General features: G+C 59.9%; 90 protein-coding genes, 1 tRNA gene and 3 pseudogenes (1 of these 94 only partly in view). 41 read left to right on the forward strand and 53 right to left on the reverse strand.

Going from position 1 to position 89,174, the window contains the following annotated elements:
- A protein-coding gene (locus ACR0IM_RS13440) for a hypothetical protein (RefSeq protein WP_480592751.1) crosses the window boundary here: on the forward strand, nucleotides 1-511 show its 3' portion. Its footprint begins 482 nt before the window's first position; only the last 511 of its 993 coding nucleotides appear in the window; its start codon lies beyond the left edge, outside the window; the stop codon is at nucleotides 509-511.
- On the opposite strand, the gene ACR0IM_RS13445 is transcribed toward ACR0IM_RS13440, so the two are convergent.
- The 5 genes from ACR0IM_RS13445 to ACR0IM_RS13465 form a co-directional block, all read right to left on the reverse strand.
- The gene (locus tag ACR0IM_RS13445) at nucleotides 508-1,101 is read right to left on the reverse strand and encodes a GNAT family N-acetyltransferase (RefSeq protein WP_480682215.1); all 594 of its coding nucleotides are present in this window, start codon (nucleotides 1,099-1,101) and stop codon (nucleotides 508-510) included. The genes ACR0IM_RS13440 and ACR0IM_RS13445 overlap by 4 nt on opposite strands.
- The gene (locus ACR0IM_RS13450; RefSeq protein ID WP_480682216.1) at nucleotides 1,098-2,363 is read right to left on the reverse strand and encodes a molybdopterin-binding protein; all 1,266 of its coding nucleotides are present in this window, start codon (nucleotides 2,361-2,363) and stop codon (nucleotides 1,098-1,100) included. Before ACR0IM_RS13450 ends, ACR0IM_RS13445 begins: the two co-directional genes overlap by 4 nt.
- Nucleotides 2,360-2,851, reverse strand: a complete 492-nt coding sequence (gene mobB, locus ACR0IM_RS13455) for a molybdopterin-guanine dinucleotide biosynthesis protein B (RefSeq protein WP_480592744.1) — start codon at nucleotides 2,849-2,851, stop codon at nucleotides 2,360-2,362. Before mobB ends, ACR0IM_RS13450 begins: the two co-directional genes overlap by 4 nt.
- Complete coding sequence (mobA, locus tag ACR0IM_RS13460; RefSeq protein WP_480682217.1) at nucleotides 2,848-3,492, reverse strand: molybdenum cofactor guanylyltransferase MobA; 645 nt, start codon at nucleotides 3,490-3,492, stop codon at nucleotides 2,848-2,850. The genes mobB and mobA overlap by 4 nt, the downstream gene beginning before the upstream one ends.
- Before the next feature lie 550 nt (nucleotides 3,493-4,042).
- Nucleotides 4,043-4,981, reverse strand: a complete 939-nt coding sequence (locus ACR0IM_RS13465; protein ID WP_480592738.1) for a formate dehydrogenase accessory sulfurtransferase FdhD — start codon at nucleotides 4,979-4,981, stop codon at nucleotides 4,043-4,045.
- Between ACR0IM_RS13465 and ACR0IM_RS13470 the strand changes: the two genes are divergently transcribed.
- On the forward strand, nucleotides 4,980-5,696 hold the full coding sequence (locus ACR0IM_RS13470; protein ID WP_480592736.1) for an AzlC family ABC transporter permease: 717 nt from the start codon (nucleotides 4,980-4,982) through the stop codon (nucleotides 5,694-5,696). The genes ACR0IM_RS13465 and ACR0IM_RS13470 overlap by 2 nt on opposite strands.
- A complete protein-coding gene (locus ACR0IM_RS13475) occupies nucleotides 5,693-6,025 on the forward strand; it encodes an AzlD domain-containing protein (protein ID WP_480592734.1) in 333 nt (110 codons plus the stop codon). Before ACR0IM_RS13470 ends, ACR0IM_RS13475 begins: the two co-directional genes overlap by 4 nt.
- On the opposite strand, the gene ACR0IM_RS13480 is transcribed toward ACR0IM_RS13475, so the two are convergent.
- The 7 genes from ACR0IM_RS13480 to ACR0IM_RS13510 all read right to left on the reverse strand — a co-directional run bounded on the left by ACR0IM_RS13480 (nucleotide 6,014) and on the right by ACR0IM_RS13510 (nucleotide 12,524).
- On the reverse strand, nucleotides 6,014-6,646 hold the full coding sequence (locus ACR0IM_RS13480) for a hypothetical protein (RefSeq protein ID WP_480682218.1): 633 nt from the start codon (nucleotides 6,644-6,646) through the stop codon (nucleotides 6,014-6,016). The two genes, ACR0IM_RS13475 and ACR0IM_RS13480, sit on opposite strands and share 12 nt — an antisense overlap.
- 18 nt (nucleotides 6,647-6,664) lie before the next feature.
- Entirely contained in the window at nucleotides 6,665-6,799 is a 135-nt protein-coding gene (locus ACR0IM_RS13485) for an aa3-type cytochrome c oxidase subunit IV (protein WP_480592729.1), read from the reverse strand.
- Nucleotides 6,800-6,867: 68 nt separating this feature from the next.
- Nucleotides 6,868-7,428: a hypothetical protein gene (locus ACR0IM_RS13490; protein ID WP_480592727.1), complete on the reverse strand. Its 561-nt coding sequence runs from the start codon at nucleotides 7,426-7,428 to the stop codon at nucleotides 6,868-6,870.
- The gene (locus ACR0IM_RS13495) at nucleotides 7,415-9,253 is read right to left on the reverse strand and encodes a glycerophosphodiester phosphodiesterase family protein (RefSeq protein ID WP_480682219.1); all 1,839 of its coding nucleotides are present in this window, start codon (nucleotides 9,251-9,253) and stop codon (nucleotides 7,415-7,417) included. The genes ACR0IM_RS13490 and ACR0IM_RS13495 overlap by 14 nt, the downstream gene beginning before the upstream one ends.
- Before the next feature lie 64 nt (nucleotides 9,254-9,317).
- Nucleotides 9,318-9,770 (reverse strand): DUF6173 family protein, encoded by a 453-nt coding sequence (locus tag ACR0IM_RS13500; RefSeq protein ID WP_480592722.1) that lies wholly within the window; start codon nucleotides 9,768-9,770, stop codon nucleotides 9,318-9,320.
- 4 nt (nucleotides 9,771-9,774) lie between these two features.
- Entirely contained in the window at nucleotides 9,775-10,821 is a 1,047-nt protein-coding gene (locus tag ACR0IM_RS13505) for an MBL fold metallo-hydrolase (RefSeq protein ID WP_480682220.1), read from the reverse strand.
- Nucleotides 10,821-12,524: an acyl-CoA dehydrogenase family protein gene (locus ACR0IM_RS13510; protein ID WP_480641774.1), complete on the reverse strand. Its 1,704-nt coding sequence runs from the start codon at nucleotides 12,522-12,524 to the stop codon at nucleotides 10,821-10,823. Before ACR0IM_RS13510 ends, ACR0IM_RS13505 begins: the two co-directional genes overlap by 1 nt.
- A 138-nt stretch (nucleotides 12,525-12,662) precedes the next feature.
- Here ACR0IM_RS13510 and ACR0IM_RS13515 point away from each other — a divergent pair, with 138 nt between their 5' ends.
- Nucleotides 12,663-13,613, forward strand: coding sequence for an L-threonylcarbamoyladenylate synthase (locus ACR0IM_RS13515; protein ID WP_480592714.1), 951 nt, complete (start codon nucleotides 12,663-12,665; stop codon nucleotides 13,611-13,613).
- Here ACR0IM_RS13515 and ACR0IM_RS13520 read toward each other — a convergent pair whose 3' ends face one another.
- A complete protein-coding gene (locus ACR0IM_RS13520; RefSeq protein ID WP_480592711.1) occupies nucleotides 13,614-14,168 on the reverse strand; it encodes a YqgE/AlgH family protein in 555 nt (184 codons plus the stop codon). It lies immediately after the preceding gene.
- 146 nt (nucleotides 14,169-14,314) lie between these two features.
- Here ACR0IM_RS13520 and ACR0IM_RS13525 point away from each other — a divergent pair, with 146 nt between their 5' ends.
- Both ACR0IM_RS13525 and ACR0IM_RS13530 read left to right on the forward strand, forming a co-directional pair.
- Complete coding sequence (locus tag ACR0IM_RS13525; protein ID WP_480682222.1) at nucleotides 14,315-15,127, forward strand: protein-disulfide reductase DsbD domain-containing protein; 813 nt, start codon at nucleotides 14,315-14,317, stop codon at nucleotides 15,125-15,127.
- 3 nt (nucleotides 15,128-15,130) lie between these two features.
- Complete coding sequence (locus ACR0IM_RS13530) at nucleotides 15,131-15,550, forward strand: NUDIX hydrolase (RefSeq protein ID WP_480682223.1); 420 nt, start codon at nucleotides 15,131-15,133, stop codon at nucleotides 15,548-15,550.
- Here ACR0IM_RS13530 and ACR0IM_RS13535 read toward each other — a convergent pair.
- The 6 genes from ACR0IM_RS13535 to ACR0IM_RS13560 all read right to left on the reverse strand — a co-directional run bounded on the left by ACR0IM_RS13535 (nucleotide 15,547) and on the right by ACR0IM_RS13560 (nucleotide 23,044).
- Complete coding sequence (locus tag ACR0IM_RS13535) at nucleotides 15,547-18,948, reverse strand: efflux RND transporter permease subunit (RefSeq protein WP_480682224.1); 3,402 nt, start codon at nucleotides 18,946-18,948, stop codon at nucleotides 15,547-15,549. The genes ACR0IM_RS13530 and ACR0IM_RS13535 overlap by 4 nt on opposite strands.
- A gap of 5 nt (nucleotides 18,949-18,953) precedes the next feature.
- Complete coding sequence (locus ACR0IM_RS13540; RefSeq protein WP_480682225.1) at nucleotides 18,954-20,408, reverse strand: efflux RND transporter periplasmic adaptor subunit; 1,455 nt, start codon at nucleotides 20,406-20,408, stop codon at nucleotides 18,954-18,956.
- Between the two features lie 106 nt (nucleotides 20,409-20,514).
- Nucleotides 20,515-21,057, reverse strand: a complete 543-nt coding sequence (gene moaB / locus ACR0IM_RS13545) for a molybdenum cofactor biosynthesis protein B (protein ID WP_480592701.1) — start codon at nucleotides 21,055-21,057, stop codon at nucleotides 20,515-20,517.
- Between the two features lie 6 nt (nucleotides 21,058-21,063).
- Nucleotides 21,064-21,684 carry a LysE family translocator gene (locus ACR0IM_RS13550; RefSeq protein WP_480682226.1) on the reverse strand — a complete coding sequence of 207 codons (621 nt, stop codon included), beginning with the start codon at nucleotides 21,682-21,684 and terminating at the stop codon, nucleotides 21,064-21,066.
- Nucleotides 21,681-22,280: a metallophosphoesterase family protein gene (locus ACR0IM_RS13555; protein ID WP_480682227.1), complete on the reverse strand. Its 600-nt coding sequence runs from the start codon at nucleotides 22,278-22,280 to the stop codon at nucleotides 21,681-21,683. Before ACR0IM_RS13555 ends, ACR0IM_RS13550 begins: the two co-directional genes overlap by 4 nt.
- Nucleotides 22,280-23,044, reverse strand: coding sequence for a uracil-DNA glycosylase (locus tag ACR0IM_RS13560; RefSeq protein WP_480641876.1), 765 nt, complete (start codon nucleotides 23,042-23,044; stop codon nucleotides 22,280-22,282). The genes ACR0IM_RS13555 and ACR0IM_RS13560 overlap by 1 nt, the downstream gene beginning before the upstream one ends.
- Before the next feature lie 85 nt (nucleotides 23,045-23,129).
- On the opposite strand from ACR0IM_RS13560, the gene ACR0IM_RS13565 reads away from it, so the two are divergent.
- The 9 genes from ACR0IM_RS13565 to ACR0IM_RS13605 all read left to right on the forward strand — a co-directional run bounded on the left by ACR0IM_RS13565 (nucleotide 23,130) and on the right by ACR0IM_RS13605 (nucleotide 29,260).
- Complete coding sequence (locus ACR0IM_RS13565; RefSeq protein ID WP_480682228.1) at nucleotides 23,130-23,759, forward strand: scavenger receptor class F, member 2; 630 nt, start codon at nucleotides 23,130-23,132, stop codon at nucleotides 23,757-23,759.
- Nucleotides 23,760-23,818: 59 nt separating this feature from the next.
- Complete coding sequence (locus ACR0IM_RS13570) at nucleotides 23,819-24,754, forward strand: aspartate carbamoyltransferase catalytic subunit (RefSeq protein WP_480682230.1); 936 nt, start codon at nucleotides 23,819-23,821, stop codon at nucleotides 24,752-24,754.
- The gene (locus tag ACR0IM_RS13575) at nucleotides 24,751-25,269 is read left to right on the forward strand and encodes a hypothetical protein (RefSeq protein ID WP_480682231.1); all 519 of its coding nucleotides are present in this window, start codon (nucleotides 24,751-24,753) and stop codon (nucleotides 25,267-25,269) included. Before ACR0IM_RS13570 ends, ACR0IM_RS13575 begins: the two co-directional genes overlap by 4 nt.
- Nucleotides 25,254-25,640 (forward strand): hypothetical protein, encoded by a 387-nt coding sequence (locus ACR0IM_RS13580; RefSeq protein ID WP_480682233.1) that lies wholly within the window; start codon nucleotides 25,254-25,256, stop codon nucleotides 25,638-25,640. Before ACR0IM_RS13575 ends, ACR0IM_RS13580 begins: the two co-directional genes overlap by 16 nt.
- Complete coding sequence (pyrC, locus tag ACR0IM_RS13585) at nucleotides 25,637-26,917, forward strand: dihydroorotase (RefSeq protein ID WP_480682234.1); 1,281 nt, start codon at nucleotides 25,637-25,639, stop codon at nucleotides 26,915-26,917. The genes ACR0IM_RS13580 and pyrC overlap by 4 nt, the downstream gene beginning before the upstream one ends.
- Nucleotides 26,917-27,522 carry a glycerol-3-phosphate 1-O-acyltransferase PlsY gene (gene plsY, locus ACR0IM_RS13590; RefSeq protein ID WP_480592684.1) on the forward strand — a complete coding sequence of 202 codons (606 nt, stop codon included), beginning with the start codon at nucleotides 26,917-26,919 and terminating at the stop codon, nucleotides 27,520-27,522. Before pyrC ends, plsY begins: the two co-directional genes overlap by 1 nt.
- Nucleotides 27,519-27,788: a hypothetical protein gene (locus ACR0IM_RS13595; RefSeq protein ID WP_480682235.1), complete on the forward strand. Its 270-nt coding sequence runs from the start codon at nucleotides 27,519-27,521 to the stop codon at nucleotides 27,786-27,788. The genes plsY and ACR0IM_RS13595 overlap by 4 nt, the downstream gene beginning before the upstream one ends.
- Nucleotides 27,789-27,983: 195 nt before the next feature.
- The gene (locus ACR0IM_RS13600; protein ID WP_480641763.1) at nucleotides 27,984-28,457 is read left to right on the forward strand and encodes a YHS domain-containing (seleno)protein; all 474 of its coding nucleotides are present in this window, start codon (nucleotides 27,984-27,986) and stop codon (nucleotides 28,455-28,457) included.
- 269 nt (nucleotides 28,458-28,726) lie between these two features.
- Nucleotides 28,727-29,260: an outer membrane protein gene (locus ACR0IM_RS13605; protein ID WP_480682236.1), complete on the forward strand. Its 534-nt coding sequence runs from the start codon at nucleotides 28,727-28,729 to the stop codon at nucleotides 29,258-29,260.
- Nucleotides 29,261-29,313: 53 nt separating this feature from the next.
- On the opposite strand, the gene ACR0IM_RS13610 is transcribed toward ACR0IM_RS13605, so the two are convergent.
- Nucleotides 29,314-30,297 (reverse strand): quinone oxidoreductase family protein, encoded by a 984-nt coding sequence (locus tag ACR0IM_RS13610; RefSeq protein WP_480592677.1) that lies wholly within the window; start codon nucleotides 30,295-30,297, stop codon nucleotides 29,314-29,316.
- A 193-nt stretch (nucleotides 30,298-30,490) separates the two neighbouring features.
- Here ACR0IM_RS13610 and ACR0IM_RS13615 point away from each other — a divergent pair, with 193 nt between their 5' ends.
- Entirely contained in the window at nucleotides 30,491-31,348 is an 858-nt protein-coding gene (locus tag ACR0IM_RS13615; protein WP_480592675.1) for a DUF2189 domain-containing protein, read from the forward strand.
- Nucleotides 31,349-31,382: 34 nt separating this feature from the next.
- Here the strand turns inward: ACR0IM_RS13615 and ACR0IM_RS13620 are convergent, their stop codons facing one another.
- Nucleotides 31,383-32,369: an NAD(P)H-quinone oxidoreductase gene (locus ACR0IM_RS13620; RefSeq protein WP_480682238.1), complete on the reverse strand. Its 987-nt coding sequence runs from the start codon at nucleotides 32,367-32,369 to the stop codon at nucleotides 31,383-31,385.
- A gap of 56 nt (nucleotides 32,370-32,425) precedes the next feature.
- Complete coding sequence (locus ACR0IM_RS13625) at nucleotides 32,426-33,118, reverse strand: COQ9 family protein (protein WP_480682240.1); 693 nt, start codon at nucleotides 33,116-33,118, stop codon at nucleotides 32,426-32,428.
- A 111-nt stretch (nucleotides 33,119-33,229) separates the two neighbouring features.
- Here ACR0IM_RS13625 and rpsU point away from each other — a divergent pair, with 111 nt between their 5' ends.
- From rpsU to ACR0IM_RS13650, 5 genes are all read left to right on the forward strand, one after another.
- Entirely contained in the window at nucleotides 33,230-33,436 is a 207-nt protein-coding gene (rpsU, locus tag ACR0IM_RS13630) for a 30S ribosomal protein S21 (protein ID WP_005614280.1), read from the forward strand.
- Between the two features lie 228 nt (nucleotides 33,437-33,664).
- Nucleotides 33,665-34,270 (forward strand): hypothetical protein, encoded by a 606-nt coding sequence (locus tag ACR0IM_RS13635; RefSeq protein WP_480682241.1) that lies wholly within the window; start codon nucleotides 33,665-33,667, stop codon nucleotides 34,268-34,270.
- Nucleotides 34,188-35,009, forward strand: a complete 822-nt coding sequence (locus ACR0IM_RS13640; protein WP_480682278.1) for a tetratricopeptide repeat protein — start codon at nucleotides 34,188-34,190, stop codon at nucleotides 35,007-35,009. The genes ACR0IM_RS13635 and ACR0IM_RS13640 overlap by 83 nt, the downstream gene beginning before the upstream one ends.
- A 303-nt stretch (nucleotides 35,010-35,312) precedes the next feature.
- Complete coding sequence (locus ACR0IM_RS13645; RefSeq protein ID WP_480682242.1) at nucleotides 35,313-36,395, forward strand: CAP domain-containing protein; 1,083 nt, start codon at nucleotides 35,313-35,315, stop codon at nucleotides 36,393-36,395.
- A gap of 203 nt (nucleotides 36,396-36,598) precedes the next feature.
- Complete coding sequence (locus ACR0IM_RS13650; RefSeq protein ID WP_480592665.1) at nucleotides 36,599-37,795, forward strand: CAP domain-containing protein; 1,197 nt, start codon at nucleotides 36,599-36,601, stop codon at nucleotides 37,793-37,795.
- Nucleotides 37,796-37,851: 56 nt separating this feature from the next.
- Here the strand turns inward: ACR0IM_RS13650 and ppk2 are convergent, their stop codons facing one another.
- A complete protein-coding gene (gene ppk2, locus ACR0IM_RS13655) occupies nucleotides 37,852-38,769 on the reverse strand; it encodes a polyphosphate kinase 2 (protein WP_480592663.1) in 918 nt (305 codons plus the stop codon).
- Nucleotides 38,770-39,052: 283 nt separating this feature from the next.
- Here ppk2 and ACR0IM_RS13660 point away from each other — a divergent pair, with 283 nt between their 5' ends.
- Nucleotides 39,053-39,892: a CPBP family intramembrane glutamic endopeptidase gene (locus ACR0IM_RS13660; protein WP_480641756.1), complete on the forward strand. Its 840-nt coding sequence runs from the start codon at nucleotides 39,053-39,055 to the stop codon at nucleotides 39,890-39,892.
- Between the two features lie 3 nt (nucleotides 39,893-39,895).
- Here ACR0IM_RS13660 and ACR0IM_RS13665 read toward each other — a convergent pair whose 3' ends face one another.
- A complete protein-coding gene (locus ACR0IM_RS13665) occupies nucleotides 39,896-40,354 on the reverse strand; it encodes an Lrp/AsnC family transcriptional regulator (protein ID WP_480429839.1) in 459 nt (152 codons plus the stop codon).
- Nucleotides 40,355-40,492: 138 nt separating this feature from the next.
- Between ACR0IM_RS13665 and ald the strand changes: the two genes are divergently transcribed.
- Complete coding sequence (gene ald, locus ACR0IM_RS13670; protein WP_480641755.1) at nucleotides 40,493-41,608, forward strand: alanine dehydrogenase; 1,116 nt, start codon at nucleotides 40,493-40,495, stop codon at nucleotides 41,606-41,608.
- A 133-nt stretch (nucleotides 41,609-41,741) separates the two neighbouring features.
- Here ald and ACR0IM_RS13675 read toward each other — a convergent pair whose 3' ends face one another.
- Complete coding sequence (locus ACR0IM_RS13675) at nucleotides 41,742-42,548, reverse strand: mechanosensitive ion channel family protein (protein WP_480641754.1); 807 nt, start codon at nucleotides 42,546-42,548, stop codon at nucleotides 41,742-41,744.
- 198 nt (nucleotides 42,549-42,746) lie between these two features.
- A complete protein-coding gene (locus ACR0IM_RS13680; protein ID WP_480682243.1) occupies nucleotides 42,747-43,196 on the reverse strand; it encodes a YtoQ family protein in 450 nt (149 codons plus the stop codon).
- A gap of 227 nt (nucleotides 43,197-43,423) precedes the next feature.
- On the opposite strand from ACR0IM_RS13680, the gene ACR0IM_RS13685 reads away from it, so the two are divergent.
- Both ACR0IM_RS13685 and ACR0IM_RS13690 read left to right on the forward strand, forming a co-directional pair.
- Nucleotides 43,424-43,624 carry a hypothetical protein gene (locus tag ACR0IM_RS13685; RefSeq protein ID WP_480682245.1) on the forward strand — a complete coding sequence of 67 codons (201 nt, stop codon included), beginning with the start codon at nucleotides 43,424-43,426 and terminating at the stop codon, nucleotides 43,622-43,624.
- 48 nt (nucleotides 43,625-43,672) lie between these two features.
- Nucleotides 43,673-43,942, forward strand: a complete 270-nt coding sequence (locus tag ACR0IM_RS13690) for a hypothetical protein (RefSeq protein ID WP_480682246.1) — start codon at nucleotides 43,673-43,675, stop codon at nucleotides 43,940-43,942.
- A gap of 77 nt (nucleotides 43,943-44,019) precedes the next feature.
- On the opposite strand, the gene pheT is transcribed toward ACR0IM_RS13690, so the two are convergent.
- The 8 genes from pheT to ACR0IM_RS13730 all read right to left on the reverse strand — a co-directional run bounded on the left by pheT (nucleotide 44,020) and on the right by ACR0IM_RS13730 (nucleotide 52,539).
- Nucleotides 44,020-46,416 carry a phenylalanine--tRNA ligase subunit beta gene (gene pheT / locus ACR0IM_RS13695; protein ID WP_480682247.1) on the reverse strand — a complete coding sequence of 799 codons (2,397 nt, stop codon included), beginning with the start codon at nucleotides 46,414-46,416 and terminating at the stop codon, nucleotides 44,020-44,022.
- Between the two features lie 78 nt (nucleotides 46,417-46,494).
- Nucleotides 46,495-47,289 (reverse strand): CE1 family esterase, encoded by a 795-nt coding sequence (locus tag ACR0IM_RS13700; RefSeq protein ID WP_480682249.1) that lies wholly within the window; start codon nucleotides 47,287-47,289, stop codon nucleotides 46,495-46,497.
- A 269-nt stretch (nucleotides 47,290-47,558) separates the two neighbouring features.
- The gene (locus tag ACR0IM_RS13705) at nucleotides 47,559-47,864 is read right to left on the reverse strand and encodes a hypothetical protein (RefSeq protein WP_480682250.1); all 306 of its coding nucleotides are present in this window, start codon (nucleotides 47,862-47,864) and stop codon (nucleotides 47,559-47,561) included.
- Nucleotides 47,865-48,938, reverse strand: coding sequence for a phenylalanine--tRNA ligase subunit alpha (gene pheS, locus ACR0IM_RS13710; RefSeq protein ID WP_480682252.1), 1,074 nt, complete (start codon nucleotides 48,936-48,938; stop codon nucleotides 47,865-47,867).
- 70 nt (nucleotides 48,939-49,008) lie between these two features.
- Complete coding sequence (locus ACR0IM_RS13715) at nucleotides 49,009-50,379, reverse strand: glutamate--cysteine ligase (protein ID WP_480682253.1); 1,371 nt, start codon at nucleotides 50,377-50,379, stop codon at nucleotides 49,009-49,011.
- Between the two features lie 65 nt (nucleotides 50,380-50,444).
- Complete coding sequence (locus tag ACR0IM_RS13720; RefSeq protein WP_480592636.1) at nucleotides 50,445-50,972, reverse strand: hypothetical protein; 528 nt, start codon at nucleotides 50,970-50,972, stop codon at nucleotides 50,445-50,447.
- Nucleotides 50,969-51,817 (reverse strand): GNAT family N-acetyltransferase, encoded by an 849-nt coding sequence (locus ACR0IM_RS13725; protein WP_480682254.1) that lies wholly within the window; start codon nucleotides 51,815-51,817, stop codon nucleotides 50,969-50,971. Before ACR0IM_RS13725 ends, ACR0IM_RS13720 begins: the two co-directional genes overlap by 4 nt.
- Complete coding sequence (locus ACR0IM_RS13730; protein ID WP_480682256.1) at nucleotides 51,814-52,539, reverse strand: 16S rRNA (uracil(1498)-N(3))-methyltransferase; 726 nt, start codon at nucleotides 52,537-52,539, stop codon at nucleotides 51,814-51,816. The genes ACR0IM_RS13725 and ACR0IM_RS13730 overlap by 4 nt, the downstream gene beginning before the upstream one ends.
- 12 nt (nucleotides 52,540-52,551) lie before the next feature.
- On the opposite strand from ACR0IM_RS13730, the gene ubiA reads away from it, so the two are divergent.
- From ubiA to ACR0IM_RS13745, 3 genes are all read left to right on the forward strand, one after another.
- Entirely contained in the window at nucleotides 52,552-53,514 is a 963-nt protein-coding gene (gene ubiA / locus ACR0IM_RS13735) for a 4-hydroxybenzoate octaprenyltransferase (RefSeq protein ID WP_480592630.1), read from the forward strand.
- Between the two features lie 64 nt (nucleotides 53,515-53,578).
- Nucleotides 53,579-55,495: an OmpA family protein gene (locus ACR0IM_RS13740; RefSeq protein WP_480682257.1), complete on the forward strand. Its 1,917-nt coding sequence runs from the start codon at nucleotides 53,579-53,581 to the stop codon at nucleotides 55,493-55,495.
- 1 nt (nucleotide 55,496) lies between these two features.
- The gene (locus ACR0IM_RS13745) at nucleotides 55,497-55,817 is read left to right on the forward strand and encodes a hypothetical protein (RefSeq protein ID WP_480592626.1); all 321 of its coding nucleotides are present in this window, start codon (nucleotides 55,497-55,499) and stop codon (nucleotides 55,815-55,817) included.
- Nucleotides 55,818-55,820: 3 nt separating this feature from the next.
- On the opposite strand, the gene ACR0IM_RS13750 is transcribed toward ACR0IM_RS13745, so the two are convergent.
- The 3 genes from ACR0IM_RS13750 to pgsA are packed head-to-tail and all read right to left on the reverse strand — an operon-like array spanning nucleotide 55,821 to nucleotide 57,183.
- Nucleotides 55,821-56,264, reverse strand: coding sequence for a molybdenum cofactor biosynthesis protein MoaE (locus tag ACR0IM_RS13750; protein WP_480592624.1), 444 nt, complete (start codon nucleotides 56,262-56,264; stop codon nucleotides 55,821-55,823).
- A 1-nt stretch (nucleotide 56,265) separates the two neighbouring features.
- A complete protein-coding gene (gene moaD, locus ACR0IM_RS13755; protein ID WP_421597323.1) occupies nucleotides 56,266-56,511 on the reverse strand; it encodes a molybdopterin converting factor subunit 1 in 246 nt (81 codons plus the stop codon).
- A 3-nt stretch (nucleotides 56,512-56,514) separates the two neighbouring features.
- Entirely contained in the window at nucleotides 56,515-57,183 is a 669-nt protein-coding gene (pgsA, locus tag ACR0IM_RS13760; protein WP_480592621.1) for a CDP-diacylglycerol--glycerol-3-phosphate 3-phosphatidyltransferase, read from the reverse strand.
- A gap of 183 nt (nucleotides 57,184-57,366) precedes the next feature.
- Here pgsA and ACR0IM_RS13765 point away from each other — a divergent pair, with 183 nt between their 5' ends.
- Nucleotides 57,367-58,251, forward strand: a complete 885-nt coding sequence (locus ACR0IM_RS13765) for a DMT family transporter (protein ID WP_480682258.1) — start codon at nucleotides 57,367-57,369, stop codon at nucleotides 58,249-58,251.
- On the opposite strand, the gene uvrC is transcribed toward ACR0IM_RS13765, so the two are convergent.
- From uvrC to ACR0IM_RS13795, 6 genes and pseudogenes are all read right to left on the reverse strand, one after another.
- Nucleotides 58,248-60,122, reverse strand: a complete 1,875-nt coding sequence (gene uvrC / locus ACR0IM_RS13770) for an excinuclease ABC subunit UvrC (protein WP_480592617.1) — start codon at nucleotides 60,120-60,122, stop codon at nucleotides 58,248-58,250. The two genes, ACR0IM_RS13765 and uvrC, sit on opposite strands and share 4 nt — an antisense overlap.
- Before the next feature lie 290 nt (nucleotides 60,123-60,412).
- A pseudogene (locus ACR0IM_RS13775) lies at nucleotides 60,413-61,198 on the reverse strand (SDR family oxidoreductase); the annotation flags it as partial.
- A gap of 15 nt (nucleotides 61,199-61,213) precedes the next feature.
- Entirely contained in the window at nucleotides 61,214-62,176 is a 963-nt protein-coding gene (locus ACR0IM_RS13780) for a calcium/sodium antiporter (protein WP_480592612.1), read from the reverse strand.
- Between the two features lie 168 nt (nucleotides 62,177-62,344).
- Nucleotides 62,345-63,142, reverse strand: a complete 798-nt coding sequence (locus ACR0IM_RS13785) for a S49 family peptidase (protein ID WP_480641874.1) — start codon at nucleotides 63,140-63,142, stop codon at nucleotides 62,345-62,347.
- Nucleotides 63,143-63,255: 113 nt separating this feature from the next.
- Nucleotides 63,256-64,017: an ABC transporter permease gene (locus ACR0IM_RS13790; protein WP_475207878.1), complete on the reverse strand. Its 762-nt coding sequence runs from the start codon at nucleotides 64,015-64,017 to the stop codon at nucleotides 63,256-63,258.
- On the reverse strand, nucleotides 64,014-64,943 hold the full coding sequence (locus ACR0IM_RS13795; protein WP_480592608.1) for an ABC transporter ATP-binding protein: 930 nt from the start codon (nucleotides 64,941-64,943) through the stop codon (nucleotides 64,014-64,016). Before ACR0IM_RS13795 ends, ACR0IM_RS13790 begins: the two co-directional genes overlap by 4 nt.
- Before the next feature lie 170 nt (nucleotides 64,944-65,113).
- On the opposite strand from ACR0IM_RS13795, the gene ACR0IM_RS13800 reads away from it, so the two are divergent.
- Nucleotides 65,114-66,223, forward strand: coding sequence for a CaiB/BaiF CoA transferase family protein (locus tag ACR0IM_RS13800; protein ID WP_480682260.1), 1,110 nt, complete (start codon nucleotides 65,114-65,116; stop codon nucleotides 66,221-66,223).
- A gap of 58 nt (nucleotides 66,224-66,281) precedes the next feature.
- Here ACR0IM_RS13800 and hemE read toward each other — a convergent pair whose 3' ends face one another.
- Nucleotides 66,282-67,316 carry a uroporphyrinogen decarboxylase gene (hemE, locus tag ACR0IM_RS13805; protein ID WP_480682262.1) on the reverse strand — a complete coding sequence of 345 codons (1,035 nt, stop codon included), beginning with the start codon at nucleotides 67,314-67,316 and terminating at the stop codon, nucleotides 66,282-66,284.
- A gap of 107 nt (nucleotides 67,317-67,423) precedes the next feature.
- Here hemE and hemC point away from each other — a divergent pair, with 107 nt between their 5' ends.
- Nucleotides 67,424-68,383: a hydroxymethylbilane synthase gene (gene hemC / locus ACR0IM_RS13810; RefSeq protein WP_480682264.1), complete on the forward strand. Its 960-nt coding sequence runs from the start codon at nucleotides 67,424-67,426 to the stop codon at nucleotides 68,381-68,383.
- 222 nt (nucleotides 68,384-68,605) lie between these two features.
- On the opposite strand, the gene ACR0IM_RS13815 is transcribed toward hemC, so the two are convergent.
- From ACR0IM_RS13815 to ACR0IM_RS13845, 7 genes are read right to left on the reverse strand one after another with little or no spacing between them, the layout of a single operon-like run.
- Entirely contained in the window at nucleotides 68,606-69,883 is a 1,278-nt protein-coding gene (locus ACR0IM_RS13815; protein WP_480682265.1) for an aspartate aminotransferase family protein, read from the reverse strand.
- Between the two features lies 1 nt (nucleotide 69,884).
- Nucleotides 69,885-70,988 (reverse strand): mandelate racemase/muconate lactonizing enzyme family protein, encoded by a 1,104-nt coding sequence (locus ACR0IM_RS13820; RefSeq protein WP_480641737.1) that lies wholly within the window; start codon nucleotides 70,986-70,988, stop codon nucleotides 69,885-69,887.
- Complete coding sequence (locus ACR0IM_RS13825) at nucleotides 70,985-72,091, reverse strand: mandelate racemase/muconate lactonizing enzyme family protein (protein WP_480641736.1); 1,107 nt, start codon at nucleotides 72,089-72,091, stop codon at nucleotides 70,985-70,987. Before ACR0IM_RS13825 ends, ACR0IM_RS13820 begins: the two co-directional genes overlap by 4 nt.
- Nucleotides 72,088-73,194, reverse strand: a complete 1,107-nt coding sequence (locus tag ACR0IM_RS13830) for a mandelate racemase/muconate lactonizing enzyme family protein (RefSeq protein WP_480682267.1) — start codon at nucleotides 73,192-73,194, stop codon at nucleotides 72,088-72,090. The genes ACR0IM_RS13825 and ACR0IM_RS13830 overlap by 4 nt, the downstream gene beginning before the upstream one ends.
- Nucleotides 73,191-73,769, reverse strand: a complete 579-nt coding sequence (locus ACR0IM_RS13835) for a dimethylsulfonioproprionate lyase family protein (RefSeq protein WP_480641734.1) — start codon at nucleotides 73,767-73,769, stop codon at nucleotides 73,191-73,193. The genes ACR0IM_RS13830 and ACR0IM_RS13835 overlap by 4 nt, the downstream gene beginning before the upstream one ends.
- On the reverse strand, nucleotides 73,766-74,848 hold the full coding sequence (locus ACR0IM_RS13840) for an alcohol dehydrogenase family protein (RefSeq protein WP_480682269.1): 1,083 nt from the start codon (nucleotides 74,846-74,848) through the stop codon (nucleotides 73,766-73,768). The genes ACR0IM_RS13835 and ACR0IM_RS13840 overlap by 4 nt, the downstream gene beginning before the upstream one ends.
- The gene (locus tag ACR0IM_RS13845) at nucleotides 74,848-77,301 is read right to left on the reverse strand and encodes an FAD-dependent oxidoreductase (protein WP_480682270.1); all 2,454 of its coding nucleotides are present in this window, start codon (nucleotides 77,299-77,301) and stop codon (nucleotides 74,848-74,850) included. The genes ACR0IM_RS13840 and ACR0IM_RS13845 overlap by 1 nt, the downstream gene beginning before the upstream one ends.
- A gap of 68 nt (nucleotides 77,302-77,369) precedes the next feature.
- On the opposite strand from ACR0IM_RS13845, the gene ACR0IM_RS13850 reads away from it, so the two are divergent.
- Genes ACR0IM_RS13850 through ACR0IM_RS13870 form a run of 5 tightly spaced genes read left to right on the forward strand, consistent with a single transcriptional unit; the run spans nucleotide 77,370 to nucleotide 81,340 of the window.
- Nucleotides 77,370-78,257: a MurR/RpiR family transcriptional regulator gene (locus ACR0IM_RS13850; RefSeq protein WP_480592586.1), complete on the forward strand. Its 888-nt coding sequence runs from the start codon at nucleotides 77,370-77,372 to the stop codon at nucleotides 78,255-78,257.
- Nucleotides 78,254-79,342 carry an aromatic ring-hydroxylating oxygenase subunit alpha gene (locus ACR0IM_RS13855; protein ID WP_480682271.1) on the forward strand — a complete coding sequence of 363 codons (1,089 nt, stop codon included), beginning with the start codon at nucleotides 78,254-78,256 and terminating at the stop codon, nucleotides 79,340-79,342. The genes ACR0IM_RS13850 and ACR0IM_RS13855 overlap by 4 nt, the downstream gene beginning before the upstream one ends.
- A gap of 19 nt (nucleotides 79,343-79,361) precedes the next feature.
- Nucleotides 79,362-80,180 (forward strand): aspartate racemase/maleate isomerase family protein, encoded by an 819-nt coding sequence (locus tag ACR0IM_RS13860; RefSeq protein WP_480682273.1) that lies wholly within the window; start codon nucleotides 79,362-79,364, stop codon nucleotides 80,178-80,180.
- Between the two features lie 18 nt (nucleotides 80,181-80,198).
- Nucleotides 80,199-80,939: a sulfotransferase-like domain-containing protein gene (locus tag ACR0IM_RS13865; protein WP_480682274.1), complete on the forward strand. Its 741-nt coding sequence runs from the start codon at nucleotides 80,199-80,201 to the stop codon at nucleotides 80,937-80,939.
- Between the two features lie 17 nt (nucleotides 80,940-80,956).
- Nucleotides 80,957-81,340, forward strand: a complete 384-nt coding sequence (locus tag ACR0IM_RS13870; protein ID WP_480641728.1) for a carboxymuconolactone decarboxylase family protein — start codon at nucleotides 80,957-80,959, stop codon at nucleotides 81,338-81,340.
- Nucleotides 81,341-81,483: 143 nt separating this feature from the next.
- Here the strand turns inward: ACR0IM_RS13870 and ACR0IM_RS13875 are convergent.
- Nucleotides 81,484-82,266 (reverse strand): annotated as a pseudogene (locus tag ACR0IM_RS13875) (formylglycine-generating enzyme family protein).
- Nucleotides 82,267-82,468: 202 nt separating this feature from the next.
- Here ACR0IM_RS13875 and ACR0IM_RS13880 point away from each other — a divergent pair.
- From ACR0IM_RS13880 to ACR0IM_RS13900, 5 genes and pseudogenes are all read left to right on the forward strand, one after another.
- Nucleotides 82,469-82,939 carry an aminoacyl-tRNA deacylase gene (locus ACR0IM_RS13880; protein ID WP_480592576.1) on the forward strand — a complete coding sequence of 157 codons (471 nt, stop codon included), beginning with the start codon at nucleotides 82,469-82,471 and terminating at the stop codon, nucleotides 82,937-82,939.
- Between the two features lie 218 nt (nucleotides 82,940-83,157).
- A pseudogene (locus ACR0IM_RS13885) lies at nucleotides 83,158-83,859 on the forward strand (adenylate/guanylate cyclase domain-containing protein); the annotation flags it as partial.
- Between the two features lie 87 nt (nucleotides 83,860-83,946).
- Complete coding sequence (locus ACR0IM_RS13890) at nucleotides 83,947-86,478, forward strand: ATP-binding protein (RefSeq protein WP_480682279.1); 2,532 nt, start codon at nucleotides 83,947-83,949, stop codon at nucleotides 86,476-86,478.
- 378 nt (nucleotides 86,479-86,856) lie between these two features.
- Nucleotides 86,857-87,639 carry a hypothetical protein gene (locus ACR0IM_RS13895; RefSeq protein WP_480682275.1) on the forward strand — a complete coding sequence of 261 codons (783 nt, stop codon included), beginning with the start codon at nucleotides 86,857-86,859 and terminating at the stop codon, nucleotides 87,637-87,639.
- A gap of 6 nt (nucleotides 87,640-87,645) precedes the next feature.
- Nucleotides 87,646-88,602, forward strand: coding sequence for an FkbM family methyltransferase (locus tag ACR0IM_RS13900; protein WP_480682277.1), 957 nt, complete (start codon nucleotides 87,646-87,648; stop codon nucleotides 88,600-88,602).
- A gap of 481 nt (nucleotides 88,603-89,083) precedes the next feature.
- Here ACR0IM_RS13900 and ACR0IM_RS13905 read toward each other — a convergent pair.
- Nucleotides 89,084-89,160 (reverse strand) — tRNA-Met (locus ACR0IM_RS13905).
- Nucleotides 89,161-89,174 lie beyond the last annotated feature (14 nt).

Below are 89,174 nucleotides of genomic sequence, written 5' to 3' on the forward strand. Positions count from 1 at the left end.
AACGCTGGAACTGGGCACGCAGGCCGGAGATATCGCGCCGCCACTCAGTACCGATGTCTTCATCCGCGCGCTAAACTTCCCCGAAACGCAGGACGATACCGAGGGGTTCAACGCCCTACGTCTGGCGTTGAAGGACCGCAAAACCGCGCAGCTGGTGCAGGCCTCGCAAGACGTGCTGACCCTGCTTAGCCAGGAAGGCATCTATATGGATGATCTGCGTCCCGACATGGCCCGGCCCGAGGTCTGGCGGCAGTTCGCGCAAGGCGCGCGCGGGCGTTCGGTGGCCGCATTGGGCGGCATCCGCGACCGGTCCTCGCTGGCGCTGACAGCGGCACGGATGAAACAGGACCCGATCTTCCGCGACGCCGCGCATCATTTCCTGCGCCGCTTCGATCACATGATCGTGACCTTCGAGCCCGAGGCCAGCGATGCCGACCTGACCGCCCTTGGCGAAACCCGCACGGCACGGGCCTTCATGCTGTTGGGGCGTGTGGCCGGGACGTTTGACTAAGGCGCGGTAACCGCCCAGCTCATGCGCGTGGCGCTGTTGAAGCCGAACAAAAACTGGAACGGTCCGGTCTCTTCATTGCTGACGGCACTGAAGCCCTCGCGTTCGTACAAGGCCTTTGCGCGCGGGTTGGTATCAATTACGTCCAGCTGCACCTCTGACATACCCGATTTGCGAGCCTCATCCTTGATCGCAGAGAGCAGCGCGGTTCCAACCCCCTGTCCGCGCGCCTTTGCAGCGACAAAGATACCGTCCATTTGAAACACGCCGGGTTGTAAATCGCGCTCCAGAACGCTCAGCACCAGACCGCGCCATGTGCCGCCAAACCAGCCATAAATCTTTGCCATATCGGACAGGCTGCCTTCGACCAGCCCACCGTCCTTGGTCTTGAAACCGGCCAACCCCAGCATCTGGTTTGAATTGTCCCGCGCGACAAGGGCAAATTGCGGGTTTATGACAAGTTCTATGAAGGCCAGACCCTTTTTCTCCGGCCCCATGACCTTGTGCAGCTTGGCTGAAAAAGCCTGCCAGAACAGTGCTGCGGCCGTTGCCCGTTCCGTCTCAGAGAAGCCCTGCTCTACTCTGAATGTCACAACCCAAAGCTCCCGTAGGGAATGAACCGGACCATATCGCCGGGCTTGATATGGCGCGCGCCGTCCTCGATCTCGACCAGCCCCTCGGCCCAGCTTAGCCCGCTGATCCGGCCCGACCCTTCCGAGGCGAACACTTCGGCCTGGCCCTCCCGGACGCGGGCGCGCAGATATTCGCGGCGACCCGGTTTCTTGCGTTTCTCGAACGCGGCGGGCAGATCGAAGCCTTGCGGATCCTGCCAGCCTTCACCCGCCATCAGGCCCAGTGCGGGACGGGCAAAGATCAGCGTGCAGACCATGGCCGCCACCGGATTGCCAGGCAAGCCGAACACTGGTGTTCCGTCCCACATCCCCAACGCCAGAGGCCGCCCGGGTTTCAGCGCGATCCGCCATTCCTGCATTGCACCCGCCTGCCGCAACAGGGCCGAGACGTGATCTTCGTCCCCCGCCGACGCCCCGCCGCTGGTCAGGATCACGTCCGCCTGCTTTGCCGCCCGATTCAGGCGGTCGCGCAAGGCATCGCGGTCGTCTTCAACACGCCCCATATCCACGGGCTGAAACCCCATGCGGGCGATCAGCGACAACAGCATCGGGCGGTTGGCGTCGAATACTTGGCTCGGACCGGCGGGTTCTCCGGGTTCGACCAATTCGTCCCCTGTGGACAATACGGCCACCCGCAGTGTTTCACGGACGCGCACCTCGGCGAGACCCGTCGCGGAAAGCAAGGCCAGATCGGCGGGTGTCAACCTGCGTCCGGCGGGCAGGACCGGATCGCCCTCGGCCACATCCTCGCCCGCGCGGCGCGTGTTGGCGCCCTGTTTCAGAGGGCCGTGAAAGGCGATGTGGCCCTCCTGAACGGCGACGTCTTCTTCCAGAATGACGGTATCCACGCCCGCAGGCAGGGCCGCACCGGTCAGCACGCGCAGCGCATGGCCGTCGGGTACCGTGCCGTCAAACGGAATGCCCGCCGCTGCGCGCCCCGGATGCAAGGGCATCACCTGCGGCCCCTCGGGCGCGGCACCGGTGAAACCATAGCCGTCCACCGCCGTATTCGGCAGCGGCGGGTTTGAGCGTTTGGCAATGACGCCTTCGGCCAGAATGTGTCCCGTTGCCTGCTCCAGCGGCAGGGTTTCGGAACGCTTCACCACCGTCAACCGCTTGCGCAGCAGACCGAGCGCGTCGTCTACCGGGGTCCAGTTCACACCGGCGGGCAACGCAAAACAATCGTTGCGCAGGGGCGGCGGTGCGATGTTCGGTTTGGTCATAATCCGACCTCCTGCAGGATGAAATCCGCGATTGCGGCGGTGTCATCCAGATCGAAGACAGGGCAATCCGCGGTCAGCGGCGTATCACTGGCCACAGCGCGGATGGTTGCGTTTTCCGGTGCCATCAACGGATTTCCAGCCTCGGCCCGAAATGCCTCGACCTTGGGATGGCCTTCGCGTTTGAATCCCTCGATCAGCACCAGATCAACAGGTGACAAGCGCGCCAGCAGCTCGGCCAGAGACAGCTCGGGCGCGCCACGCAACTCCTGCATGATGGCGATGCGCTGGCCCGAGGCCAGCAGCACCTCGGACGCGCCGGCGGCACGGTGGCGATAACTGTCGGTGCCTGGCTGATCGACATCAACCCTGTGATGGGCGTGTTTGACCGTCGAAACCGAGAAGCCGCGCCCGGTGATCTCAGTCACCAGCCGCTCCATCAGCCCGGTTTTTCCCGCGTTTTTCCAACCGGTGACGCCGTAGACTCTCATGCCTGCTCCAGCAGCTTTTCCGCCCGTGCCAAATCGTCGGGTGTGTTGACGTTGAAGAAGGGATCGAACGGGTCGACCGGAAACAGCGCCTCGCGCCCGCCATGTTTGTCAGTCCACAGCACGACTTTGCGCAGCCCGTCGTTCAACGCATCGCGCAGATCATCGCGCAGAGCGACGGGCCAGAGGCCAAATGTCGGGTGCCGGTTGACCCGCTTGCCCCCGCCGGATTTCAGCGCCTCATCACCGTTACGCGGCGTGGTCGCCAAGACCAGCGGATGGGTTTGCCCCTCGGCGGCCTGCGTCAGGCGGGCCACCAGATCACGCGGAAAGAACGGCGTGTCAGCGGCGGCGGTGACGATACTGTCCGCCCCCTGCTCTGCCGCCCAATCCAGCCCCGCCAGAACGCCCGCCAACGGGCCTGCGAACCCTTCGATCGTGTCGGGCAGAATTGGCAGATTCAAGTCAGTGAACCGCGCGGGGTCGCCATTGGCGTTTAGTGCCAGACCGTCCACCTGCGGGGCCAGTCGGTCAATGACATGAGACAGCAGGCTCTGTCCGCCAATCTGCAGCAGACCCTTGTCGCCGCCACCCATACGGGTTGCTAGACCACCTGCCAGTATAACGCCGAGAGGATTGGTCATTTGATATTCTCTTCAGACCGCCACCCCGAAATCGTCTGAATGAAATGGCTGGATTCCTCTGGACTCAAAAGTTGTTTGGGAAGCACGAACACGATCTCGCCTGCAAAAAAATAAACCCGGCCCTGTCTTCGATGATATCCTCAACGGCACGCCAAGACACATTCCATGTCACATTGGGCGATTGCAAACCCAAACCGTGGGGTGAGAAAACGAACTCAGTTCCATCTTTGTACATCGGCGAGGATAGTAACCGTCTGGCTCGCCGTTTTATTGAGAAACGTTCGGGCAAGAATAAGACAACACCACCAAGCAACGCCCCCAACAGGGGTGCATACAGACCTTGTATACCAGGAAGAGCGCCGAAAGCACGAAACGCAATAAACGCGAAAACAACACCACCGGCTGCGACAAGAATCCCTCTCAAGACGCCGAGTACAAGTATGCCTATGGAATTCTCCTCACCTAGGCCTTTTTGTCTGCGCTTACTCAAGGCCCTAATCAGAGTCCGTTCGTCAATTTGTTCCGACAAATGGAAATTGTAAGTCAAAGTCTACTCCGCACCCTTCCGTCTGTGTTTCTTGTCTTCTACCGCTACCGTCGCCGGGTCCACATCGCGCAGCAGGCGGTCCTCACCGGACAGGCACACGAACCGTTGCCCGCGCATGCGGCCGATCAGGGTCAGGCCGACCTCGCGGGCGATCTCGACGCCCCAGGCTGTAAAGCCCGAGCGGGACGCCAGCACCGGGATGCCCATCATTGCTGTCTTGATCACCATTTCCGAGGTCAGACGCCCGGTGGTGTAGAGGATCTTGTCACCCGCCGCCTCGCCCTCGGACAGCATCCAGCCGGCGATCTTGTCGACCGCGTTGTGGCGGCCCACGTCCTCCATATAAACCAGCGGGCGATTCTCGCGGCACAAGACCGTGCCGTGGATCGCCCCGGCCTCAAGATAGAGCGATGGGGTGCGGTTGATCTTGGCGGCCAGATCGTAAAGCCACGAGGTGCGTACCTGAATCTGCGGCAGACGGACGTCCTCCAAACCTTCCATCATGTCGCCGAAAACCGTGCCAACGGCGCAGCCGCTGGTGCGGGTCTTTTTCTTCAGCTTGTCCTCATAGGACGTCTGTCGGGCGGTGCGAACGATGACGGTTTCCAGATCGTCATCGTAATCAACGCGTGTGATTTCATCATCAGCCAGCAACATGCCCTGATTGCGCAGGAACCCCAGCGCCAGATACTCCGGGTAATCGCCGATAGTCATTGCCGTCACTATTTCCTGCGCGTTGAGGAAAATCGTCAGCGGGCGTTCTTCGACCACCGAGATCTGGCTGATCTCGCCATTCTGGTCGACGCCTTCGACCGCACGGGTCAGACGAGCCGCGCCGGGGTCGGGGGCAATGATGTAGTCCGAGACATCCAGTTCTGTGGCCAATTGCAACCCTTTCCCAAGACCGTTAGTGCTGCGGGCAACACCATAGGATTTAGCCATGGCAGACACCACATCCAAGTCATACTTTTGGAAGGGTTTTCGCGACGGGTCACCGTTCATCTTTGTCGCAATCCCCTTCGGTACCCTGTTCGGTGTTTTTGCCACAGAAGCCGGTCTGGATATCGTGCAGACCATGATGCTCACCTCAACCGTCTTTGCCGGGGCTGCGCAATTCGCCGCCCTGCAATTGTTGCAGGACCAGACCCCCACGGCCATCATTCTGATCTCGGCGCTGGCGGTGAACCTGCGGATGGCAATGTACTCCGCCTCACTGACGCCGTTTCTGGGCGCCGCCCCGCTATGGCAGAGGGCCTGCGCGGCCTATCTGACGGTCGATCAGTCCTATGCCTGCTCAATCGTGCAGTTCGAGAAAGAACCGAGGATGACCGTCCCCCAACGCATGGCCTATTTCGTGGGTTCTGTCACTCCGATTACACCGCTTTGGATTCTGGCAACTTATCTGGGCGCGGTGCTGGGGACGCGCATTCCCGAAAGCTGGGCGCTGGACTTCGCCCTGCCAATTACCTTTCTGGCCATGATCGGCCCGATGATGAGGACCCTGCCCCACGTGATCGCCGCGTTGGTTGCCATTGCCGTTTCATTGCTGACGGTGGCCCTTCCGTACAATCTGGGCCTTTTGATCGCAGGTTGTGCCGGGATGATCGCAGGCGCACAGGCTGAACTGGTCACAGAACGCCGAAAGACCGAGACATGAATCAAGTCGATGCCGTGACAATCTGGACCATTATCATAGGTCTGGCAGTGGGCAGCTACGCCCTGCGTTTTGTCTTCATCGGTCTGGTCGGAGACCGCCCGATGCCACCCTGGCTGCTGCGTCACCTGCGCTATACCGCCGTAGCCATCCTGCCAGCGCTGATCGCGCCGCTGGTGGTATGGCCAACCGCAACCGAAGGACAGCCGGACGCGCCGCGCATGGCCGCGGCGGCGGTCGCTTTGGTTGTCGGGCTGATTACCAAGAACGTGCTGGCGGCCATATTCACTGGTGCCGGAACCCTCTACGGGCTACTGTATCTACTGGGTTAGGGCTGCGTCCTGCTGGTTCAGAACGGCATTGTTCGCCGCCAGCCCCTTTTGCAGATCGGCGTCGTCATTCTCGCGGTATTCGCTGGTGGCAACCCCCGGAATCTCTCCGAATTGTTCGGACAGTTTGACCGGGTAGAAGGTGGTGCTGATCTGTTCGAAACCCGGCACCTGCTGCAACAGCTGAGATGTCGAGTTGGCGCAGTACGCGCTGGACACCGGCCCCATCTGCTTGGCCAGTTGCAGGGCGATCTCGGCCTGCTGCGGGGTTACCTCGATGGTTTGAATCCGCGCAAAATGCGTCTCGCGCGCATGGCTGCTGCGATAGGCGCGCTCGACGTTGGGAGTGATACCGTAAAGCACGTCATTCTTTATCGGCACCACATCCGCGCGAAACGAACCTGCGGGGTCAAAGATCACTCTCTCACTGCCGCTGATCATCAATGACGTATGTGCACCCGAACCGGTCCGGGTGTTGATCATCGTATAAAGGGTCAGCGTCGAGGGGCCGGGGTCACGGTAGGACCGTGCCACGACTTCCGACTGATCTGCCTGTGGGCGCTGCGAACCGGTGCAGCCAGCAATGGTTGCTGCCAAAAGGCAGGCAAGCAAAATCCTGATCACGGTGAACCCCGTTCCGGATTAAGAGGCGAAGACCGCCAGGAACAGGCAGAGGAACGCGATGGCAACCACGCACCAAGTGGTGGCCTTGATGAAGCCGTGGAAGGTTTTTTCTTGGACTTTGATGTCCATTTCGCCGTGCTTGTATTCAGCCATTGTTCAGAGATTCCCAGTTCGCGTGTTTAAGAAGTTGGATAATCTAAAATCCGGGGCCTGTCACCACGTCATTCGCGCGCAGTGGGCGTAGGCAGGAACACTGAACAGCCTGGATACCCGAAACCCCAGCGCCAGGGCAGGCCGGAACAGGGCCCACCGCCCAACCGCACCGCCGCATGCATCGCCTCTGCCGTTATGGAATGCGCCGTGCGAATCTGGTCAGGCGTCATGTCATACCGTTCGGCGTAGGCGTCGGCGTTGTCTTTTCCGTGCCGTTTGACGCAAGCACGCAGCGCATCATCCGCTAACAGGCGCGCGTCATAGCTGCCCTCGGCCTGCGTCGCCCCACCCGCATTGTGATAGGCGCGGTCATGGGTCACGCAGCAGTATTCCCATGGAGGGTGTTTTTCGTAGAGGGCGCGGAACTTGGGAAAGGTTTCGGCCACAAAGCGCCAACTGGCCGACAGGCCGCCGGAACAGCCGTCGGTTTCGAACGGTGTTGGTTCCGCGTCCCCGCGCTGTGCGATCAGGGCACGGTGAGCCGGCAGCTCGATGTTGCGCATGAAGTCCTGCGCCGCAGCGGGGGCCGCCATCAGCGCGAGGGCCACGCCCAGATTACGGGCTTTCATCGCGCATCGCTTGTGTGTCGACGGACATGCCGAAGGTGGTCGCCAACCACAGCAGCAGCCGCTCGACCGGGCCCATTTCGGCGCGCACCCGCAGTACCTCGTTGGCCATCGCAGGGCGGTCGGTGATCAGCCCGTCCACTCCCATCGAGGCCATAGCCGACATTTGCAACGGGTCGTTGACCGTCCAGACATAGATATCCTTGCCCGCCGCATGAACCGAGCGCACCAGCCCCGGCGTCGCCATCGCGGCGTTGACGGCGATGAAGTCACCTTCCAGCCCGGTCAAATCGCCCACCGCCGTTGCCGCCAAAACCCCGGCCCGCCAGTCTGGGCGAAGCTCCTTCATCTTCTGCACCGCAGGGTATTTCAGAGACATGGTGGCAATGTCGTCCTGCATCTCCAGCTCTTCGACGATCGCCACCACGCGGTTTTCCAGATCAACGTCGTGGCCATAGTATTTCAGTTCGATAATGACCTTGGACTTGCCCTTTGCGGCCTCAAGAACCTCACGCAGGGTCGGGGTGCGTTCGTCAGCATATTCGGGGCCGAACCAGCTCCCGATATCGATCTGGGCGATGTCGTCCATCGTGGCGTCCCAGACCTTGAGGTTCACGCCTGCCAGTTTCATGAAGTCACTGTCATGGGCAACGATGACCATGTCATCCGAAGATTCCTGCACATCGATTTCTACCCAATCGGCCCCGTCCTCGATTGCCTTCAATACCGAGGCCATGGTGTTCTCGGGTCGCAGGGCGGCAGCGCCGCGGTGGCCGATCACCTCGGCCCGGTCCGGGGCCTGTATGCGTTCCAGCAGGTGTTGCCCGAACCACAATCCGATCAGCACGGCCACCGCCGCGGCGCCGAGGGCAGCAAACAAAGGGATACGAAAACTACCAGGTTCGGGATGCGGCGGTTCCTCGGTCCTGATCTCAAAGAACCCGTCCAGCAGCACCGCCAGCGCACCCAATGCCGTTGCCGCCAGCACAAGGCCCGCCAAAGACCAGAGACCGGCCACCATCAGGCTGTAGATCAGTGCCAGACGCAGATGGCTGGCCCCCTGCAGCGGCACGATGGCAAAAAGCAGCGCCGCCACCCATGCGATCAGGCCAGCAATGATCACGCGCAGGATCAGCCAGATCGCCAGCTCGATCTTGAGGCGCCCACGTTTGCCCTCCATCCGGATGGCACTGATGTTAAAGGCGTGGGCGGGGTGAACACCTTCGAACAAGACCAGATGCAGGCCCAGCGCCCATGCCGACAACCGGCGGATCAGCACCCAGGCCATGACCAGAACCACGGCCCCGATCAAAACCACCGCAATCCAGAAGGACGGCGGGTGGAAGGTCAGATAGTAGTTGATGTCATATTCGGTCAGCGTCCACCACGCGATCATGGCCGCGACGACCGCAAAAGGCAGGATCAGTACCAAAACCCGCAGTAAAAAGCGCACCGCAAAACCGAACAGCGCCGGCAGCCGCGACAGGATCAGACCGATCGCGGAACTGCCCGCGCGCCACGGGTCGAATTCGCCCATCCGCAACGATCCGGCCATGACCGAGAACACGAACACCTCGGCCAGCAGAAACAGGCTGAGCACGGCAATCGCCGCGACAAAGCCGACGGGAGACAGGATGAAGGCAGCGATGGCCTGATCCGTCAGCGCGGTCTGGTTCGACAGCGACACGGCCAGATTGACGGTGATGGCCACGCCCGGCGCAATCAGGGCGACCAGCAACAGGCGCACCGCGATATAGATCGGCACAAAGACGCGACGGCGTGCCCATGCGCCTTTGTAGGCACTTGTAACGGCTGAGAAATTGGACACGCGTCACCCCCTTGAATGGTGCACTCATTCAAGGCTGCGCAGACGTGAATTGCAAGTCAGGCTGTCAGCTTTCTTCCAAATCCTTTGCCAACCGGAAGCCAATGCGGTTGGCGGGCTTGTCCTCGACCGATTTGGGCAGGGCGCGCAGCATCACGTTCAACTGGCTGACATGCTGCACCAACTGGGTCCGCGCCCCGGTCGCGTCCGAGCCATAGAAGGTGATGATATCAGGATCGAAATAGCCCATGCCCTCAATCCGCATCACCCCCGCATCGCCACCGGTAAAGCCCATGGCGACCTCTTGATCGCCATCCAGCGTCTGCTCGAAATTCTGAATATAGAGGATCAGCCGCTCATAGGCCCATTGTGCTGGGCTTTTGGTGGCGACGGGTTTTTGCAGTTGGCCGGGCAGGTCCTTAGCGCCGGATTTCGCATTCGGGTTGGCATGAACCTCATAGCATCGGGGCAAAGCCGCCGCTTCTGCCGCCTCGGCCGATGTTTCTATCTGGTCCTGCATGCCGTTACCCTTCGCGCTGAAACTCCCAGGCCCCGTCCGCGCGCCGCGTCCGGGTCACGGTTCCAATGTGGTAAAGATGGTTCAGATGTGCAACCGCCTCGACCAGCGCAAGCCCGTATTCGCCCGCGCCAATCTGGCGTTTAAAAAGCGGAACAAAACACTCGGCCGCGGTTTTCGGTGAATCCAGGTAGCCCTGCAAGCGATCCAACGCGCCGTGGTGATTGTCGATCAGCTGCCGCATCCGCAGCGGCAGGCCGGTGAAGGGCAGCTTGTGCCCACCCAGCGCCAGATGATCGGGACGCGCCAGCCCTCGTAGCCGCTCGCAGGCCTCCAGCCATTCGGCCACCGGGTCGGCCATCGGTTCGGTGACGTAAACGCCCAAATTGGGGCTGATTGAGCTGAGGATCTGATCGCCGGTGATCACCAGATTGTCATCGCGGCTCCAGAAGGTGGCGTGTTCTGGAGCGTGGCCATTGCCCATATGCACGTCCCAGTCGCGCCCGCCCATGCGGATGACGCTGCCCTGTTTGATGCGGGTATAACCCAACGGCATCGGATAGACCGTGTCGCAGAAATTGAATGGGCGCTCGGTCATGCGTTTAGCTAGAAAGTCGGCCTCCATACCGGCGCTGCGGTAATAGTCCAGTGTTTCTTGCGGCCAGGTTTCCTGCACATCCAGTTGTAGCATCCGCGCGAACAGCCAGGCGGTGCGGGTTGTGACCAGTTCGGCACCGTGCTCGGACTGGAACCAGCCCGCATTGCCGACGTGATCTGGGTGGTGATGCGTGACCACCACACGGGTCACAGGCTTGCCACCCAGCGGCCCGGCCATGAGTGTTTCCCAGACCCGGCGGGTCTTGTTCGAGGAAATCCCCGTGTCGATCACCGTCCAGCCATCGCCGTCATCCAGAGCGTAGATGTTGACGTGATCCAGCGCCATGGGCAGTGGCAGGCGCATCCACAACACACCTTCGGCAACTTCGACCGCCTCACCCGGAGCTGGAGGCTCGGGCCAGGGGTATCGGATCGCCAAAGGAGTGTCCCCGTCCATTATACCGCCAACTCCTCGGCGCTGAGGGAATAAAGGTCCCCGGCCCCGTTCTGTACCTGCGCCAGCAGACCGGCATATTCCGGCAGCAGCGCGTTGATGTAGTACCGTGCCAGTTTGAAGCGCGGGCCGTTGGGTTCGGCTAATGCGGCCTTGAGGTGGTAATGTGCGCCCAGAACGCGAGCGAAGGCGTGCAGATAGGGCACGGCACCGGCAAAACGGGTATTCATGTCGGACTGCGCCACGATCCATTCGGTGGTTTCGCGCAGGCTTTCGGTCGCCTCCCACACCGGGCCAGCCAGATTGGACATAGTGGCGCGAGCCTCTTCGGCGTGATCCTCTATTTCATCCAGCAAGCGCGAGGCCGCCTCGCCGCCGTCCATCATCTTGCGCGCGACAAGGTCCATAGCCTGAATGCCATTGGTGCCCTCGTAGATCGCGGTGACGCGAACATCGCGGTAGTACTGCGCCGCACCGGTTTCTTCGATAAAGCCCATGCCGCCATGCACCTGCACGCCGGTCTCGGACACACGCATCCCGGTCTCGGTGCCGAAAGCCTTGCAGATCGGTGTCAGCAGCGCGGCCCGCGCGCTCCACTCGGCATCCCCAGTAGCGTTACCCATGTCGATCGCGGCCGCATTGGCCAGCATGATCGCCCGTGCGGCAAAGGTGTCGGCGCGCATGCTCATCAGCATCCGGCGTACATCCGCGTGATCGATGATCGTGCCCGAGGGTGTCTTGCCCTGTTTGCGCTCCAACGCATAGGCCAGCGCGTGCTGATAGGCCCCTTCGGCGGCCCCCACGCCCTGTCCGCCTACACCCAAACGCGCGTTGTTCATCATGGTGAACATCGCGGCCATGCCGCCATGTTCCTTGCCCACAAGCCAGCCCTTGGCACCGTCATATTGCATCACGCAGGTCGGCGAGCCGTGCAGACCCATCTTATGTTCGACCGAGACGACTTTCAGAGCATTCGCCGCGCCGGGATTGCCGCTTTCGTCGGGCAGATACTTGGGCACCAAGAACAGAGAGATCCCTTTTGTGCCCGGTACCCCGTCGGGCAGACGCGCCAGCACCAGATGGCAGACATTCTCGGTAAAGTCGTTGTCACCCCACGAGATGAAGATTTTCTGACCCGTCACCGAATAGGTGCCGTCGCCATTCGCCTCGGCCTTCGACGACAAAGCGCCCACATCCGACCCGGCCTGTGCCTCGGTCAGGTTCATGGTACCGGCCCATTCGCCCGACATCATCTTGGGCAGGTACAGCGCCTTCAGCTCATCACTTGCATGATGTTCCAGCGCCTCGATCTGGCCTTGGGTCATCAGCGGTGCCAGTTGAAGCGACAGGCAGGCGGCCGACATCATTTCGTTCACCGCTGTGGTCAGAGTCATCGGCAGGCCCATACCGCCATGCTCGGGATCACCGCTCATCCCGATCCAGCCGCCTTCGGCGATTGCCTTCCAGCCGTCGGCATATCCGGGTGAGGTCCGCAGCACACCGTTTTCCAGCCGCGCGGGCTCCAGATCACCGGGGCGCTGAAGTGGGGCCATCACCTCTTCGCACATCTTGCCGGCCTCGGTCAGGATCGCACCGACGACATCCTCGCTGGCTTCCGAGAACTTCTCGGTCGCGGCAATCTGATCGAACCCGACCACGTGGCGGAAAAGCAGTTCATAGTCGGAAATAGGTGCGCGGTATGGCATGAGTTCCCTCGGAGCTAACTGTATGGTTTTTCGCGGGTGGGGTTGGAAATTGCAATGCCCACCTTTATGCATCCTTGATCAATTCGATTACCTAGCCAGCCAGATGGTACAAGCAATCAAAACGCGGCGTCACCAGATATGATCCCTAACGGCACATTGGACTTGTCCGCCGATCCGGGCGGAATTGCACAGGCGGCCGACTTGCTGCGGCAGGGCCTGCTGGTCGCATTCGCGACCGAGACCGTATATGGGCTGGGCGGCGACGCCCGCAATGGCGAGGCCGTGGCCAGCATTTACGCAGCTAAGGGGCGGCCCAGCTTCAACCCCCTGATCGCGCATGTGGCCTCGGTCGAAGCGGCACAGCGGTATGTTGAATGGTCCGGCCAGGCCGAGGCTTTGGCCGCCGCCTTCTGGCCCGGCCCGCTGACGATGGTTCTGCCGCTGCGCGACGGGCACGGGATTTCTCCGCTGGTCACCGCGGGGCTGGATACGCTGGCGGTGCGGGTGCCCGCCCATGGCACCGCACGGTCGCTGCTGGCGGCGTTCGACGGGCCGGTCGCGGCCCCTTCGGCTAACCCTTCCGGCCAGATCAGCCCCACAACCGCCGACCATGTGCGCGCCGGGCTGGACGGGCGCATTGCGGCGATTCTGGATGATGGCCCCTGCGGTGTCGGGCTGGAATCCACTATCGTCGGACTGGCCGGAGAGCCTTCGCTGCTGCGCCCGGGTGGCGTCGCGTTGGAACAGGTCGAATCCGTTTTGAATGCGCGCCTACACATCCATCAGACCGGAGACCTGCTGACCGCGCCAGGCCAGTTGCAGTCACACTACGCACCAGACGCTCCGGTGCGGTTGAATGCAATAAACCCGCGAGGCGATGAGGTGTTTCTGGGGTTCGGCTCTGTTTCTTGCGATCTGAACCTGTCGGAAAAGGGCAGCTTGACCGAAGCCGCCGCCAATCTGTTCTCGGCCCTGCATACGCTGAACGCCACGGGTCGCCCGATTGCGGTGTCACCGATCCCGGATCAGGGTCTGGGCGCCGCCATCAACGACCGCCTGCGCCGCGCTGCTGCGCCGCGCGACAGCTGATCAGGCGCGCCCGGCGCTGGCCGACAGGGTCAGCGGGTCAACGCCCAGCGTCGCCAATGCGGCTCCCCATTTCTCATCATCGGGCACATCGAACACCAGTTTGGAGGTTGCTTCGGTGGTCAGCCAGCCATTCATGGCAATCTCATCCTCCAACTGGCCGGGACCCCAGCCGGAATAACCTAACGCCAGTGTCGAATTCAGAGGCCCACGGCCCGAGGCGAGGTCCTCAAGCACATCCAGCGTCGCGGTCATGCTGAAATCGTCTGAAATCTGCATCGAATGCAGGTTGGCCTCGTAATCCGAGCTGTGCAGAACAAAACCGCGCGACATCTCTACGGGGCCTCCGAAATGCACCAGACGCTCGCCGACAATCGGAATTCGGCAGGCGATATTCAATTGCTCCAGCAAAGCTTTGATCCGCAAGTCCGAGGGTTTGTTGATGATCAGACCCATCGCCCCGTCTTCGCCATGGCTACAAATGTAAACTACCGAATGATCGAAGCGCGGATCACCCATGCCAGGCATCGCAATCAACAGTTTTCCGGTCAGGTCCATGGATTTACATCTCTTGCTTCGTCCCCCTTCAACAATGGCCCCGGTGCATGGGGATTGGCAAGGGAAGAGGCCACATTTCGCCAGATTTCATCCGGGTGACCGGAACGTGACTTGGAATCCCGGCCCAGACCACGCATTTATGGGGTATGAAGCGTTTTCTGAAGCCAACCGCGGCCGTCCTGACCGCCTGTTTCGCCCTGACCGCCCCTGCGCAGGCGCAGGATGTGGACGGAGTTGTGCAACTGGATGTGCTGGACGGCGGGCGCACCGCCAACGGCACTTATCTGGGCGCGTTGCGGCTGACACTGAAGGACGGCTGGAAGACCTATTGGCGCGCACCCGGCGATGCCGGTATCCCGCCGCAGTTTGACTGGCGCGGCTCGCGGAATGTAGGCGATGTGTCGATCACCTGGCCCGCGCCTGAGGTGTTCGTGCAGAACGGCCTGCAATCCATCGGCTATGCCAATCAACTGGTGTTGCCGGTCGAAATCACACCCAAGGACCCCGCCAAACCCGTGCGGCTGCGCGGTGATATGGATCTTGGCGTCTGCAAGGATGTCTGCATCCCCGAGCGGCTGGATTTCGACCATACGCTGAATGCCGGCGCCGGTCGCAACCCAGCCATCGCTGCTGCGCTGGCCCAGCGCCCCTATTCCGCGAAAGAGGCACGTGTGACCGCCGCCAGTTGCCATCTAACCCCAACCTCGGACGGAATGCAGATCGAAGCCCGCGTAAAAATGCCCTCGGCCGGAGGGCGTGAGGTAGCCGTGATCGAGCCGGGCAACCCGGCACTCTGGGCTTCACAGCCGGAAACCACGCGGCAGGGCGATACTCTGGTTGCGACGTCTGAAGTGATCAGCGCCTCGGGTGGACCCTTTGCGCTGGACCGGTCTGAGATACGGATCACGGTTCTGGGGACCAACCACGCGGTGGACATTCAGGGCTGCAGCGCGGGCTGAACCATGGAAAAAACGCCAAAGATTGGCGCGCTGGCCGTTGTCGTGCATGAGGCACGTGTGCTGCTGGTGCAGCGCAGCAAGCAACCCGATGCCGGGCTCTGGGGGTTTCCCGGCGGGCACGTGGAGTGGGGCGAAACTGTATTGCAAGCCGCGCAGCGGGAGCTACACGAGGAAACCTCGATTATAGCCGAGCCGCTGCACTACCTCGACAACCTGGACTTGTTACGCCACGACGCGCAGGGCTTGGTGCAGTCGCATTACCTGTTGGTCGGGGTCGCCTGTCAGTATCGCTCGGGTAGGCCGCTGGCCGGGGATGACGCACTGGACGCCCGCTGGTTTCCGATCGATCAGATACAACGGGGCGATCTGCCGATGAGCGACCGCGTCACAAACCTGCTGGAAACCGCTCTGCTTCGGTCTTAAGCAGCCCGTCCCCTGAGGCGCACGTAGAGCAAACCCGACAACACGACACTCAAGACAAGGATCGGCACGGCACCGGCAACGAAAGCCCCCAGCCCCATTTGCAGGGCGGCAACACCTTCGTCTCCTGGGTAGAGGCCCGAAAGAAACCCAAGGGGAGAACCCGCGACCGCAGGCCAGACCATTGTCACACCGAACCAGACAAACAGCGCCAGCCCGGTGGCTGTCACCGCGCCCTGCACCACCCTGTCCGGTGCCCGCAGCGCCCGGCGCATTGCAGTCATCGGACGCGACAGGTCGTTCAGAATGGCCAACAACGCGGGCACCAGAAGCAGCACCAGCAACATCCCGAATCCCAGCCCATAGACCAGCGTGATCACCGAGGGTTTGAGGAATTGCGCCTGTTGCGAGCCCTCATAGAGCAGCGGCGTCAGCCCCAGAACCGTGGTCAGCGTCGTCAGCATAACCGGGCGCAACCGGTCCGCCGTACCCTCGACAATCGACGGCACCAGACCGCGGTCCTGCTGATAGGCGTCAATGGTTGTCACCAGAACAATCGAGTCATTGATGATGATCCCGGTCATCCCCAACAGACCGATTACGGTAAACATGCTCAGCGGTACGTCCCAGATGTAATGTCCCCAGATCGCGCCCACCAACCCGAACGGGATGATCGCCATCACAACCACCGGCCGCGTCCAGCTGGCAAAGACCCAGGCCAGCACCAGATAGATCCCGGTCAGACAGAGGATCAGGCCGGTGCGCGCCTCGGTCAGGAATTCATCCTCCTGCTCGCTCAGGCCTGCCATCTGCCATTCTACCTGCCGTTCGGCGGCGATATTGGGCAAAATCTCTTCGCTCAGGGCTCGGGCGATTTCTGCCGCGCGGGTCGGGTCGTCCTCGGAAATATCGCCGATCACCGAAATCACTCGCAGGCCGTTTTCGCGCCGCACGGATGAAAAGCCCGACTTGCGCTCTACCGAGACGATATCGGCCAGCGGCACGTAAACGCCGTCCGGCGTGCGCATCAGCGTGCGTTCCAGGAAATCGGCGGTCAGCTCGCCCTCGGGCAGTTCCACGCGGATCTCGGCGCTGCGCGGGCCGTCGGGGAAAGTTGCGGCCTCGATCCCGTTCAACCGGTCGCGCAATACGCGGCCCAGCGTTTCGATGCGAAAGCCCAGCGCCTGCCCCCTGGCGGTCAGGTCCAGAATGAAGTCTTCCTTGTCATAGGCCAGATTGTCTTCCAGCGCCGAAACCTCGGGGTATTTCGACAACTCGGCCTGCAGGTCCTCGGACGCCGCCTTGAGCGTGTTCACATCAGCCCCATAGAACTGAACATCAATCGCATCTCCGCCCGGACCGGATCGCCAGCCGCGGAAGGTCAGCAGTTCGACTTTGGGATGGCGCGGCACAAAGTCCTGTAGCTCGCCCACGAACTCAAAGCTGGAATAGGGGCGTAGGTCCGAGTCGATCAGTTCGATCGAAATCCCACCCAGCAGGTCCCGTTCCTTGCCATCCGCAGCACTCAGGTTGAACCACCCGGCATTACCGCCGACCTCGGCCAGAATATAGTCGATAGGATTTCGTCCGTGACGCTCTTCGTAGATCTTGCCCAGTTCTTCGGTGGCGCGCTGCATCTGGTGCATCATTTCCAGCGTATCTTCGCGGGTAGCACCCTCGACCATGATAAAATTGCCGGTGACCGAGCCGCGCTCGGGCGCGTTGAAGAACCGCCAGTTCACGTCACCCTTGATGAACAGGGCAAGCTGGCTGGCCAGGATCACCACCATCGCCGCCACAACCACGTAGCGTGCCCAGACGACCCAGGCGATCAGCGGCCGGAACAGGTGATCGCGCACCCAGCGGAAGCCGCGATTGACGACGCGGTTGGGCCAGTCATACCAGTGTTGCTTGGCCGAATGCGCAATCGCATGGGCCATGTGGTTCGGCAGGATCAGAAAACATTCGATCAGCGAGGCAATCAGCACCGCGATCACGGTAAACGGGATGTCGCCGATCAACTCTCCGAACCGGCCACCGATGGCGGTCAGACCGAAAAACGCGATCACTGTTGTCAGGGTGGCGGCAAAGACCGGCATCGCCATGCGCCGCGCGGCGCGTTCGGCGGCCACCATGGGGGCCTCACCCAACCGGCGCGCGCGAAAATCAGCGTGTTCGCCTACAACGATAGCGTCATCCACCACGATACCCAGCGTGATGATCAGCCCGAACAGTGAGATCATGTTGATCGACAGCCCGCCGATATACATGAAGGCAATCGCCGCAGACATCGCCACCGGAATACCCGCCGCGACCCAAAAGGCAATTCGCGCGTTCAGGAACAGGAACAGCAGACAGACCACAAGGCCCAGCCCCACCAGCCCATTATCGACCAAAATGTCCAGACGTTCGGTGATGGCCTGCGCGCGGGTGCGGATCAACTCGATGGTCACGCCTTCGGGCAGGCTGGCCTGCAACTCGGCCACCACGTCCTCGACCGTGTGCTGAATCTTGATGGCATCGCCCAGATTAGACCGGTCAACCCGCACTGACATGGCCGGATTTTCGCCAACAAAGTAACTGCGGACGCGATTGACGCCTTCAACCCGGATCTCCGCCACATCGCCCACAAAAAGCTTGGACCCATCGGCAAAGTTGCGCAGCGCGATGCCCTCGATCTCTTCTGGGGTGCGCTTTTCGGTGCCGGTACGGATTCGGGCATTGGCCCCGGTAACATCGCCCGCCGGGTTGGCCATCGCCTCAGCCGCAATGGCCTGTGCGATTTCCGAGAGGGTGACGTCATTGGCAATCAGCTGCGCTGTCGGCACTTCGACGACCACGCGGGGGGCGGCAATGCCCCGGATGGTCGTGCGGGTCACGCCGACCGCAAACAGGCGGTTGATCATTTCGTCGGTGAACTTGGCCAGCTGGTCCGGATCAACCGGGCCGGTCACCACCACATCGGTGACCCGATCCCGCCACGCCCCGCGCTTGATCGAGGGCTCCTCGGCATCATCAGGCAGGTTGGTCACCCCATCAATGGCAGTACGAACCTCGTCCACGGCGCGCGACATGTCCCAATTGGGCTCGAACTCCAGCCGGATATTGGCCTGCCCCTCGCGCGAGGTCGAGCTCGTGCTTGCCACCCCTTCAACCGCCAACAGGGCCGGTTCAAGTAACTGAACGATGCCGTTATCCACATCCTCGGGGCCAGCGCCTTCCCAGTCGATATCCACGTCCACACGTTCGAGGATCACGTCCGGGAAAAACTGCGCCCGCATCGACGGGATCGCTGCAGCGCCAAGAACCAGCATCACCAGCAACAGCAGGTTGGCTACCGTCCGGTGGCGCGTGAAATAGCTGAGGATACCGCCCGCCGTACCGGGGATTTCGCGCATCATGGCGCCTAGCCCCCTGCCCGGTTCTCGATGCTGCGCACCAGAGATGCTGGAACCTTGGGCGCGCTGAGCTGGCTCAAGGCGCTGGCTTTGGCCTCCTTCGACATCTGATCGCTGGCTTCGACCTGCGCCACCAGTTGAGCGCGGAGTTCGTCGGAAAGTTCGACCATGCCCGGATCGACTCCGGCATTGGCCTCATCCCGCAGCGGACGTACACGAACCCCGCCGCCCAACAGAGGAGTTCGACCTATAACAACTTCGCGCCCGACCAGACCCTGCCCGCGCAACAGAACCTCGTCGCCCTGCCGACGGATCAACTGCACTGGCAGCGCCTCGAGCCGGTCATCGGGGCCGAGAACCAGTACCGTTCCCGTCGCATCCAGAACCGACGACGGCAGCCGCACCACATTGTCCAGCGGCTGCTCCTCGACCGTTACGGTGACGAAATCGCCGGGCTTGAACCCCGGCGCGTCCTCCAGCCTTGCATAGATCAGCCGCCCGGTCTGCCCTTCGCCCGCCGAACCGCTGTCGCGGTTGATGCGGCCATGGGCAATCAGATCGGTGCCCGTCACCTCCAGCGAAACCGAGACCGGCGCGTTGATCAGGCCGCCCTCTGCGTCCAGCAGACGCACGAACTGTGCGGTCGAGACGCGAAACGCCACCTCAAGCGCGGTGGGATCGACCAGTTCCGCCAGCTTTTCATTGGCTGAAACCAGCCGCCCTTCGACCAGGGTCACATCAGTCAACGTGCCGGCAAACCGCGCGCGAACGGTCATGTCGTCCAGATCGCGTTCGGCGGCTTCCAGTGCGATGCGGGCCCGGGCCAGCAAGGTGGTCGCCTGATCGACCCGCGATTCCGCCTGCGCCAGAGATATGCGGCGCGCCAGAACCGATTGCTGTGCCGCAGCCTCGGCCAATTCCGCTTCTTCCACGGCGGCAGGCGTTCCGACCCCACGGCCCTGCAGATCTTTCTGGCGCTGCAGGGCACGTCCGCGCAGATCCGCCTGTGCCTCGGCCGAATTCAATTCGTCCTGCGCCAACAGCAAAGAGCGTTCGGCGTCGCGTTCCTCGAATTGGGCATCCAGCAGATCGGATTTGGCGCGATCCAGCGCCGACTGTGCGTCAGCCGGGTCAAGCTCCACCAGAACCTCACCCGCGGTAACAACGCCGCCATCCTCGAAATCTTCGGCCAGAAATACCACACGCCCGCCAAGCGCCGCGCGCAATTCCAGACGGCGGCGGCTTTGCACTTCGCCGAAGGCTTCGAGATAGGGGGTGACGGTTTCAAGTTCCGCTGGCCGCACGCTTACGGCAAAGATGCGTTCGCGCGCTTCGGGCGGTTCACTATCGCGATTCAGCGCATCCTGCACAGCGCTGGTTATCAGTTGCGCCGCAATAAACAGCAGGGCCAGCGTCAGAAACGCCAGAAAGACACCTACAAGGCTTTGCCTCAGAAATCGCATCAATCACTCACCCCGGTCGCATCAGGCTACCACGTGCAAAAGGTAGCCGGGCACAGAAAAATGCCAAGCCACAAAGCGGTTACGAACAATTAAACGTGCAACCAGTCTACTTCCGTCGCAGATGTTCGTCCAATCGCGGCATTATTTCCACGAAATTGCAGGGACGGTGGCGGTAGTCGAACTGTTTTTCCAGAATCCCGTCCCAAGCGTCCTTGCAAGCACCGGGACTGCCGGGCAATGCGAACAGGTAGGTGCCACCCGCCACGCCGCCCGTAGCGCGGGATTGCACGGAGGATGTACCGATCTTTTCCATTGAAATGATGGTGAAAACGGTGCCGAACGCCTCAATTTCCTTCTCATAGACATCGCGATGCGCCTCAACCGACACGTCGCGGCCCGTCAGACCGGTGCCCCCGGTCGAGATCACCACGTCAATCTCGGGATCACCAACCCATAGCCGCAGTTGGGCTGCAATCTCGCCTCGTTCATCCCGGATGATCTTGCGGTCGGCCACCGAGTGGCCAGCGCGCTCAATCCGGTCAACCAGTGTCTGACCTGAGCGGTCCTCGTCCAGCGACCGTGTGTCCGACACGGTCAGAACGGCGATCCGAACCGGAATGAATTCCATGCTTTCATCAATGCGCGACATATGGCGTCAGGCCCTTTCCATGATGGCAAGCCGGACGGCAAGGGCGGAGAATATCCCCCCCGTCACCCAGCCCATGATACGAGAGGCGCGCGGGTTCGAGATCAGAACCTTGCCCGCGCCACCGGCAAAAATACCCACCAGCCCGTTAACCACAAACCCGCCCAGCGCGATGATCGCGCCGAAGATCAGGAATTGCGGCAGGATCGGGCCGGTCGCAGGGTTCACGAATTGCGGGATGAAGGCCAGTACAAACAGGATGACCTTGGGGTTGGTCAGATTTACCAACATCCCGTCACGAAAGGCATAGCTTGCGGGTTTCGCGGGCGCATCACCGGATACCGCCCCATTCCGGATCACACCCCACGCCAGATACAGCAGGTAGGCCACACCCATCCAGCGGATGACATCAAACAGCCACGGCAAGCTGTTCACCGCAGCACCCAACCCCAGCCCGGCCAGCAGCACGTGAACCATCAGCCCCAGCGATATACCCGCGCTGGCAACCAACGCCGGTCGGGCACCGGACCGCAGACCCTGACCGAAGCAGAACATCATGTCTGCGCCGGGGGTGAAATTCAGCGCCAAAGCTGCTGGGATGAACGCCAGCAGAGTGACCGTTTCTATCATAAGGTGACCTCGAACCAATTTACCTTGGGTCCCAGATTGGCAATCTGTGTACGGCCTATGCTGCCGCGATAGCCCCAGCTGTCATGGATGTGGCCGCACAACGCGTATTGCGGTTGCAGGCGCTCCACCGCGTCGCGCACGGCCACGGACCCGACCGCTTCGCCCTGTGATGTGACATCACCATAACCCTTGGGCGGGGAATGCGCGATCAGAATATCCGCTCCATCACAGCGATCCAGTAACTCGGTGGCTTCTGCATCGGTCAGGTCGCAGGACCAGTCGCCAAACGGCGTGACCGGCACGCCGTAGCCCAGCCCGAACAGGCGCAGCCCGTCCAAGGTCATGCCGGAGCCGTGCAGCACATGGCCGCCTTCGGGCGCGGCGTCTACCAATTCCTGTGCGCTTTCCGCGTTGCCGGGCACCATGACAAACGGCGCAGAGATGCCGGCCAGCATCGCCATCGCCTCCTTCAGCCCTTGCCGCATGTTGCAGAAATCTCCGGCCCCGATCACCAGATCTGCCTCGGCACTGGCCTCGACAACCTCGGCCGCGCGGTTGCGCGCCATGTGCAGGTCAGAGAAGGCCAGAACGCGCATCACTTGCCCTCCAGCCGTGCCTTGAGCTCCAGCAGATCGGCCCAGGCGTGGCGTTTCATCTGTGGTTGGCGCAGCAGATAGGCCGGGTGGAACATCGGGATGACCGGCAGGTCCAGCGCCTGATCCCATTGCCCGCGCAGCCTTGTGATCCCACGTTTGCCCAGCACCGCCTGACAACTGATATTGCCCATGATCACCAGAACCTCGGGCTTGGCCAGTGCCACGTGGCGTTCGAGAAAGGGCTTCATCATCCCGATCTCTTCGGGTTTGGGGTCTCGATTCTGCGGCGGCCGCCACGGCAGGACATTGGTGATATAAACATTCTGGCCGCGATCCAGATCAATCGCCGCCAGCATCCGGTCCAGCAATTGTCCGGCACGGCCCACGAATGGCTTGCCCTCGCGGTCTTCCTCGCGGCCCGGAGCCTCGCCGATGATCATCACCCGCGCACCCGGCGTGCCGTCGGCGAACACCAACTGACGCGCACCGCGTTTCAGTTCGCAATGATCGAACCCATCCATCGCCGCCCGCAACTGATCCAGCGACCCGGCACTTTGGGCGGTGGCCTTTGCCACCGCAAAAGGGTCCACCTTTTTCGGCATTTCGGACGTGGCCTGCACCGCAGCAGGTTTCCTGGCCCTGGGCGCAGTATCAGGCAGCGCATAGCGATCCACCGGCGCATCACCGATCGCATCCGTTGCGCCCAGTTCGATCTGCCAGTCCAGCAGCGCCCGCGCAGTATGATAGTCCAAAGCCGATTCCATACCCCTCAATCTAACCAGCTTTTGAACGAGGGAAAGCGAATAGGCCTTGATCGGACCGTTCATCGCACCGACGATTGCGGCATTCATGATGGTTCTGTTGCGATTCCTTTTGATTTCCCTGCTGCTGATCCCGCTCAGCGGCCCATCCTTTGCGCAACTGTTCGACCGCAACGGCCAATGTCGCCCCGGGCAGTTTCAATGCGGTACCCGATGCTGTTCCGGTGGTCAAAGATGCAGCTTTGACGGCCACTGCATCCCGTTGGGTGGCACCTATTGCGGCGGCGGCCGCACCTGCGGACCATTCGAACGCTGCGTGGCCGGCGGTACCCGCTGCGCCCCGGCGGGGGCGAACAAATGCACCTCGCGCCTCGATTGCCCGGGTGGAACCACATGTAATGCACGAGGCGAATGCGAACGGATCGGACCCGGAAATGAGACGGAGACCGACACGCAGCGTCTGAAAACCATCTGCGACGACGGCTTGACCTGCACCGGGGGCACATCCTGCCTGCCGGGTGGCGGATGCTCGCGTCCCGGTTGGTTCTTGTGCGAAGAAACCGACTCTCAATGCCGCCCTGGGTTCAAGTGCTCCGAACATCAGGGCTGCGTGCCGGTCAAGGCGGTCGATTGCGGCTATGGCAAGTGGTGCAAACCCGGCGAACAGTGTCTACCCGAGGGTGGATGCGAGAAACTGCCCGAAGGGTCTGATCCTTAGGTTGCCCTCGCGCGCGCGGCTTCTTATAAGCGGCTCGATTGTCGGACAGGAGCCCGCCCATGCGTTTCGCCCATCGTCACCTTCTTGGCATCGAGCATCTGTCACAATCCGATATAACCGCCATCCTCGATCTGGCCGAGAAGTATGTCGACATGAACCGCCAGTCGACCAAGCATTCCGACGTGCTGTCGGGGCTGACACAGATCAACATGTTCTTCGAAAATTCGACCCGCACGCAGGCCAGTTTCGAACTGGCGGGCAAGCGGCTGGGTGCGCATGTGATGAACATGGCGATGCAGGCGAGCTCAATCAAAAAGGGCGAGACCCTGATCGACACCGCGATGACGCTGAACGCGATGCACCCCGATCTTCTGGTGGTCCGGCATCCGCATTCCGGCGCGGTCGACCTGCTGGCGCAGAAAGTGAACTGCGCAGTGCTGAACGCAGGCGACGGGCGGCACGAACACCCGACGCAAGCCCTGCTGGATGCGCTGACCATTCGCCGCGCCAAAGGGCGCCTGCACCGGCTGAACATCGCGATCTGCGGAGACGTTGCCCATTCCCGCGTCGCACGGTCAAACCTGATCCTGCTGGGCAAGATGGAAAACCGTATTCGTCTGATCGGCCCGCCAACACTGGTTCCCAGCCAATTCGCCGAGTTCGGTGCCGAGGTTTACGACGACATGAACCAAGGCCTGAAGGACGTCGACGTTGTCATGATGCTGCGCCTTCAGAAAGAGCGGATGGATGGCGGTTTTATCCCCTCGGAACGTGAATACTATCACCGCTATGGTCTGGACGCCGCCAAGCTGGCACTGGCCAAGCCCGACGCCATCGTCATGCACCCCGGCCCGATGAACCGCGGGGTTGAAATCGACGGCACGCTGGCAGACGACATCAACCGCTCGGTGATTCAGGAACAAGTCGAGATGGGCGTGGCCGTCCGCATGGCCGCGATGGAACTTCTGGCCCGCAATCAGCGAGACGCCGCATGAGCGATCTGACTGTCGCCCCCCATGAACGCGGCGTGATCCGCCTGTTCACGCTGGACATGCGGCCGGAAGAGGCGAAGTTCCTGCGCGAACCGGGCGCTGCCGATCAGGCTCTGGGGGTGGCAGGGCTTGACCCGAAACAGATCGACGTCTTTCCGGTCTCGGACCTCGAAGACCTTGGGCTTTTTGGCTATCTGAACGAGGGCTGCGGCGTCTCGGCCGATCAACTGGACCGCGCCGCGCTGGAGGCCATCGAAGGCTGGGTCATGGTCGTGCGCAGCGCCGCCTTTGGCGACCGCGCGGCAACGCTGACGCCGGATCCGAGGCTGCATCTGGCCGGTCTTTATACTGAAGAGGCCACCAACTGGATCGGCGGCCCAATTGAGACCAAAAGCGCCAGGCCGTTCTCGGCGCCTCAATCCGCGCCGCAGGATGGCAGACCGCACCGCGTCGGTTCCGCCGTTCTGGCGCTGGTGATCCTGCTGGCTATCGGAGGTGCCCTGTGGCTGATCCTGTGACCTTCTCACCAGACAAAGGCGCCTATATCCGCACCAACGCATGGCTGGCCGCCTTTGCAATGGCTGGCGCGATGATCATTCTCTGGCTGATTGGCAATCCCTATCCCTGGACCGGCGCGCCGGCGGGTCTTGCCGCCATCGGCATTCGCGCGTGGTATCTGGCCTCCGAAGAGCTGGTCACCACGTGGGAGATGTCCGACACCACCCTCACCGGCCCCGGTCCGCGCAAAGTGGCGCTGAATCAGATCGAAGCGATCAATGTATTGGGCAGCTTTGTCCAGATTGTCACCAAGGGCGGCGACAAGCACCTGATCAAGTACCAGGCGGACCCGGACGCCACCAAAGCCGAAATCGAAAGGGCCATGGCATGAGCAACCTGATCTTCACCAACGCCCGCCTGATTGACCCGGAAACGGGCACCGACAGCATCGGCTGGCTTAGGGTCACGGACGGCCGGATTGCGGCGCGCGGCGAGGGTGATGCCCCGGGACAGGGGGCTCAGATCGTCGATTGCGCCGGGCACTGTCTTGCGCCGGGGATCGTCGATATCGGCGTCAAGGTCTGCGAACCCGGTGAGCGGCACAAGGAGAGCTATAAATCCGCCGGGCTGGCGGCAGCGGCGGGTGGTGTCACAACCATTGTCACTCGACCCGATACGCTGCCTGCGGTGGACACGCCGGAAACGCTGGAATTTGCCACCCGGCGCGCGCAGGCGGATGCACCTGTGAACGTGCTGCCCATGGCCGCCCTGACCAAGAACCGCGAAGGGCGCGAGATGACCGAGATCGGGTTTCTCCAAGATGCCGGGGCCGTCGCCTTTACCGATTGCGATCACGTCATCACCAATACCAAGGTGTTTTCCCGCGCGCTGACCTATGCAAAATCCTGCGGCGCGCTGGTCATCGCCCACCCGCAGGACCCCGGCCTAAGCGCTGGCGCAGCGGCTACCAGTGGCAAATTCGCCGCCCTGCGGGGACTACCCGCCGTGTCACCGATGGCCGAACGGATGGGGCTGGACCGCGATATCGCCCTGCTTGAGATGACAGGGGCAAAATACCACGCCGATCAGATCACCACCGCCCGCGCCCTGCCCGCGCTGGAGCGCGCCAAGCGCAACGGGCTGGACATCACCGCCGGCACGTCGATCCACCATTTGACGTTGAACGAGCTGGACGTGGCCGACTATCGCACCTTCTTTAAGGTCAAGCCGCCGCTGCGATCCGAAGACGATCGACAAGCGGTGATCGAAGCGGTGCGAACCGGGCTGATCGACATTATCAGTTCCATGCACACGCCGCAGGACGAGGAAAGCAAACGCCTGCCGTTTGAAGAGGCCGCCTCGGGCGCGGTGGCGCTGGAAACGCTGCTGCCTGCCGCACTGCGCCTGTATCACTCGGATCAGTTGGACCTGCCGACCCTGTTCCGCGCCATGGCGCTAAACCCGGCAACACGGCTGGGGTTGGACTCGGGGCGCCTGACCCAGGACGCACCCGCAGATCTGGTGTTGTTCGATCCGGAAGTGCCTTTTGTACTTGACCGTTTCTCGCTGAAATCGAAATCGCAGAACACACCGTTTGACGGCCAGCGGATGCAAGGTAAGGTCACCGCAACTTATGTAGCAGGCCAAGAAGTTTACCGGAGACCCTAATGCCCCCATTTGACGCGACGACGACCCAGCTGATCCTCTGGGCCGTGATTGGGTATCTGATGGGCTCGGTCCCTTATGGCATGGTTATCGCCAAGGTCATGGGTTTGGGCAATCTGCGCAACATCGGGTCGGGCAATATCGGTGCCACCAATGTCCTGCGCACCGGAAACAAGACCGCCGCGGCGCTGACCGTCATCTTTGACGCTGGAAAAGGTGCGGTGGCCGTACTGCTGGCGCGCGCGCTGGCCGGAGAGGACGCCGCCCAGATCGCCGCCCTAACCGCGTTTCTGGGTCATTGCTTCCCGGTCTGGTTGGGGTTCAAAGGCGGTAAGGGGGTGGCTACCTTCCTGGGCCTCTGGCTGGCGCTGGACTGGCGCGTGGGAGTGGCCTGCTGTCTGAGCTGGCTGGTTGCGGCCGCGATCTGGCGGATTTCCTCGCTGGGCGCTTTGGTTGCCGCGGCCATGTCGACCATCTGGGTGTTGCTGCTGACGGATGGTTCGACCTTTTTCCTGGGCATCGTCCTGACCCTGTTGGTCTTTTGGCGCCATAGCGCAAACCTGGCGCGGATCAGGGCCGGGACTGAACCCAAAATCGGTCAGTCTTGATCGCCCCGGACGCATTTCTGTCCGCATTTTTCGCCATCCCGCTCGGCTCGTCCACCGGGCACTGCCAAGGCAGGCGGTATATCGTCAGCCGATTGGAACTGGCCGGTGGAAAATCCCACAAGCTTGTCGCGCATCAATTGGGCGGCGACGATTACATCAGCCTGAACCTTTATCTGACCAACACCAGCGGCACATTGCTGCGGCCCTGCGAAATGCCTGCTGAAAAGGTCATTGCCTTCGTGGTTGCGTTCGAACCCGAAGCCTGACGCGGACATGCGCGAATTTGAACACCGCCCCTTCGTCGCCGCACATTCACAATTGATTGTTTTGAACGTGATGGGGCGATTGCCCACTTCGGTTGCGTGACGGCCAATTTCCGGTCGCACGGACAAAAATCCCAAGGGGTGTCCTGGCGTAATTTCAGCGCCGCCGGATCGCCCGTTTCACGAAAGGTGAAAACAATGAACAAGATCAAATCCATCATTGGCGGCGTCGCGCTGTCAGTTGCAATCGCAAGCTCGGCTCTGGCCGCAGGCGTTGAACTGAACGCAAGCTCGACCGGTCTGGCGTTGCAGGGTTACGACCCGGTAGCCTATTTTACTGACGGTGAACCGACCAAGGGCGATTACCGCATCACCGCGCTGCACAATGATGCGCTGTATCGCTTTGCCAATGAAGAAAACAAAGCCACATTCGAAGAAAACCCCGAAGCCTACCTGCCGGCCTATGGTGGTTACTGCGCATTCGGTGCCGCGATGGGCTTCAAGTTCGACGGTGACCCGACCTATTGGAAGATCGTCGACAACAAGCTGTACCTGAACCTGTCGCAGGACATTCAGGAACGCTGGGAAGGCGACATTCCCGGCTTTATCGAGAAAGCCAGCACGAATTGGGAAACCATAGCTGAAAAAACTCCGGCAGAACTGCAGCAATAACCCGCTGACGGAAAAAGTCAGATCGGCGGCGGATCACTCTGCCGCCGATTGTCGTTTGAAACAGCCCTTTTGCGGACCTACATTTAAAGAAAAGAACGTGCCCGGTTTCAACGGGCCGATGCCGCCGCAGATTGTGAACGTGGCGCATCTTTTGGGTCGGAATGCTTGAACGAACTGTGATCCGGTCGTCAAACCGGACCGTAGTAATCAATACAGTCGAACAGGCAGCGTGGATTTGCTGCAGGCCAATTCCGATGAAAGGATACAACATGAAAGGTAAGTTTCTTCTCGCCTCAGTGATCGCGGTCTTTTCCGCAGGTGCAGCCGCAGCGCAGTCCTCGGGAAATTGGACCGGTTTCTACGGCGGCTTGCAGCTGGGTTACGCCGATATCGACACCAATGTCTCGGGCGTGGACGGCGACGGTGTGATCGGCGGCATCATCCTTGGCTATGACTACGACCTGAGCGATTGGGTTGTCGGTCTTGGCTTTGACTATGATTGGACCGGTATCGGGCTTGCCCCCGGCGTCAAGGTCGAGGATGTCTGGCGTATCAAGGCGCGCGCGGGCTACAAGGTGACGTCCACCGGATTGCTGTACGGCGTCGGCGGCTTTGCCGAAGCCGGAACCGACAATCTGGGCAGCGAAGACGGCTGGTTCATCGGAGCTGGCTACGAACAGATTGTCGCCCCGAATATCAGCGTGGGTGGCGAGATCCTCTATCACGAATTCGACAATTTCGACCGCACCGGCATCGACGTGGACGCAACCACCGTTCAGGTGCGCGCGGCCTATCGGTTCTGATCGGGCGACAGATAAGCCAAAGAACCCGGCCCCTGAGGGCCGGGTTCTATGTGTCAGGGTTCCAGAACCGTACTGCCGGTAGTCTGCCGGGCCTCGAGCGCGCGGTGGGCGTCAGCGACCTGATCCAGCGGAAAACGCTGATCGATATGGACTTTGACCTCTCCGCCTTCGACCTTTCCGAACAGACGCCGGGCCATCGCCTGACAGACAGTATGATCGGAAATATGAGTGAACAGCGTCGGCCGGGTGACCTTGAGCGAACCCTTCTTGGCCAGAATCCCGATATCCATCAGAGGTACCGGCCCCGACGCATTGCCAAATGAGATCATCATTCCCAACGGCTTCAGACTGTCCAACGATCCGTTGAACGTATCCGCCCCGATCGAATCCATCACCACATCCACGCCTTTACCACTGGTGATCTCGGCCACGCGTTCGGCAAAGTTCTCTTTTCGGTAGTTGATGCAATGGGCGGCCCCGTTGAACTGCGCCAGGCTGCATTTTTCATCCGTGCCAGCCGTGCCGATCAGGGTGATCCCTTCGGATTTAGCCCATTGGCAGGCAATCAGGCCGACGCCCCCAGCCGCGGCGTGAAACAGCACGGTATCACCACGTTTCAGCGGCGTGGTGCGGTGAAAAAGGTATTCCACCGTCATCCCCTTGAGCATCATTGCCGCCGCCGCATCAAAGGATATCCCGTCAGGCAAGGGACAGACCTGCGCTGCAGGCATCACCCGCGCATCGGAATAGGCACCCGCGGGCGCGGCGGCATACGCGGCACGCTGGCCAGGTTCCAGATGAGTCACGCCCTCGCCGACGGCCTCGATCACGCCTGCAGCCTCCATGCCCAAAGCGTGCGGCAGGTCCATCGGGTACAGACCCGTGCGCTGATAGACATCGATGAAATTCAACCCACAGGCATGGTGGCGGATGCGCACCTCTCCGGGTCCGGGATCGCCCAGCGGCCTGTCTTCGATCTTCAGAACTTCGGGGCCGCCGTGTTCGTGAATGACGACGGTTCTTGCCGTTTGCTGCATGCTGACCTCCTGTTACCTGAAGCCAAGCTAACACGCCTGAAAATAAGGGCAATCGGCACGATTCCGCGCCATGCAACCACAACGCGAAAAAATGTGCTATACTGGTGCTCAGGCGTTGCCGGCTGGTCCGGCCAAGGGCAACCGATGCCGGAACCACCCTGCTGCGCGGATACGCAAAGGGAGGGGAAAGACGATGGCCAAGACAATTGGAAATCCGATCAGCTGGACGGCTCGGAACATCGGCGCGACCGGCGATCATATTGCAGAAAGCGTGAACCGCATTGGCAGCGCCGATACAAAGCATCTGCCAAAGGTACAAACCCTGACGATGCAGGACCTGCGGGCCTGTCTGCGGGCAGGTTACAACGATTTTCTGGAAACACGGGCCGATGCCATATTCATTGTGCTGATCTACCCCATCGCAGGGCTGCTGATGTTCGGGTTCGGCCTGAACCGCAACATGGTGCCGCTGCTGGCGCCGCTGATCCTTGGGTTTGCACTGATTGGCCCGATCGCCGCTGTTGGCCTGTATGAAATCAGCCGCAAACGCGAACAGGAGGGCGAGGTGCACTGGCTGGACGCGTTCGCAGTGTTCCAGTCGCCGTCCTTCGGGGCAATCCTGATGTTAGGATTTTATCTGGTCATGTGGATGCTGATCTGGCTGATGGTCGCGCAGAGCATCTATGTCCACACGCTCGGTCCCGACTTGCCCACATCCCTCGGCGCCTTTGTCACGCAGGTCTTCACTACGGGCGCTGGCTGGACGATGATCATCTTCGGCAACGCGGTCGGGTTCCTGTTCGCTCTTGTCGCGCTGGCCATAAGCGTAGTCAGCTTTCCGCTGTTGCTGGATCGCAAGGTAGGGCTGCCGGTGGCGGTCGTGACCTCCGTCAGGGTGCTGCGGCACAATCCCGGAGTCATTCTGGCATGGGGTTTCATCGTCGCTGCCCTGTTGGTTCTTGGCGCGATCCCGATGATGTTGGGGCTGATCGTGGTGATGCCGGTTCTGGGTCACGCCACGTGGCACCTGTATCGCCGCGCGGTGACCTGATGGACGGCGCGCGGGACAAGCCCGCGCTGCCCGGTTAACCGGCGACCTTCAGGACGATCTTGCCGATATGGCCCGAGCTTTCCATCCGCGCATGCGCCGCTGACGCCTCTGCCAGAGCGAACTCGCTGTCCATAACGGGGGCAACCTTCCCGGCCTCCAACAACGGCCAGACCGCTTCACGCAGTTCCTGAGCTATTTTCGCCTTGGCCAGATCGCTTTGCGGGCGTAGGGTGCTGCCAGTCAGGGTCAGGCGCTTGACCATCATCAGGGCAAAGTTCAGTTCAACCTTCGGACCCTGCAAAAAGGCGATCTGCACCAAGCGTCCATCCTCGGCCAGCGTTTTGACATTGCGCGGGATGTAATCGCCGCCCACCATATCAAGGATCAGGTTCGCTCCGCCTTCAGCCCGCATGACCCCGACGAAATCCTCATCCCGGTAATTGATCGCCCGCTCAGCACCCAGCTTGACGCAGGCCTCGCATTTCTCATCCGATCCGGCAGTGGAAAAGACACGGGCTCCAAACGCATGGGCCAGTTGGATCGCCGTGGTACCGATCCCGCTTGAACCGCCATGCACCAGAAACCGCTCACCAGCCTTCAACCCGCCGCGCATGAAAACGTTGGACCAGACGGTGAAGAAGGTCTCGGGCAGACAGGCGGCCTCTTTCATTCCCATTCCCGTCGGAACCGGCAGGCAATGCGCGGCAGGTGTGGCCACGTATTCGGCATAGCCGCCACCGGGCAGCAGCGCGCAAACCTGATCGCCGACCGAAAGCCCCTCGACCCCTGAGCCTACGGCAACCACTTCGCCTGACGCTTCAAGCCCCGGCAGATCACTGGCGCCCGGAGGCGGATCATAGGCCCCGGCCCGCTGCAACGCATCGGGGCGATTCACCCCTGCATAAGCAACCTTGAGGACCACTTGGCCGTTTTGCGGCTCGGGGATCGGGCGTTCGGTCAATTGCAGAACATCCGGGCCGCCGGGCTGCGAAATTTCTACGGCGCGCATCGTCTGGGTCATGGGCAAATCCTCCTTTGCCCAATGCCTAGCAGGCAATTTCCGGAAGGCCCAGATGCTTACTTGCGCGGGTTCAGCATCCCGGGCAGATCAGCGCGCATTTTCATCGGTGGCTTCACCTGGCTGGCGAACCAGTTCGGTACCGCAAGGAACGGCTTGAACAGCGGATTGTCGTTCACCTGCGCCTTGAGCTTTTCGAACTGCATGACGTTGTCGATGCGACGGTCCAGAAACTCCCACGTTCTTTGATGATCCGGAGAATCATCGCCCAGCCAGAACAACAGGGTCGAGGAGTATACCCCAGACAGGGTCGCACGCTTGGTGTACCAGTTCACGTCGTCCGAGGTATCGCCCAGCGTGTCCCAGATCAGGTCGCAGGTCTGCCACAGCGCCTTGGCCCCGTCCGCCGCATGGGTCGGCAGGGAAAACAGCGTCATGCCCCGGCGCACCAATTCCTTGTCAGGCACAGCCTCAAGCCGGAACCGAACGGCAGCGGCCACGCGCTCGCGGAATTTCAGTTCGCTCAGGTCGGTGGATTTCAGACGCTCTACCATGACCGCATCCCCGCGCGCATGAAAAGCCAGCGCCAGATCAACCGCGCCTCGGGGGCAGATTGCGCGCGCCAAACCGTCATCCAGATCGCAATCGGTGATCGCTGCGCGAAAGCTGGTTTCAGACCAACCGTCAAAAGGCACGTGGGTCAGCATCGCGTCTAAAAGCTGTTGTTTTGCATCTTCATAGGTAACGGTCATGGCGGTTCTCCGGTTCTCGGGGCCAGTACTAGACAAGATAGACCGGCTTTGCTATACGGCCAACTCCTGCAATTTCCTTGCAACTCTATCTAGAAAGGTGGTGACAACCACATGCAGGTTAGTGTTCGCGACAATAACGTCGATCAGGCGCTTCGTGCCCTGAAGAAAAAGCTGCAGCGCGAAGGCGTGTTCCGTGAAATGAAGCTGAAGCAACATTTCGAGAAACCGTCCGAGAAAAAAGCGCGCGAGAAGGCTGAAGCGATCCGTCGTGCCCGTAAACTGGCACGTAAGAAAGCACAGCGCGAAGGTCTGCTCTAAGAGCTGCCTGAGTCTCGTCCAGCTTTGGATGACACTATTTGACGACCCCCGAGGCCCCGCCCGGGGGTTTGTCGTTTCTATACAATCATTTCGCAGGTCGAACCCGGCACGCAATAAAAAACGCGGCTTGTATTCAGCGCGCCCACAACTTGGTCACATTCGCCTAGAATAGAAACTGAATTGCTTAGCACATCATTTGTTGGCCAGTTTTCAAAGATTATGCCCCCGATGACGACCCAATACAAAGTCAGAGTGCTTTCCGTCATGGTACTCGCCTGCGCGGCAGGCCTTTTTCTGTTCAATTCTGTGAATGGTGGAACCGACAACCCTGTTTTGACGGCTTGCATCGACGCCAAGGACAAGCCGACCAGAATTGAAACCTGCACCAAAGCCCTAGAATTGGACGACCTGCACGACCGCGAGCGGGGTGATGCCGCGTTTTACCTTGCACGGGCAGTCGCCTATGATGACGCGGAACGGGCCAGGGCAAATGGCTATCTCGACAACATCGACGACGCGTTCGTGGACATCGAAACGGTATTCGAGATGGGCGAAAACTCAGCTTGGGCGTGGTACTGGCGGGGCCGGTTGCACGAGGAAATCGACAACCGAAAAGCGGCCTTTGCCGATTTCCACGAATCTCTGACGATCAAGCCACATTACTGTCGGTCTATCTGGGCAATGAAAATGTGGAGCAATACGCTTTTGGAAATGGTCGAATCCCAACCTTTGCCAGCGCGCGACATCGTTGATGACATCCTTGCCGAGCACCCCGAAAACCTCAGACTTCTGCATCTCAGATTCCGGGGCGAGCACACACGCCGAGCAATTTGAAACCGCCCTGCAGGATATCAACCGGCTGATTGAAGTCGAAGACTATCCTGATTCGTCGATCTATGTTCGTGCAAGCGTGTACAAGGCGCTCGGGCAAAACGATCTGGCGCTGGCGGATTTGAACATGCTGATTAACAAAGAAGATACGCGCATGGAATTCCTTCGCCAGTCGACTCAGGAAATCGAAGAACTGGTAAAGGCTGGGAAGCGATGTCTCACAAAAGATATGGTTTCAAGGGACTTGGACCTGATGGTGCTGTACAGATTTGCGTTGAAGCAAAAGATGATCATTCATGCTGAGGCTAGCGATTGGACGTCGACCTTGGCAACTCTGGACCTGATGATCAAGGACGATCCTGACGACGTCGATCATTTGCGAAAACGGGGTATCGTTTTGGAAGAGCTTGGGCGCCCGAGCGATGCTCTTGCAGCTTATGACCAGGCCATTCGATTGATCGAAACCGAAGAAGGCGACAGATCAAATTCGGAAAATGGCTATGCGGACACGTATGACTATCGCGCTTCGCTTCATCAGTCGCATCATCGGGCGGACCAAACACGGTTGGATTTCGACAGGGCTCTCAAATTGGATGACAGCGCGTTTGTCGAAGCTTTTCAACTCAGAATGCAGGAAGCCGGTCATTACGAAGGCCCGTTAAACGGTACCAATGGCGGGGCGACCAAAGACGCGATGCACCTTTGCGCCTCAGATATTCGCTGCGTCGATCCCGATGTGTAGGGCAATCATCCCAACACGCATCAGCGCCGCCACAAACCACATCAAATCATCCCAACTACCTCAGCAGGTTTAAAACGACCGTTTTGGTCGGTTGGTTCTTGCCATTTGCCACTGTCGCAATTGCGGTAATCTGCCGAGCCACATTAAACCGGTTTGGACCGGCATGTTGCAGCGCAGCGAATCTCGTTCCGGTAGCACGGCCCTGCCGGATTTCGCCTGAATCTCCACCTCCACTGTCCGTCCGTTCGGTGCCCGCTGTAACTGGCCCGGTCTGAACAGACGACCACACAAACGGAGGCTACCATGTCTACTGCAAGTACATTCGAGCAAGAAATGCTGGCGCTGATTAATGATGAGCGCACATCCCGCGGGCTGAACCCGCTGAAGCTGGAAACCCGTCTGAATGACTCGGCCGAGGATCACAGCACCTGGATGCTGAACGCCGATACATTCAGCCACACCGGATCGAACGGTTCCAGCGCGACCGAGCGGATGCGGGACGCCGGGTTCGACTTTTCCGGCAGCTGGAGGTCGGGTGAAAACATCGCCTGGCAATCGGAACGCGGCGCCGAGGGTATCAGTGACGATGTCGAACAACTGCACCAGAGCCTGATGAACAGCTCCGGCCACCGCGCCAATATTCTGAACCCTGACTACGAATATATCGGTATCGGTATCGAGGAAGGCGACTATAACGGTTGGGACGCCGTCATGGTGACCCAGAACTTTGCCACCACCGATGGCACCGTCGTGCTGGACAACGGCGCTGCGCCGACCCCGCCGGTTGAAGAGCCTGTTGCGGAAGAGCCCGTGGCGGAAGAGCCCGACACGGACGTCACCGAGACTGAAGAGCCGGCAGACGAAACGCCCGACACCGATGTCACCGAAACCGAGGAACCGGAAGACGAAACGCCCGACACCGACGTCACCGAGACCGAGGAACCGGAAGGCGAAACGCCAGACACCGATGTCACCGAGACCGAGGAACCGGAAGACGAAACGCCCGACACCGACGTCACCGAGACCGAGGAACCGGAAGGCGAAACGCCAGACACCGATGTCACCGAGACCGAGGAACCGGAAGGCGAAACGCCAGACACCGATGTCACTGAAGCCCCGGCGAGCGATTGCTTTGACGTGGAAGAGTTCCTTGCGGCGATCGAAGGTTTCGTCAACGACCTTCTGGTTCTGGTCGATGACTTCAGGCTGAACGATTCGCCGGCCACCGATACAGCGGCGGTTGAGGATGACTTCATGCTGACCTCGGACATGTGTGATGACGCCCCGGCCGAAACCGATGTCACGCCGGACATGGGCGCGGACATGCAGGACGATTTCTTCACCTTCATCTCCATCGATAATTTCTGCATGATGGACTTCGCCTAACCTCAGAAACGGCCTGTGGGGCACCTGTTTGGTGCCCCGTTCCGATACGCAGAGGTATTCTGCGCGATTTTTTGCACAAATGAGGCAAAACCGGCGGTGACAATTCGCTCAGAAGGCCGGGGCGTCCAGTTTGCGACCTTATCCCGCCAAAGTCTCGCCATTAATGTCCCGCCAAAATAACGCAATCCACTGGAGGCAGAATCATGTCAACCGCTAGCGATCTAGAACGGCAGATGCTTGCATTGATCAATGCAGAGCGCGCGCGGGCGGGGCTGGCCCCCGTCCAGCTTGAACTCAACCTGAACGAGGCCGCCGAAGACCACAGTCAATGGATGTTGAACACCAATCGGTTCGACCATACTGGTGTCGGTGGTTCGCAACCTTGGGACCGGATGGAAGATGCCGGGTTCAATTTCGCGGGCAACTGGCGCGCAACCGAAAACATCGCCTGGCAGAGCGTTCGCGGCGAGCCTGGCCTGTCCGACGACGTTGTGAACCTGCACAACAGCCTGATGAACAGCCCGGGCCACAAGGCGAACATCCTTGACCCGAACGTCACCCTGGTTGGGATCGGCATCGAGGTCGGCAATTTCAGCGGCTACAACGCGATCATCGTTACACAGAACTTTGCCCGGACCACAGGCACGGTTCAACTGGATACCGGTGGCTCGACACCCGCACCCACGCCCGTCCCCGCGCCTGCACCCGCACCAGTTGAGCCGGGTCCTGAATATGTAAACGCCGGCACAATCGGAGACAGCGGGGACAACTGGTTCGCCCTGAAACTCGACCAGGCCGGGGCACTGGAAGGACGCGGCGGTAACGACACGCTTACCGGCGCAAACGGCGGCGATTTTCTTCACGGCGGTACGGGCAATGACACGTTGATCGGCTATGGCGGCAACGACGCCCTCATCGGCGGTCAGGGAACGGACCTTCTGAGAGGCGCGGACGGAAACGACTTTATCCAGGGCAGCCGGGGCAACGACAGGCTGCATGGCGGTAACGGCAATGACCTCATGCTGGGCGGCACCGAAAACGACCGGCTGCAATCCGGCAACGGCAATGACGTCTTGCGGGGTGAACGTGGCGAAGATGACCTTTTTGGCGGAGCGGGAAAAGACATTCTGTACGGTGGCCGCGACGACGACAACCTGACCGGCGGGTCCGGTTCAGACCTGTTCGTGTTCACCACCGGGAAGGACACCGTTTTGGACTTCTCCAGCGACGATTACATAGACCTCAGAGGCCCGGCCTCGATCACCGGGTACAGCGATCTGATGAACAATCACGTTTCGCAGTCCGGCAGCGACGTAGTCATCGACGACGGCAACGGCAACAGCCTGATTCTGGCGAACACGCAGGTGTCAGACCTGGCACAGGAGTATTTCCTGTTCTGATGTTCCCGACAGTCCAATCTGAAAACGCCCCCGGTTTCTGGGGCGTTTTTTCGTGATCAATAGATTTTGGGTACGTGCAACTCATCCGGCAGGACGCGGCGTTCGTATTCCGGGTTGTAGCGTCTGTCTGGCAGATTGACCTTTTCCTGCGGCACATCGGTGTAGGGAACCTTGGTCAGCAGATGCTCGATACAGTTCAGGCGTTCGCGTTTCTTGTCATTTCCTTCGACAATGTACCACGGTGCCTCGGGGATATTGGTGCGGAACAACATGTCCTCTTTGGCCTTGGTATAGGCCTCCCAGCGGATTCGGGATTCCAGATCCATCGGTGACAGTTTCCACTGTTTCATCGGGTCGTGGATACGCATGAGGAATCGCAGCTGCTGTTCTTCATCGGTGATCGAGAACCAGTATTTCAGCAGGATTATACCGGACCGCACCAGCATCCGTTCGAATTCGGGAACGTCCTGAAAGAACTGCTCAACCTGATCTTCGCTGGCAAAACCCATCACCCGCTCGACCCCGGCGCGGTTGTACCAGGAGCGGTCGAACAGAACGATCTCGCCCGCCGCAGGCAGGTGCGGAACGTAGCGCTGGAAATACCACTGGCTCTGCTCGCGCCGGCTGGGCGCAGGCAGGGCGACAACACGGGCAACCCGCGGGTTCAGGCGCTGGGTAATCCGCTTGATTACCCCCCCTTTGCCGGCACTGTCCCGGCCTTCGAACAGGATGCAAACCTTGGCCCCGGTATGCTGTACCCAGTCCTGAACCTTGATCAGTTCGGCCTGTAGGCGCAGCAGGTTGCGGAAGTAGACCTTGCGGTCCAACATGTTGGGGTGCTGGTCCTTGTAGATCTTTCGGATTTCCATCGAGAGCATAGGCTCGCTGAATTCAATCTCAAAATCTTCGTCCAGCGTGTCTTCCAACTCGGCTTCCAGCCAGTCTTTGGGGGCGTATTCGTTTTCGTAAGCCAAGGTCACATCCTTATCGTCTATCGGGTCCGGACCGTACAGGGCGTGTGTAACCGCCTGATGTCATCAGAGAAATTGATGAAACCCTCGCCAAGTATGCGCTGCGGACGCTGATACATGCAACGCAGGCGGGCGTTCGGCCTTTCCCTATTTGAACCCGCAAGCGACGGGACACAAGCGTCAGAATTGCCGCATTGCCAACGGGTTGGCATAAAACTGCCGTTTACGCCCTTGCCACGGACCACAATCCAACGGCAAAAACGGCCTGTCAAAGCATGAGACGACCGTGGCGCAATTTCTGTCCCTTCTGCCCGCTATTTGGCCCTGGTTCATCCTGATTGCCGCGCAAACAAGTGCCGTGTCGGGTCGACAGGGACTGGGCCTGACCCTGCTGGCCTTGCTCGGCTGCATCGCGCTGGCGCTTGGTCTGGTCACACCACTGGCGGTGGGGGTTGCGGGCCTTGGGATGCTGAGCGCGGCGGGGCTGCGGCTGCTTTACGGGCCTGTGGCTTTGGCCGGGCATCTGGCACTGATCCTGTGGTGCCTTGGGTTGGGGGCCCATCTGTTTCCCGGGTTTCACAACCTGCTGGTGCTGGACCGGGTACAGGCCGGGCCAGACAGTACCGACTTCACCATGTACCTGAATCTGGACAAGCCGCTGGTATTGTTTGCCGTTCTGCTGGCGTGGCCCGGAATGATCCAAGGTGCGAAACCGACCAAAGCCAAACCGCTGGTGGGTGGCCTGCTGCTGCTGCCTGCGCTTTTCCTGTTGGGGCTCACCACAGGCGCGGTCCGGCTGGAGGTCGGCCTGCCCCATTGGTGGATGGTTTTCGCGTTGTCGAACCTGTTTCTGACCTGCCTGACGGAAGAGGCCTTTTTCCGCGGCTATTTGCAATCGCTCCTCATCTCGAAAACCGGGACCACCTTGGGTATTGCAGTTGCCAGCCTGCTGTTCGGTCTGGTCCACGCGAGCGGAGGGCTGGCGCTGGTGGCGTTCGCATCGATCCTCGGGGCGGCCTGCGGGTTGGGCTACCATGCAACCGGGCGGCTCTGGGTTCCGGTTTTGATGCATTTCGGGTTTAACGCCCTGCATCTGACCCTGTTCACCTATCCCGGCCCGGTCTGATCGTCACACCGGCAGGGCGGTGGTCTTGAAGACTGTGCGCAATGCGAATGAGCTTTGCATCTGCGCCACCCCCGGCAAGCGCGACAGGTATTGGCGGTGGATGCGGGCAAAATCCTCGGTGTTTTCGGCGACGACCTTCAGAATGTAATCCGCCGTGCCAGCCATCAGATGACATTCAAGCACATCGGGAATGCGTGCCACGGCCTTTTCGAACGCGTCCAGAAGCTCTTCGGCCTGCCCCTGCAAGGTGATTTCGACAAACACCGTCGTCGGCACATTCATCTTGCGCGCATCCAGCAGTGCCACGTAATTGCGGATATACCCGTCCGCCTCCAGCCTCTGCACCCGTCGATGACAGGCCGACGGAGACAGATTCACCTGCTCGGACAGTTCAGCATTCGACATACGACCGTCACGCTGAAGGGCCGCCAAAATCTTTCTATCCGTCGTATCCAGGCTCATCGGCGCAAGTCCATTGCAAGTTTCCGTTAGAATACCGAAGATTCTCCCGAAAAAAACCCCAATCGCGGGCAGAGTTTCACAGAAATTGCGCTCCGAAACGCCCATTATTTATGCAGTTTATGAATGGAGGAGCGAGAAATGAAGATCGGTTGCCCCAAGGAAATCAAACCACAGGAGTTTCGCGTCGGCATAACGCCTAACGCGGCGCAAGAGGCCGTCGCACGCGGCCACGAAGTTGTAATCGAGACCGGTGCCGGAATCGGTTCGGGATTTGACAACGACTCCTACATCGCCGCTGGCGCCCAGATCCTGGACACCGCAGAAGAGGTGTTTGCCACCGCCGACATGATCGTCAAGGTCAAGGAACCACAAGCGGTCGAGCGCAAGATGCTGCGCGAAGGTCAACTGTTGTTCACCTATCTGCATCTGGCACCGGACCCGGATCAGACCCATGATCTGCTGGAATCGGGTTGTACCGCAATCGCATATGAAACCGTGACCGACTCCAAAGGTGGCCTGCCGCTGCTGGCGCCGATGTCCGAAGTTGCGGGCCGTCTGGCACCGCAGGTCGGATCGTGGACTCTGCAAAAAGCCAATGGCGGCCGTGGTGTTCTGATGGGCGGCGTTCCGGGTGTTGGTCCGGCCAAAGTCATCGTGATTGGCGGCGGTGTTGTTGGTACTCACGCAGCCAAGATTGCCGCCGGGATGGGTGCAGATGTCACCGTTCTGGACCGCTCGCTGCCGCGCCTGCGCTATCTGGATGATGTTTTCGGTGGTACTTTCAAGAACCAATACTCGACAGCCGGTGCAACCGCCGAACTGATCCAGGATGCCGACCTGGTCATCGGCGCGGTTCTGATCCCGGGTGCTGCTGCTCCGAAGCTGATCAGCCGCGAACAACTGTCGACCATGAAACCCGGCGCGGCTCTGGTGGACGTGGCCATCGACCAAGGTGGCTGCTTTGAGACGTCGAAAGCCACCACTCACGCAGACCCGATCTACGACGTAGACGGCATCATGCACTACTGCGTCGCCAACATGCCCGGCGCGGTTGCCCGTACGTCCACCATCGCACTGGGCAACGCGACCATGCCGTTCATGTTGTCGCTGGCAGGCAAGGGTTGGAAACAGGCCTGCAAGGACGATGAGCACCTGTTGGCAGGTCTGAACGTCCACGCAGGTAAGTTGACCTACGAAGCTGTCGGCACTGCCCTCAACATCGACGTTGTCGATCCTACAACTCTACTAAACTAAGAGCACTCCTGCCTCTGAAAGCGTCCTTTTCCAAAGGGCGCTTTACAGACTTGGGCTGGGCGCCGTGCCAAACGTGCGGCGCCCGGCCCAACCGGACGAGGGCATTTCAATGCCCGATCAACGAGCGGAAGGCTTACGCCTCTTTGTGGATCTCCACCGAATGCGGATACGGGATCGAAACGCCCTTGGCATCGAACGCCTCTTTCACCGCCTTGGTGACTTCGAATTTCACATCCCAGTAATCCGCTGCGGCACACCACAGGCGCGCGGTCAGATCGACCGAGCTGTCGCCCAAGTTGGTCACCCGCACCCAGGGCTCAGGATCGCTGTGAATCCGCTCGTCTGCCTTGGCGACATCCAGAATGATCTTCATCGCCTCGTCCGCGCTGTCGCCATAGTCGATGCCAAACACCAGATCGACACGCCGCGTGTCATGCGCCGAGTAGTTGGTGATGATCGAACCCCAGCTTTGCCCGTTGGGCACGATGATCTGCACATTGTCCGGCGTCACCAGTTCGGTGGTGAACAGGTTCAGGTCCTTCACCGTTCCCGCAGTGCCGCCAATATCAACATATTGGCCCAGCTTGTACGGGCGGAAAACCACCAGCATGACACCAGCCGCCAAATCGCTGAGTGTCCCCTGAAGCGCCAGACCAATTGCCAGCGACGCGGCACCCAGAATGGCAACGATGCTGGTGGCCTCGATCCCGAAAATCCCCAGAACGGCGACCAGAACCATCGCAAGGATGACCCATTTGACCAGACTGGCGACGAAATTGCCCAAGGTCGGGTCAATCTGCGGCGTCGCGTTGATCCGCCGACGCACCATTCCTGCAATCGCACCTGCCACGATCCAGCCAAGTATCAGAACGATCAGCGCTTTGACCGCGTTCATGATCAGCGGGGCAAACGCACCCACCTGTGTTACGACCTCATCCACGCGACTCTCCTTTCAACAGTAGGAAACCCGCGTCTGTCGCGCGGGATTCGCCAAAGTTTTAGCAAAAAAAGCGGTTGGGTCTAGGTGCCAGTTTCCCCGGTTTTCCCCGTTATTGACCTACAAACGTCCACCAGTTGACAGGGCCAACAAGACGGCTGCAGATCGCACGGGCTGAGCACAGCCCTTGTTGCTGGCTGCTTAGCCCGGCAGCTTCCCGGTCAGAACGTAGCGCAACACCTCAACAACCTGAGAGGGCTGCTCGGCCACGGCCAGCGCAGCGGCGTCAACCTCTTTCAGCGCGTGCTGGTGATCGGGGCCGTGTAGCACGATCAATGACTTGCCCAGCGCCGCCGCATAGCCCGCGTCAAAGGCTGCGTTCCATTGTTTGTACTGCTCGCCAAACCGGACCACGACCACATCAGCATCCGCAATACCCTTGCGGGTGCGGATCGCATTGACCATCGCGCCCTTGTGGTCGTGCCAGTACTTGTTCGGTTCGGCCCCCAGAATGGCAACACCGCAATCATCACTGGCGTCGTGATCGGTGACGGGGCTGTTGAAGGTGATGTCCAATCCCTGTGCTCCGTCGATGATCTGTTCGCGCCAGTCAGTATGGATTTCGCCAGAGAGGTAAACGTTCAGTCCCATGGGTGTCTCCTTAAACCTTTTGCGGCGACCCTAGTGCTATTGCTGCGACAACCCAAGAGAGGGATCGGGCAAAGGGAGCGGTTTTTCCCCTGCACCCGCAGGAGCTGAAAGGTCGTTGACCACTCTCGCAAATTCGACGGCGTGCGAGTAAGGCAATGATTTTAAACAGTTTTCGACGAACACGGTTCGACCAGAGAAGAAACGGTTGGGACAGAAGAGGCAAAAATATGAGCAAGTTTTTGGACGGGTTCGTTCGCGCAGGGCTGACGAAGAATACTCAGGTACAGGACAAGCGTAGCCGTCAGCAAAACCGCGATATGGAAGATATGGCCCATATGCTGGGCGCCGCAGTCGCGCAGAAGATCAAAGCCGAACAGAAAGCAGCGACGAATGAGGAGCTTCGGGAAGAGATATTCAGACTTCAATAAGAAGTCTTGGACTTGAGATACAGCATCTAAAAAAGAGAATGCCATCGCTTGGCGGACGAAACCCAAACTCACTACTTAATGTTGTTGCTGGATCAAATCTGCCGAGACAACGGAACCAACAACCCAGCACGTCTACCGGCTTACAAAGACCCTGACACATTGCGCATTCAGTCGGGTGATCGCAAAGGGGAAGCAATGTCGCCAGCGGATCACGCTTACATCGATGCGTTCGCCAAAAAGTTTGTCGAGCGCTTCGCGAAAAAGTGGATCCACATTGATAGCTGGAAAGACTTTCTGCACGAAAACATCTCGTACTGAACAGGCGTCTACAAAACTAAAAAGGGGCTCCGCATTTGGAGGCCCTTTTTCTTGGAATGGTCATACAACCAGTCGGCTTACCCGCGCAGAACCCCGCCGGTGGCCTTGGTGACCTTGGCGATGATTTTCTCGGCCACCGCTTCGATGTCTTTTTCCTTCAGCGTCGCATCCGTCGGCTGCAGGCGCACAGTGATGGCCAGAGATTTCTTGCCCTCACCCAGGCTGCCGCCGATGAATTCGTCAAAGACGCGCACATCCTCGATCAGTGCCTTGTCGGCTCCGGCTGCGGCGTTCACCAGTGTCAGCGCTTCGACACCTTCATCGACGACGAAGGCAAAGTCACGCTCGACCGCTTGCAGGTCACGCAGTTCCAACGCCGCCCGGGTCGCACCGGATTTCCGGGGCAGAGGCACCTCGTCCGGCCAGATGGTGAAGGCCATTGCCGGGCCTTTGATATCCATCGCCTGCAGGATACGCGGGTGCAGTTCACCGAACACGCCCAACACCTTTTTTGGGCCCAGACAAATCCTACTGTGACGGCCCGGATGCCACCAGGCATCACCTTCGCGCAGGATCTGCACCTTGGCGGGCGCACCGATAGCGGCCAGCACGGCCTCGGCATCGGCCTTGGCGTCGAAAACATCGACCGGGCGCGAGGCGCCATGCACGTCCTTGGGACCGTTGCGGCCAACCAGCAGGCCGGTGATTTGGGTTTTCTGGTCGCCGGGCTCTCCATCGTGGAAGACGGGGCCGACCTCGAACAGCGCCACGTCAGCATAGCCGCGCGCCTGATTGCGGGCGGCAGCCTGCAGCAGGCCGGGCAGCAGATCAGGGCGCATATGGCTCATCTCGGACGAGATAGGGTTTTCCAGCTGAGTCGCCGCGTCCCCACCACCGAACAGCGCCGCCGAGGCCTGATCGATGAACGTATAGGACACACATTCGTTGTACCCCAGCGCGGCACAGGTGCGCCGTGCCATGGATTGACGGCGCTGCGTCGGGGTCATCACCGGTTTCGGGATACCCTCGGAAATACGCGGCAGAGGTTTGCCCTGCAGCTTGGTCAGCGAGGCAATCCGCGCGACCTCTTCCACCAGATCGGCCTCGCCCATGATATCGGGGCGCCAGCTGGGGACATGGGCCATCTCACCTTCCAGACGGAAACCCAGACGGGTCAGGGTCTGGCGCTGCTCGCTCTCGGGGATGTCCATACCGACCAGAGACTGAACCCGCTCGGCATCCAGCTTATAAGCGCGCGCGTGGTTCGGGGCTTTGCCGGCCTCGACCACCTTAGACACCTCGCCACCGCAGATATCCAGGATCATCTGTGTCGCCTGCTCCAACCCTTCCAGGGTGTACTCAGGATCAACACCGCGCTCGAACCGGTACCGCGCGTCCGAGTTGATCTTCAGCGCACGACCGGTCAGCGCGATCTGCACATGATCCCAGAACGCGCTTTCGAGGAACACGTTCACCGTGTCCTCGGTACAACCGGTTTTCTCGCCGCCCATGATACCGGCGATGGATTCCGGGCTCTTGTCATCCGAAATCACCATCATGCCGGGCTGCAGGGTGTATTCTTTCTCATCCAGCGCTACCAGCGTCTCGCCTCCCTTGGCACGGTGAACGCGCAGGTTGCCCTGCACCTTGTCCGCATCAAAGACGTGCAGTGGGCGGTTCTGGTCGAAGGTCATGTAGTTGGTGATATCCACCAAAGCCGAGATCGGACGCAGACCGATTGCCTTCAGCTGATCCTGCAGCCATTGCGGGCTGGGGCCGTTCTTGACGCCCTTGATCAGACGACCGGTGAAATGCGGCGCCCCGTCCAGAGTATCCTCGTCGATGGTCACCTTGATCGGGCTTTCGAAATCGCCCGGCACCGGCACATAGTCACGCTCTTTCAGCGTACCCACACCCCGCGCCGCCAGATCGCGCGCGATGCCCGCCACGCCCAGCGCATCCGGGCGGTTCGGGGTGATCGCGATCTCGATCATCGGATCGACCTTGGACGGGTCGTTCTCAGCCAGCCAATCGATGAACTTGTCACCCACCTCGCCCGAGGGCAGCTCGATGATGCCGTCATGCTCGTCCGACAGCTCCAACTCGCGCTCGGACGCCATCATGCCAAAGCTTTCGACACCGCGGATCTTGCCGACGCTAATTGTCAGGTCCAGACCGGGGATATACATGCCCGGTTTGCAAACCACGACGGTGATGCCCTCACGCGCGTTGGGCGCTCCGCAGATGATCTGCAGCTCACCTTCATCCGTGTCCACCTTGCAGACGCGCAGCTTGTCGGCGTCGGGGTGTTTCTCGGCATGTTTCACATAGCCCAGCGTAAAGCCTGCCAGCCGGTCCGCCGGGTTCACAATCTCTTCGACCTCAAGCCCGAGATCGGTCAGCGCTTCGGCGATCTCATCAACCGAGGCGTCAGTGTCGAGGTGGTCTTTCAGCCAGGACAGAGTGAATTTCATTGCACGGGGCCTTTTTTGGCAAACATCCAGTCGGCACAGGCAATGGCAAAGATTGCGCCGGGGTGCAAGCGCTGCGCGTCACGGATAGGTGGGGGTGCGGCCCAAAAGCTCGTCCAATTGCCAGCCGATCCAGCCATGGGGGATGAAATGCCCGCCGGGATGGGTGTCCAGCACCACCTGCCCCTGCGCGCAATCGGTCCATTCCACACGGCTGAGCGTCAGGAACGGTTTCACGCTCCAATCCCCGCGCGGGATAGCACCGTTGCAGTTGTACTTTTGCCGCCACAGCGCCACCGGATAGGTCGTGTCGCCACCGGGGCCAAAGGGGAAATCCATCACCGTATCGTCCAGCCCGTGCACATGGCGCACCTCGCGCGGAGCCTCGGGGCAGGCTTCCGTCTGCCGGATGCTGCCCGCAACGGCCAGCAGCGCCGCCGTGTCATTGCCCGACTGACAGACATAGCGCCACGCCATCGCGCCGCCGAAGGAATAACCCGAGACATAGATGCGCTCCGGATCAATCGGGTACCGCTTGGCGACATCCTCAAGCACCCGATCGGCAAAAGCCACATCCCCGGTATCCGCCGACCAGAAATTCCAGCTTTTGCCCAGCCCGTTCGGGGCCACAAGCAACACGCCACGCAGTTTCGTGGCCCCGGCAATGCGTTCATGGTTCACCACTACCGTCCCCTGCCGCGACCAACCATGGAAATGCAACAACACCGGCAGAGGGCTTTGCCCGTCCCAGCCATCGGGTTCCAGCACATGATACGAGCGGTCGCCCACCGGGCAGGCGGTATCTCCGTGGCAGGTTTCGATAGCATTAGCTTGGGTGGCGGTCAGCAGGAAGAGGCAGAGCAGTCGGTAAATCATCCGTCGAACCCTAGCGAGCCTGCGCCCGCTGTCACGTCACAACCCCGTGGGCGCATGAAACAAGCCGCGCTGTCGCCAGACCGCGGGGTGGCGATCCTCAGGTTATGGTGGGCAGTTTATGTTCGCCAAACCCGTGTATCGTTCAAACGTTGTGCCGACGGAGACAAATCGCCAGCCCGTCCGGGCGGTGTCGTCCATTGGGCTTGAACCAATGGCGCCGCAATGAACGACCGATAGCGCTGTGGCCTGTCGGCCTTTGCTCCGCGCCGCTATTTCGACCGTTTTTTCGCGAACTCATCAATGAACTTCTTAGCCAAGGCTTTTTGATCCTCGGTTTCTTTACTCGGATTCAGCTTCTTAGAAACGCCTAAGAGCGCCGCCCACATTCCCGGAACTAACGCTACAGCTACGATCAGCAAGACCCACGCAAAGGACGATCCGAACAAACGGATTACCGGAAACTGGAGAACGTTTGCCGCAACAATTATTCCGATCAGCCATAGAAATGGAGCCTTGGCCACGCGAAGGTGCCACCAATCGATGTAACGAGCCAGATAAAAAACCAGCGGATACATTTACCGACTCAAACCACCATGCAGGTTCGGCATATCCAGCGCCGCAAACCCATAGTGCCGCAGCCAGCGCAGATCGCTATCAAAGAACGCCCGCAGGTCAGGAATGCCGTATTTCAGCATCGCCAAACGGTCGATCCCAATCCCGAACGCGAAGCCCTGATAGACATCCGGATCAATGCCACCGGCGGCGATCACCTTGGGGTGGACCATGCCGGAACCCAGAATCTCCATCCAGTCGTCACCCTCGCCGATCTTCAGCTGACCGTTATCCCAGGAACAGCGGATATCGACCTCGGCCGACGGTTCGGTGAAGGGGAAGTGCGAGGCGCGGAAGCGCAGCTCGACGTCGTCGACCTCGAAAAAGGCCTTCACGAACTCTTCCAGAACCCATTTCAGGTTCGCCATCGAGATGTCCTTGTCGATGGCCAGCCCTTCGACCTGATGGAACATCGGCGTGTGGGTCTGGTCATAGTCGGCGCGGTACACACCACCAGGACAGATCACGCGGATCGGCGCACCCTGTTTCTCCATCGAGCGGATCTGCACCGGCGAAGTATGGGTGCGCAGCACGTGCGGCGGGCGATTGTCGCCCTCGGCGCGGTGCATGTAGAATGTGTCCATCTCGGCCCGTGCAGGGTGGTGGCCGGGGATGTTCAGGGCGTCGAAATTGTACCAGTCGTCTTCGATCCGCGGTCCTTCGGCCACCGAGAAGCCCAGCTCGGCAAAGATCGCGGTCAGTTCCTCGGTCGCCTGGCTGACCGGGTGGATCGAACCCTGGCGGCGGGCGCGGGTCGGCAGGGTGACGTCCAGCCATTCGGTGCGCAGACGCTCATCCAGCGCGGCATCGGCCAGAGCGGCTTTCTTGGCGGACAGGGCCGAATTGATCTCATCCTTCAGGGCGTTCAGCGCGGGGCCTGCGACCTGACGCTCTTCGGGGGTCATTTTGCCCAGCTCGCGCATCTTCAGCGCGACCTCGCCTTTTTTGCCCACGGCGGCGACGCGGATCGCCTCAAGCGCGTTCTCGTCGGCTGCCTCAGTGATTTGGCCCAGATATTTTGCCTTAAGATCGTCCATGACGCCCTCTGAGTTTGGTCGGGAACCTGCTATCGGGCCAGCCCCGCGAATGCAAGCCGGACTGAACGGATCAGTAGCTGTATTCCGGGAACACCCGTGTCAGATCGCCATTCCAGTCGCCATTGTAGTGTTCCAGCAACTCATCGGCCGGAACCTTGCCGGTCTCAAGGCTGTCTTTCAGCGCGTTCAGAAAATGCGTTTCATCGGGCACCAGACCGCCTGCACCGGGGAAGGCGCGGGATTTCAGACCAGCCTCAGAGATCGCAACCACCTCGCGCGCCAGGTCGCGCATGTTGATCTTGCCAACCTGAGCTTGCAGCCCGTCTTTGGCAGCCTCAATGCGCAAGGCTTCACGGGTTTCGGCATCCCAGCCTTTGACCAGATCCCATGCCGCATCCAGCGCGCTTTGGTCATAGGTCAGGCCAACCCAGAATGCGGGTAGCGCACAAAGACGACGCCACGGGCCGCCGTCGGCCCCGCGCATCTCCATGAATTTCTTGATCCGCGCTTCCGGGAAGGCAGTGGTAAGATGATCGGCCCAATCGGACAGGGTCGGCGTCTCACCCGGCAGCGCGGGCAGTTTGCCCTGCAGAAAGTCGCGGAAGGACATGCCCAGCGCGTCGACATACTGGCCATCGCGATAGACGAAGTACATCGGCACATCGAGCGCGTATTGCACGTAGCGCTCGAACCCGAAGCCCTCTTCGAACACGAAGGGCAGCATCCCGGTGCGCGCATCGTCCAGATGCCGCCAGATATAGCTGCGCCAGCTTTTCTGGCCGTTGACCTTGCCTTCAAAGAAAGGAGAATTTGCAAACAGCGCCGTCGCCACCGGCTGCAGGGCCAGCGCCACGCGCAGTTTCTGCACCATGTCGGCCTCGGATCCGAAGTCGATATTGACCTGCACCGTACAGGTGCGCCGCATCATGGCGCGGCCCATGGTGCCAACTTTCTCCATGTAGTCGTTCATCAGCCGATAACGCCCTTTGGGCATCAATGGCATCTCGTCATGGGTCCAGATCGGAGCGGCACCCAGACCGATGAAACCAACGCCGATCTCGTCGGCGATGTCCTTCACCTCGCGCAGGTGGGTATTCACCTCATCGCAGGTCTCGTGGATCGTCTCCAGCGGAGCCCCCGACAGTTCCAGCGCGCCACCGGGTTCGAGGCTGACGTTGGCGCCGTCCTTTTCCAGACCGATCAGTTTGTCGCTTTCGCGCACTTCGGCCCAGCCATGACGGTCCCGCAGACCTTCAAGGACGGCAACAATGGATCGCGTTCCTTCAAACGGCAGCGGTTTCAGGGTGTCCTTGCAATAGCCGAACTTCTCGTGCTCGGTCCCGATGCGCCAATCCTGCTTGGGCTTGCAGCCCGATTCCAGGTATTCGGCCAGTTGCTCATGACGTTCGATCGGCCCGCCGCCGGATTGGGGGATGGACATGAATTGCGCTCCGATCCTGATGTGTCTGTTTAGTTGGTCAGTCGTGGGGGCAAACCGCGTCAGTGTCAATGCAGCCTAAGGTGGGCAGGACGGGATGGTGTGCGTTCCCAAATCACTACCGGATGCGCCGCCCCGCTGTTCAGTTCGGCCAGCATCTGTTCGGTTTTCAGCCCCGGCAGGGCCGAGAAGACATCGAACAGCGCCTCGGCCCCTTCGGCATTCACAGGAATGTGAAGCACTGGCTGACCCGGCTGTTCCAGCACCCAATGCGCCGGAGACGCGGTCGGGTCCAGCGCCAGCCGTTCGATTTCCCGCGCGGCAACCATGCCGCCGTCCAGCGGGCCAAGATATATGATCTGGCCTTCGTCGATGGTCACCACACCGGGGCCGCCGACGCCCGTACGAAAACGGGCACGCTGAATTCCGATCACGGCCAGCGCCACCGATACTGCCACCAGCACCCAACCCAGCCATCCCAGCAGCCCGCCGGGGCCGCTGATCCAGCTGAGACCGACCAGCAGCACAAGCCCCGCCACCAGCACTTCGCGCCAGCGCCACAGGGTCAGTTTGGCTTCGGGTCGGATGAAACTCATGCCGGGTCCTCGGGGTTGGTGAACAGGATCAGAGAAAACTGCCCTGCGGGTTTGAATCCAATACCCATATAGGCACGCGCCGCGGAATCAGAAGCCGCGAACAGAACCGCGCGGGACGCCCCGCCGTTGCGGGCCTCAACCAGATGCAGCGCGACGGCCAGCCGGGCAAAGCCACGGCCGCGCAGGTCGGGTGGAGTATAGACCCCTCCGATCTGCACAACTTCGGGCAGGCGGGCGTTGAAACCTGTCATGGCGACGGGTAGGCCGTCGATCAACAGAACCCGGTGCGAGTTCCGCTCAACATAATTTGCGATGTCCTTTTTCGCCTGCACCTGCGCGCCTTCGGGGGTGAAATCCATGGCCTCGACCAGATAGTTTTCGCGCCAGGTTTCGGGAATGGAACGTTCCACATCATCCAATGGAACCAACTTTGCCCCTGACGTGTCCGGCAGGACAAGATCATCCAATTGCAGGGTAAAGCCGGGCTCATCACTGTTCAGGGTCGCAGGCCGACTTCCCCAGCCCGCCAGTTGCATGATCCGGCGAGCTTGTGTCGCCTCGGATGCGACTCCAAACAGCTTGTGGCCCCGGATCAGGGAAATTGCTGCGGCAAGCTCGGCATCCGAGCAATCGGGGCATTGTGCCAAAACCATGCCTTCGTTGGTAATGGCAAAAATGGCGCGCGGGCCATCGCCCAACACCCAGATGTTCAGGGATCGCGGATCATCGCCGCGCAGGCCGAAATCGCGCAGATTGGCCAATGGAAACATCGAGGTCTGGATGTGCTGCGACAGGAACGCATCGATCTTTTGCACGTCCGCATCCGTCGCGAGTCTCCAATTCAAGACCAATCCCCCAGCGCCTGCTGCCACATGGTCAGCGATGCCACCGCCGCCGTATCCGCGCGCAGGATACGCGGGCCAAGGCTGACCACATGCGCATAGGGCAGCGCCGTCAGCCGTGCTCGCTCACGATCCGAGAAACCACCCTCGGGGCCGATCAGAATCGCCCAGGGCAGACCCTTTTCGTTAGCCGCCAGACGCAGGGCCGAGCCGACCTCGGCCTCGTTGCAGAACATCAGCTGTCGGCCTTCGGGCCACGCGTCCAGAACGCGACCCAACCGTTGCAGATCGGCGACTTCGGGCACGAACGTCCCGCCGCATTGCTCGGCGGCCTCGACGGCATGGGCCTGTAGACGGTCCTGACGAATGCGTTCGGAATTGGTGAACTCGGTCTGCACCGGCAGGATACGCGCCGCGCCCATTTCCGCCGCCTTTTCGACGATGAAATCCGTGCGCGCTTTTTTGATCGGCGCAAACAGGAACCACAGGTCGGGCGGCCGTTGCAAAGGTCTGGTCTGTTCCACGCAGGTCAAAATTCCGCCGCGCTTGCCCGCCTCGGCCACCTCGGCCAGCCACTCTCCGTCCCTGCCATTGAACAGGGCCACCTGCCCCCCCGCGGTCAGACGCATGACGCCGAACAGGTAATGGGCCTGTTCGCGCGTCAAATCTACCGATTGCCCCTGACCCAGAGGGTGCTCTACATACAGTCTGATCTTTGCACTCATGAGACGTTACATATGCAAGGCAACGCCCCAACACCAGACGGTCAGGTCGCAGATGCGGTCAGTGGCAACTGGGTCGACACCCACGCGCCCGCTTTCGCCCGCCCCTACCTGCGCCTCAGCCGCGCGGACCGGCCCATCGGCACGTGGCTGCTGCTGATTCCCTGCTGGTGGGGTCTGGCGCTGGCGATTCTCAGCGATGGCAATCCACGGTGGGAGGATCTGTGGATCGCAATCGGTTGTGCCATCGGCGCCTTCCTGATGCGCGGCGCGGGCTGCACCTGGAACGACATCACAGACCGCAAATTCGACGGTCAGGTCGAGCGCACACGATCGCGCCCGATTCCCTCTGGTCAGGTCAGCGTGCGTCAGGCGGTGCTCTGGATGGGCCTGCAATGTCTGCTGGCACTGGGGATACTGCTGAGCTTCAACCAGGCCGCTATTGCAATGGGCGTGCTGTCTCTGTTGCCGGTGACAATCTACCCCTATGCCAAGCGGTTCACGTGGTGGCCGCAGGTGTTTTTGGGGCTGGCCTTCAACTGGGGCATCTTGCTGGCTTGGGCGGCGCATACGGGCACGGTCGGCCTGCCCGCGATCACGCTCTATCTGGCGGGCATCGCCTGGACGCTGTTTTATGACACGATCTATGCCCATCAGGACGCCGAAGATGACGAACTGATCGGCATCAAGTCGACCGCCCGGCTGTTTGGCACCGACACTGCGCGCTGGCTGAAATACTTTCTTGTGGCCACGGTCTTTCTGATGGGGCTGGCGATCATCGACGGGGTGTTGGCACAGGCCTCGGTACTGGCGCTGGCCGTTGCCTTGGGTGGACCCTGGGCGATGGGCTGGCACATGTCGTGGCAGCTGCGCGGTCTGGATATTGAAGACAACGCGAAACTGCTGCAATTGTTCCGTGCCAACCGGGATACCGGCCTTATTCCGCTGATCTTCCTCTGCGTCGCGCTGTTGCTCTGATTGCACCTTGGCGCGGGGCTAGGTAAGAGTTCGCACATTCGCTTGAGGAGTCGATAACCCGCACATGCGTTTGCCCTATTTCTTTGCCGTAGGTCTTATCTTCCTCGCGTCGGCGGGCTTGTGCCTGCTGGCCGCCAGTTTTGCGGTAACCAAGGTCGAAGAATCCTCAGAATTTGCCGTGCGCCGGGCGCTGGACCTGAAAGGGCATGACTGGGCCGAGGTGCATTCAGACGGTTTGCGCGTGGTGCTGACGGGGACTGCCACGGACGAGGCCACACGCTTCAACGCGCTGACCGCGGCGGGAACCGAGGTCGATACCTCGCGGGTAATCGACGAAATGCAGGTGGCCCCGACAACAGAACTGGCCGCCCCCCGGTTCTCTGCCGAGATCCTGCGCAATGACAGCGGCATTTCGGTGATCGGCCTGATCCCTGCCAGCGAGGACCGCGAGGCGTTGATGGAGCGGTTGAGCAATCTGGACGGTGGCGCCCCGGTTTCGGACCTGATGGAAACCGCCGACTATCCCAAGCCCAAAGGGTGGGATGCCGCGATCACCTATGCCGTTGACGCGTTAACGCGCCTGCCGCGCGCCAAAATCTCGGCCAGCCCAGGGTTGGTCAAAATCACCGCAATTGCCGACAGCCAGCGGGAAAAGGAAAAGCTGGAACAGGATCTGACCCGCACCGCACCGCCAAGCTTGCGGATCGGACTGTCGATCTCGGCCCCGCGCCCGGTGATCACACCCTTTACCCTGCGCTTTCTGATCGACGCGAATGGCGGCCAGTTCGATGCCTGCTCGGCCCAGGACGAAAAGGCCCGCGACGCGATCATCACCGCCGCACAACAGGCGGGCATGACCGGCCCCTATAGTTGCACCATTGGGCTGGGCGTGCCGTCGCCTCGCTGGTCCGAAGCCGCAGTGCTGAGTATCAACGCGCTGGCCGAGTTGGGCGGCGGTTCTGTGACCATGTCGGATGCGGATATCACACTGGCTGCAGCAGAAGGCACCGAAGCCGGGGCGTTCGACCGCGTGGTGGGCGAGCTTGAGAACGCCCTGCCCCCGGTCTTTGCCCTACACGCCATTCTGCCCCCCCTCGATACCGAAGGTGAGGAAGGCCCGCCTGAATTCAATGCCACGCGCAGCCCCGAAGGGTTGGTGCAGATGCGCGGACGTCTGGGCGACGAGACACAGCGCGACATGGTGGACAGCTATGCCCGCGCCGCCTTTGGCTCGGAAATGGTCTACACCGCGACCCGCATTGCCCCGGACAGTTTGCCGATGGGCTGGCCGGTTCGTATTCTGACCGGGCTGGAAGCGCTGGCACAGTTGCACAACGGTGCTTTGACGATCACGCCGGATGATCTGGTCCTGAACGGCATCAGCCACGACCCAGATACGAAAGCGCAGATAGCGGGTCTGCTGTCAGAAAAGTTGGGTGACGCGCAGGAATTCACCCTGTCGATCACTTATCAGGAACCGCCCGAGCCCGAGGACAAACTGCCCGACCCCGAGGTGTGTGAAGAGAGGATCGCCGAGGTTCAGGCCGACACCAAGATCGCCTTCGAGCCGGGCTCGGCCACCGTCGCCGCCGACTCGCGCGATACGGTGAACCAGATTGCCGACATCCTGCGCAAATGCGGCCCCATCCGGTTGGAGATTCAGGGCCATACCGACAGCCAGGGCCGCGAGGAAATGAACCAACAGCTCAGCCAGGCGCGGGCACAATCCATCCTGAACGAGCTGCGCGGGCGCCGCGTGCCCACTGCCAGTTATACCGCCATGGGCTATGGGGAATCGCAACCAATCGCCGACAACGACACAGAAGAAGGCCGCGAGGAAAACCGCCGGATCGAGTTCCGCCTGATCCGCCCCGAGCCGGTGGAAAACACGGAAACCGGTCTGGACGCGATCGAGGCGGAAACGATCGAGGCCGAACAGACGGACAGCACCGCCTCAGACGCGGATGCAGGGGACCAGTAAAGTGAACAGAATCGAATTTATCATCGCCACCGCCATCATCCTGTTCGCGGCCTTCTGCATGGGCTGGTTCGCCAACTGGCTGGCGCACCGCCTGTCCCGCGTCCGCCAAAGCGATGTGGCCGATCTGGACCGCATGAGCCAGGAGTTGCACGAGGCCGAAGAAACCCGCGATCAGGCGATCACTTACCTGCAACAGCGCGAGGCCGAACTGACCAACCAACTGACCCAGACCGAGGCCGAACTGGCCGCCGCCATGGACGGCCTGCGGGCCGCCCGACAAGAGGCCGAAGAAATGCGCGGCCGCTTAAACAACGCGGATTAAACCCTACCAGCGGGTCAGCGCATCCTCGTCTTCTTCCTTCGCGGCAACCCATTCTTCACCGGTTTTGGTGATTTCCTTCTTCCAGAACGGCGCACGGGATTTCAGGTAGTCCATCAGGTACTCTGCTGCCTCGAACGCGTCCTTGCGATGCCGGGCGGCCGTGGCAACCATCATGATCCGATCCCCCGGCGCCAGTCGCCCGTGGCGGTGGATCACCAGCACATCACCCAGCGACCAGCGTGATCGCGCCTCTTCGGCGATCTTTGCAAGGGCGCGTTCGGTCATGCCGGGGTAATGCTCGATCTCCATCACATCCAGATCGCCCGAGGCCAGATCACGCACGACACCGGTAAAGGTCACAATCGCCCCGTTGGCTGCGTTGCCCGACGCAAATGCGTTGGCTTCAGCCCCCAGATCGAACGCTTCTTCCTGAACCGCAATACGCATCCTAGCCACCGGTCATCGGCGGAAAAAACGCGACCTCGCGCACGCCTGCCAGCGAGGCGTCAAAATCCGAAAGCTCCTGATCCAGTGCGACCCGCAGCGCAGACAGATCGGCGAAGGCCGCCGCATACCGGTCTTCGCGCGCGCTGAGTTCGACCACCAGATCAGAGACTGTTGCGGCCTGTGTTTCGACCTTTTCTTTCGGCAGGCCGATGCGTTCGCGCACCCAGGCGAAATACAGCACGTCCATCGGTTAGCTCTCCTTCAGATGGGGCATGGCTTTACGTAGGTAGTCATAGCCGGTGATCAATGTCAGTGTGGCGGCAATCCACAGCAGCCACAAACCGATACGGCCGGACCAGAACATCCCTTCCAGATGCCAGCGGATGTGGTTCAGGTCCTCGACTTGTCCCGTCAGAACCTGATCCATCGTCACGGCGTCCATACCGAAGGTGGCCATGACGAAATTATGCTCGAATATCCCCTGCGAGAACAGAACCGCAATGGCAACCATCTGCGCCGTCGTCTTCCACTTGGCCAGCTTGGTCACTTTCAGCGTGCCCGCCGTATCGCCCAGGTATTCACGCAGGCCCGAGACAAACACCTCGCGGAACAGGATCATGGTGGCGGGCAGCACCAGCCATGGTGTCCAGTGCTCGGTCGAATAACCCACAAGGATCATCAGCGCGATCACCACCATCGCCTTGTCAGCAATCGGATCCATCATTGCGCCGATCTTGGTTTCCTGTTTCCACGCACGGGCCAGGTAGCCATCGAACCAGTCGGTGATCGCCGCTGTCATGAACAGGATCAGCGCGAACCAGTCTGCGTAAGGGCGGCTGAAATATAGAAACATCACGGCCAGACCGGGAGCTGCAAGAAGGCGCAGCACTGTCAGAATATTGGGCAGGTTCCACTTCATGGTTCGACACTACATTGCCGGTTCGGGACAGAAAAGACGGGCAGGCAAAAAACTGACCCGATCACAGGCGGTTGCAGGGCTAAAAGGCAAAGGGTCGCAACCGGGAACTCTCAGTCAGATACCGCTTGGCGCGCAGCGTCTTTGCAGTCAGATTGGCGGACGGTTCAGGAGCAAAGGCACGTCGTGACTGCACATATTCAAACCGACCCCCGATCCAACCTGATCGGCAGCGCGTGGATGATCGCCGGAATGGCGTTGTTCGCGCTGGAGGATGCGCTGTTGAAGGGTGCATCCGCGGCCCTTCCTATCTGGCAAATCCTGCTGCTGTTCGGTGCGGGCGGGTCGGTGATCTTTGCGGTTACAGCCGTGCTGCGCGGAACATCATTGTTTCACCCTGATGTGTTATCCCGCCCCATGAAAGTGCGAGTGCTGTTCGAAATCCTCGGGCGGCTGTTCTATGTACTGGCCATCACGCTGACCCCTTTATCCGCGGCCACGGTAATCCTGCAGGCCACTCCGCTGGTCGTGGTCGCAGGGGCCGCGTTGTTCTTTGGCGAAACAGTCGGCTGGCGCCGGTGGAGCGCCATTCTGATCGGCCTCATCGGTGTGGTTGTGATCATCCAGCCGACCGGTGACAGTTTCTCGGCCCTCTCCATCCTTGCGGTGCTGGGCATGCTGGGCTTTGCCGGGCGTGATCTGGCCAGCCGTGCCGCGCCGGCAACGCTGGGGACCGAGGTGCTGGGCTTCTACGGCTTTCTTTGCATCATCGTCGCCGGGCTGGCCTATCGGTTCTGGGAGGGTGTACCGATGGCACCGCTGGACCTGCACACTAGCCTGCATGTGGGCGGCGCGATTCTGATGGGCACGGCAGCTTACTCCGCGCTGATGAAAGCCATGCGGACGGGTGAAGTCTCGGCTGTCACGCCCTTCCGCTATTCCCGCCTGCTGTTCGGTGTCGGCTTGGGCGTGGTCATGTTTGGTGAGCAACTGGATCAGACTATGTGGATTGGCAGCGCGCTGATCGTGGCCTCGGGGCTTTATATCCTGTGGCGCGGACGAAAGACCTAGCCCTTGTCGTGAAAGAAGTCATAGACCTTCTGCGCCAACCCGGCCGAAATCCCGTCGACCGCCTTCAAATCTGCCAAGTTCGCGCGGCTTACCGCCTTAGCGCTGCCGAAATGCGCCAATAGCGCCCGTTTCCTTGCAGCCCCCACTCCGGGGATTTCGTCCAAAGGCGTTGCGCCCACAGCCTTGGCCCGTTTGGCGCGGTGGGTACCAATGGCAAAGCGGTGCGCCTCATCTCGCAGGCGCTGGACGAAGTACAAGACCGGGTCATTGCGTTTCAGCGCGAAGGGTCGCTGACCGATGCGATGGAACTCTTCCTTGCCATGGTCGCGGTCTACGCCCTTGGCAACCCCGACCATCGGAATATCCTCAACCCCATGGGCCTGCATGATCTCATGCACCGCACTAACCTGCCCGGCCCCGCCGTCAATCAGCAGAAGGTCGGGCCACATGCCCTTGTCACGATCCGGATCTTCTTTCTGCAGACGGGTAAAGCGGCGGGTCAGAACCTCTTTCATCATGCCGAAGTCATCGCCCGGGGTCAGGTCATCACCACGGATATTGAACTTGCGATAGGCGTTCTTCATAAACCCCTCGGGGCCCGCGACGATCATGCCGCCCACCGCATTTGTGCCCTGAATGTGGCTGTTATCGTAGACCTCGATCCGGCTCGGCGGGTTATCCAGATCAAACGCCTCGGCCACACCGCGCAGCAGCTTGGCCTGCGTCGCGCTTTCTGACATGCGGCGGGCCAGAGACTCACGCGCATTGCGCAGGGCTCCGGCAACCAGTTCCTGTTTCTCGCCGCGTTGAGGAACAAGGATTTCCACCTTGCGGTCCGCCTTTTCAGACAAAGCCTCCTGCATCAGGTCGGCGTTTTCGATCCCATCCGACAGGATCAACTGCCGCGGCGGTTCCTTGTTGTCGTAGAACTGGCCGAGGAACGCTTCCATCACCTCAGCCGGGGACACATCCGCCCCGACCCGGGGGTAGAAATCCTTGTTCCCCCAATTCTGGTTAGCGCGGATAAAGAACACCTGAACGCACGCCTGCCCGCTATCCATATAGAGCCCGATTATGTCCGCCTCGGCTACGCCGCGCGGGTTGATACCCTGAGAGGTCTGTACCTGGGTCAGCGCCCGGATACGGTCTCGCAGACCGGCGGCGCGTTCGAACTCCATCGCCTCGGACGCGGCCATCATCTGCTCGGCCAGCTCTTCCTGCACTTTGGTCGAGCGGCCCGACAGGAAACGTTCGGCATCCTTGACGCTCTCACGGTAATCCACCTCCGAGATCAGCCCGACACACGGCCCCGAACAGCGCTTGATCTGATAGAGCAGACAGGGCCGCGTACGGCTGTCGAACATGGAATCTGAGCAATTGCGCAGCAGGAACGCCTTTTGCAGCTGGTTCAGGGTCCGGTTCACCGCGCCGGCACTGGCGAAGGGACCGAAATAAGCGCCTTTCTCTTTCTTTGCACCACGATGCTTTTTGATCTGTGGAAAGGCGTGTTCCTTGGCGACCAAAATATTGGGAAAGCTTTTATCGTCCCGCAACAGCACATTGTATTTGGGTTTGAGCTGCTTGATCAAGTTCTGCTCAAGCAGCAGCGCCTCGGTCTCGGTCCGCGTGGTCAGGAACATCATCGAAGCGGTCGAAGCGATCATCTTTTCGATCCGCCCCGAATGACCCGGGCGCGTATAGTTCGATACCCGCGCCTTCAGATTCCGCGCCTTTCCCACGTACAGAACCCGGCTGTCGGCATCCAGCATCCGGTACACACCGGGCGAGCTGTCCAGCGTTTTCACATAGCGCTGGATACAAGCATAGCCGGTGGGCTGAATGTCCGGATTCGATTCGTCCTGGGTCGTCATGGGCCTGAGATATGATTCCCTGACCGCGGCTGCAATCTTGAGGGCCGCAGATCAAGAGAAAACAAATCCACGGTTTCTGTGGATAACTGTGCAGATAAGTTTCCGGGGACGGCGAATTTCCCTTGTTTACTTGCGGATTTCCCAATTTGCACAAAAAATAGGCACATGTGTAACCTATTGTTTTTATGTTATATTATTTTGTGCACAAGGCAAGTACATGAAAAACAAGACATTTTTGTAACGAGCAGGTAACAGGAATGCGAGCGGTGCAAAACTTGCAACAGAATTACCTATTCTACCCCCAGAACATCCGGCGTTTGCCAGCCCAGATGCTGCCCGCCATCCACGCATAAAAGCTGTCCGGTAACGGCATGTGCATCCAGAAAATACCCCAAGGCAGCCGTGATATCCGCGGCGTTCGCCCCGCGCTCCAGCACCGTGTTGGCACGCTGTGCCTTAAAGTGATCTGCGGATTGCCGATGCCCCTGAATCGTCGGTCCGGGGCCGATGGCGTTGACGCGGATCGCAGGGGTCAGCGCCTGAGCGGCGGTGCGGGTCAGCGCCCACAGGCCCATCTTGGCGATGGTATAGGACATGAACTCGGGCGTTAGCTTGCGTACCCGCATATCGACCATGTTCACTATCAGCCCGGTGGCGACGGGTTCGCCCGCCTCATCCGTGTCTGGCGTCAGCCCCTGTTCTGCCATCGCCTGCGTCAGCACAAAGGGTGCGCGCAGATTGCTGTCCATATGCCGGTCCCAGCTTTGCCGGGTGGCCGTGCTGATATTGTCGTATTCAAAGATCGAGGCATTGTTGACCAGACAGGTGATCGGTCCGCCCAGCGCCTCGGCCGCACGGGGCAGCAGCGCGCTGACCTGTGCCTCGTCCAGTAGATCGGCCTGCAAAGCCACCGCCTTACGGCCTAGGGCCTGAACTTCGGCTACCGTTTCCTGCGCGGGCTGTTCCGAAGTGGCGAAATGCACGGCAACGTCATAGCCGCGACGCGCAAGATACAGGGCCATGGCCCGGCCAAGACGAATTCCGGCACCGGTCACTAACGCTCGGGTCATGGACGTTTCCTCTTGATCTAATCACACCAGCAACACGACGACGTAGACTGCATATAGCAGGGTCAACACGAAACCCCAGGTGCGTGTGATGTCCTGTTTGAAAAACACGAACGGGGCCAGCAGCAGAGAGGCACCCAGCATGACCCACAGGTCGAACCGCAGGAATTCCGGATCAACAGGAATCGGTCCAACCAGCGTGGCAATCCCGACAATGGCCAGCAGGTTGAACATGTTCGACCCGATCACATTGCCCAGCGCCACATCCGCCTGCCGCCGCAGCGCCGCCATCACTGTTGTCGCCAGTTCCGGCAGAGATGTCCCGACCGCAACCAGCGTCAAGCCGATCACCGTTTCGCTTACGCCGTAGGTGAGGGCGATGACCGTGGCATATTCGACCAACAGATGCGCCCCCATCGGCAGGCCAATCAGGCCCAGCACCAGATATATCGAAATCTTCCAGTAGGCCATGTTGGGGTCGGCCTCTTCCAGACCGTCCAGATCTTCATCTTCGGCGCAGGCCTGACCACAGGCTTTGCGGTGCGCATGCGCCTCGCGGAAGGCGTTCCACAGAACCAGACCCAATGCCGCGAGCAGGATCGCCCCACTGACCAGAGTGAACACACCGCAAAAGGCCAGACCGATGAACAGCACCGAAGCCAACAGCATGAAAACATAGTTCCTGCGGCTGTTGCATTCGCTGGTGTGCAGTGTCGACAGCAAGGCCGGCACACCCAAAACCAAGAGGATATTCGCCGTATTCGACCCGACCACGTTACCAAGGGCGATCCCCGGCGCGTTTTCCTTGATCGCGCTGATGGCGATCAAAAGCTCGGGCGCCGAGGTGCCAAAGGCCACGATCGTCAGGCTGACGATCAGCGCGGGCACGCCAAGACGCAGGCTCAGGTTCACTGCACCGCGCACCAGTGCGTCACCCGCCAGCAACAGGATCAACAATCCAAGGCCGGATAACAGCCATGCCGTCATGTACGGCCTCCTTTTTCGCAGGCGCAGGGGCCTTTGCCGATCCTGAACCGTCTGCAGCGCGGGCATCTTGAGGATTGCAACCTTTTCTGCCCCGGAAAGCGCAGCTTGCCGAACATCGCCAATACACCCATGGCAATCAGAAACAGGGTGACAATCTTGATAATCACGTCACAAACCGAAACGCGCGTAGGCAGCACGCTCCTCAAGCCCGGCGATGGCGTCCTGCGCCAGCGAGGTGCCGAACCGCGACCAGATCGGTTTGCGCAGCCCATAGCGGCGAAACTTGACCTTGTCGCCAAAGCGTTCCTGCATCTTCGGTTTCAGATGCGCGATGCCATCGATCAAGCCCAGTTCCTGCGCCCGCCGTGCCAGCCAGATTTCGCCGGTGAACAGGTCCTGACTTTCGTCCAGCTTGCTGCCACGGCGGGTTTTTACATGGGTGATGAAATTCTCGTGGATGTCGGCCAACAGGGTTTCCAGCCGCGCAACATCCTCTTTCTTTTCCGGCGCAAACGGGTCGAGCATGGATTTCGACTGCCCCGCCGTATGCACACGTCGCTCGATTCCCTGCCGTTTCAGCAGGACATGGGCACCAAAGCCGGACGAAATCACCCCGATTGACCCCAACACCGAACTGTCATCGGCATAAATCTCGTCCGCCGCAGCAGCCAACCAGTAACCACCCGAGGCCGCCACATCCTCGACAAACGCGATGACGGGGACATTCAGTTCATCGGACAGACGCCGGATTCGCGCGCCAATCAACGAGCTTTGCACCGGCGAGCCACCGGGCGAGTTGATCTCTAGCGCGACAGTAGCGGGTTTGCCCTTACGAAAGGCTTTCTCGAGTACCGGGGCCAGCGCGGTGTCGGACATCGACCCACGCCCGGCCATCCCGATGGCACCGGACAGGCGCACAACGGCCACGCAGGGTTGCTTTTTGAGAAACGGCAGGCTGAGTTTCATGGATGCCGATGTAGAGTGCACCCATCCGGTAAACAAGGGACCGCTTGGCCGATAGACGTGACGTGAACACATTTCCCGGGACCGGTGGGCAAAAATGCAACGCCCGATACAACCTAGCTGCGAATGCGCCAGCCGGTTTTGAAGATCCACCAGATAATGCCCAGACACAGGCCGGTAAACGCGACAATAGCCAACAAGCTGAACCCGATCGGCACATCCGCCAGCCCATAGAATGACCACCGGAACCCCGAGATCAGATAGACCACCGGATTGAACAGGGTAATGGTCTGCCACAGCGGCGGCAGCATAGAGATGGAATAGAACGTGCCCCCCAGAAAGATCAGCGGTGTCACTACAAGTTGCGGTACCAGCGACATCTGTTCAAAGTTGCTGGCCCAGATGCCGATGATGAATCCCAGCAGCGAAAAGCTGAGGCAAGACAGGATCAGAAAAGCCGCCATTGCAAACGGGTGTTCGATGCGTAAATCCACAAAGAATGAGGCTGTTACGAGGATGACCAACCCCACGAACAACGACTTGGTCGCCGCAGCCCCAACATAGCCGATTACAATCTCGATAAAGTTCACGGGCGCTGACAGCAGCTCGTAAATCGTGCCCAGGAACTTGGGAAAGTATATCCCGAAGGACGCGTTGGAGATCGCCAACATGACCACCGACAGCATGATCAGCCCCGGCACGATGAACGCGCCATAGGAAACGCCCTCGACTTCTTGAATACGGCTGCCTATGGCGGTGCCGAAAACCACGAAATACAGCGAGGTCGACAGGACCGGCGACAGAAAGCTCTGCGCCAGAGTGCGAAAGAACCGGGCCATTTCAAAGCGGTAGATTGCGGCGATGGCGGACCAGTTCATGCGGGCTCTCCGGACACCAGATTGACGAATATCTCTTCCAGACTCGACTGGCGGGTTTGCACATCGCGCAACACCAGCCCCGCCTGCGCCACGTCATTCAACAAGGTGGTGATGCCGGTACGGTCCGCATGGGTATCGTAGGTATAGACCAGCGCATCACCATTGCCGTTCAGCGCCAGGTTATGCGCCGCCAAACTGTCCGGGATGGTCTGGATCGGCTCGGTCAGCATCACCTCAAGCTGCTTTTTACCCATCTGCGACATCAACATTTCTTTTTCCTGCACAAGCAGAAGTTCACCCTTGTCAATGACGCCGACACGGTCGGCGATGGCTTCGGCCTCTTCGATATAATGGGTCGTCAGGATGATGGTTACGCCGGCCCGTTTCAATTCGGCGACGATCTCCCACATATCCTTGCGCAACTCGACATCTACTCCGGCGGTGGGTTCATCCAGAAACAGCACCCGCGGCTCGTGCGACAGCGCCTTGGCGATCAGAACCCGGCGTTTCATACCTCCGGACAGCTCCTTGATCGCGTTCTTGCGCTTGTCCCACAGGGACAGCTTGCGCAGAATGTCTTCGATCTTGGCATCATCGCGGCCCAGACCGAACAGGCCTCGCGACAGGCGCACCGTGTTCCAGACCTTCTCGAAAGGCTCCAGCGCAATCTCCTGCGGCACCAGACCGATCATCCGACGTGCGGCGCGGAAATCCGTCTGTATATCGTGACCGCCCACCGTCACCTTGCCCGACGTCGGTGTGGTGATGCCGCAGATGGTCGAGATCAGTGTCGTCTTCCCCGCCCCGTTGGGCCCGAGCAGCGCCAGGATTTCCCCCTGCTCGATATCCAGCGAGACACCTTTCAACGCCTCGAACCCATCGGCATAGGATTTGCGCAGATCCTTAATGGAAAGAATGGCTGTCATGCATGTTCCCTGTTCTGGGGCGACCCTACCCCGCCCGCCCAGCGCAGAACAGGCCAATTTCGCACAGGACCCTGCGCTTTTTTGCGGGTGGTTAACGCACCGCCTCAACCGTCTTGGGCCTTGCAATTCGGCAGCGATCCCGAAACCCTGCGGCGAAACGGAGGGGCGCGATGCTGAACGGTATTCGAATAATTGAAATCGAGGGGCTGGGCCCCGCTCCCTTTGCAGCAATGCTGCTGGCGGATATGGGCGCGGATGTGATTACCATTCACCGCAAAGGGCAGGCCGTAACACCAGGAATGCCTGAGCGTTCGATTCTGGATCGCGGCAAACGATCGATTGATCTGAACCTGAAAAACGAGAGCGATCTGCAGGTTGCCAAACGCCTGATCACCTCGGCCGATGCGCTTATCGAAGGCTTCCGTCCGGGCGTGATGGAAAAACTCGGCCTCGGCCCCGCCACATTCCATGAGCTGAACCCCAAACTGGTCTACGGCCGGATGACCGGCTGGGGTCAGAAAAGCCCCTTGTCAAATACGGCCGGTCATGACCTGAACTATATCGCCTTGTCCGGAGCGCTCTGGTACGGCTCCGCCCCTGGCCAACCACCACAAACCCCGGCCACACTTGTCGGTGACATTGGCGGCGGTGCCATGTATCTGGTCGCGGGCCTTCTGGCCGGACTGCTGAACGCGCAGAGAACCGGCACAGGCACGGTGGTCGATGCCGCCATTTACGATGGCTCGGCCCATATGATGAACCTGCTGATGAGTTTGGGCCAATCCGGCAATCTGTCCGAGACGCGCGGCCAAAGCCTGCTGGACGGCCCACACTGGAGCCGTACCTACACCTGCGCCGATGGCGGCTTCGTGACGGTCCAATGCCTTGAACCCAAGTTCTACGCCCTGTTTCTGCAAAAGCTGGGACTGTCGGACGATCCTGAGTTCCAACAGCAGTACGATCCCGCGACCTGGCCTGCACTCACCCAACGCCTAACCGAAGTCTTCGCCAGCAAACCCCGGGATCATTGGGCAGACCTGTTCGAAGGCACTGATGCCTGCGTCGCACCAGTCCTCAGCCCAACCGAAGCAATGGGCCATCCGATGAATATCGCGCGCCAGGCGTGGCACGCACCCGACGGCGCCCTGCAAGCCGCCGCCGCCCCCAGATTCTCTACATTCGAATGGCAGCCCAAACCCAGCCCCACGCGCGGAGAACACCGCAAGGACATTCTGAACGAGTTGAACGCGCAGCAAACGCCCGTTTCTTCATCTGGCTGAAAACAAACCGGAGGATGAATCGGCTATAGGCCAGGAAGGGGGTGGCCCCCTTAGCTTTTTACCGGCCGCGCACCGCGTCGATCATCAGTTGTACGTTTTCCGGATTCGCATCCGGCGTGATCCCGTGACCGAGGTTGAAAATATGAGGCCCCTTCGAGAACGCCTCGACGATCCGGCGCGTCTCATCCACCAGCGCCTGGCCTCCGGTCACCATATGCGACGAGGCCAGATTGCCCTGCACGCAACCATCGACCTGCACATGTTCGGCTGCCCATTCCGGCGATACCGAGTTGTCCAGCGCCACACAATCCACTCCGGTCGCGTTGGCGAATCCAACATACCCATCGCCAGCCTCACGCGGGAAACCGATCACCGGGATACCGGGATGGCGCTCCTTGATGGCCTGCGTAATCACGCGGCACGGCTCAACCGCGTATTTCCGGAACGCCTCACCCTTCAGGGACCCTGCCCAACTGTCAAAGATCTTGACCACCTCGGCCCCTGCCTCGATCTGCGCCGAAAGGTATTCGATCGTCGCCAGCGTGATCCGCTCCAACAGCGCTTCAAACAGGGCGGTGTTTTCCTCGCGCAGCGCATGGGCCGGACCCTGATCCGGCGTGCCACGTCCGGCGATCATATAGGTGGCCACCGTCCATGGCGCGCCCGCAAACCCGATCAGAGTCGTCTCGAACGGCAATTCCCGCGACAGGATGCGGACAGTTTCATACACCGGTGACAGGGTCTCGTGGATGTCCTCAACCGGTTTCAAAGCATCAAATTCCGATTGCTGCGTGATGGTCGACAGACGCGGGCCTTCCCCGGTGACGAACCACAGATCCGCGCCCAGTGCCTGCGGCACCAGCAGGATGTCGGCAAACAGGATCGCCGCGTCGAACCCGTAGCGTCGGATCGGCTGCAGGGTCACCTCGGCCGCCAGTTCCGGGTTGTAGCACAGTGAAAGGAAATCCCCCGCCTGCGCACGTGTCGCCCGGTACTCCGGCAGATACCGCCCGGCCTGACGCATCATCCAGATCGGCGGTACATCCTGTACCTCGCCCGCCAGCGCCCGCAGCAGTGTCTTTGTCTCGGCCATCTTTGCCCCCAATCATCCGGTTTGTCGCAACGGGTCTGCCTTCGGCGGCAATTTGTCAAGCCATGCCCCCATTGTCAGGGCAATGTGACGCGACTAAAGCTGTGCGCATGACACTGAACCTGCCCACACCCGCCTCACCGCTCAAGATCGGCACCCGTGGCTCGCCCCTGGCGCTGGCACAAGCCTATGAAACCCGGCAACGGCTGGGCACGGCATTCGACCTGCCGGAAGAGGCGTTCGAAATCGTGGTGATCAAGACCACCGGCGACAACCGCGCCATGATCGACGCGGATCGCCCGCTGAAAGAGATCGGCAACAAGGGACTGTTCACCAAGGAAATCGAAGAGGCGATGCTGAGGGGCGACATCGACATCGCAGTGCATTCCACCAAGGACATGCCGGTGGAACAGCCCGAGGGTTTGGTGCTGGACACCTTCCTGCCGCGCGAAGATGTGCGCGATGCGTTCATCTCACCCAGCCTGAGCTCGATCCACGATCTGTCACAGGGCGCGGTGGTCGGCACGTCGTCGCTGCGCCGCCGGGCGCAACTGCTGAACCGGCGGCCCGACCTGAATGTGGTCGAGTTCCGCGGCAACGTGCAAACCCGGCTGAAAAAGCTGGCCGACGGCGTGGCCGACTGTACTTTTCTGGCCATGGCCGGCATCCGCCGCCTGAACATGGACGAGGTTCCAGCCACCGCCATCGCGCCCGAGGACATGCTGCCTGCCATCGCGCAGGGCACGATCGGCATCGAGCGTCGCAGCGACGATTCCCGCGTTGCGGGTATGCTTGAGGCAATCCATCACGTCGAAACCGGCAAGCGCCTCGCTGCCGAACGTGCCCTGCTGGCCGCGCTGGATGGCTCGTGCGAAACCCCGATCGCCGGGCTGGCTGAAATGCAGGGCAACCAGGTGCGCCTACGCGGTGAAGTGCTGCGCCCTGACGGGTCCGAGTCGATCTCGGAAGACATCACCGGCGCGGTTGCCGACGGTGCCGAAATGGGCCGCGCAATGGCACATTCACTGTTAAAAAAAGCTGGTCCAGGCTTCTTCGACTGGAGAAATTGAAAAAAATTTGAGTAATGTGAATTACTTCACTGTAGGTTGCATCCCGATCTGGCATTAAGGTGTCACACCGATGAGATGAAGGAACAATCTCGATAAAGTCGAAAGTTTTTTCAGTTTTTTCGCTTAAGTGGTATTCGAGGGGGCGAGACTGTACCAAATCACTGATCGGTTAGGGCCGCTGTCATATTTCGACAGCGGCCCAATTCTTTTTAGTACCGAACGTCAGGAAGCGCTGATAGCTTCTACCGCCTTTTCAACAGCCGCACGGGTCTGTTCCAGATCAGCCTTGGTCACAGCCAATGACGGGTAAAGCTTGCCGGGGGATTTGAATATACCGTGCGCACGCAACGTATCGTTGTAAACGACATTCCGGCGCGGGTCGTCATGTTTGGCACTGCGGTAATCCCGGCAGGCTGCATTTGTAAAATAGATATCGAACAGCGTTTCATCGCCGACAACACGATGGGGAATACCCGCTTTGTTCAGAGCATCCACTTGCATCTGTTGCAACGCGGCCCCGGTTGCGCGCAACTGGTCAAAGGTGCCTTCACGCCGCAAAATCTCCATCGTCTTAAGACCCGCGACTGAGGCGACAGGGTTCCCGGACAAGGTACCCAACTGCATCAGCCACCCCTCTTCGCCAACCTGCGCCTTGTCGAAATGCTTCATAATCTCCGCACTTGCGCCCAGCGCGGCCAGAGGAAAGCCACCGCCAATGATTTTACCCAGCGTGCAGATATCTGGCGTAACCCCATATCGTTCCTGCGCGCCGCCATAGGCCAGCCGGAATCCGGTGACGATCTCATCGAAAATCAGCAAGACGTTGTACTTGTCGCACAGATCGCGCAGACCCTGCAGGTATCCGGGCAGGGGCGGGACGATCCGTTGCAGCGGCTCGACCATAATCGCGGCGATGTCGTCATGCTCGCCCAGCAAGGCCGCGACGGCCTCAAGATCGTTAAAGGGCGCGATTAGCATCTGCTCGGCCACGCTGTCTGGAATACCGGCACTGTCCGGCACCGCCTGCGGGAAATTGACCCGTCGGCTGGGGGCTAGGCTCATCTGCGCCTCGGCGCTCATACCGTGGTAGCCGCCCTCGAATTTCAGGATCTTGTTGCGTCCGGTATAGGCGCGGGCCAAACGGATGGCGTACATATCCGCCTCACCGCCGGAAGCGACAAAACGCACCTGTTCGCAGCAGGGCACGGCCTCGACGATGGCCTCAGCCAGTTCGATGCCTTTGGAGTTGTTGGCAAAGAAGGTCATGCCCTTGGGCAGTTGCTCCAGCACGGCCTCCATCACCTCGGGGTGGCCATGGCCCAGCAGCATGGGCCCGGAGCCGATCAGATAGTCGATGTACTCAGTGCCATCCTCATCCCAGACCCGGCTGCCTTGGCCACGGGCGATAATGATACCGGGGTCGAAATTGCCAAATCCCCCGGCAGGCAGAACCTTATTCGCGCGGGTGATCCATTCGGATTGAGTATTGATCTTCAGCATCTCACACGATCTCCAATATCGGGGAACCAAGGATTTCGGGGTCTGGCACAACACCTAACCCCGGACCTTCGGGCGGGGCAATTCGGCCATCTTCACGGTTTGGTGCGTTCGGGCAGACGCGCGGGGCCACATAAGACGACAGGTCGCAGGTGTTCAGCAACGAACCGTGCGGGGTCGAAGCTGCAAAGTGCAACGAAGCGGCGGTGACGATATCCGACCCCCAGGTGCATTCGGCGCAAATCTCGGCCCCCAGATGCACCGTCAGGTCCCGTGCCCGGCGCATCGCCGACAATCCACCGAACTTGGACAGTTTCAGCGCCACCGCATCCATGCAGCCCAGTTCATGCGCGCGCAGCAGCGAGGCCAGATCATGGGCGTTCTCGTCGATCTTCATTGGCAAGCCGGTGGCCTGCCGGACGGCCGCGCAATCTTCCAGCGTCTTGCAGGGCTGTTCAAGCATCACATCCAGATGTGCCACAGCGCGACCCGTCCGCGTGGCCTGCAGGCGCGACGCGCCGCAGTTCCAATCGCCATAGACCAACGGCCCCGGCCCCACGGCCTCACGCACTTTGATCAGGCGTTCGGCATCGGCCTGCCAGTCACCTTCCACGCCCAGCTTGACCTGAAACTGCCGGATGCCGGTCTGATAAGCGGTCAGGGCGATGCGGGCCATCTCATCCGGGGCGATGCAGGTGATCGAATGGTAAAGCGGCATGTCCTTGCGCGTCCGTCCACCCAACAGTGCATAGACCGGCTGGCCGGTGGCCTGCCCGAACAAATCCCACAGGGCGATATCAACGATAGACTTGGCGTAGGCGTGACCCTGTAGGAACCCGTCCAGTTTGCGCATGGGCGCGTCGACACCAAACGGTGAAATGCCCAGGATTTCAGGCCCCATATCGGTGATTGCACCCGGCACACCCTCCGCATAGGCGGGCAGGTAGTGCGGAATCGGGCAGACCTCGCCCCATCCCTTCAGGCCGGTATCCGTTTCGAGACGCAGTATATGAGAAGTCACGGTTGCGCAGGTCTTGCCGTCGGCCATGTGATAGGTCTCATGGCTGGTCAGGTCGATTGACCAGAGCGTTATTTTGCTGATCTTCATTGATATACTCCAATCGGACCGCTCAACGCATCTTCGTCCGGATGCACGCCCAGGCCCGGCGTCTCCGGCAGATGCAAGTGGCCGTCGATGTTGCGGGGGCCGCGACCGCCTGCGATATCGACAGTGATCATGTCCTGACAGGCCCAAACGGCGAGGCAATTGTCATCCGGGATGGTAGCGGCCAGATGCAACGCCTCGGCATCGGCAAGAACCGAGCCTCCGGTCGCCATCACGAACATGTCGATACCATGCGCCAGCGCGATATCCCGCATTCGAGCGGCCTTGGTCAGACCACCCACACGGTTCAGTTTGATCCCGAAGATCTCGGCCAGCCCGTTGCGGGCAACACGAGCGGCGTCCTGCAGGGTGACGAGGCTTTCATCCACCGACACGGGCGAGGCATGACGGCCCGAGATCGCGGCGACGTCGTCCAGTGTCTCTCCGGGTTGTTCGAACATCACGTTCAAGTCCTCGCAGGCGCTCATAACCCGCAGGGCCTGTTGTCGGGTCCAGCCACGGTTAACGTCATAGAGGATGATCTCTCCCGGTTGCCGGGTGCTTTCCACATCGCGGACGCGGGCAATATCGCGTTCCACGTTGCCGCCGATTTTCACTGAATGCGCAATGTAGCCACGGCTGCGATAGCGTTCCAGGACCTCGCGGGTTTCTTCGATGGTCTTGGCGCCGACCGAGGAGGCAATCGGGCGCGGCGTGCGTGACCCGCCCCCCATCAGATCTGCAATCGGCAGGCCCGCTGCCTGACCGGCGATATCCCAGCAGGCCATATCGATCGGGCTTTTGGCATAAAGGTGTCCAGGCAATGCCATATCCATTGCGCGCTCCACCTCAAGAACCTTGCGCGGATCGAGACCAAGGATGACCGGCGCCATCGTTTCAATCCCGGCGCGGATACCCGGCCCGTGCGCAGGCACATAGGTATTGCCCCAGGGGGTGCCCTCGCCCCAGCCGGTCAGACCGGTGTCGGTTTCGATCTTCACCAGCGTCGCGTCGAGCGTTTCGAACTTCAGCCGTCCACCGGACAGCCAATAGGGATGCTCCAGCGGCAAATCGACCTGGTAAACAGTGATGGTCTTGATCTTCATAGGGCATACTCCGCCACTGGCGCGCCGAGGCTTTCGAAATCGGGGGTCACGCCCAGCCCGGGCGTATCAGAGGCAAAGAGCCTGCCATCCCGCGCAACTGGCCCGCCGATTCCAGTGGATCGGGTGTTATAATTCATCAGGTCGGTGGTGTTCTGCAGGAAATCTTCGGGGGTTGATGCCGCGAAATGCGCGACGACCGACGTGGTGATCTCTCCGCCCCATGTATCTTCGCTGACCACCGGAATGCGGTTCTCTACCAGATAGTCCCGCACCCGCCGCGCCTTGCTGAGGCCGCCGAGGTTCGAGATTTTCAGACAGCAGACTTCGGCCCCACGATCGGCGACAATCCGTTGGGCCATATGTATGCCGGTGACGCATTCGTCCAGCTTCATCGGCTGCTCGGCGACACGCCTCACCTGTTGGCATTCCTCATAGGTGCGGCAGGGCTGTTCCAGAATGAAGTCCAGATCGCGCGTTGCCCGCGCCACCCGGATTGCGTTGTCCACGCGCCAGCCTTGATTGGCATCGGCCATCGCTTTTTCACCCGGTTGCAACAAAGGCACGGTGGCGCGAATGCGGTCAATATCAGTAACCCAGTCGCCACCGACATTAATCTGGAACTGGCGATAGCCCTGTTTGCGGCAGGCGTTCATCTCGGCCACCGTCTCATCCACCGCCTTCTGCGGTGCCACCCGGTACATCGGGGCACCATCGGTCAGTTTGCCACCCAGCAACATCCAAACAGGCTGATCGCAGGCCTGCCCCAGAATGTCCCAGCAGGCTGCGTCGAACGGAGCCTTGGCGTATCCGTGCCCCTGCACCAGGTGGTCCATCAACTGTTCGATGCGCGCCACCTGCCGGGGATCCTCGCCCAACAGCGAGGGCGCCACCAGCCGTGCCAACGCCGCCACGCCCTCGGAATGGGCAACCATGTAGTTCTCGCCACAAGGCGTGAACTCGCCACAACCTTGGAGCCCGGCATCGGTGTCGACAACAACGACCGAAGCGATGGCCGTTTCAATCGCATTGCCCGCACCCCAGACATAGGCTCCGCCTACATAAGGTAGATCAGTCTGGTAGATGCGGATGCGGTTGATCTTCATGCGGCATCCATCCGAGGCAGATCGCCCATGCCTTCACCCCGCCAGAGGACAAAGGTCAGGATCGGTTGGTCGGTCGTAGTCATCGCGTGGCTTTGCCAGCTGTCATGATGGCGTGTCTGGTTCGGCCCGACAAAGCTGTCATTGCCCGCGACTCGGAACACAGCCCCGCCTGCCAGCGTCAGGTACAGTTCCTCGGCCTGATGGCTGTGCCAGTCATAGTGCAGGCCCGCCCCCCAGTAGGCCACGTAGCCCCGCAACTGGGTCGAGTGAAAATGGCCGGTCGGGCCGAACAGTTCGTAATACCCATAGCGATTAAGGAAATCTGCACCGACTTCATCCTCGGTATAGGTCAGTTTCCAATGGGCCAGATGCGCGGTGGCCTTGATCGCGTCGGACAAGGCTTTGGTAGTTTCGCTGCCGCCTGCATCGAAATTGTGCACCATATCGACTGCGGGAATACGGCACGACTGTAGTTGGGTTGCGGTCAGGTCCGTGGGCCATGGCCCGAACGCTGAAAGATCGGGATGCGCCTGATGCAGCTGCCGTGCGGCCTCTAATACGTCGTCCAGAGTCATGGGATCACCACAATATTCCCGGTGTGCTGTTTCGCGATGAAAGCAGCTTGCGCCTCGCGCAGCTCCTCCAGCGGATAGGTTGCGGCGAGGGCAGGTTTGATCTCACCGGCCTCGATGTATTTCACGAGATTCCGCATGACCTGCGGGTCGATCACGGTCGAGCCGGTGAAAGTCAGGTCGCGCAGGTAAAAGGTGCGCAGGTCGAAATTCACCATCGGCCCGGCAATAGCGCCGGAACAGGTATAGCGCCCGCCGCGTTCCAGAATGTCGATCAGTTTCGGCCAGTACGGCCCACCCACCACATCGGCCACCACGGTGATCTCTTCACCGCCCAGTTTCGCGCGCAGGTTTTCGGGCGCGCGCGGCAGGATCACGTCCGGCCCCAGTTCCGCTACATCCGCGTGTTTTGCTTCGGACGCCATCGCGATCACCCGCGCGCCACGCCGTTTGGCCAGTTGCACCAGCGCGCCGCCGACACCGCCCGAGGCTCCGGGGATCAGAACCGTGTCGGCGTTGGTCACGTTGGCGCGGGTCAGCATCCCTTCGGCGGTGGAGTAGGAACAGGAGAAGGTAGCCAGTTCCGCGTCCGACAGGTCCGAGGTGATCGGCACCGCGTTTGCGGCCAGCGTCGTGGCGTATTCGGCGAACCCTCCGTCCCGTTCCGAGCCAAAATACCCGGTCTTGTCCATATTGTCGGGGTCCCCCGGATCGCGCAGCCAGCCATCAGTGATGACACGTTCGCCGATACGTCCGCTGTCCACGCCCTCTCCCACGGCCACGATTTCACCGCAGATATCGGCCCCTTGAATGCGGGGAAACGTGATTGGCGCGCCGCCCCATGTGGGGTCATCTTCTCCAACCTTGTCAAACGCGCCACCGGTCGTCGCGTCGGTGACAGTCTTGGAATACCAGCCCGAGCGCGTGTTCACGTCGGTGTTGTTCAGACCACAGGCGGCGACCTTGATCAGCACCTCTCCGGGCGCGGGGCTGGGGCGCAGCCAGTCTTTGTGCAGCACCATCTGATCCAGACCGCCATGGCCCATCGTGACCATGGCTTTCATCGTATTGGGCAGGGTCATCACATGGTCTCCAATGCCGCGTCGGTGCGCGGTAGCAGGCTTTGTGGATCATAGGCCGCCTCAGCCAGCACGCAGGCCGCGCGGGGTGTGCCATGGATCACGACCTGCAGGACGGTTCCGGGCGTTGCCGCCTCGGGCTTGATATAGGCAAAGGCGAGGATTTTGCCGACCGTATGCCCGTAGACCACCGAAGCGGTAGATCCTACGACACGGCCGTCCAGCATCACCGCTTCGCCACCATGGCCGTCGATCTCGCCATCCGGTTCGATCTCCAGATAGGCGCAGATCCACGGCAGGTCGGTGTTCAGCGTTTTATCCTTGCCCAGATAGTCCTTGTCAGTGCGGGCAAAGCGCAGCACGTCAGCCTCGGCCAGAGTGACCTCGTTGGTCAACTCGCCCGCACCTTTGAAGCCCTTCTCCATCCGCATCACGTTCATCGCAAAGCTGCCATAGTCGGTGATGCCATGCGGCTCACCCGCTGCCCAAAGAGCATTGTAGACATCGAGGCAGGCGGCGTTGGGCATATGCAGTTCCCAGCCCAATTCACCGGCATAGGACATCCGGAAGGCCCAGACATTGTGACCTGCGATGGTGATCTCTTGCGCGGACAGCCAGCGGAACCCGGCATTGGTCAGATCGGCATCGGTGCAGCGCGCCAACACATCTCGCGAGCGGGGGCCGTTCAGCGACAGGGCTGACCAATCCGCCGACAGGGCCGTGATCTGCACATCCTCATCCGCGCGCTGTTGCGCCAGATGATCCAGCAGACGCTGTTCAAAGAAGGCCGCGCACACTAGGTAGAACCGATCCTCAGCCATGCGGACAATCGTGGTCTCCAACTCGATCCGGCCACGCCGGTTCAGCATGTGGGTAAGGGTGATCGAGCCAACCTTCTGCGGCATCCGGTTGGCGGTCAACCGGTCCAGAAGGGCATAAGCGTTCGGTCCCGAAACCTCGACCTTAGTGAAGGCGGTAACGTCCATGATGCCGACGCTCTCACGCACTGCTTTGACCTCCGCTGCGACCATGTCGTCAGCAGGGGTTCGGCGGAAAGAATAGTGATCTCGCTGTTCCACACCATCCCGCGCGAACCAGCGGGGGCGCTCAAAGCCGTATACTTCCTCATGCACCGCGCCCTTTGATTGCAGAAGGTCGTACAGCGGCGACGGCTTGATTGGACGTCCCTCCAGACGATTGAAATGCGGAAACGGGATTTCGTGGCGCAGGCAGTAATCTTCCTCGGCCTTGATCACCTGCCAGTCCTTTGTGGCGTAGTTGCCAAACCGGCGCGGATCGAATTCCCTCATCGAGATGTCGGCGGCCCCGTGAACCATCCAGCGCGCCAGTTCGCGGGTCAGGCCCGGCCCCCAGCCGATGCCGATCTGCGTGCCGCAGCAGCACCAGTAATTCCGCACGCCGGGCGCTGGTCCGATCAGAGGGTTGCCGTCCGGCGGGTGCGAGATCGCCCCATGCACGTCGCGCTGAATGCCCAGCTCGGCAAAGATCGGCATCCGGTTCAGGCTTTCCTCAAGCCACGGCATCACCCGGTCGTAATCCGCATCAAACAGCCAGTTTTCGTATTCCCACGGGCAATGATCATGCCAGACCGAGTTCGGGTTCTCTTTCTCATAAATCCCGATCAGGCCGCGCTGCTGCTCCATCCGGATATAGCCCGAGACCTTGCGGTCATCGCGGATCACCGGCAGTTCCTTGTCTAGGTTTTGGAACTCAGGCACCGGCTCGGTCACGAAGTAATGGTGGGTCATCGAGGTCATCGGCAGTTGCAGCCCCGACCACTCACCCATTTGCCGCGCATAGGTGCCGCCCGCATTCACTACATGCTCGCAGGTGATGGTGCCCATTTCGGTCTCGACCACCCACTCGCCATTCTCGGCCTGCGTGATGTTTGTCGCCCGGCAGCTGCGGAAGATACGCACGCCCTTCCGACGTGCGCCAGCAGCCATCGCCATGGTGACGTTGGTCGGGTCCACGTGGCCGTCATCCGGCGTATGCAGCGCACCCAATACGCCTTCGAGATTGTAGAACGGGTGCAGCTCGGCCACCCTCGACGGCCCGACAAGTTCGATATTGAAGCCCAGCGACCGGCCCACCGACAGCGTGTGGCGCAGCCAGTCCATCTCATCCTCGGTATAGGCCAGACGGAACGAGCCGCAGCCGTGCCATGTTACCGGCTGGCCGGTTTCGGCCTCCAGTTGACCGGAATATAGACCGATGTTGTAGTCCACGCATTTGCCCAGCCCGAAGCTTGAGGTCGAATGCGTGATCTGCCCAGCCGCGTGCCATGTACTGCCGCTGGTCAGCTCGGCCTTTTCCAGCAGGACAGTGTCATCGCCCCACCCTTCATGCGCCAGATGATAGGCCAGACCGACCCCCATGACACCACCTCCGACGATGACCACACGGGCGTAGGTGGGCAGATTCTTCTCGGACATGATTTTTCCTCTTCCCGAGTCGCGTTTCTGCTCGACAGGCTAATTCCACAAATGTACCATCGTCAATCATGAATGACACAAATGTATCATCAACCGTACTCGATCGTCTCAGCCAGGAGTGGGACGCCCTCACCCCCGAGGCCCAGAAAGCTGCGCGTTACGTGCTGGAAAACCCAAGCGACGTTGGGGTCTCGACCGTGCGCGAGATCGCCGAAGCGGCGAAAGTGAAGCCCAACACCTTTGTCCGCATGGCGCGCCAGGTCGGCTTCGATGGGTATGAGGATTTCCGCGCCCCCTTCCGCGATGCGATTCGCAAGGGCAGCGTGTCGTTTCCCGACCGCGCCCGCTGGTTGCAGGACATTGGCAAGTCGGGGGAACTGGGCGGGCTCTATGCCGATATGGTCGGTGCCGCGATCCGCAACATTGAGGAAACCTTTGCCGGAATCGACGCCGCCAGTCTGAAATCCGCCGCCGAAGATATCTGGAATTGCCGCCAGATTTTCACGCTGGGTGTTGGTGTCAACAATGCCAACGCACGCAATTTCACCTATCTGGCCTCGACCGGGATGAAGCAGTTCCACGCCATCCCCCGCCCCGGCTCGACTCCGGTCGATGATCTGGCCTGGGCCGATGAGCAGGACGTGCTGATCGCGATCACCTGCCGCCCCTACCGGACCGAGGTGATCGAGGCGATCAAACTGGCCCGCCTGCAGGGCCTGACCGTTGTCGGCATTTCGGACAGCCCGGCCAGTCCGGTCATCCTGAACGCACAGCACGGATTTGTCGTTGCCGCCGACACACCGCAATTCTTCCCGTCCTCCGTCTCGACCATCGCGTTGCTTGAAACGCTGCTGTCCTTCGTGATTGCGGTTTCCAGTGACGAAATCGTCGAACGGGTGGAGCGGTTTCACCAACGCAGACACCAACTTGGCCTCTACGCGGAGGAGCCCGAATGAACGCCCCCCTGACCCATTCACTGGACGCGCGCTATTACACCGATCCTGCGGTTTTTCGGCAGGAAATGCAGGGGCTTCTGTCCCAAACGTGGCAATTCGCGGGCCATGTGGCGCAGGTGCGGGAAACCGGCGACTACTTCGCGTTTGAGATCGCCGGGCAGAGCCTGTTCTGCATTCGCGGCCGCGACGGAGAAATCCGCACCTTCTACAACGTCTGCCAGCACCGCGCGCATGAGATGGTCACTGGTGCAGGCAACACCCGCGTCGTCGTCTGCCCCTACCACGCCTGGACCTACGAGTTGTCCGGCCAGTTGCGCGCCGGCCCGAACATCAAATCTGTTCCCGGCTTCGACCGCAGCGCGATCTGCCTGACCTCGGTCCGCACCGAAGTGTTCAACGGCTTCATCTTCGTCAACCTCGACGATGATGCAGCCCCGATGGACGAATGGTACCCCGGCGTGCGCGAGGAAATCGGTGCCTTTGTTCCGCATATCAATGATTTGGAACCGCTTGAATGGGTCGAGATCCCGGAAAACTGCAACTGGAAGGTCAGTATCGAGAACTACTCGGAATGCTACCACTGCCCGACCAACCACCCGACCTTTGCCGAAGGCGTGGTCAAGCCCGAGACCTATGACATCCAGCCTGACGCCAGCGGCGGATATGTCCTCCGCCATACGACCGAGTGTCAGAGCCTCGACAAGATGACCTACCCGGTCGACCTGTCGATACCTCATGCGGGCGACTATCAGTCTTGGTTCCTGTGGCCGATGTTCTCTTTCCAGTGCTACCCGGGCAATGTGTTGAACACCTATCACTGGCGTGCCAGCGACTCCGATCACTGCACTGTCTGGCGCGGCTGGTTCACCGAAGGCGGGTCTGAGAGCGCCGTGATCCGGCAATTGGCCGTGCAGGATCGCGAGACCACGGTCGAGGAAGACATCCGCCTTGTCGAATCCGTCCACCGCGGCCTCAAATCCCGAGGCTACCGCCCCGGCCCGCTGGTGCTGGACCCCGGTTGCGGGGTGATGTCGGAGCATTCGATCGCTAGGCTGCAGCAATGGATGCGAGAGGCGGTAGACTAATGATCTTGGCGATCCGCCCATGCTGATGCCCGAAGAGTGGAGCCCGGAACACAAGCTGTTCCCGCATCAGGTCGGCTTCACCTGCCCGCCATTCGATTTTGACGCGGCACCGTCGGATTTCCTGCGCATGTGCCCTGAAACGGTCGGGGTGCATGGGTGGATGCTGCATGTGCCGGACTATGTGCACGGGCTGGACCAGCGAAAGCAGAATTTTGGGATGCTTGACGATTTCGTCCACTGCATGTCCCGCAACGGTGTCGATGTCTGCGGGCAGATCGGTTCCAATTGGGTCCATGCCTGCGGGCTGGGGGTTGAGGGCGTCCGTCAGCATTGCGCGGATCTGTCCGACAAATTCGGCACGCAGTTTCACATGGCCGGTTACGCCATGGTCGAAGCGTTGCGAGAAATGAATGTCGAAAAGGTCGCGCTGAACGCGGCCTATCACTGGCCGGAATGGTGGCAAGGCACGGTGGGTTTCCTGCGTGAGGCCGGGTTCGACGTGCTCTATGCCGGCAATTTTCACGATCAGGGGTGGTTCGCCAGTCAGGAAGAAGTAAACAGCTATCGCTGGGTCTTTGACAGTGACTTGGCGCTCAAGAGTTTCGAATACGTCGCCGAGCAGGCACCGCACGCCGATGCGATTCTTATCAACGGGATGTGCAATTTCCAAACTGGCCCGAACGGTTTGCCACAGCGCCCGCTGCATCTGGCGGATAGGCTGGAAACGGCCCTTGGCAAGCCGGTGATCGGCCACGACATCGCACTCTATTGGCGCATATTCAAATCGCTTGGCCTGTCGCCGGAAACGCCGCATGGCCAGCTTTTGAAACGGCTCTAGCCCGGAGGTCCCAGACAGATGCACAAAATCCTCGCGCTTTGGGCGGTGCCCCGGTCCACTTCTACGGCCTTTGAATGGATGATGCGGCAACGTGGCGATCTGGATTGTCTGCACGAGCCTTTCGGTGAGGCCTGGTATCAGGGCGAAGACCCGCTGTGGCACCGTTTCAAGACGGGTGATTTGACAACGCCCGGCCTGACATTGGACAGTGTATGGCAGGACATTCAGGCGCGTGCCCACAAGGGGCCGGTCTTCCTCAAGGACTTTCCGCATTACATCAATCACATGTGGGATGCAGAGTTCCTGTCCCATTTCAACCATGCCTTCCTGATCCGCGATCCGGCGAAAACCATCACTTCGATGTACAAACGCTGGCCCGACTTCGCCGAGGGTGAGGTCGGCTTTCCCGAACAACGCGCCCTGTTTGACTTGTTGACGGCGTTGAACGGCACCCCGCCGCCAGTGATCGACAGCGACGACCTGCTGGAAGACCCGCACACTATGACGCAAAGGTTCTGCGACGCCGTGGGCATTCCTTTCATCGAAGACGCTCTGAGTTGGGAGGCCGGCGGCGACCCTTCGGCCCACAGTTGGTGGGATGGGGGATCTTTCCACGCCAACCTTGCGAACTCGACCGGTCTTGCGCCGCAGCCTCGCAAATACATCGAAATCGACGTCGCGCCGGACCGGGTGAAACAGGTGCATCGCCGGATGAAACCGCATTATGATCACCTCTACAAACACCGCCTGACGCGCTGAAGCACCGGAGACCTCACATGGCAGATATTTTCGACGAAGACCTTTTCCTCAAAGGGTTGGAACAACGCAAAGGCACCCTAGGCGCGGAATACGTGGAAAAGAACCTTGCGGCTGCGGATGATTTCACCCGTCCCTTTCAAGAGGCGATGACCGCCTGGTGCTGGGGCTTTGGCTGGGGAGACGACGTGATAGACGCAAAAACCCGGTCAATGATGAACCTTGCGATGATTGGCGCACTGGGAAAGATGCACGAGTGGGAGATCCACTGCAAAGGTGCTCTGAACAACGGCGTCACCAAAGAAGAGATTCGCGCCATCATCCACGTGGTCGGCATCTACTGCGGCGTGCCTCAGGCGCTGGAGTGCTTTCGGGTTGCGCGGCGGGTTTTGGAGAACGCGTAACTGCGCCCGTCTTCTGCGGGCAATCCTGAAAACCAGAAAGCCTGATTGCGTGTACTTGCCCACACCTCTGTCGTTCCAGTCAGGTAGCAGGATAGCCTATCTGTACCCATCACCGGCGGGCAAGAACACTCACTTCAGCTCTCTCAAAACACGGAACCCCGACACACTTGTCGGGTGTCTGCCAATCCGCTGCCCCGTCCAGCAACACGTGAGCCATCCATGGCCGCCGGGTACGCCCCACCTCGCGTAACGCGTCTTTCGCAGTTTGGTTCGCGGGCTTTTTTCAAGTAGAGGCTGGACGTCTCCCACCCCGCATACGTGTCGGTCCAGCAGGACATTGTTCTTTCCACGACATTGCCGGACATGTGCCGCAGACTCGAAGCATTGGCTGCATCAAGCGTGTCTACCGGCACAGGTTTCCCGCGCGAGACAAGGTCTGGGAATTCTTCGCCCAACATGATCTCGGTCGAGATGCCCAGAAAGCTCACCTGATCGGTTGTCACCTCTTCGCCCTAGGCAAAAGGAGTTTGTGTTCCGGCGCGGGCAGTGTATTCCCATTCAGCTTCGGTTGGCAGGCGATGAACATCCGCCCCCACCTTGCTGTTCAACCAATCTGTGTACAAAGCCGCGTCCAGGTTAGAGACAGTGATGACCGGGTTTTTCCCAATGACTTTCGCGCGCTGCAATTTTGGTAACCGAATGAAATCCTCAGGCTCGTACCCACCGCACCCGCCATCACTCACACAGGCCATCCATTCATCGTAAGTGACTTCGTTGCGTCCCATTGCGACAGGCAAGTCAATCTTGACAGAGTGAACCGGTCCCTCATGAAACGCTATGTAAGGATCATCCGGGGTGACAAGTATCCAGTTTCCAGCGTCATCAAATTTGGCATTCTGCTTGGATTCACCCGGAGGACCACCCATTTACATAAGTTATCCGTCGTCAGGTGTATTTGGACAGATGACAACCTGATCTGTTCCAGTCCCTTCCAGCCGACCGCACATCCTACCCCCTTGCCCGATCCAGCCAATCGGCGCACAATAAAGGCTCACACACACTTGCGCCCTAGTTGCGCACCGCCACACGTTTCGCGACCGGGACGCCTTCGATGATACGGAGGGCTAAATGACCATTGCGACTCGTCTGAAACATCATCTGGATGCCCAAGGGCTTCCGTTTGACATCGTTCCCCATCCCTATGCCGCGACCGCCGCCGAATGCGCCGAAGCGGCGCATGTCCCCGGTGACCACCTCGCCAAATCGGTTTTGATCCACATGGAGGAAGGACCTCTGCTTGCTGTTCTGCCCAGCAATCACCGGGTCGACCTCACCGCGCTGCAATCGATGATGAACCGGCGTCTTGGCTTGGCGCCGGAATCCGAAATGGATGGTCTGTTCGATGATTGCGCGCTGGGCGCGGTGCCGCCTGTGGGCGAAGCCTATGATTTGCCGACTGTTGTCGACGACAGCCTGACCGGGCTGGACAAAATCTGGTTCGAGGCAGGGGACCACAAAACCCTGGTCGAGATGCGCGGCAAGGATTTCGACACGTTAATGAAAGATGCGCCTCATGGGGCATTCTGCTGTATGCACTAAGAACCCGGTGCATTCTAGCAAGCCGGTACCGGGCCAACCCAGTAAATGGTGATGACCCCCTTGACCAAAACCACATCGGAGTACTTCATTGAGAAAGAAGTACTCCGTATTTCGACGGGACCTATGGGGGGTCCTGGAAAGACCAAATAAACAGGGGGATGCGAGCTGGCTAGATGCAGGCAAGGGCTCTGCTGAAGCAGCAAGCAAGACAATCAATAATGTCCGATATCGCGGTCTGGCTGGAAAACCACGGTTTGTCCAAATACGCCAGAGCCTTTGAAGAACACGAAATCGAACTCGGTGATCTGACAGAGTTGACCGACGAAGACCTTGTCACGATCGGGCTTCCTCTGGGTCCGAGACGGCGTTTCATGAAAGCCGTTCGTGCCAGCGCGGACGGGGGACATCGCCCGCAAAACACCGCACTCGGCCCCGCCATCGTGGCGGAGCGCCGACAACTGACCGTCATGTTTATCGATCTGGTCGGGTCCACCGAAATCGCCCAGCGTGTCGATCCGGAAGACCTGGCCGAAGTCCTGCGGCTGTTCAAAGAAACATGTGCAGCGTCCGTTGCCGCCTTTGATGGTCACATCGCAAGCTATTACGGCGACGGGATCATGGTCTTTTTCGGATTTCCCCATGCCCACGAAGATGATCCTGAACGCGCGGTTCGTGCGGGCCTGCGGATCATTAAGGAAATCCCGGACATCCGGACCCATGCGAAACTGAATGTCCGAATTGGGATCGCGACCGGCCTCGTAGTCGTCGGTGATTTGCGTGGCGAAAAGATGTTTGAGGATGGAACAGCAATGGGCGAGACGCCTAATCTGGCCGCGCGTCTTCAGACAATGGCAGATCCTGGCACGATGATTATCGCACCCAGCACGCATCAGTTGGCGGGTGACGCTTTCGAGTATGTTTTGCGCGGCGCATTCAAGCTCAAGGGTTTTGCAAAAGAGGTCGAAGCCTGGCAAGTGACCGGAGCGCGAGAAACTGTCAGTCGCTTCATGGCCCTGGACGATGTGTTGCTGAAGCCTTTGGTTGGTCGCGCGGCTGAATATGAGATCCTGAACGAAAAGTGGAAACTGGCCAGTGGTGGTCAAGGTCAGATGGTGCTGGTGTCGGGTGAACCGGGAATTGGCAAGTCTAGGCTGGTTGAAGAACTGCGTCAAAATACTTCGGGCGTGCCGCATTCTCAAATTCGATACCAGTGTTCACCCTATCATTTCGCGAGTGCGTTTTACCCTGTCATTCGCCAATTCGAGGGTGCCGCAAAACTACGGTCTGACGAGTCCAACGAAGCAAAGCTCAAGAAGATTTCCTCGGTTCTGGGTGATCCACCCAGCGGTGTATTGAAGTTGGCAGCATCACTTCTCTCTGTTCCATTCGAAGAGCAATTGGGACCTTTGGATTTGACACCGCAGCAAATCATGGATCAGACGCTGAAGATGTTGCTGGAAAAGCTGACATCTCTGGCTTCGGAAAAACCGGTGCTTCTCTTGTTTGAGGACGCGCATTGGGTTGATCCGACAACCAAGTTGCTGGTGGACCAGATCGTGGATCGGATCAAAGACCTTCCTGTGCTGGTGGTGATGACATTCAGGCCCGAATTCGATCCGGGCTGGGCGCTACAATCGAGCCTTACAAAAGTTGTTTTGCGGCAACTGGATTTCCACCAGGTCAAAAGCATTGTGGATGAAGTTGCTCAAGGTCACACAATCTCCGATGAAATGTACGAATTGATTGCCGCCAGATCAGATGGTGTACCGCTTTACGTCGAAGAGGTGACGAAAGATCTTCTTGAATCAGGCGCTTTGACCAAGGGCCACGTATCTCATCCAATGGGTGCATCTTCTTCGGCAAGCCCGGTGCCCAGCACATTGCACGATGCGCTCATGGCACGTCTCGACCGACTGAGTTCGGCCAAGGAAGTGGCTCAGATCGGGGCGGTAATCGGACCTCAGTTTTCCTATCCGTTGATCGCCGAAGTCTCCCGCTTTGGCGAAAAGGCGCTGCGTTCTAGTTTGGAGCTTTTGGCAGACGCGGGCATTGTTACAACGGCCGCATCGGATGGTTTGGAAATCTTCAGCTATCGTCATGCCCTTATTCGTGACACTGCCTACAACAGTCTTTTGAAAAGCGAGCGACGCGTCCTGCACGCGCGCGTCGCCGAGACGCTCAATCAAGACGCACTTCACATAGGGGATGCCAGTCCGGAAATTCTGGCGCATCACTACACGATGGCCGGAATGGGCAAGGAGGCCATCGACTGCCGTTACCTCGCAGGTCAGCACGCGGTTAAGCGTTCAGCGAACATCGAGGCAAACACACAGCTCTCTCTGGCAATCGAGCAGTTGCGTGAGCAAAGCCAGAGCGACGAACGGGACCAAAAAGAAATTGAGATACAGGTTCTCAGAGCGGGTGTTCTGCGATCAACGGCCGGGATAGCCGCAGATGAGACCGGTTCTGTTTACGAACGAATACGAGACCTGTGTGAACGCATCGAAGAAACAGGGCACTTGTTCCCGGTTTTGAACGGTTTGTATTCGTTTCATTTGGTGCGTGCTGAATATGATCTGGCCAGGAATGTTGCCGGACAATTGCTGAAGCTGGCGAAGACGACCGCTGAAACGCAACATCAGATGGTGGCTCATCGTGCAATGGGGGCAGTGCTGTTTCACATCGGTGAACTGGGTCCAGCTTACGAACACTTGAAACGGGCATTCGAGCTCTACAGCCCGAAGCGGGATGGACATCTGGCTTTTATTTATGGGTCGGACCATGCAGCGATCACCTCGTGTTTCTTGAGCTTGGCCGTTTGGATGCGCGGAGCCCCGGACAAAGCACTGGAAATCCAAATGCAGGCGGTTGCCGCCGCGCGAGAGCTTGAGCATGCACACAGCATCGCACAATCACTTACCTACCTGTGCATGCTTCATCTTCTGCGCCGGGAACCCGAACAGGTAGTTGAGGTTGTGGACCAACTTGAGGAACTGGCTGCAAGGCATTCCTTTACGTTCATGTCCGTGACTGCAACTCTCTGGCGTAGTTGGGTGAATGCCTATGTCTCGCCCGACCCGGCAACGATCCGTGTATTACGAAGTGCGGCAGAAGCTTGGTGGAACAGCGGAGCGGGGAACTACAAGCCGTTTTTCCTTACCTTGATTGCCGAACTTACTCTTGAAACAGGTGATCGGGAAGGCGCCAGGGGTTTTCTGACCGAAGCTCGCAAGCACCAAAGCCTTACAAACGAGGGGTGGGCGCAAGCCGAAACGGACCGGGTCTACGCGCTGGCGCGTTCCGGGGTCGCACCCGCCGAAGCAGAGTTTCGTGAAGCTTTGAAGACTGCGCGGCGACAGCAAGCAAAAATGTTCGAACTTCGAACTGCGGTAGACTACTTTAGACAGTGCAGAAAACGCGTGTCGGCGCCTGCCGCGATTTCCGATCTAAGTGCGGCCTTGCGGAAAGTTATAGGTGGAGAGCATACGATCGACGTGAATAATGCCCGTGTAATCCTCGAAGAATCGAAAACCAGTTAAGTGTATGATCTTGGTTTCTGCGTTGAGATAATCCGTAAACGTTGCATCCGATCACCTTAATTGCACCTCATAAGGCTTTTCTGAGCAGTTATTGATGCCTCAAAAAGGATACAGGCATCATGAACTCTCAAGCTTTGGGTGAACTCGCAAGTGACCAGAAAATCGCAAAAGTCTTCCATGCCCACAGCCAACTTGATGCAGCCGAAGCTGTCCAACTCCCTTAGCAATGACAACAAAGGGCTCCTCGCGCCTCTTGCGGGGATTGGGTTAAGTCGAACGAATTTCAGAGTATCGGCCGGCGTTTTCGGCATGATGCACCAAACGGATTATCGTTGCTATCAAGTTGCGATGCGGTAAGTTTGACTGCATAGCTTCCCCATGACTATTGACCGTACAGCTTTTCTTGTTCGCACCCACAAATTCAACTGGCACGTTCAGGAATTGTTGAGTGACCTAAAGAAACACATGTCCAAGAACGTTTTCGTTGTTTGCGATGAAAGCGCGGGCAGTGTCGATATTCTCGATACGCCCAAGATTTCACTTTCTCCTACAGTGATCAGCGATTGGAAGTTTGCCCGGCACGAAAGGAACTGGGGATGGTTTTGTGGCGACTACTGCTACTATGCGGCAGCAGAAAAAGCTGGCGACTTTGACTTCTTTTGTTTGATTGAGACGGATGTTTATCTTGGACGCAAAGGATTTCAAGCGGTCAAGTCAGTTCTGCAAGGAAATGAAGATGCTGTTTTGGCCGCTGATCTTCGACGGTTTGAAGAACCGCCTCGGTTCTCAAAAGATCTTGCTGAGATTGGCGAAAACCCAAACTACGGATGCATTTTTCCGTTTACTCGCGTAAAAAAGGGTTTGATCGAAGACATGTTCAAGCTGAGAAAACGGGTTCAAAACCACCATACGTCGCTACGGGTTAACGACGAAGCGATTTTGGCCACCACCGCATATGCAACTGGTGCAAGCTGCACGAACCTGTATGATTTCGAACGGGTTTTTGACAGAAATTGCTTTGCAACCAATCCCCCGCATTTGTATGAGGCCGTCCGGAACTTCCAAGACAGTGAACGCATTTTTCACCCGGTGGCGACAGTGGCCACTGTGTTTGATCGGATATCGAGTGGAAACAAGAATTACTCGACACACAGGCTTTGACGCGTAATGCGCGAAGCCCCAGATCACGTTGGCAGAGCTTTGGTTAGAGCGGGGGAGAGATCCAAAAGTTTTCCAAGTACCAAGACAAAAAGCCCAAGTGAAAAAACCGAGAGATTGGGGTGTTTGATAAATCTGTTGAAATCTCTAAATCCGATAGAAGTGGTCGATGTCGGTTCTATCCCGATAGAGGGGGAGGCAAACTACGCGCATTTGCTGGAAACCGGGCAGTCAAACCTTATCGGTTTTGAGCCCGACAAAACTGCCTTTAAAGAACTGACGAAATCGACAGCCCCCAATGAACAGTATCATTGTCTTGCAATTGGTAGAGGTGGCGGGGCGAACCTTCATTCGACGCGACTTTCCGGGTTCTCATCCCTGCTTCTGCCAAACAAACTAAGTGGTGAGTACCTCGGCTTCCGAGGGGATATGAAAGTAACAGGGAAAGAGGTGATTGAAACCCATCGATTGGATGACCTTGACTTCTTGCCGCCCGTGGATTTTCTGAAGACAGGTATTCATGGCGGAGAGTTGGACGTTATTTGCAATGCACGCAATAAGCTCTCGCGAGCCCTTGTTGTGCAAACCAAAGTTCGGTTTTTTCCCTTGTATAAAAAAGAACCCGGATATGGCGATCTGGAAAAGGAACTCCGCGAACAGAAGTTGCTTTTTCACAGTTTCGACTCCCTCAATAAAGTTCTTGGAAACCGTTCACTGAGGAAAAAGTTTCGTCCACGCGCTTTCTCGCAAGTCGTCGACGGTGACGCTTTCTTTGTAAGAGACCTGAGACTCCTTCACACGTATACGAACGAACAACTGTCCAAAATGTGTGTTTTAGCCGACAACGTTATGGGGGTTTTCGACCTTGCATGTCTGTGTTTAGAGGAGCTTAAGGACAGGGGAGAAATTGCCGCGAAAGATTGTGAACACTACTTCTCTCTTTTGCCAGTTGGGGTTAGGCGTTAACTGACGGGCGATAACCAACCGAATCTTTGTGCAGTACCAAGTCGGCCATGCTCTATGCGCCATCCAACAAGTCATGATCTGCCCACCTGAGTCGTCCAATTAGGGGTTGGTGCGTGACCGGCTTTTGGACCATCGGGACGACGGTTTCCGGGGTTGGTGGACGACAGCCCGTAGCCCTATCGAGCGCAGTCGGGGACTTGGAACACGGTGCGGGTTCGGCAAGTTCTTGCACCCAATCTCAAAACCGAAGAGGTTTTGCTTGCGTTGGGATTGCCCAAGAACGAACAAAGCCGCCCTGAGGCGGCTCGTTTGACGCGGCCCTTGTCATTTACTGGCTATGAGTCCTGACCCTAGGGGGCCAGATGCAACGCTTACGCTTTTTCGCACCCGTTTGCTTCCACAGTGCTTCCAGAGAGATTGGCGTAACGCAAAAAGCCTCACGTGATGCGAGGCTAAGTGTTTGTTTTCCGACCGTTTAGTTTGGTTGCGGGAGCAGGATTTGAACCTGCGACCTTCAGGTTATGAGCCTGACGAGCTACCGGGCTGCTCCATCCCGCGACACTTAGCGTTGG

The sequence above is a fragment of the Ruegeria sp. BF6 genome (assembly GCF_056538665.1).

What these genes read in the sequence shown, in the direction of transcription:
- ACR0IM_RS13450 (WP_480682216.1), bottom strand. Translation starts at nt 2,363, where the DNA reads ATGACCAAACCGAACATCGCACCGCCGCCCCTGCGCAACGATTGTTTT.
- mobB (WP_480592744.1), bottom strand. Translation starts at nt 2,851, where the DNA reads ATGAGAGTCTACGGCGTCACCGGTTGGAAAAACGCGGGAAAAACCGGG.
- mobA (WP_480682217.1), bottom strand. Translation starts at nt 3,492, where the DNA reads ATGACCAATCCTCTCGGCGTTATACTGGCAGGTGGTCTAGCAACCCGT.
- ACR0IM_RS13470 (WP_480592736.1), top strand. Translation starts at nt 4,980, where the DNA reads ATGGCAGACACCACATCCAAGTCATACTTTTGGAAGGGTTTTCGCGAC.
- ACR0IM_RS13465 (WP_480592738.1), bottom strand. Translation starts at nt 4,981, where the DNA reads ATGGCTAAATCCTATGGTGTTGCCCGCAGCACTAACGGTCTTGGGAAA.
- ACR0IM_RS13475 (WP_480592734.1), top strand. Translation starts at nt 5,693, where the DNA reads ATGAATCAAGTCGATGCCGTGACAATCTGGACCATTATCATAGGTCTG.
- ACR0IM_RS13485 (WP_480592729.1), bottom strand. Translation starts at nt 6,799, where the DNA reads ATGGCTGAATACAAGCACGGCGAAATGGACATCAAAGTCCAAGAAAAA.
- ACR0IM_RS13490 (WP_480592727.1), bottom strand. Translation starts at nt 7,428, where the DNA reads ATGAAAGCCCGTAATCTGGGCGTGGCCCTCGCGCTGATGGCGGCCCCC.
- ACR0IM_RS13500 (WP_480592722.1), bottom strand. Translation starts at nt 9,770, where the DNA reads ATGCAGGACCAGATAGAAACATCGGCCGAGGCGGCAGAAGCGGCGGCT.
- ACR0IM_RS13505 (WP_480682220.1), bottom strand. Translation starts at nt 10,821, where the DNA reads ATGGACGGGGACACTCCTTTGGCGATCCGATACCCCTGGCCCGAGCCT.
- ACR0IM_RS13510 (WP_480641774.1), bottom strand. Translation starts at nt 12,524, where the DNA reads ATGCCATACCGCGCACCTATTTCCGACTATGAACTGCTTTTCCGCCAC.
- ACR0IM_RS13515 (WP_480592714.1), top strand. Translation starts at nt 12,663, where the DNA reads ATGATCCCTAACGGCACATTGGACTTGTCCGCCGATCCGGGCGGAATT.
- ACR0IM_RS13520 (WP_480592711.1), bottom strand. Translation starts at nt 14,168, where the DNA reads ATGGACCTGACCGGAAAACTGTTGATTGCGATGCCTGGCATGGGTGAT.
- ACR0IM_RS13525 (WP_480682222.1), top strand. Translation starts at nt 14,315, where the DNA reads ATGAAGCGTTTTCTGAAGCCAACCGCGGCCGTCCTGACCGCCTGTTTC.
- ACR0IM_RS13530 (WP_480682223.1), top strand. Translation starts at nt 15,131, where the DNA reads ATGGAAAAAACGCCAAAGATTGGCGCGCTGGCCGTTGTCGTGCATGAG.
- ACR0IM_RS13535 (WP_480682224.1), bottom strand. Translation starts at nt 18,948, where the DNA reads ATGATGCGCGAAATCCCCGGTACGGCGGGCGGTATCCTCAGCTATTTC.
- ACR0IM_RS13540 (WP_480682225.1), bottom strand. Translation starts at nt 20,408, where the DNA reads ATGCGATTTCTGAGGCAAAGCCTTGTAGGTGTCTTTCTGGCGTTTCTG.
- moaB (WP_480592701.1), bottom strand. Translation starts at nt 21,057, where the DNA reads ATGTCGCGCATTGATGAAAGCATGGAATTCATTCCGGTTCGGATCGCC.
- ACR0IM_RS13550 (WP_480682226.1), bottom strand. Translation starts at nt 21,684, where the DNA reads ATGATAGAAACGGTCACTCTGCTGGCGTTCATCCCAGCAGCTTTGGCG.
- ACR0IM_RS13555 (WP_480682227.1), bottom strand. Translation starts at nt 22,280, where the DNA reads ATGCGCGTTCTGGCCTTCTCTGACCTGCACATGGCGCGCAACCGCGCG.
- ACR0IM_RS13560 (WP_480641876.1), bottom strand. Translation starts at nt 23,044, where the DNA reads ATGGAATCGGCTTTGGACTATCATACTGCGCGGGCGCTGCTGGACTGG.
- ACR0IM_RS13565 (WP_480682228.1), top strand. Translation starts at nt 23,130, where the DNA reads ATGATGGTTCTGTTGCGATTCCTTTTGATTTCCCTGCTGCTGATCCCG.
- ACR0IM_RS13570 (WP_480682230.1), top strand. Translation starts at nt 23,819, where the DNA reads ATGCGTTTCGCCCATCGTCACCTTCTTGGCATCGAGCATCTGTCACAA.
- ACR0IM_RS13575 (WP_480682231.1), top strand. Translation starts at nt 24,751, where the DNA reads ATGAGCGATCTGACTGTCGCCCCCCATGAACGCGGCGTGATCCGCCTG.
- pyrC (WP_480682234.1), top strand. Translation starts at nt 25,637, where the DNA reads ATGAGCAACCTGATCTTCACCAACGCCCGCCTGATTGACCCGGAAACG.
- plsY (WP_480592684.1), top strand. Translation starts at nt 26,917, where the DNA reads ATGCCCCCATTTGACGCGACGACGACCCAGCTGATCCTCTGGGCCGTG.
- ACR0IM_RS13600 (WP_480641763.1), top strand. Translation starts at nt 27,984, where the DNA reads ATGAACAAGATCAAATCCATCATTGGCGGCGTCGCGCTGTCAGTTGCA.
- ACR0IM_RS13605 (WP_480682236.1), top strand. Translation starts at nt 28,727, where the DNA reads ATGAAAGGTAAGTTTCTTCTCGCCTCAGTGATCGCGGTCTTTTCCGCA.
- ACR0IM_RS13610 (WP_480592677.1), bottom strand. Translation starts at nt 30,297, where the DNA reads ATGCAGCAAACGGCAAGAACCGTCGTCATTCACGAACACGGCGGCCCC.
- ACR0IM_RS13615 (WP_480592675.1), top strand. Translation starts at nt 30,491, where the DNA reads ATGGCCAAGACAATTGGAAATCCGATCAGCTGGACGGCTCGGAACATC.
- ACR0IM_RS13620 (WP_480682238.1), bottom strand. Translation starts at nt 32,369, where the DNA reads ATGACCCAGACGATGCGCGCCGTAGAAATTTCGCAGCCCGGCGGCCCG.
- ACR0IM_RS13625 (WP_480682240.1), bottom strand. Translation starts at nt 33,118, where the DNA reads ATGACCGTTACCTATGAAGATGCAAAACAACAGCTTTTAGACGCGATG.
- rpsU (WP_005614280.1), top strand. Translation starts at nt 33,230, where the DNA reads ATGCAGGTTAGTGTTCGCGACAATAACGTCGATCAGGCGCTTCGTGCC.
- ACR0IM_RS13635 (WP_480682241.1), top strand. Translation starts at nt 33,665, where the DNA reads ATGACGACCCAATACAAAGTCAGAGTGCTTTCCGTCATGGTACTCGCC.
- ACR0IM_RS13640 (WP_480682278.1), top strand. Translation starts at nt 34,188, where the DNA reads ATGACATCCTTGCCGAGCACCCCGAAAACCTCAGACTTCTGCATCTCA.
- ACR0IM_RS13645 (WP_480682242.1), top strand. Translation starts at nt 35,313, where the DNA reads ATGTCTACTGCAAGTACATTCGAGCAAGAAATGCTGGCGCTGATTAAT.
- ACR0IM_RS13650 (WP_480592665.1), top strand. Translation starts at nt 36,599, where the DNA reads ATGTCAACCGCTAGCGATCTAGAACGGCAGATGCTTGCATTGATCAAT.
- ACR0IM_RS13665 (WP_480429839.1), bottom strand. Translation starts at nt 40,354, where the DNA reads ATGAGCCTGGATACGACGGATAGAAAGATTTTGGCGGCCCTTCAGCGT.
- ald (WP_480641755.1), top strand. Translation starts at nt 40,493, where the DNA reads ATGAAGATCGGTTGCCCCAAGGAAATCAAACCACAGGAGTTTCGCGTC.
- ACR0IM_RS13680 (WP_480682243.1), bottom strand. Translation starts at nt 43,196, where the DNA reads ATGGGACTGAACGTTTACCTCTCTGGCGAAATCCATACTGACTGGCGC.
- ACR0IM_RS13685 (WP_480682245.1), top strand. Translation starts at nt 43,424, where the DNA reads ATGAGCAAGTTTTTGGACGGGTTCGTTCGCGCAGGGCTGACGAAGAAT.
- pheT (WP_480682247.1), bottom strand. Translation starts at nt 46,416, where the DNA reads ATGAAATTCACTCTGTCCTGGCTGAAAGACCACCTCGACACTGACGCC.
- ACR0IM_RS13700 (WP_480682249.1), bottom strand. Translation starts at nt 47,289, where the DNA reads ATGATTTACCGACTGCTCTGCCTCTTCCTGCTGACCGCCACCCAAGCT.
- ACR0IM_RS13705 (WP_480682250.1), bottom strand. Translation starts at nt 47,864, where the DNA reads ATGTATCCGCTGGTTTTTTATCTGGCTCGTTACATCGATTGGTGGCAC.
- pheS (WP_480682252.1), bottom strand. Translation starts at nt 48,938, where the DNA reads ATGGACGATCTTAAGGCAAAATATCTGGGCCAAATCACTGAGGCAGCC.
- ACR0IM_RS13715 (WP_480682253.1), bottom strand. Translation starts at nt 50,379, where the DNA reads ATGTCCATCCCCCAATCCGGCGGCGGGCCGATCGAACGTCATGAGCAA.
- ACR0IM_RS13720 (WP_480592636.1), bottom strand. Translation starts at nt 50,972, where the DNA reads ATGAGTTTCATCCGACCCGAAGCCAAACTGACCCTGTGGCGCTGGCGC.
- ACR0IM_RS13730 (WP_480682256.1), bottom strand. Translation starts at nt 52,539, where the DNA reads ATGAGTGCAAAGATCAGACTGTATGTAGAGCACCCTCTGGGTCAGGGG.
- ubiA (WP_480592630.1), top strand. Translation starts at nt 52,552, where the DNA reads ATGCAAGGCAACGCCCCAACACCAGACGGTCAGGTCGCAGATGCGGTC.
- ACR0IM_RS13740 (WP_480682257.1), top strand. Translation starts at nt 53,579, where the DNA reads ATGCGTTTGCCCTATTTCTTTGCCGTAGGTCTTATCTTCCTCGCGTCG.
- ACR0IM_RS13750 (WP_480592624.1), bottom strand. Translation starts at nt 56,264, where the DNA reads ATGCGTATTGCGGTTCAGGAAGAAGCGTTCGATCTGGGGGCTGAAGCC.
- moaD (WP_421597323.1), bottom strand. Translation starts at nt 56,511, where the DNA reads ATGGACGTGCTGTATTTCGCCTGGGTGCGCGAACGCATCGGCCTGCCG.
- pgsA (WP_480592621.1), bottom strand. Translation starts at nt 57,183, where the DNA reads ATGAAGTGGAACCTGCCCAATATTCTGACAGTGCTGCGCCTTCTTGCA.
- uvrC (WP_480592617.1), bottom strand. Translation starts at nt 60,122, where the DNA reads ATGACGACCCAGGACGAATCGAATCCGGACATTCAGCCCACCGGCTAT.
- ACR0IM_RS13780 (WP_480592612.1), bottom strand. Translation starts at nt 62,176, where the DNA reads ATGACGGCATGGCTGTTATCCGGCCTTGGATTGTTGATCCTGTTGCTG.
- ACR0IM_RS13785 (WP_480641874.1), bottom strand. Translation starts at nt 63,142, where the DNA reads ATGAAACTCAGCCTGCCGTTTCTCAAAAAGCAACCCTGCGTGGCCGTT.
- ACR0IM_RS13790 (WP_475207878.1), bottom strand. Translation starts at nt 64,017, where the DNA reads ATGAACTGGTCCGCCATCGCCGCAATCTACCGCTTTGAAATGGCCCGG.
- ACR0IM_RS13795 (WP_480592608.1), bottom strand. Translation starts at nt 64,943, where the DNA reads ATGACAGCCATTCTTTCCATTAAGGATCTGCGCAAATCCTATGCCGAT.
- ACR0IM_RS13800 (WP_480682260.1), top strand. Translation starts at nt 65,114, where the DNA reads ATGCTGAACGGTATTCGAATAATTGAAATCGAGGGGCTGGGCCCCGCT.
- hemE (WP_480682262.1), bottom strand. Translation starts at nt 67,316, where the DNA reads ATGGCCGAGACAAAGACACTGCTGCGGGCGCTGGCGGGCGAGGTACAG.
- hemC (WP_480682264.1), top strand. Translation starts at nt 67,424, where the DNA reads ATGACACTGAACCTGCCCACACCCGCCTCACCGCTCAAGATCGGCACC.
- ACR0IM_RS13815 (WP_480682265.1), bottom strand. Translation starts at nt 69,883, where the DNA reads ATGCTGAAGATCAATACTCAATCCGAATGGATCACCCGCGCGAATAAG.
- ACR0IM_RS13820 (WP_480641737.1), bottom strand. Translation starts at nt 70,988, where the DNA reads ATGAAGATCAGCAAAATAACGCTCTGGTCAATCGACCTGACCAGCCAT.
- ACR0IM_RS13825 (WP_480641736.1), bottom strand. Translation starts at nt 72,091, where the DNA reads ATGAAGATCAAGACCATCACTGTTTACCAGGTCGATTTGCCGCTGGAG.
- ACR0IM_RS13830 (WP_480682267.1), bottom strand. Translation starts at nt 73,194, where the DNA reads ATGAAGATCAACCGCATCCGCATCTACCAGACTGATCTACCTTATGTA.
- ACR0IM_RS13835 (WP_480641734.1), bottom strand. Translation starts at nt 73,769, where the DNA reads ATGACTCTGGACGACGTATTAGAGGCCGCACGGCAGCTGCATCAGGCG.
- ACR0IM_RS13840 (WP_480682269.1), bottom strand. Translation starts at nt 74,848, where the DNA reads ATGACCCTGCCCAATACGATGAAAGCCATGGTCACGATGGGCCATGGC.
- ACR0IM_RS13845 (WP_480682270.1), bottom strand. Translation starts at nt 77,301, where the DNA reads ATGTCCGAGAAGAATCTGCCCACCTACGCCCGTGTGGTCATCGTCGGA.
- ACR0IM_RS13850 (WP_480592586.1), top strand. Translation starts at nt 77,370, where the DNA reads ATGAATGACACAAATGTATCATCAACCGTACTCGATCGTCTCAGCCAG.
- ACR0IM_RS13855 (WP_480682271.1), top strand. Translation starts at nt 78,254, where the DNA reads ATGAACGCCCCCCTGACCCATTCACTGGACGCGCGCTATTACACCGAT.
- ACR0IM_RS13860 (WP_480682273.1), top strand. Translation starts at nt 79,362, where the DNA reads ATGCTGATGCCCGAAGAGTGGAGCCCGGAACACAAGCTGTTCCCGCAT.
- ACR0IM_RS13865 (WP_480682274.1), top strand. Translation starts at nt 80,199, where the DNA reads ATGCACAAAATCCTCGCGCTTTGGGCGGTGCCCCGGTCCACTTCTACG.
- ACR0IM_RS13870 (WP_480641728.1), top strand. Translation starts at nt 80,957, where the DNA reads ATGGCAGATATTTTCGACGAAGACCTTTTCCTCAAAGGGTTGGAACAA.
- ACR0IM_RS13880 (WP_480592576.1), top strand. Translation starts at nt 82,469, where the DNA reads ATGACCATTGCGACTCGTCTGAAACATCATCTGGATGCCCAAGGGCTT.
- ACR0IM_RS13890 (WP_480682279.1), top strand. Translation starts at nt 83,947, where the DNA reads ATGGCCCTGGACGATGTGTTGCTGAAGCCTTTGGTTGGTCGCGCGGCT.
- ACR0IM_RS13895 (WP_480682275.1), top strand. Translation starts at nt 86,857, where the DNA reads ATGACTATTGACCGTACAGCTTTTCTTGTTCGCACCCACAAATTCAAC.
- ACR0IM_RS13900 (WP_480682277.1), top strand. Translation starts at nt 87,646, where the DNA reads ATGCGCGAAGCCCCAGATCACGTTGGCAGAGCTTTGGTTAGAGCGGGG.